The sequence below is a fragment of the Streptomyces sp. NPDC005576 genome (assembly GCF_042871745.1).
Taxonomy (GTDB): Bacteria; Actinomycetota; Actinomycetes; order Streptomycetales; family Streptomycetaceae; genus Streptomyces.
Map to the genome: position 1 here is coordinate 508988 of NZ_JBIAJC010000002.1, position 115343 is coordinate 624330.

Annotated in this window: 89 protein-coding genes, 2 tRNA genes and 2 pseudogenes (2 of these 93 running past the window's edge); 59 read left to right on the plus strand and 34 right to left on the minus strand. The window is 71.4% G+C overall.

Annotated elements, in window-relative coordinates; translation table 11 throughout:
• The 3 genes in view from ACFYPN_RS05650 to ACFYPN_RS05660 are tightly spaced (at most 43 nt apart) and all read right to left on the minus strand, a layout consistent with a single transcriptional unit that may run on beyond the window.
• Positions 1-343: the 5' end (the start) of a hydroxymethylglutaryl-CoA lyase gene (locus tag ACFYPN_RS05650; protein ID WP_358757212.1), read on the minus strand. 686 nt of this gene lie to the left of the window's left edge; the window shows 343 of its 1029 coding nt (coding positions 1-343); it begins with the start codon at positions 341-343; its stop codon lies beyond the left edge, outside the window.
• Positions 340-2304, minus strand: a complete 1965-nt coding sequence (locus ACFYPN_RS05655; RefSeq protein WP_358757210.1) for a biotin carboxylase N-terminal domain-containing protein — start codon at positions 2302-2304, stop codon at positions 340-342. Before ACFYPN_RS05655 ends, ACFYPN_RS05650 begins: the two co-directional genes overlap by 4 nt.
• Before the next feature lie 43 nt (positions 2305-2347).
• Complete coding sequence (locus ACFYPN_RS05660; RefSeq protein WP_358757208.1) at positions 2348-4000, minus strand: carboxyl transferase domain-containing protein; 1653 nt, start codon at positions 3998-4000, stop codon at positions 2348-2350.
• Positions 4001-4122: 122 nt separating this feature from the next.
• Between ACFYPN_RS05660 and ACFYPN_RS05665 the strand changes: the two genes are divergently transcribed.
• Complete coding sequence (locus ACFYPN_RS05665; RefSeq protein ID WP_358757207.1) at positions 4123-4743, plus strand: TetR/AcrR family transcriptional regulator; 621 nt, start codon at positions 4123-4125, stop codon at positions 4741-4743.
• 94 nt (positions 4744-4837) lie between these two features.
• The gene (locus ACFYPN_RS05670; RefSeq protein ID WP_358757206.1) at positions 4838-5617 is read left to right on the plus strand and encodes a phosphatase; all 780 of its coding nucleotides are present in this window, start codon (positions 4838-4840) and stop codon (positions 5615-5617) included.
• Between the two features lie 40 nt (positions 5618-5657).
• On the opposite strand, the gene ACFYPN_RS05675 is transcribed toward ACFYPN_RS05670, so the two are convergent.
• From ACFYPN_RS05675 to ACFYPN_RS05690, 4 genes are all read right to left on the minus strand, one after another.
• Entirely contained in the window at positions 5658-6302 is a 645-nt protein-coding gene (locus ACFYPN_RS05675; protein WP_358757205.1) for a LysE family translocator, read from the minus strand.
• 228 nt (positions 6303-6530) lie between these two features.
• Positions 6531-7547 carry a cation diffusion facilitator family transporter gene (locus ACFYPN_RS05680; RefSeq protein WP_358757203.1) on the minus strand — a complete coding sequence of 339 codons (1017 nt, stop codon included), beginning with the start codon at positions 7545-7547 and terminating at the stop codon, positions 6531-6533.
• An 86-nt stretch (positions 7548-7633) separates the two neighbouring features.
• Positions 7634-8509 (minus strand): acyl-CoA thioesterase II, encoded by an 876-nt coding sequence (locus tag ACFYPN_RS05685; RefSeq protein WP_358757201.1) that lies wholly within the window; start codon positions 8507-8509, stop codon positions 7634-7636.
• A 50-nt stretch (positions 8510-8559) separates the two neighbouring features.
• The gene (locus tag ACFYPN_RS05690; RefSeq protein WP_389296816.1) at positions 8560-9717 is read right to left on the minus strand and encodes an acyl-CoA dehydrogenase family protein; all 1158 of its coding nucleotides are present in this window, start codon (positions 9715-9717) and stop codon (positions 8560-8562) included.
• A 669-nt stretch (positions 9718-10386) separates the two neighbouring features.
• On the opposite strand from ACFYPN_RS05690, the gene ACFYPN_RS05695 reads away from it, so the two are divergent.
• A complete protein-coding gene (locus ACFYPN_RS05695; RefSeq protein WP_389296818.1) occupies positions 10387-13035 on the plus strand; it encodes a peptidoglycan recognition protein in 2649 nt (882 codons plus the stop codon).
• A gap of 217 nt (positions 13036-13252) precedes the next feature.
• On the opposite strand, the gene ACFYPN_RS05700 is transcribed toward ACFYPN_RS05695, so the two are convergent.
• On the minus strand, positions 13253-13987 hold the full coding sequence (locus ACFYPN_RS05700; RefSeq protein WP_389296820.1) for a TetR/AcrR family transcriptional regulator: 735 nt from the start codon (positions 13985-13987) through the stop codon (positions 13253-13255).
• Positions 13988-14697: 710 nt separating this feature from the next.
• Between ACFYPN_RS05700 and ACFYPN_RS05705 the strand changes: the two genes are divergently transcribed.
• Positions 14698-14982 (plus strand): hypothetical protein, encoded by a 285-nt coding sequence (locus ACFYPN_RS05705; RefSeq protein ID WP_389296822.1) that lies wholly within the window; start codon positions 14698-14700, stop codon positions 14980-14982.
• Between the two features lie 141 nt (positions 14983-15123).
• Here ACFYPN_RS05705 and ACFYPN_RS05710 read toward each other — a convergent pair whose 3' ends face one another.
• The gene (locus tag ACFYPN_RS05710) at positions 15124-16602 is read right to left on the minus strand and encodes a PucR family transcriptional regulator ligand-binding domain-containing protein (protein ID WP_389296824.1); all 1479 of its coding nucleotides are present in this window, start codon (positions 16600-16602) and stop codon (positions 15124-15126) included.
• A 378-nt stretch (positions 16603-16980) separates the two neighbouring features.
• Between ACFYPN_RS05710 and ACFYPN_RS05715 the strand changes: the two genes are divergently transcribed.
• From ACFYPN_RS05715 to ACFYPN_RS05725, 3 genes are all read left to right on the plus strand, one after another.
• Positions 16981-18633: a sodium:solute symporter gene (locus ACFYPN_RS05715; RefSeq protein WP_358757191.1), complete on the plus strand. Its 1653-nt coding sequence runs from the start codon at positions 16981-16983 to the stop codon at positions 18631-18633.
• Between the two features lie 241 nt (positions 18634-18874).
• Positions 18875-19843: an agmatinase gene (gene speB / locus ACFYPN_RS05720; protein WP_358757189.1), complete on the plus strand. Its 969-nt coding sequence runs from the start codon at positions 18875-18877 to the stop codon at positions 19841-19843.
• Positions 19840-21522: a thiamine pyrophosphate-binding protein gene (locus ACFYPN_RS05725; RefSeq protein WP_358757187.1), complete on the plus strand. Its 1683-nt coding sequence runs from the start codon at positions 19840-19842 to the stop codon at positions 21520-21522. The genes speB and ACFYPN_RS05725 overlap by 4 nt, the downstream gene beginning before the upstream one ends.
• Before the next feature lie 106 nt (positions 21523-21628).
• On the opposite strand, the gene ACFYPN_RS05730 is transcribed toward ACFYPN_RS05725, so the two are convergent.
• Positions 21629-21994, minus strand: coding sequence for a hypothetical protein (locus tag ACFYPN_RS05730; RefSeq protein WP_358757185.1), 366 nt, complete (start codon positions 21992-21994; stop codon positions 21629-21631).
• 572 nt (positions 21995-22566) lie between these two features.
• Here ACFYPN_RS05730 and ACFYPN_RS05735 point away from each other — a divergent pair.
• Together ACFYPN_RS05735 and ACFYPN_RS05740 are read left to right on the plus strand one after the other, a co-directional pair.
• A complete protein-coding gene (locus tag ACFYPN_RS05735) occupies positions 22567-26331 on the plus strand; it encodes an ABC transporter ATP-binding protein (RefSeq protein ID WP_358757370.1) in 3765 nt (1254 codons plus the stop codon).
• A gap of 456 nt (positions 26332-26787) precedes the next feature.
• Positions 26788-28278, plus strand: coding sequence for a S28 family serine protease (locus ACFYPN_RS05740; protein ID WP_389296826.1), 1491 nt, complete (start codon positions 26788-26790; stop codon positions 28276-28278).
• Between the two features lie 120 nt (positions 28279-28398).
• Here the strand turns inward: ACFYPN_RS05740 and ACFYPN_RS05745 are convergent, their stop codons facing one another.
• Both ACFYPN_RS05745 and ACFYPN_RS05750 read right to left on the minus strand, forming a co-directional pair.
• Positions 28399-30279, minus strand: coding sequence for a glycoside hydrolase family 3 protein (locus ACFYPN_RS05745; RefSeq protein WP_389296828.1), 1881 nt, complete (start codon positions 30277-30279; stop codon positions 28399-28401).
• A gap of 277 nt (positions 30280-30556) precedes the next feature.
• Positions 30557-31465 carry a LysR family transcriptional regulator gene (locus ACFYPN_RS05750; protein ID WP_358757369.1) on the minus strand — a complete coding sequence of 303 codons (909 nt, stop codon included), beginning with the start codon at positions 31463-31465 and terminating at the stop codon, positions 30557-30559.
• Between the two features lie 99 nt (positions 31466-31564).
• Here ACFYPN_RS05750 and ACFYPN_RS05755 point away from each other — a divergent pair, with 99 nt between their 5' ends.
• Positions 31565-32494: an EamA family transporter gene (locus tag ACFYPN_RS05755; protein ID WP_389296830.1), complete on the plus strand. Its 930-nt coding sequence runs from the start codon at positions 31565-31567 to the stop codon at positions 32492-32494.
• A gap of 65 nt (positions 32495-32559) precedes the next feature.
• Here ACFYPN_RS05755 and ACFYPN_RS05760 read toward each other — a convergent pair whose 3' ends face one another.
• Positions 32560-33348, minus strand: a complete 789-nt coding sequence (locus ACFYPN_RS05760; RefSeq protein ID WP_358757177.1) for a sugar phosphate isomerase/epimerase family protein — start codon at positions 33346-33348, stop codon at positions 32560-32562.
• Positions 33349-33607: 259 nt separating this feature from the next.
• Positions 33608-34699, minus strand: a complete 1092-nt coding sequence (locus ACFYPN_RS05765) for a LacI family DNA-binding transcriptional regulator (RefSeq protein WP_389296833.1) — start codon at positions 34697-34699, stop codon at positions 33608-33610.
• A gap of 116 nt (positions 34700-34815) precedes the next feature.
• Between ACFYPN_RS05765 and ACFYPN_RS05770 the strand changes: the two genes are divergently transcribed.
• The 5 genes from ACFYPN_RS05770 (at position 34816) to ACFYPN_RS05790 (ending at position 40701) form a co-directional block, all read left to right on the plus strand.
• On the plus strand, positions 34816-35967 hold the full coding sequence (locus ACFYPN_RS05770; protein WP_389296834.1) for a Gfo/Idh/MocA family protein: 1152 nt from the start codon (positions 34816-34818) through the stop codon (positions 35965-35967).
• Positions 35964-37106, plus strand: a complete 1143-nt coding sequence (locus ACFYPN_RS05775) for a dihydrodipicolinate synthase family protein (RefSeq protein ID WP_389296836.1) — start codon at positions 35964-35966, stop codon at positions 37104-37106. The genes ACFYPN_RS05770 and ACFYPN_RS05775 overlap by 4 nt, the downstream gene beginning before the upstream one ends.
• Positions 37103-37942, plus strand: a complete 840-nt coding sequence (locus tag ACFYPN_RS05780; protein ID WP_389296838.1) for a sugar phosphate isomerase/epimerase family protein — start codon at positions 37103-37105, stop codon at positions 37940-37942. The genes ACFYPN_RS05775 and ACFYPN_RS05780 overlap by 4 nt, the downstream gene beginning before the upstream one ends.
• A gap of 588 nt (positions 37943-38530) precedes the next feature.
• Positions 38531-39946 (plus strand): AAA family ATPase, encoded by a 1416-nt coding sequence (locus tag ACFYPN_RS05785; RefSeq protein WP_358757168.1) that lies wholly within the window; start codon positions 38531-38533, stop codon positions 39944-39946.
• The gene (locus tag ACFYPN_RS05790; RefSeq protein WP_358757166.1) at positions 39943-40701 is read left to right on the plus strand and encodes an HNH endonuclease; all 759 of its coding nucleotides are present in this window, start codon (positions 39943-39945) and stop codon (positions 40699-40701) included. The genes ACFYPN_RS05785 and ACFYPN_RS05790 overlap by 4 nt, the downstream gene beginning before the upstream one ends.
• A gap of 162 nt (positions 40702-40863) precedes the next feature.
• Here ACFYPN_RS05790 and ACFYPN_RS05795 read toward each other — a convergent pair whose 3' ends face one another.
• A complete protein-coding gene (locus ACFYPN_RS05795; RefSeq protein ID WP_389296840.1) occupies positions 40864-41094 on the minus strand; it encodes a DUF397 domain-containing protein in 231 nt (76 codons plus the stop codon).
• On the minus strand, positions 41066-41905 hold the full coding sequence (locus ACFYPN_RS05800) for a Scr1 family TA system antitoxin-like transcriptional regulator (protein ID WP_389296842.1): 840 nt from the start codon (positions 41903-41905) through the stop codon (positions 41066-41068). The genes ACFYPN_RS05795 and ACFYPN_RS05800 overlap by 29 nt, the downstream gene beginning before the upstream one ends.
• Before the next feature lie 147 nt (positions 41906-42052).
• Here ACFYPN_RS05800 and ACFYPN_RS05805 point away from each other — a divergent pair, with 147 nt between their 5' ends.
• Together ACFYPN_RS05805 and ACFYPN_RS05810 are read left to right on the plus strand one after the other, a co-directional pair.
• Positions 42053-42292 carry a hypothetical protein gene (locus ACFYPN_RS05805; RefSeq protein ID WP_358757162.1) on the plus strand — a complete coding sequence of 80 codons (240 nt, stop codon included), beginning with the start codon at positions 42053-42055 and terminating at the stop codon, positions 42290-42292.
• Positions 42289-42711, plus strand: coding sequence for a hypothetical protein (locus ACFYPN_RS05810; protein WP_389296844.1), 423 nt, complete (start codon positions 42289-42291; stop codon positions 42709-42711). The genes ACFYPN_RS05805 and ACFYPN_RS05810 overlap by 4 nt, the downstream gene beginning before the upstream one ends.
• Before the next feature lie 30 nt (positions 42712-42741).
• Here ACFYPN_RS05810 and ACFYPN_RS05815 read toward each other — a convergent pair whose 3' ends face one another.
• The gene (locus ACFYPN_RS05815) at positions 42742-43095 is read right to left on the minus strand and encodes a hypothetical protein (RefSeq protein ID WP_389296846.1); all 354 of its coding nucleotides are present in this window, start codon (positions 43093-43095) and stop codon (positions 42742-42744) included.
• Between the two features lie 945 nt (positions 43096-44040).
• Between ACFYPN_RS05815 and ACFYPN_RS05820 the strand changes: the two genes are divergently transcribed.
• Positions 44041-46296 carry an ATP-dependent RecD-like DNA helicase gene (locus tag ACFYPN_RS05820; protein WP_389296847.1) on the plus strand — a complete coding sequence of 752 codons (2256 nt, stop codon included), beginning with the start codon at positions 44041-44043 and terminating at the stop codon, positions 46294-46296.
• A 216-nt stretch (positions 46297-46512) separates the two neighbouring features.
• Entirely contained in the window at positions 46513-47811 is a 1299-nt protein-coding gene (locus tag ACFYPN_RS05825; RefSeq protein ID WP_358757157.1) for a citrate synthase, read from the plus strand.
• A 640-nt stretch (positions 47812-48451) separates the two neighbouring features.
• Here ACFYPN_RS05825 and ACFYPN_RS05830 read toward each other — a convergent pair.
• The 3 genes and pseudogenes from ACFYPN_RS05830 to ACFYPN_RS05840 form a co-directional block, all read right to left on the minus strand.
• Complete coding sequence (locus tag ACFYPN_RS05830; protein WP_389296849.1) at positions 48452-50755, minus strand: heavy metal translocating P-type ATPase; 2304 nt, start codon at positions 50753-50755, stop codon at positions 48452-48454.
• A 157-nt stretch (positions 50756-50912) separates the two neighbouring features.
• Complete coding sequence (locus ACFYPN_RS05835) at positions 50913-51215, minus strand: heavy-metal-associated domain-containing protein (RefSeq protein ID WP_358757153.1); 303 nt, start codon at positions 51213-51215, stop codon at positions 50913-50915.
• Between the two features lie 665 nt (positions 51216-51880).
• A pseudogene (locus ACFYPN_RS05840) lies at positions 51881-52522 on the minus strand (TetR/AcrR family transcriptional regulator); the annotation flags it as partial.
• Positions 52523-52962: 440 nt separating this feature from the next.
• On the opposite strand from ACFYPN_RS05840, the gene ACFYPN_RS05845 reads away from it, so the two are divergent.
• Entirely contained in the window at positions 52963-55317 is a 2355-nt protein-coding gene (locus ACFYPN_RS05845; protein WP_389296852.1) for an MMPL family transporter, read from the plus strand.
• Between the two features lie 183 nt (positions 55318-55500).
• Entirely contained in the window at positions 55501-56559 is a 1059-nt protein-coding gene (locus ACFYPN_RS05850; protein WP_389296854.1) for a zinc-dependent alcohol dehydrogenase family protein, read from the plus strand.
• A 160-nt stretch (positions 56560-56719) separates the two neighbouring features.
• Here the strand turns inward: ACFYPN_RS05850 and ACFYPN_RS05855 are convergent, their stop codons facing one another.
• The 3 genes from ACFYPN_RS05855 to ACFYPN_RS05865 all read right to left on the minus strand — a co-directional run bounded on the left by ACFYPN_RS05855 (position 56720) and on the right by ACFYPN_RS05865 (position 58872).
• Positions 56720-56929, minus strand: a complete 210-nt coding sequence (locus ACFYPN_RS05855; protein WP_358757146.1) for a MarR family transcriptional regulator — start codon at positions 56927-56929, stop codon at positions 56720-56722.
• Between the two features lie 423 nt (positions 56930-57352).
• Complete coding sequence (locus tag ACFYPN_RS05860) at positions 57353-57601, minus strand: hypothetical protein (RefSeq protein WP_389296855.1); 249 nt, start codon at positions 57599-57601, stop codon at positions 57353-57355.
• Positions 57602-58047: 446 nt separating this feature from the next.
• Positions 58048-58872, minus strand: coding sequence for a TetR/AcrR family transcriptional regulator (locus ACFYPN_RS05865; protein WP_389296857.1), 825 nt, complete (start codon positions 58870-58872; stop codon positions 58048-58050).
• A 337-nt stretch (positions 58873-59209) separates the two neighbouring features.
• Here ACFYPN_RS05865 and ACFYPN_RS05870 point away from each other — a divergent pair, with 337 nt between their 5' ends.
• The gene (locus tag ACFYPN_RS05870) at positions 59210-60220 is read left to right on the plus strand and encodes a hypothetical protein (RefSeq protein WP_389296859.1); all 1011 of its coding nucleotides are present in this window, start codon (positions 59210-59212) and stop codon (positions 60218-60220) included.
• A 59-nt stretch (positions 60221-60279) separates the two neighbouring features.
• On the opposite strand, the gene ACFYPN_RS05875 is transcribed toward ACFYPN_RS05870, so the two are convergent.
• Positions 60280-61206 (minus strand): sugar phosphate isomerase/epimerase, encoded by a 927-nt coding sequence (locus ACFYPN_RS05875; protein WP_358757139.1) that lies wholly within the window; start codon positions 61204-61206, stop codon positions 60280-60282.
• Positions 61207-61465: 259 nt separating this feature from the next.
• On the opposite strand from ACFYPN_RS05875, the gene iolC reads away from it, so the two are divergent.
• Genes iolC through ACFYPN_RS05900 form a run of 5 tightly spaced genes read left to right on the plus strand, consistent with a single transcriptional unit; the run spans position 61466 to position 68026 of the window.
• Complete coding sequence (gene iolC, locus ACFYPN_RS05880; protein ID WP_389296861.1) at positions 61466-62593, plus strand: 5-dehydro-2-deoxygluconokinase; 1128 nt, start codon at positions 61466-61468, stop codon at positions 62591-62593.
• Complete coding sequence (locus ACFYPN_RS05885; RefSeq protein ID WP_389296863.1) at positions 62590-63552, plus strand: deoxyribose-phosphate aldolase; 963 nt, start codon at positions 62590-62592, stop codon at positions 63550-63552. Before iolC ends, ACFYPN_RS05885 begins: the two co-directional genes overlap by 4 nt.
• On the plus strand, positions 63549-64457 hold the full coding sequence (iolB, locus tag ACFYPN_RS05890; RefSeq protein WP_358757134.1) for a 5-deoxy-glucuronate isomerase: 909 nt from the start codon (positions 63549-63551) through the stop codon (positions 64455-64457). The genes ACFYPN_RS05885 and iolB overlap by 4 nt, the downstream gene beginning before the upstream one ends.
• Complete coding sequence (gene iolD, locus ACFYPN_RS05895; RefSeq protein WP_389296864.1) at positions 64454-66496, plus strand: 3D-(3,5/4)-trihydroxycyclohexane-1,2-dione acylhydrolase (decyclizing); 2043 nt, start codon at positions 64454-64456, stop codon at positions 66494-66496. The genes iolB and iolD overlap by 4 nt, the downstream gene beginning before the upstream one ends.
• A gap of 27 nt (positions 66497-66523) precedes the next feature.
• Positions 66524-68026, plus strand: a complete 1503-nt coding sequence (locus ACFYPN_RS05900) for a CoA-acylating methylmalonate-semialdehyde dehydrogenase (protein ID WP_358757130.1) — start codon at positions 66524-66526, stop codon at positions 68024-68026.
• 188 nt (positions 68027-68214) lie between these two features.
• On the opposite strand, the gene ACFYPN_RS05905 is transcribed toward ACFYPN_RS05900, so the two are convergent.
• Positions 68215-68811, minus strand: coding sequence for a lamin tail domain-containing protein (locus ACFYPN_RS05905; protein ID WP_358757128.1), 597 nt, complete (start codon positions 68809-68811; stop codon positions 68215-68217).
• A gap of 493 nt (positions 68812-69304) precedes the next feature.
• On the opposite strand from ACFYPN_RS05905, the gene ACFYPN_RS05910 reads away from it, so the two are divergent.
• Together ACFYPN_RS05910 and ACFYPN_RS05915 are read left to right on the plus strand one after the other, a co-directional pair.
• Entirely contained in the window at positions 69305-69688 is a 384-nt protein-coding gene (locus ACFYPN_RS05910; protein WP_358757126.1) for a hypothetical protein, read from the plus strand.
• 58 nt (positions 69689-69746) lie between these two features.
• Positions 69747-70364, plus strand: a complete 618-nt coding sequence (locus tag ACFYPN_RS05915; protein WP_389296867.1) for a DUF4291 domain-containing protein — start codon at positions 69747-69749, stop codon at positions 70362-70364.
• Positions 70365-70416: 52 nt separating this feature from the next.
• Here the strand turns inward: ACFYPN_RS05915 and ACFYPN_RS05920 are convergent, their stop codons facing one another.
• Entirely contained in the window at positions 70417-72063 is a 1647-nt protein-coding gene (locus ACFYPN_RS05920) for an ATP-binding protein (RefSeq protein ID WP_389296868.1), read from the minus strand.
• 133 nt (positions 72064-72196) lie between these two features.
• On the opposite strand from ACFYPN_RS05920, the gene ACFYPN_RS05925 reads away from it, so the two are divergent.
• The 5 genes from ACFYPN_RS05925 (at position 72197) to ACFYPN_RS05945 (ending at position 79833) form a co-directional block, all read left to right on the plus strand.
• Positions 72197-73030, plus strand: a complete 834-nt coding sequence (locus ACFYPN_RS05925) for a response regulator (RefSeq protein WP_358757120.1) — start codon at positions 72197-72199, stop codon at positions 73028-73030.
• 369 nt (positions 73031-73399) lie between these two features.
• Positions 73400-76048, plus strand: coding sequence for an alpha/beta fold hydrolase (locus ACFYPN_RS05930; protein WP_389296870.1), 2649 nt, complete (start codon positions 73400-73402; stop codon positions 76046-76048).
• Complete coding sequence (locus ACFYPN_RS05935; protein WP_358757117.1) at positions 76045-76980, plus strand: ABC transporter permease; 936 nt, start codon at positions 76045-76047, stop codon at positions 76978-76980. The genes ACFYPN_RS05930 and ACFYPN_RS05935 overlap by 4 nt, the downstream gene beginning before the upstream one ends.
• 143 nt (positions 76981-77123) lie before the next feature.
• Positions 77124-78041 (plus strand): DUF6891 domain-containing protein, encoded by a 918-nt coding sequence (locus ACFYPN_RS05940; RefSeq protein ID WP_389296872.1) that lies wholly within the window; start codon positions 77124-77126, stop codon positions 78039-78041.
• A 157-nt stretch (positions 78042-78198) separates the two neighbouring features.
• Positions 78199-79833, plus strand: a complete 1635-nt coding sequence (locus ACFYPN_RS05945; RefSeq protein WP_389296874.1) for a von Willebrand factor type A domain-containing protein — start codon at positions 78199-78201, stop codon at positions 79831-79833.
• Between the two features lie 137 nt (positions 79834-79970).
• On the opposite strand, the gene ACFYPN_RS05950 is transcribed toward ACFYPN_RS05945, so the two are convergent.
• The 3 genes from ACFYPN_RS05950 to ACFYPN_RS05960 all read right to left on the minus strand — a co-directional run bounded on the left by ACFYPN_RS05950 (position 79971) and on the right by ACFYPN_RS05960 (position 86211).
• The gene (locus ACFYPN_RS05950) at positions 79971-80837 is read right to left on the minus strand and encodes a peptidoglycan-binding protein (protein WP_358757112.1); all 867 of its coding nucleotides are present in this window, start codon (positions 80835-80837) and stop codon (positions 79971-79973) included.
• Between the two features lie 155 nt (positions 80838-80992).
• Positions 80993-83641, minus strand: a complete 2649-nt coding sequence (locus ACFYPN_RS05955) for a glycoside hydrolase family 3 C-terminal domain-containing protein (protein WP_389296876.1) — start codon at positions 83639-83641, stop codon at positions 80993-80995.
• Between the two features lie 224 nt (positions 83642-83865).
• A complete protein-coding gene (locus ACFYPN_RS05960) occupies positions 83866-86211 on the minus strand; it encodes a glycoside hydrolase family 9 protein (protein ID WP_389296878.1) in 2346 nt (781 codons plus the stop codon).
• Positions 86212-87356: 1145 nt separating this feature from the next.
• On the opposite strand from ACFYPN_RS05960, the gene ACFYPN_RS05965 reads away from it, so the two are divergent.
• Positions 87357-89483 (plus strand): cellulose binding domain-containing protein, encoded by a 2127-nt coding sequence (locus ACFYPN_RS05965; protein ID WP_358757107.1) that lies wholly within the window; start codon positions 87357-87359, stop codon positions 89481-89483.
• A 501-nt stretch (positions 89484-89984) separates the two neighbouring features.
• On the opposite strand, the gene ACFYPN_RS05970 is transcribed toward ACFYPN_RS05965, so the two are convergent.
• The 3 genes from ACFYPN_RS05970 to ACFYPN_RS05980 all read right to left on the minus strand — a co-directional run bounded on the left by ACFYPN_RS05970 (position 89985) and on the right by ACFYPN_RS05980 (position 93111).
• Positions 89985-91478 (minus strand): protein kinase, encoded by a 1494-nt coding sequence (locus ACFYPN_RS05970; protein ID WP_389296880.1) that lies wholly within the window; start codon positions 91476-91478, stop codon positions 89985-89987.
• Positions 91479-92176: 698 nt separating this feature from the next.
• Positions 92177-92242, minus strand: a tRNA-Arg gene (locus tag ACFYPN_RS05975).
• A 110-nt stretch (positions 92243-92352) separates the two neighbouring features.
• Positions 92353-93111 (minus strand): GntR family transcriptional regulator, encoded by a 759-nt coding sequence (locus ACFYPN_RS05980; RefSeq protein WP_389296882.1) that lies wholly within the window; start codon positions 93109-93111, stop codon positions 92353-92355.
• 77 nt (positions 93112-93188) lie between these two features.
• Between ACFYPN_RS05980 and ACFYPN_RS05985 the strand changes: the two genes are divergently transcribed.
• The 7 genes from ACFYPN_RS05985 to ACFYPN_RS06015 all read left to right on the plus strand — a co-directional run bounded on the left by ACFYPN_RS05985 (position 93189) and on the right by ACFYPN_RS06015 (position 97387).
• On the plus strand, positions 93189-93467 hold the full coding sequence (locus ACFYPN_RS05985) for a hypothetical protein (protein ID WP_389296884.1): 279 nt from the start codon (positions 93189-93191) through the stop codon (positions 93465-93467).
• 12 nt (positions 93468-93479) lie between these two features.
• Positions 93480-93794, plus strand: a complete 315-nt coding sequence (locus ACFYPN_RS05990) for a hypothetical protein (RefSeq protein WP_389296885.1) — start codon at positions 93480-93482, stop codon at positions 93792-93794.
• 202 nt (positions 93795-93996) lie between these two features.
• Positions 93997-94221: a hypothetical protein gene (locus ACFYPN_RS05995; RefSeq protein WP_389296887.1), complete on the plus strand. Its 225-nt coding sequence runs from the start codon at positions 93997-93999 to the stop codon at positions 94219-94221.
• A 7-nt stretch (positions 94222-94228) separates the two neighbouring features.
• Positions 94229-94960: a GntR family transcriptional regulator gene (locus tag ACFYPN_RS06000; protein ID WP_389296889.1), complete on the plus strand. Its 732-nt coding sequence runs from the start codon at positions 94229-94231 to the stop codon at positions 94958-94960.
• A complete protein-coding gene (locus ACFYPN_RS06005; RefSeq protein WP_389296890.1) occupies positions 94957-95259 on the plus strand; it encodes a hypothetical protein in 303 nt (100 codons plus the stop codon). The genes ACFYPN_RS06000 and ACFYPN_RS06005 overlap by 4 nt, the downstream gene beginning before the upstream one ends.
• Positions 95260-95622: 363 nt before the next feature.
• The gene (locus ACFYPN_RS06010; protein WP_389296892.1) at positions 95623-96684 is read left to right on the plus strand and encodes a DUF262 domain-containing protein; all 1062 of its coding nucleotides are present in this window, start codon (positions 95623-95625) and stop codon (positions 96682-96684) included.
• Positions 96671-97387, plus strand: a complete 717-nt coding sequence (locus ACFYPN_RS06015; protein ID WP_389296893.1) for a HEPN domain-containing protein — start codon at positions 96671-96673, stop codon at positions 97385-97387. The genes ACFYPN_RS06010 and ACFYPN_RS06015 overlap by 14 nt, the downstream gene beginning before the upstream one ends.
• Before the next feature lie 733 nt (positions 97388-98120).
• Here ACFYPN_RS06015 and ACFYPN_RS06020 read toward each other — a convergent pair.
• Positions 98121-98585, minus strand: coding sequence for an NUDIX hydrolase (locus ACFYPN_RS06020; protein WP_389296895.1), 465 nt, complete (start codon positions 98583-98585; stop codon positions 98121-98123).
• Positions 98586-98603: 18 nt separating this feature from the next.
• On the opposite strand from ACFYPN_RS06020, the gene ACFYPN_RS06025 reads away from it, so the two are divergent.
• The 11 genes from ACFYPN_RS06025 (at position 98604) to ACFYPN_RS06075 (ending at position 106027) form a co-directional block, all read left to right on the plus strand.
• On the plus strand, positions 98604-99383 hold the full coding sequence (locus ACFYPN_RS06025) for a GntR family transcriptional regulator (protein ID WP_389296896.1): 780 nt from the start codon (positions 98604-98606) through the stop codon (positions 99381-99383).
• A 139-nt stretch (positions 99384-99522) separates the two neighbouring features.
• Entirely contained in the window at positions 99523-99879 is a 357-nt protein-coding gene (locus ACFYPN_RS06030; protein WP_389296898.1) for a hypothetical protein, read from the plus strand.
• A 2-nt stretch (positions 99880-99881) separates the two neighbouring features.
• Positions 99882-101240: an FtsK/SpoIIIE domain-containing protein gene (locus tag ACFYPN_RS06035; RefSeq protein ID WP_389296899.1), complete on the plus strand. Its 1359-nt coding sequence runs from the start codon at positions 99882-99884 to the stop codon at positions 101238-101240.
• A 106-nt stretch (positions 101241-101346) separates the two neighbouring features.
• Positions 101347-101544, plus strand: a complete 198-nt coding sequence (locus tag ACFYPN_RS06040; protein WP_389296901.1) for a hypothetical protein — start codon at positions 101347-101349, stop codon at positions 101542-101544.
• Positions 101544-102212, plus strand: a complete 669-nt coding sequence (locus ACFYPN_RS06045) for a DUF2637 domain-containing protein (protein WP_389296903.1) — start codon at positions 101544-101546, stop codon at positions 102210-102212. The genes ACFYPN_RS06040 and ACFYPN_RS06045 overlap by 1 nt, the downstream gene beginning before the upstream one ends.
• A 19-nt stretch (positions 102213-102231) precedes the next feature.
• Positions 102232-102423 (plus strand): mobile element transfer protein, encoded by a 192-nt coding sequence (locus ACFYPN_RS06050; RefSeq protein ID WP_389296905.1) that lies wholly within the window; start codon positions 102232-102234, stop codon positions 102421-102423.
• Between the two features lie 12 nt (positions 102424-102435).
• The gene (locus ACFYPN_RS06055) at positions 102436-102591 is read left to right on the plus strand and encodes a hypothetical protein (protein ID WP_266704398.1); all 156 of its coding nucleotides are present in this window, start codon (positions 102436-102438) and stop codon (positions 102589-102591) included.
• Between the two features lie 20 nt (positions 102592-102611).
• Positions 102612-102932 carry a SpdD-like protein gene (locus ACFYPN_RS06060; protein ID WP_389296907.1) on the plus strand — a complete coding sequence of 107 codons (321 nt, stop codon included), beginning with the start codon at positions 102612-102614 and terminating at the stop codon, positions 102930-102932.
• A 112-nt stretch (positions 102933-103044) separates the two neighbouring features.
• Positions 103045-104451 (plus strand): replication initiator protein RepSA, encoded by a 1407-nt coding sequence (gene repSA, locus ACFYPN_RS06065; RefSeq protein WP_389296908.1) that lies wholly within the window; start codon positions 103045-103047, stop codon positions 104449-104451.
• Positions 104448-104648 carry a helix-turn-helix domain-containing protein gene (locus ACFYPN_RS06070; RefSeq protein ID WP_358765289.1) on the plus strand — a complete coding sequence of 67 codons (201 nt, stop codon included), beginning with the start codon at positions 104448-104450 and terminating at the stop codon, positions 104646-104648. Before repSA ends, ACFYPN_RS06070 begins: the two co-directional genes overlap by 4 nt.
• Positions 104648-106027 carry a tyrosine-type recombinase/integrase gene (locus tag ACFYPN_RS06075; RefSeq protein WP_389296910.1) on the plus strand — a complete coding sequence of 460 codons (1380 nt, stop codon included), beginning with the start codon at positions 104648-104650 and terminating at the stop codon, positions 106025-106027. The genes ACFYPN_RS06070 and ACFYPN_RS06075 overlap by 1 nt, the downstream gene beginning before the upstream one ends.
• A gap of 191 nt (positions 106028-106218) precedes the next feature.
• On the opposite strand, the gene ACFYPN_RS06080 is transcribed toward ACFYPN_RS06075, so the two are convergent.
• Positions 106219-106291 (minus strand) — tRNA-Arg (locus ACFYPN_RS06080).
• A 317-nt stretch (positions 106292-106608) separates the two neighbouring features.
• Between ACFYPN_RS06080 and ACFYPN_RS06085 the strand changes: the two genes are divergently transcribed.
• From ACFYPN_RS06085 to ACFYPN_RS06110, 6 genes and pseudogenes are all read left to right on the plus strand, one after another.
• Positions 106609-108273 (plus strand): ATP-binding protein, encoded by a 1665-nt coding sequence (locus tag ACFYPN_RS06085; protein WP_389296980.1) that lies wholly within the window; start codon positions 106609-106611, stop codon positions 108271-108273.
• Positions 108270-110780, plus strand: coding sequence for a GTPase (locus tag ACFYPN_RS06090; protein WP_389296912.1), 2511 nt, complete (start codon positions 108270-108272; stop codon positions 110778-110780). Before ACFYPN_RS06085 ends, ACFYPN_RS06090 begins: the two co-directional genes overlap by 4 nt.
• Before the next feature lie 97 nt (positions 110781-110877).
• Positions 110878-111168 (plus strand): annotated as a pseudogene (locus ACFYPN_RS06095) (single-stranded DNA-binding protein); the annotation flags it as partial.
• A 686-nt stretch (positions 111169-111854) separates the two neighbouring features.
• On the plus strand, positions 111855-113327 hold the full coding sequence (locus tag ACFYPN_RS06100; protein WP_358763382.1) for a Cys-Gln thioester bond-forming surface protein: 1473 nt from the start codon (positions 111855-111857) through the stop codon (positions 113325-113327).
• Between the two features lie 319 nt (positions 113328-113646).
• Positions 113647-115311, plus strand: coding sequence for an energy-dependent translational throttle protein EttA (gene ettA / locus ACFYPN_RS06105; protein ID WP_358763384.1), 1665 nt, complete (start codon positions 113647-113649; stop codon positions 115309-115311).
• A 5-nt stretch (positions 115312-115316) separates the two neighbouring features.
• Positions 115317-115343: the start of a thioesterase family protein gene (locus ACFYPN_RS06110; protein ID WP_358763386.1), read on the plus strand. It continues 396 nt past the right edge of the window; the window shows 27 of its 423 coding nt (coding positions 1-27); the start codon lies at positions 115317-115319; the stop codon falls past the right edge of the window.

Sequence of the window (115343 nt, forward strand, 5' to 3'; positions counted from 1 at the left end):
CTCCGAGCGCCAGCGCCCGCTCCAGCCCGCGTTCGTTGGGTACGAGCACGGGGAGCGCGACCCCGTCCACGCCGCCCGGTCCCGGAAGATCGTCCAACATGGGGAACAGATCTTCCGCGTCCGCGAGTTGGGGAACCCACTTGGGGTGGACGAAGCTCGTCGCCTCGATGGTGGTGAGCCCCGCGGCGGCGAGCCGGTGGATGAACTCGGCCTTCACGGCGGTCGGAAGAGCCGTCTTCTCGTTCTGCAGCCCGTCACGTGCGCCCACTTCGTGGATACGGACCCGGGCGGGCAGGTCCGGCGCGGCGACGGGCATCGGCAGGGCGCCTGCGGGCGTGGTCATGACTGCCTCTCCTCGGGCGCTGGGCCCGTTCCGGGGACCGGGGCGACCACGGCCAGCACCTGGTCCATGGCGACGGTGGCCCCGGCGGACACGTCCAGCTCGGTGACGGTCCCGGCGTGCGGGGCGGAGATGACGTGCTCCATCTTCATCGCCTCGACCACCAGCAGCGCCTGCCCCGCCGTCACCGCGTCCCCGACCGCCACCTTGAGCACGGTGACCGTGCCCGGCATGGGTGCCGCGAGGGTGTCCGCACCCGCACGGGCCGCCCCGCTCAGGGAGGCTTCCACCGGGTCGTGGTCCCGGACCTGCCAGGTGTCGCCGTCGCGGCCGAGCCACTGACCGGCGTGGCGGAAGTGGTGGACCACCCCGTCGAGTTCGACGGTCACCCGGTCCGGCCCGACCACCGCACCCCGGGGAGCCTCGCGCACCACCGGGTCCTCGCCCGCCACCCGCAACGGGAAGGCGAGCGGGGCGGGGGCGCCACCCGTCCGCCAGCCGTTCGGTACGGAGAACGGGTCCGTCCAGCCGCTCGCGTCCGGTACCGGGGCGAGCGCGTCGGCCCGTACGGCCGCCGCCGCCGCGTACACCTCGTCCGGTACGCCGTCCGGGAGCAGGCCCGCCGCCTCGCGCTCCACCAGCCCCGTGTCCAGCTCGCCCGCGACGACCGCCGGATGGGCCAACAGCCGCCTCAGGAAACCCGCGTTGGTCGGTACGCCCAGGATCACCGTGTCCGCGAGGGCCGCCCGCAGCCGGCGCAGCGCCGTCGCCCGGTCGGGGCCGTACGCGATGACCTTCGACAGCATCGGGTCGTACAGCGAACCGACCTCGGTGCCCCCGCTCAGCCCCGAGTCCGTCCGGACCCCGCCGCCCTGCGGTTCGTCCAGTGCGAGCACGGTGCCGCCGGAGGGCAGGAAGCCGCGCGCCGGGTCCTCGGCGCAGACCCGGGCCTCGACGGCGTGCCCGGTGAGAGTGATGTCGGCCTGGGTGTGGGGGAGGTGCTCGCCGGAGGCGACGCGGAGCTGCCACTCCACCAGGTCGAGTCCGGTGATCAGCTCGGTGACGGGGTGCTCGACCTGGAGCCGGGTGTTCATCTCCATGAAGCAGTACGCCGCCGGGTCGCCGCCCGGGACGATGAACTCGACGGTCCCCGCGCCGACATAGCCGCAGGAGCGGGCGGCCCGCACCGCCGCCTCGCCCATCGCGGCCCGGGTCTCCGCGTCGAGCAGGACGGACGGCGCCTCCTCGATGACCTTCTGGTGGCGGCGCTGGAGCGAGCACTCGCGCTCGCCGAGGTGGAGGACGTTGCCGTGGGTGTCCGCGAGCACCTGGATCTCGATGTGCCGGGGGCGCTCGATCCACCGCTCCACCAGAAGCGTGTCGTCGCCGAAGGAGGCCGTCGCCTCGCGGCGGGCGCCCGCGATCTCCTCGGCGAGGCGCGCACCGTCGTGCACCAGCCGCATTCCCTTGCCGCCGCCGCCCGCCGAGGGCTTCAGCAGTACCGGCAGGCCGATCTCCCGTGCGGAGTCGACGAGTTGTGCGTCGGTGAGGCCGCTGCCCGACGAGCCGGGGACCACTGGCACCCCGGCCGCCGCGACCGTCTCCTTGGCCCGGATCTTGTCGCCCATCAGGGCGATCGCGTCCGCGGAGGGCCCGATGAAGACGAGCCCGGCCTCCGTGCAGGCCCGGGCGAAGGCGGCGTTCTCCGCCAGGAAGCCGTACCCCGGGTGTACCGCCTCGGCCCCCGTGCGGCGGGCGGCCTCCAGCAGCGCGGCCACGCTGAGGTAGCTCTGCGCGGCGGGCGCCGGGCCGATCCGTACCGCCGTGTCCGCCTCCCGTACGTGCCGCGCGTCCGCGTCCGCGTCGCTGAAGACGGCGACCGACCGGACACCGAGGGCGCGGAGCGTCCGGATGACCCGGACCGCGATCTCGCCCCGATTGGCGACCAACACCGTGCTGAACATGGACGTCCTCACCTCACTCTCACCGCATGACGCATGCGCTCGCTCACATCCGGAAGATGCCGAAGCCGGGGTCCGCCGGATTCCGTTGCGGCAGCGGGGCGTTGGCGCAGGCGGTCAGGGCCAGGCCGAGGACCTGCCGGGTGTCCGCCGGGTCGATCACCCCGTCGTCCCAGAGCCGGGCCGTCGCGTAGTAGGCGTTGCCCTGCTGCTCGTACTGCTTCCGGACCGGCTCCTTGAACGCCTCCTCGTCCTCCGCGCTCCAGTCGTCACCGAGTTGGTCGCGTTTGACCGTGGCGAGGACGGAGGCGGCCTGTTCGCCGCCCATCACCGAGATCTTGGCGTTCGGCCACATCCACAGGAAGCGGGGGGAGTAGGCCCGGCCGCACATGGAGTAGTTGCCCGCTCCGTACGAACCGCCGACGACGACCGTCAGCTTCGGCACCCGGGTGGTGGCGACGGCGGTGACCATCTTCGCGCCGTGCTTGGCGATGCCCCCGGCCTCGTACGCCTTGCCGACCATGAAGCCGGAGATGTTCTGGAGGAAGACCAGCGGGATGCCGCGCTGGTCGCACAGCTCGATGAAGTGCGCGCCCTTCTGGGCCGATTCGGAGAAGAGGATGCCGTTGTTGGCGACGATTCCCACCGGGTGGCCGTGCACGTGCGCGAAACCGGTGACCAGCGTCTGGCCGTACTCCGCCTTGAACTCCGCGAACCGCGACCCGTCCACCACCCGGGCGATCACCTCGCGCACGTCGTACGGGGTGCGCGAGTCGACCGGCACCGCGCCGTAGAGCCCCGCCGGGTCCACCTTCGGCTCCTCCGCCGGGCGTACGGTCCAGGGCAGCGCCCCGCGCGCCGGGAGCGTCGCCACGATGTTCCGGACGATCCGCAGCGCGTGCGCGTCGTCCTCGGCGAGGTGGTCGGTGACCCCGGACGTACGGGAGTGGACCTCGCCGCCGCCCAGCTCCTCCGCCGTGACGACCTCGCCGGTCGCCGCCTTCACCAAGGGCGGACCGCCGAGGAAGATCGTGCCCTGACCGCGCACGATGACGGCCTCGTCGCTCATCGCGGGGACGTACGCGCCGCCCGCCGTGCAGGACCCCAGCACCGCCGCGATCTGCGGGATGCCGGCCCCCGACATCCGCGCCTGGTTGAAGAAGATCCGGCCGAAGTGGTCCCGGTCCGGGAAGACCTCGTCCTGCATCGGCAGGAAGGCCCCGCCGGAGTCCACGAGGTAGAGGCAGGGGAGACGGTTCTCCAGCGCCACCTCCTGCGCGCGCAGGTGCTTCTTCACGGTCATCGGGTAGTACGTGCCGCCCTTGACGGTCGCGTCATTGGCGACGATCACGCACTCCCGGCCGCTCACCCGCCCGATGCCCGCCACCACCCCCGCAGCCGGCGCGGCACCTCCGTACAGCCCCTCGGCGGCGAGCGGAGCCAGCTCCAGGAACGGCGAGCCGGGGTCGAGCAGTGTGTCCACCCGGTCCCGGGGCAGCAGCTTGCCGCGCGCCACATGGCGGGCGCGGGCCTTCTCGCCCCCGCCGAGCCGGGCCGAGGCGAGCCGCGCGCGCAACTCCTCGGCGAGCGCGCGGTGCGCCGCTTCGTTGGCCCGCCAGGCCTCGGAGGAGGGATCGGCCGCGCCGGCCAGGACAGGTGCCTGAGGTGCCGGTGCGTGGGCCGCCGGTGCCGACTGCATCGTGTCGAGCCTCCATCCCCGTGTCCGGTGGGGCTCGTGACCCCCGCCGTGCGGTTAATGAGCGTTAACGCGAACGGCCTCAGGTTAACGAGCGCTAACGGCCCTGTCTAGAATCAATGTCCATGAGCACCCAAGCCACCGCCCGCGTCGCGGGAGCCACCCGCCGGGAGCAGATCCTCCGGGAAGCCGCGCTCCTCTTCGCCGAACGCGGCTTCCACGGCGTCGGTGTCGACGAGATAGGTGCCGCCGTGGGCATCAGCGGCCCCGGCCTCTACCGCCACTTCCCCGGCAAGGACGCGATGCTCTCCGAACTGCTGGTCGGCATCAGCGAGCGCCTGCTGACCGGCGGCCGGCTGCGGGTCGAGGAGGACGCCGCCGCCCCGGAACCCTCCCCGGACGCCCTGCTGGACGCGCTCATCGAGGGCCACATCGACTTCGCCCTCGACGACCGCCCCCTGATCACCCTGCACGACCGGGAACTGGACCGCCTGCGCGACACCGACCGCAAGCGGGTACGCCGCCTCCAGCGCGAATACGTCGAGATCTGGGTCTCCGTCGCCCGCACCCGCTACCCCGCCCTCACCGAGACCGAGGCCCGCGTCACCGTGCACGCCGTCTTCGGCCTGCTGAACTCCACCCCGCGCCTCACCCGCCCGGAGGCCCTCCCGGACCGCGAGGCGACGGCGAAGCTGCTGCACCGCCTCGCCCGGGGCGCCTTCGCGGCGGCGTCCGACGGGCGCTGAGCGGCCGGGCGCCCCCACGCCCGTACCGGCTCCACCGATCCCGTGGCGCGAGATGCCGGGCGCGGCGCGCACCTCTGACGGCAGAATGGGCGGCATGCCGATACCCAGCCGCGCCGAACTCACCGACCACCTCGTCCGTACGCGCATCGCCGGCGACGTGGCCACGCCCCGGGACAACAACCTCGCGCACTACCGGGCGCTCGCCAACGGAGACCGCCACTACTGGCTCGGGCTGGACCTCGGCGACCGCTGGACCGACGAACAGGACGTCCTCGCCGTCATGGCGGAGCGCTGCGGGGTCATCGACGACCCGGCCCACCGCTTCGGCCAGGACACCATCGACCCCGAACTGACCGTCGACGCGCTCGACCGGATGGCGGAACGGCTGCGCAAAGCCGTGGCGGACACCGAGAGCGTCCTCGTCGCCACCGGCCACCCCGGCGGCCTCCTCGACGTGCACCGCAGGACGGCGGACGCGCTGCGCGCGGCGGGGTGCGAGATCGTGACCGTCCCGGCGGGCCTGCGGGCCGACGAGGGTAACGTCGTCCAGTTCGCCGGGGTCGCGGTGCTGGAACACGGCGCGTCCCTCTGGCACACCCACTCCCCGGCCCCGATGGCCGCCATCCTGGACGGCCTGGAGCGCGAGGGCCGCCCCTGCCCGGACCTGGTCCTCGCCGACCACGGCTGGGCCGGCTGCGCGGGCGGGCGCGGCCTCGACTCCATCGGCTACGCCGACTGCAACGACCCCGCCCTCTTCCTCGGCGAGGCGGAAGGCGCCCTCCTGGTCACGGTCCCGCTGGACGACAACGTGCCCGACCCCCGCCACTACGACCCGATGACGGAGTACCTGCTGGACGCGGCGGGGCTGGGCTGAAGGAGCCCGAGCGGGGGAGCCTGCGCCGGAGGGGCGGGACTCAGGAGGAGACGGGAGTGCGGGAGAGCGCGGTGCGCAGGGCGAAGACGCCGAGCAGACCGCCCGCCGCGAACCGCTGGGTGGTCATGACGCGGGGCCGGGCGGCCAGATAACCGGATATCCGTGCCGCGCCCAGCATGATCAGGGCGTTCACCGTGATCCCCACGACGATCTGCACACCGCCGAGCTGGAGCAGCTGCGCCCACGCAGGACCTGCCCGAGAGTCCAGGAACTGGGGCAGCAGGGCGGCGTACAGCAGCGCGATCTTGGGGTTGAGCAGGTTGGTCAGCAGCCCCGTCGAGAACAGCCGGGCGTCCGAGACCGGAGGCAGGTCCGGGGTCGGGGCGAAGGGCGAACGGCCGCCGGGCTTGAGCATCCCCCACGCCAGGTAGGCCAGGTAGGCGGCCCCGGCGAGCTTGACCACGGTGTACGCCACCGGCACGGCGGTGAAGAGCGCGGAGAGTCCCGCAGCGGCGGCCAGCAGGTAGCAGACGAAGCCCACGGCGGTCCCGCCGAGGCTGACCAGACCCGCCCTGCGGCCCTGGGTGATCGCGCGGGACGCGAGGTGGATCATGTTCGGCCCCGGGGTCAGGGCCATGCCCAGTTCGACCAGAGCCACTCCTCCCACCGCGGACAGCGTGATCACCGGTGAACCTCCTGGTCGTTCGTCGGGTACCCGGCCCCCGGCGGGTGCCTCGCCCACCGCAGAATACGGACGGCCCCGCCGCCCGGTGCGTCCGGCCTCGCCCCGTACCCGAACTGCTCCCGCTTTGCCCCGACCGGAGGAGAAAGGGGCCCGGTTCACCGGTTCGCCGTATGTGATCCACCCGGGGTGACGACGACCTTGAGCCGGCGTCGCCCAGGTCCGCGAGGGTCACCCCGCCGAGGCGCCGCGCTCCTGCTCCTGCCGCTGGGCCGGCCCCGGCGTCGGGTCCAGGTAGACGCGCTTCACGGACGGGAAGCGTTCCCTGAGCTGCCGCTCGGCCCGCTCGCAGGCCCATTCGACGTCGGCGGCGCTCGCCAGGTCGCGGAAGTCGACCTTCGCCGCGATCAGGATCTCGGTCGGCCCCTGGATCAGGGTGGTCAGCTCCAGCACCTCGACGATGTTCGGCACGGTGAGGAGTTCGGCCCGGACTCCGGCCCGCATCGCCTCCGGCAGCGGCCGGCCGATGAGGAGTTGCGCGTTGGACCGGCCGAGCACCCAGGCCACGTACACCAGCAGGACACCGATCAGCACGGACGCGATCCCGTCCCACACCCCGGATCCCGTCAGCTGCCCACCGAGCAGACCGCCCGCCGCGAGGACCAGCCCGACGAGCGCCGCCGAGTCCTCCATGACGACGGCCTTCACCGCCGTGTCCGGGGTGTGGCGCAGGTAGTGCGTGGCGGCGGAGTGCAGTCGCGCGGCCTCGCGGCGCACCTGCTTGACGCCGGTCCGCAGCGAGTAGCCCTCCAGCAGGAAGGCGACGGCGAGCACGATGTACGAGACGAGGGGATCGCCCAGTTCCTCGCCCTGCACGAGGGTGTGCACCCCGTCGTAGACGGAGAACACCGCGCCGCCGACGAAGGTGGCAATGGAGGCGAGCATCGCCCAGATGTAGCGCTCGGGACCGTACCCCAGAGGGTGCTCCTCGTCGGCGGGCTTCTCGCTCCGCTTGAGGGCGGTGAGGAGCATGACCTCGGTGACGGTGTCGGCGACCGAGTGCGCGGCCTCCGAGAGCATCGCGCTCGATCCGCTGATCAGGCCCGCCACCGCCTTCGCCACGGCGATGCCGAGGTTGGCGGCCGCCGCGACGACGACGGTGGCCGTGGACTCGCCGCCGGCTTTCGTCGTGCCGGGCTTCCGCTCACCGGCGGGGTCATCGGGGCTCGTGGTGTGATCGGCGCTCATGGTGGCGAGTATGTCCGCGATGGGCCGGCACACTCCGTACCGGGGTGCGTGCGTTCGCGTGCCCGCGCGTTCCCGCGTGCGAGCGTTCAGCTCCGCGGGGTGCGGATCAGGCCCTCCTGGATCACCGTGATCGCGAGCCGTCCGTCCTGCGTCCAGATCCGCGCCTGGCCGAGCCCGCGGCCGCCGGAGGAGGTCGGGGACTCCTGGTCGTACAGCAGCCACTCGTCCGCCCGGAACGGCCGGTGGAACCACATCGCGTGGTCCAGGCTCGCGCCGACCACGTCGCCGACCGCCCAGCCGCCGCGCCCGTGGGCCAGCAGCACGGAGTCGAGCAGGGTCATGTCGGAGACGTACGTCGCCAGGCAGACGTGCAGCAGGGGATCGTCGGCGAGCTTGCCCCGGGTGCGGAACCACACCTGCGAGCGGGGCTCGCGGGGCAGCCCTGCGGTGGCGAACGGCGGGGCCTCCACGTACCGCAGGTCCACCGCCGCCCGCGCCTCCAGCAGCCGGTCGATCATCCCGGGGTCGGTGAAGCGGCCGGCGTAGCGGGGCATCATCTCCGCCGCCGTCGGCAGTGTCTCCGGGTCCGGTGCGTCCGGCATGGGCGCCTGGTGCTCCAGCCCCTCCTCGTACGTCTGGAAGGACGCGGTGAGGTGGAAGATCGGCTGCCCGTGCTGCACCGCGACGACCCGGCGGGTGGTGAAGGACCGCCCGTCACGGATGCGGTCGACGTTGTAGACGATGGGCGCGCCGGGGTCGCCCATCCGCAGGAAGTACGAGTGGAGGGAGTGCGCCCCGCAGTCGTCGGGCACGGTCCGGCCGGCCGCGACCAGTGCCTGGGCCGCGACCTGGCCGCCGAACACCCGGGGCACCACCGCCGAGCGGCTGGTGCCCCGGAAGATGTCCCGCTCGATCCGCTCCAGGTCGAGCAGATCGAGCAGGGAATCGAGTGCTTCGCTCATGGGAGGAACGTGGCCGTCCTGGATCGTCTCTGACCTGCGTGCCCGGAGCCCTACAGGCCCATGGACTTGGCGATGATGGACTTCATGACCTCGCTGGTACCGCCGTAGATGCGGTTGACGCGGTTGTCCGCGTAGAGGCGCGCGATCGGGTACTCGTTCATGTAGCCGTAACCGCCGTGCAGCTGGAGGCACTTGTCGATCACCCGGTGGGCGGCCTCGGTGCAGAACAGCTTGGCGGAGGCCGCCTCGGCGGCGGTCAGCTCCTTGGCGTCCAGCGCCTCGATCGCCCGGTCGACGACCGCCTCGGCGGCGTCCACCTCGGCCTGGCAGGCGGCGAGTTCGAACTTCGTGTTCTGGAACGCGGCGACCGGCTTGCCGAAGACGGTCCGCTCGGAGACGTATTGCTGGGCGAACCGGACGGCGGCCTTGGCCTGCGAGTACGCGTTGACGGCGATGCCCAGGCGCTCCTGCGGGAGGTTCTGGCCGAGGTAGGAGAAGCCCTTGTTCTCCTCGCCGAGCAGGTCCTCGACCGGGACCTTCACGTCCACGAACGACAGCTCGGCGGTGTCCGAGGTGCGCAGGCCCAGCTTGTCGAGCTTGCGGCCGACCGAGTAGCCCTCGGCCTTGGTGTCGACCACCAGCAGCGAGATGCCGTGACGGCGGTCGTCGGCCTTCGGGGCGTCCGTACGGGCGCAGACGATCACGCGGTCCGCGTGCACGCCGCCGGTGATGAAGGTCTTGGCGCCGTTGAGGACGTAGTGGGTGCCGTCCTCGGAGAGCTTGGCGGTCGTCTTCATCCCGGCCAGGTCGGATCCGGTGCCCGGCTCGGTCATGGCGATGGCGTACATCGTCTTGCCGGTCACGAAGTCCGGGAGCCAGCGCTCCTTCTGCTCCTTCGTGGCGTACGCCTTGAGGTACGGCAGGCAGAGCAGCACGTGTACACCGGAACCGCCGAAGGAGACGGCCGCGCGGGCGGTCTCCTCGGAGATGATCGCCTCGAACTTGAACGACTCGATCCCGGCGCCGCCGTACTCCTCGTCCACCTCGATGCCGAAGATGCCCAGCTCGGCCAGCTTGTAGTAGAAGTCACGCGGCACCAGACCGGACGTGAACCACTCGTCGTAGACGGGGACGACCTCGGCCTCGATGAAAGCGCGGATGGTGTCCCGGAACGCCTCGTGGTCCTCGTTGAATACCGTACGGCGCACGGGGTGCCTCCTTGGTCGGGTGCGTGGCTTCGGCGAGCTGGTCGCCTCAGAGAGCTGAGAGCATGGCTAAGCGCTTGCTCAGCCTTTCTTCGAAGTTACCCGGCGGTCACGGAGCTGTCCAGGGTGATGCCGCGCACTCCGCCGCGCACGCCGCAGGACGATCCTGCCCGCGTGGGCGGCCGGTGGATACCCCTGGTTCTCCGGTCGTGCCGGTGCGGGGAGCGCCGCGCGTTGCCGGGCCCCGGCGGCCTTCGGAACAGGAACCCCTGCGGCCTCGGCGCGGCAGTCGGAATTTTGCCTTTTGTTGGTGGGGCGGCGATATCCGCAGGTCGGACTTTCTGTGCGAGGTGCCGGGACACCGTGAAATGTTCGGTGATTCCGGAAATTGCCGCCGTGTCCGGAAAATGCGGCGGACAGGTGCCCGGCCGCTCGCGTTCCCCTTTCCCGATGGGCCTCGCCGACCGGCCGTTGACCGGCGGTTTGTCCCTTAATCATGGGGTGTGGAGCCCTGTCGTCCCGTCGACATCCCGTCCCCCACAAATGGAACGAATTATTCCGGGTTTGGGACGACATTTCGTTTGCCGTGCTCGTCATTCGCGAGGACGACAGTAGTATTTCGCCGTTCGAAGATGTTCTGTTCGTCCAGGGGGAAAATTGAGAGTGAATCGAGTGAGCGGCGCGGCTGCCGTCGCGCTCGGAGTTCTTGCGGTACTGGGACTCCAGGGCGTTTCGAGTGGCGCTGTCGCCGCAGAAGTACGGACCGCGAACGTCCAGGGCGGCGGTACGGGGGCGTACGGCGCGGGTGCCCGGGCGGACGGTCCGGTCAGGAGCGAGGTGCACAAGCTCGCCCTGAAAACCGACGGTCAGGGAGAGGCCACCCTCTCGCGGCGTACGACCGAGCCGTTCGGGCTGCTGGGCGTGTCCTGGCCCGACGCCGGAGCCACGATCAAGGGCACGATCGAGGCGCGTACCCGGAGTGCGGAGACGGGGGCGTGGTCCGACTGGATCACGCTGGAACCCTATGTGCCCGGCCTCGACGGCGAGCGCCCCGCGGAGCGCGGTTCCACCGAGCCCGTCTGGGTGGGGCGTTCCAACGGAGCCGAGGTGCGGGTGAGTGACGGGGCCGCATCGGGCGTCCTGCCGGCCGGTCTCCGGCTCGACATGGTCGACCCGGACCTCGACGCGGGGACGCCCGCCGCACCGAGCGGAGCCGCGGGCGTGGAGCACGCGTCCGTTTCCGCCACCGGCGCGTCCGCCACCGCCCCGGAGGCCGCCGCGGTCGACCCGGGCCCGCCGTCCACGGTCCCGCAACCGCCGATCGTCTCCCGCGCCGGATGGGGGGCCGACGAGTCGCTGGACGACGAGGGGCCCATCTATCTGGAGAAGGGCGTCATCAAGGCGGTCTTCGTCCACCACACCACCGACGCCGACTACGACTGCGCGGACTCGGCAGCCATCGTGCGGGCCATCCACGTCTACCACGTGAAGACCAATGGCTGGCGCGACCTCGGCTACAACTTCCTGGTCGACAAGTGCGGCACGATCTTCGAGGGCCGTCAGGGCGGCGTGGACCAGCCCGTGATGGGCGCGCACACGTACGGCTTCAACAGCGAGTCGACCAGCGTCGCGATCCTCGGCGACTACACCGGCACCGCCGCTTCGGACGCCGCGCTGGAAGCGACCGCGCGGGTCGCCGCGTACAAGCTCGGCCAGTACGGGGGCGACCCGGCGGGTACCACCACGCTGGTCGCCGGCGCCACCCAGGTGAACTACGCGGGCAAGGAGTTCGTCGCCGGGGAGTCGTACACGTTCAACCAGATCTCCGGCCACCGGGACGGCTTCAACACCGAGTGCCCGGGCGCCATGCTCTACCCGCAGCTCCCGGCCATCCGGACGCTCGCGGCCGGGCCCGTCCAGAACCTCAAGGTTTCCTCGGTCGGCGGCGGCGCCTTCGCCGTGGACGACGGTTACGAGACTCCCGGTCCGGTGTCGGTGAACTGGTCGACCAGCACGCCCACTTCGCTGATCAGCAAGTTCGAGCTGCTGGCCGACGGGAAGCCGGTGGTGACCACCGGGGGCGGCGCGCGCACCGCCTCCACGACGCTCTCCGTGCCGGGCATCCACAAGCTGGCCGTGAAGGCGTACCACCAGTCGGGCGCGACCACCACCACCGCCGCGGTGGACGTGAACGTGCCCGCCCCGAAGACCTTCGTGCCGGTCACCCCGCAGCGGGTGATGGACACACGCTCCGGCTTGGGCGTGCCGAAGGCCAAGGTCGGGGCGAAGGGTGTGGTGACCCTCCAGGTGACCGGTGCCAACGGCGTTCCGGCCGCCGGCGTGGGGGCCGTGGTGCTGAACGTGACGGCGACCGCCCCGACCGCACTGAGCTACGTCTCCGTCTACCCGAACGGGACGACCCGCACCAGCGCGTCGAACCTGAACGTGGTCGAGGGCCTGACGGTCCCGAACCTGGTGATCGTGCCGGTGGTGAACGGCAAGGTGGACTTCTACAACAACGCCGGCAGTGTCGACCTGGTCGCGGACATCACCGGCTACTTCAGCACCGGCGGTGAGGGCTCCACGCACGTCAACCTCGGTCCCGAGCGGGTGATGGACACCCGCTCCGGGTTGGGCGTGCCGAAGGCCAAGGTCGGGGCGAAGGGTGTGGTCACCCTGCAGGTCGCGGGCGTCAACGGCGTCCCGGCGACCGGCGTCACGGCGGCAGTGCTCAATGTGACGGCGACCAACGTGACCGACCTGACCTATGTGTCGGTCTACCCGGACGGGACGACCCGCACGAGCGCGTCGAACCTGAACGTCGTGAAGGGCCAGATCGCGCCGAACCTGGTGATCGTGCCGGTCGTCAACGGCAAGGTGAGCTTCTACAACAACGCAGGCAGCGTCGATCTCGTCGCGGACATCACCGGATACTTCACCTCCGGGGGCGCGGGTTCGTCGCACATCAACCTCGGTCCCCAGCGTGTGATGGACACCCGCACCGGGCTGGGCGTGCCGAAGGCCAAGGTCGGGGCGAAGGGTGTGGTGACCCTCCAGGTCGCGGGCGTCAACGGCGTCCCGGCGACCGGCGTCACGGCCGTGGTGCTCAACGTGACGGCGACCAACGTGACCGACCTGAGCTACGTGTCGGTCTACCCGGACGGGACGACCCGCACGAGCGCGTCGAACCTGAACGTCGTGGAGGGGCAGACCGTGCCGAACCTGGTGATCGTGCCGGTGGTGAACGGCAAGGTGAGCTTCTACAACAACGCGGGCAGCGTCGATCTCGTCGCGGACATCACGGGGTACTTCCGCAAGTGAGGTAGGCGCGGAAGGAACACCACGGGAGGGGCGGGTGCGGCGAGGTTTTCGCCGCACCCGCCCCTCCCGCCGTGCGCAGTGGGTCGTGCGCCGAACCCGTGTCGATGGGCGCGCCGGTGCAGCGGCGGGGGTGGGCCCCCGGTCGGTGGCCCGGGGTGCGAGGGGCCGGGGTGCGGTGGACCGACATGTCACGGACCGGGGTGCGGTGGACCGGGTTCTACGGGCCGGGGTCTGGTCGACCGGTACGTTCGTCGACGAGTACGGCCAGGCCGTCCAGGACGCGTCGCAGGCCGAACTCCCACGCCTGGTCCTGTCCGGCGTCCCGGGCGGCCGAGGCGAGGGCCTCGGCGAGTGCCGGAAACCGTTCACCGTGTACGTGCATCAGATCGCCCAGGAACACCGCCAGTTGGGTCTCGGGAGCGCCTGAGGGGCCTGCGGCGTGCGCCTGGTGGGCGATGCCGCGTACGTGGTTCACCAGCAGGGCTGCCGCGTCCATCCGTTCGGCGCCGCTCAGGCCCGTGCCGTCCAGGGCCGAGACGGCGTACTCCATCCAGGACAGCTCCCCGGGGCCCATGATCCTTGGCCCGACCGCGGCGTCCAGTGCCCAGGGGTGGCGCCGGAACACCTCGAACAGGCGGTGGGCCCACTCCTCCAACCGGTCCCGCCAGCCGCCGGTCCGCCCCTCCGCCTTCGGGTACGGGCCGATCGCGGCATCCACCATCAGGGCGACCAGCTCGGACTTGCCCGGGACGTACCGGTACAACGCCATCTTGGTCACACCCAGTCGGGCGGCGACCCGCTGCATGGAAACCTCCGCCAGGCCCTCCGGATCGGCGATCCCGATCGCGACCCGCACGATGCGGCCCAGATCGAGCTTCGGTCGCGGTCCCCTGGCCGGCTGGGGGTGCGGACCCCACAGCAGCCGTACCAGCTCGGCGTGTTCGTCCTTCATGTCCGCGTCCCCTCGGTTCTGCTCCACCGGACGCCGTGTGTGACGCCGCCCCGGTACGGACCCCTACGTGACCCTGATCGCGGCCCCGACCTTCCCCGACCTTCCCCTGATCCCGACCCTGGCCTCGCCCCGACCCTGCCCCGGTCCGCGCTGTCCGGGCTTGCCGGGCCCGAGTACCTCTTCGGTGACTCGATCACCGGCCTCACCGAGACGGCCTCCGGCGTCCGGGTCGACTTCCGCCACGGAGTCCCGCGCGACTTCGGCCTGGTCATCGGGGCGGACGGACTCCACTCCCACGTCCGCCGACTGGCCTTCGGCCCGGAGGAGACGTACGTGACCCACCTCGGCCACTACGCCGCCACCTGGCAACTGCTAAACGCGTGGGGCCGGGAGGGTGGAACGGTCGGCCACACCGCCCCGGGCGGATTCGCCTCGGTGGGCGTCGACGGACGGGACCCGGGGCTGGCGAGGACCTTCTTCGTGTTCGCTGCCCCCGAGCTGTCGTACGACCGTCACGACCCCGACCAGCAGAAGCGCCTGATCGCCGACGCGTTCTCCGGCCTCGGCTGGGAGGTTCCCCGCCTTCTCGCCTCGCTGCGGCAGGCTCCCGAGCTGTACTTCGACTCGATCAGCCGGGCCGACGTGCCGACCTGGTCCAAGGGGCGGGTCTGCCTGATCGGGACGCGGCCTGCGGAGCCACGATCGGCGGGATGGGTACGGGGACGGCGATGGTCGCGGCCTACGTGCTCGCGGGTGAACTCGCGCGGGCCCGGGGTGACCACCGGGTGGCCTTCGCCCGGTACGAGAGCAGGCTGCGGAAGTACGCCGAGGGCTGCCAGGCGGGCGGCGGCCGGACCGGGAAGTTCTACGCCCCCGCCACCTCCGCAGGCATCCGGTTCCGGGACGCCCTGCTGTCCCGCCCCCTGTTCCTGAACGCGATGCTCAGGATGGGGGAGAGGGTCAGCACCACCGTGGAACTCCCCGTCTACGAGTGATCCGGCACCTGCTCTGCGCCCGGCACCTGGTCTGCGCCCGCCACCGGCCCTGCGCCCGCCACCGGCCCTGCGCCCGGCACCTGGTCTGCCCCGGCACCGGCTCTCACCTCGGCCGCCTGCGCGTTCTTCGGTCGCCGGCTCTCACGTCAGCCGCAGAGCGAACCACAGCTCCGTCCGTACGTCCATGTCGTCCAGGTCCGTGTCCAGCAGCTCCGTGCAGCGGCCGATGCGCTGGCGGACCGTGTTGCGGTGAATCCTGAGGGCCACCGCCGTACGGTCCCAGCTGCCGTGCAGCGACAGCCAGCAGCGCAGGGTCTCCCGGAGGGACTCGGAGAGCGGGGCGAGCAGGGCGCGGGCATGGGCCTCGGCCGCCTCGCCGGTCAGCAGGCCCGCAAGGCCCCGGTCCACGCGGTGCAGCAACAACGGGACACGCGTCGCCTCCGCGCGGGCCAGCGCCCGGGACGCCCGGGTGTCCGCCGCCGCGAGCCCGTCCAGGGGGACGGGATCGGAGGCGCCGAGCACCCAGCCGGGCTGAGCGGTGAGCCGGGAGGTGTCGGTGAGCAGCACTCGCACCGCCTCCTCGGGGCGGCGTCCCGTGTCGACCAGCGCCGAACCGAGCGAGGCTCCGAGGGTGCCCGCGGTGAGCGGGGCAGTACTGCCACCGCTCGTACGGCGTCCGTGCACCACGGTCCACGGACCGTCCGAACCGAGCAGCGCCCCCACCTCCCCGGGAGCTGCGCCCAGCAGCATGCGTACCAGCGCCGCCGAACGGTCCGCGGAACCCGCGCCCTGGTGGGGGGCGGCCAGCAGGGAGAGCAGTACGACGGCCATGCCCGCCACCGTGTGGTCGCCGGGCTCACGGGGGCCGGTGGCGAGGGCGAGCACCAGACCGTGCCCGCCGCCCAGTGCGTACGCCGACAGATGGGTGCCGTCCACCGACTCGGTCGCGGACGCGGGCGCGGGGGCGGCCCGGCGCTCCTGCGGGGCGACCACCCGGGCCAGCCGGGCGAGCGCGGTGCGCACCGCCGGGGCGGTACGGGCGCCCGCCGAGTGGATCTCGCCGCCCTCAGGACTCAGCAGTACCGCGCGCCCGCCCAGCTGGATCGCCAACTGGTGGAGCACTGCGGGCACCGGGTCGGGGCGGGCCGCCGCCGACGCGAGGGCCTGCTGGGCGCGGGCGGTGCGGCGCAGTTCGTGGTGGCGGGCGTCCGCCATCAGCTGCCAGACCGCCCGTGCCACCGAGGTGAACGTGGTCTCCGGCGGCACTTCCAGCAGCGGCAGCCCGTGCCGCTCGCAGGCTTCCACCAGTCCCGGCGGCACCGACTCGTGCACCGGCCGCACCCCGAAGCCCAGCGCCGCCGCCCCCGCCTCCACCACCCGCGAGACGTACCACTCGGGGTCGGTCAGCAGCACGCCCGCGCTGAGCAGCAGCTCGCCGCCGAGGAGGTACGGGTACGGATCGGCCATCTCCGAGGTGTGCACCCAGAGCAGCTCTGCCCGGTCCGGGCCGGCGATCCTCCGCAGCCCCAGCTCCTCGCGGGCCAGCAGCGCGCCCAGGGGGACGGGTGGGGTGGGCGGAAGGGGCGGTCCGGCGGAGATGCCCGTGGGGGAGTCCGGCATGGATGGTTGCTCCATCCTGTACGTCGAGGATGGAGGAAACGTACACTTCAGCGCCGTCCAGGGGCCACCTACCGTCATCAGGGCGCACACGGCGCACACGGCGCACACGGTGCACGCGGCGCACGAGGCGTACGAGGCATACGAGACGCATGAGTCCGTCACCGGCGGACTCCTGCCGTCCCGGACCCCCTGGGGTACGGCAGGTACTTCCCCGGCTGCCGGCTGCCGACTGCCGACAGTGGCCAGAGGCCCGTGAGCCGTGGGCCCCGGGCCCGGGCCCCGGGTCAGGCTTCCGGGCGTCCCGGCCCCCCCGGCCGAGGACGCCTGGCGGGGCGGACGCGGCGTGCGCACCCGACCGACTGAGATGGAGGGACGCCCATGGCTGTCGACTACGCGGTGATCGTGGTCTATCTGGCCGGGATGCTCGCCATGGGCTGGTGGGGCATGCGCCGCGCCAAGTCCAAGAGCGAGTTCCTGGTGGCCGGGCGGAGGCTCGGGCCCTGGATGTACTCCGGCACGATGGCCGCCATCGTCCTCGGTGGCGCCTCCACCATCGGCGGTGTCGGCCTGGGGTACCAGTACGGCCTCTCCGGGGCGTGGATGGTGGTCACCATCGGCCTCGGCCTGCTGGCCCTCTCCGTCTTCTTCTCCGCGCGGATCGCCCGGCTCAAGGTCTATACGGTCTCCGAGATGCTCGACCTCCGCTACGGCGGCCGGGCCGGGATCATCTCCGGCGTGGTCATGTGGGCGTACACCCTCATGCTGGCGGTCACCTCGACCATCGCCTACGCCACGATCTTCGACGTCATCTTCGACCTCGACCGGACCGTCGCCATCATCCTCGGCGGTGCGATCGTCGTCGCGTACTCGACACTCGGCGGCATGTGGTCGATCACGATCACGGACATGGTGCAGTTCGTCGTCAAGACGATCGGGGTACTCCTCCTGCTGCTGCCCATCGCGGTCGTCAAGGCCGGTGGCTTCAGCGAGATGAAGGCCCAACTGCCCACCGAGTACTTCGACCCGCTCGGTATCGGAGGCGAAACGATCTTCACCTACGTGCTGATCTACACCTTCGGCATGCTGATCGGCCAGGACATCTGGCAGCGCGTGTTCACCGCGCGCAGCGACCGCACGGCCCGCTGGGGCGGCACCGTCGCCGGCACCTACTGCCTCGTCTACGCCGTCGCCGGAGCCGTCATCGGCACCGCAGCCAAGGTGATGTACCCGAAGCTGCCGAGCGCCGACGCCGCGTTCGCCACCATCGTCAAGGACGAGCTGCCGGTCGGCGTGCGCGGGCTCGTGCTGGCCGCCGCCCTCGCCGCCGTGATGTCCACCTCCTCCGGCGCACTGATCGCCTGCGCCACCGTCGCCAACAACGACATCTGGTCCCGGCTGCGCGGCGCGGTCGCCCGGGGACCGGGCGCCCCGGCCCGGACGACGGCAGCGGCGGCCGGCGGGGTCGCTGGGGCCGGTGGTGCGAACAGGGCCGGTGGTACGGGCGGGGCCGGCGGGGTCGCTGGGGCCGGTAGTACGGGCGGGGCCGGTGGTACGGACAGGGCCGCTGGTACGGAGGAGGCCGACGGCGGGCACGACGAGGTGCGGGGCAACCGCGTGTTCATCCTCCTCATGGGTGTCGCCGTCATCCTCATCGCCATCGCCCTCAACGACGTCGTCGAAGCTCTCACCGTCGCGTACAACCTCCTCGTCGCCGGTCTGCTCGTGCCGATCCTCGGTGGACTGCTCTGGCGCCGGGGCAACGCGGCCGGCGCGCTGGCCGCGGTCGGCGTCGGCGGGGTCGCGGTCGTCGTCCTGATGGGGGTGTACGGCATCCTTGCCAATGAACCCGTCTACTTCGGACTGATCCTCTCGCTCGCCGTGTACGTCGTCGTCTCGCTGGCCACCGAGCCCACCGACCCCGCCGTGCTCAGCGCCTGGCGGGAACGTCTGGCCGGACGCGGCGGGAGCGACGGAGGCGACGGGGGCGCCCCCGCGGCCGGCGCCTCCCCGCAGGAGCCGGCCACCGTGTAGTCCGCCCGCGCCGGTACACCCCGCCCGTGCCACCGCCGCCGACCGCCACCGGTTCCGGTCCCACCGGCGGCGGCCGAGCCCGACCGTCCCACCGGCGGCGGCCGAGCCCGACCGTCCCACCGCCCCACCGCCCGACCGCCCGACGCAGAGGTTCCGGAGCCTCCGCAGCGCCAGCCTCGCCCCAACCCCCGGCACGTACCCCCACCCGGACCATGCAGAACGACCCGAAGGAAGGCCCTCCATGAGCAGCAGCGAAACGCCTCGCGGCCCCATCGACTCCTCCCGTGTGCCCCGGTACGCCGGTCCCGCGACGTTCGCCCGGCTGCCCCGGCTCGACGAGGTCGGCACCGCCGATGTCGCCGTCGTCGGCGTGCCTTTCGATACCGGCGTCTCCTACCGGCCCGGCGCCCGCTTCGGCGGCAACGCGATCCGTGAGGCCTCGCGCCTCCTGCGCCCCTACAACCCGGCCCAGGACGCCTCCCCGTTCGCGCTCGCCCAGGTCGCCGACGCCGGTGACATCGCAGCCAACCCGTTCAACATCAACGAGGCCGTCGAGACGATCCAGGCCGCGGCCGACGACCTGCTCTCCACCGGCGCCCGTCTGATGACCCTCGGCGGTGACCACACCATCGCCCTGCCGCTGCTGCGTTCCGTCGCCAAGAAGCACGGCCCGGTCGCCCTCCTCCACTTCGACGCCCACCTGGACACCTGGGACACCTACTTCGGCGCCGAGTACACCCACGGCACGCCCTTCCGCCGGGCCGTCGAGGAGGGCCTCCTCGACACCTCCGCCCTCTCCCACGTCGGTACCCGCGGCCCGCTCTACGGCAAGCAGGACCTCACCGACGACGCCAAGCTGGGCTTCGGCATCGTCACCTCCGCCGACGTCATGCGGCGCGGCGTGGACGAGATCGCCGACCAGCTCCGTCAGCGCATCGGCGACCGGCCGCTCTACATCTCCATCGACATCGACGTGCTCGACCCGGCCCACGCACCCGGCACCGGCACCCCCGAGGCCGGCGGTCTCACCTCCCGCGAACTCCTCGAAATCGTCCGGGGCCTCTCCTCCTGCCACCTCGTCTCCGCCGACCTCGTCGAGGTGGCCCCCGCGTACGACCACGCGGAGATCACCGCCGTCGCCGCCTCGCACACCGCCTACGAGCTGACGACGATCATGTCCCGCCAGATCGCCGAGGCGCGCACGAAGTGAGCCACGACCACGACGACCGTCCCCGCCTCACCGAGGCCCAGGCCGAAGCCGCGCTCAACCCGCCGCCCGGCCGCAACGGCGGTGACCTCGTCGTCGAGTCCCTCCAGGGGCTCGGCGCGACCACCGTCTTCGGCCTGCCCGGCCAGCACGCGCTCGGCATGTTCGACGCCCTGCGCCGCTCCTCCCTCTCGTACGTCGGACTCCGCGTCGAGAACAACGCGGGCTTCGCGGCCGACGCCTACGGCCGCATCACCGGAGAGGTCGCCCCGCTGCTCCTCTCCACCGGACCCGGCGCCCTGACCTCGCTCGCCGCCCTCCAGGAGGCGGCCGCCGCCTCCGCTCCGGTGCTTGCCATCTCCAGCCAGATCCCGACCGCCGGCCTCGGCGGCGGCCGGCACGGCCACCTCCACGAACTGCGCGACCAGAAGGCTTCCTTCCGCGACGTCGTGAAATCCGTCCACACCGTGCGGGCCGCCTCACAAATTCCCTCCGCCGTCGCCGCAGCCTGGGAGTCCGCCCTCACCGCCCCGCACGGGCCGGTCTGGATCGAGATCCCGCAGGACGTACTGCTCGCCGAAACCACGCTGCCGCCGGTCTCCGCGATGGACGCCGCCCCGCGCGATCTCTACCCGCGCCCGGAGCTGACCCTCGCCGCCGCCCGGCTGCTCTCCCGCGCCGAGCGTCCCGCGATCATCGCGGGCGGTGGTGTCGTCCGCTCCGACGCGAGCGGCAAGCTGCTCGCCCTCGCCGAAAAGCTGGACGCCCCGGTCGTCACCACATTCGGCGGCAAGGGCGCCTTCCCCTGGGAGCACCCCCTCTCGCTCCAGTCCTGGCTGGAGGACCGGCACACCACCGCCTTCCTGGAGTCCGCCGACGTCCTCCTCGTCATCGGCTCCGGGCTCGGTGAACTCTCCTCGAACTACCACACCTTCAGTCCCCGGGGCCGTGTCATCCAGATCGAGGCCGACGCCGGGAAGCTGGAGTCCAACCACCCCGCCCTCGGCATCCACTCGGACGCCCGCGAGGCACTCGCCGACCTCCTGGAAGCGGTCGGGACCCGCGAGGACCCCACCGCCCCGATGCGCGTCCGGGCCCTGTTGGAGCAGGTCCGGGCCCGCATCGACGCCCAGGACCTCACTCTGGAACAGCGCGTCCTCGCCTCCGTCCGCGAGGCGCTTCCGGACACCGCGCCCAGCTTCTGGGACATGACGATCCTGGCCTACTGGGCCTGGTCCGCCTTCGACGCCCGCCACCCCAACACCATGCACTCCGCCCAGGGCGCCGGCGGTCTCGGTTACGCCTTCCCGGCGGCGCTCGGAGCGGCAGCCGCCGACCCGAGCCGGCCGGTGCTCGCCGTCTCCGGCGACGGCGGCTCGATGTACTCCCTCGCCGAACTCGCCACCGCCCGGCAGTACGACCTCCCGGTCACCTGGCTGATCGTCGACGACGGCGGCTACGGCATCCTGCGCGAGTACATGACCGGCGCCTTCGGCGAGGCCACCGCCACCGAGCTGGCCCGCCCGGACTTCGTCGCCCTCGCCGAGTCCTTCGGCGTCCCGGCCGTCCGCACCTCACCGGACGCCCTCGCCGCCGACCTGGCGAAGGCGCTCGCCGAACCCGGCCCGTCCGTGGTCGTGCTCCCGGCGCTGCTCAGGATGTTCGCCCCGACGCATCTGTAGACGCAGGTCAAGGCGCAGGTCAAGACACACCTACAGACGCGCCTCTGGATGCATCCGTCAGCGGGCGGAAGGGATGCGCCGGAGGAGGGGCCGGTGTGCGCTGGGCTCAGCGCACACCGGCTCTCCTCTCGATGAGAGCTATCTGGTCCTCACGCCCCCGCAGGAACTCCGCCTGTCCCTTCGCGTCGAGACTTCCGGGAAACTCCCTCGCCACCGGCATCGCGTCCGGCAGCAGCGCGAACACCGTGTCGACGGACTCGACCGGATGCTTGCGCCGCGCGTCCATGTAGTACTTTCCGGCGAGGGCCAGCGCCTCCCGGAGATGGCCCAGGGGCTTCTCGGCGGTCCTGGTGCGGTGGCCGTCTTCGCCCAACCGCGCTCCCCCGCCCGGACTCAGCCGCTGGAGCACTTCGAGCACCGCGTACACCCGACCGCTGCGGTACGCGTCCGTCTTCGTCGTGTCGTCGGTCATGGAACATCCCCCGTCCCTCCGGTCGGAGTCCTCGCCTTCGGGAGACCCGAATGACGCCGAAGACTCCGGAATCCCTGACTTCCTGGCCCCGCCCTTCGGGGGAAGCCGTTCGCCGTCTTGGTTACCCACCGTAGTCGGCGTCGAACGTGCGTAGGGGGTTCGGCGGCCGACTTCAGTCGATCGGGTGATGTGCCACGGGACCATTGACTGGCTTTTGTTGCAGCGGGATGAAATCCGCAGCCCAGGGCGTTGGTGCGTTGCGGAAGATCAGAGGGAGTGGCGTCACGCGACAGCACGATCGCGGGCGGCGGCAGGGCGATCGGGAGGCATCGGTGGCGGGCGCGGAACAACGGAGCAACGGCAGACGGCCCTCCGGGAAGCAGGCCACCGGACAACCGGGGGTCACCGGCCGGCAGGGCCCCGACGGCCGATCGGGCCCCACCGGACAGCCGGGCCCCGACGGACAGCCGGGCCCCGACGGACAGCCGGAAGCCACCGCACCCTCCGGGCCCACCGGACAGCGGCAGGCCACCGGACCGGAGGCCACGCACCCCCAGGGCTGGGCCCGTCGGCTGACCGGCTACGCCTGGCGCTACCGCCGTGACGTGATCCTGGCGCTCGGCGCCTCCCTCGTCGGGATGGCGGTGATGGCCCTGGTCCCGCTGATCACCAAGGTGATCATCGACGACGTCGTCACCACCCACACCCGTTCGCTCGCCGTCTGGACCGGGCTGCTGATAGGGGCGGCGGCCGTCATCTACGCCACCGCGTTCGTCCGCCGCTATTACGGTGGACGGCTCGCCCTCGACGTGCAGCACGACCTCCGTACCGAGATGTACGCGACGATCACCAGGCTCGACGGCAGACGCCAGGACGAGCTCTCCACCGGCCAGGTCGTCGGCCGTGCCACCAGCGACCTCCAGCTCATCCAGAGCCTGCTCTTCATGCTCCCGATGACCATCGGGAACATCCTGCTCTTCCTCGTCTCCCTGGTGATCATGGCGTGGCTCTCGCCGCTGCTGACGCTGGTCGCCGTCGCCGTCGCACCGGCGATCTGGTTCATCGCCCGCCGCTCCCGGTCCCGCCTCTTCCCCGCCACCTGGTACGCCCAGAGCCAGGCCGCCGCCGTGGCGGGCGTGGTCGACGGAGCGGTCTCCGGGGTCCGGGTCGTCAAGGGGTTCGGCCAGGAGGAGCAGGAGACCGGGAAGCTCCGCGAGGTCGGCCGCCGGCTGTTCGCCGGCCGGATGCGGACCATCCGGCTGAACGCCCGCTACACCCCCGCCCTCCAGGCGGTGCCCGCGCTCGGACAGGTCGCGATGCTGGCGCTCGGCGGCTATCTGGCGACCCGGGGCGAGATCACCCTCGGCACGTTCGTCGCGTTCTCCTCGTACCTCGCGCAGCTCGTCGGCCCGGTCCGGATGCTCGCCGTGGTCCTCACCGTGGGCCAGCAGGCCCGCGCCGGTGTGGACCGGGTGCTGGAGCTGATCGACACCGAGCCGACATTCGCCGACGGCACCAGGGAACTGCCGGCCGACGCCCCCGCCGGCGTCGAGTTCGACGAGGTGAGCTTCGGCTACGGCACGCCCCCGGGCGCCCCCGCCGCGGACCCCGGGCTCGGCGCGGACACGGCGGGCGAGGAGGGGACCGAGGCCGGCGAGGAGACCCACTACCGCCCGGTCCTCAAGGGCTTCTCCCTCTCCATCGCCCCCGGCGAGACCGTCGCACTGGTCGGCGCGTCCGGCAGCGGCAAGTCCACCGTCTCCATGCTCCTGCCGCGCTTCTACGACGTGACGCACGGCGCCGTCCTCGTCGGCGGCCACGACGTCCGCGAACTGACCCTGAACTCCCTGCGCGCCGCCATCGGCCTCGTCCCCGAGGACAGCTTCCTGTTCTCCGAGAGCGTCGGCGCCAACATCGCCTACGGGCGCCCCGACGCCACCCAGGAGCAGATCGAGGCCGCCGCCCGTGCCGCACAGGCCGACCGGTTCATCGCCGACCTGCCGAAGGGCTATGACACCAAGGTCGGCGAGCACGGCCTGACCCTTTCCGGCGGCCAGCGCCAGCGCGTCGCCCTGGCCCGCGCGATCCTCACCGACCCCCGGCTGCTCGTCCTGGACGACGCCACCTCGGCCGTGGACGCCCGCGTGGAGCACGAGATCCACGAGACCCTGCGGCAGGTGATGGCGGGCCGCACCACCCTGCTCATCGCCCACCGCCGCTCCACCCTCGGCCTCGCGGACCGCATCGCCGTCCTGGACGACGGACGCCTCTCCGACGTCGGCACCCACGAGGAGCTGGTCCAGCGCTCCGCGCTCTACCGCCGGCTGCTCACCGATCCCGACGAGCTCGGCGGCACCTCGCCCGGCCACCGGCCGGCACCGGTGCCGCCGCTGGAGGACGACCTCACGCTCCAGGAGGAGATGGAGGCGGAGTTCGACGCCGAGCGCGGCATCACCCCCGCCCTCTGGATCCGCAAGGACCAGGGGCGGGACCGGGCCACCGCCGGGATGCCTGCCACACCGGAGCTGCTCGCCCAGGTGGAGGCGTTGCCGCCCGCGACGGACGTCCCGGACATCGACGAGGACCGTGCCGTCCGCCCGGAGGGCTCGTACGGCCTGCGCAGGCTGCTGCACGGCTTCGGGCCGGTGCTGCTCGTCAGCCTCGCGCTCGTCGCCGTGGACGCGGGGATGGGCCTGCTGCTGCCCGTACTGATCCGGCACGGCATCGACGAGGGCGTCACGCGGATGTCCACCGGCGCGATCTGGACAGCCTCGCTGCTCGCGCTGGCCGCCGTCCTCGTGCAGTGGGCGGCGCAGATCGGCGAGACCCGCAAGACCGGCCGTACCGGTGAGCGGGTGCTGTACTCGCTGCGGCTCAAAATCTTCTCCCAGCTCCAGCGGCTCGGCCTCGACTACTACGAGCGCGAGCTGACCGGCCGGATCATGACGAGGATGACGACGGACGTGGACGCGCTGTCCTCGTTCCTCCAGACCGGTCTGGTCACCGCGTTCGTCTCCGCCGTCACCTTCTTCGGGATCATGGCGGTGCTGCTCGTCCTGGACGTCCAGCTCGCCCTGGTCGTCTTCGCCACCCTGCCGCCGCTGATCATCGGTACCGTCGTCTTCCGCCGCAAGAGCGTGGCCGCCTACCAGCTCGCCCGCGAGCGCATCGGCGCCGTCAACGCCGACCTCCAGGAGTCCGTCTCCGGGCTGCGGATCGTGCAGGCGTTCAACCGCGAGCGGGACGGCGCGGCGCGGTTCGCGGAGCGCAGCACCCACTACCGGCAGGCGCGGGTACGCGGCCAGTGGCTGATCTCCGTGTACTTCCCGTTCGTCCAGCTGCTCTCCTCGATCGCCTCGGCCGCCGTGCTGATCGTCGGCGCGGGCCGGGTCGACGACGGGACGCTGATGGTCGGAGCGCTCGTCGCCTACCTCCTCTACATCGATCTGTTCTTCGCCCCCGTGCAGCAGCTCTCCCAGGTCTTCGACGGATACCAGCAGGCGACCGTCTCCCTCGGCCGTATCCAGGAGCTGCTGCGGGAGCCCACCTCCACCGCCGATCCCGAAGCTCCGGTGGAGCTGTCCGAGCTGCGCGGCGACATCGCGTTCGAGGACGTGTCCTTCGCGTACGGGGACGAGGAGGAGGCCCTCAGCGGGATCGACCTGCGCATTCCGGCCGGCCAGACCGTGGCGTTCGTCGGCGAGACGGGCGCGGGCAAGTCGACGCTGGTCAAGCTGGTCGCCCGGTTCTACGACCCGACGTCCGGCCGGGTCACCGCGGACGGCACCGATCTGCGCCGGCTCGACATGACGGAGTACCGGCACCACCTCGGGGTCGTGCCGCAGGAGTCGTACCTCTTCCCGGGCACGATCCGCGACGCCATCGCCTACGGGATCCCGGACGCCTCCGACGCGCGGGTGGAGGCGGCGGCCCGGGCGGTCGGCGCGCACGACATGATCGCGACGCTGGACGGCGGCTACCTGCACGAGGTGGCCGAGCGGGGGCGCAACCTCTCCGCCGGGCAGCGGCAGCTCATCGCGCTGGCCCGCGCCGAGCTGGTCGACCCGGACGTGCTGCTGCTGGACGAGGCGACCGCCTCGCTGGACCTGGCCAGCGAGGCGCTGGTCAACCAGGCCACCGACCGGCTCACGGGCCGCCGCACCACGCTGGTCGTCGCGCACCGGCTGACCACGGCGGCGCGCGCGGACCGGGTCGTGGTGATGGAGCACGGCCGGGTGGTGGAGGACGGTACGCACGACGAACTCCTCGCCCTCCAGGGCCGGTACGCCCGGCTGTGGCGCACCTTCATGGGGAAGGACGAGCCCGCGGCGGTCTGAGCCCCACCGCCCCCGGGCGCGGCCCGCGCGCCGCGCCCGGGGTCAGGGCCCGGGGGCAGGGCCTGTATGGGGTTGGCCCGCGGCGTCGCGGGGCTGGGCACGCGCGCTCGCGGCGTTGCCGAAACGCCCTGGTAGCTCCGCTACCAGGGCCCTCCGGCGCCTTGCGATCGCACGCACCCAGCCCCGCTCCTTCTTCCGCGCGACAACCCCATACCGGCCCAGGGCCTGTATGGGGTTGGATCGCGGCGTCGCGGGGCCGGGCACGCGTGCTCGCGGCGTTGCCGAAACGCCCTGGTGGCTCCGCTACCAGGGCCCTCCGGCGCCTTGCGATCGCACGCGCCCGGCCCCGCTCCTTCTTCCGCGCGACAACCCCATACCGGCCCTGACTGGGTCTGGCGTGACGCGTGTTGCTCCCGCTAGGTTCACGGCCAACGTCGTGAACCCAGGGGAGTGTGTATGCGTAAGACGCTCAGAGGTGCTCTGTCGCTCGCGTTGCTGATCGGCACGGTCGGTGCGACAGGCGCCTCGGCCGGTGCGGCCACCGCCGCGCAGCCGGCCACGGAGCAGGCGGTCACGCCGCTCGCCGCGGCCCCCGCCGACAGTGCGGAGAGCGCCGACATCAAGGACCGCATCCTCGCCGTACCGGGCATGAGCCTGATCGAGGAGAAGCCGGTCGCCGGCTACCGCTACTTCGTCCTGAACTACACGCAGCCGATCGACCACCGCCACCCGTCGAAGGGCACGTTCCAGCAGCGGATCACCCTGCTCCACAAGGACACCTCGCGCCCCACGGTCTTCTTCACCAGCGGGTACAACGTCTCCACCAACGCGAGCCGCAGCGAGCCCACCCGGATCGTGGACGGCAACCAGGTCTCCCTGGAGTACCGATTCTTCACGCCCTCGCGCCCGCAGCCCGCCGACTGGTCCAAGCTCGACATCTGGCAGGCGGCCAGTGACCAGCACCGGGTGTACACCGCGCTGAAGAAGATCTACAGCCAGAAGTGGCTGGCCACCGGCGGCTCCAAGGGCGGCATGACCGCGACCTACTTCGAGCGGTACTACCCGAAGGACATGGACGGCGTCGTCGCCTACGTTGCGCCGAACGACGTGGTGAACGACGAGGACTCCGCGTACGACCGCTTCTTCAAGACGGTCGGTACGAAGGAGTGCCGCGACAAGCTGAGCGCCGTCCAGCGCGAGGCCCTGATCCGGCGTGCGCCCCTGGAGGAGAAGTACGCGGCGTACGCGGCGCAGAACGGCTACACCTTCACCACCGTGGGCACCCTCGACAAGGCGTACGAGGCCGTGGTCATGGACTACGTCTGGGCGTTCTGGCAGTACAGCAAGGTCGCCGACTGCGCCGACCTGCCCGCCGACGCGAAGACCGCCACCGACCAGGAGATCTGGGACTCGGTCGACGCCATCTCGGGCTTCTCCGCCTACGCCGACCAGGGCCTCGAAACGTACACGCCGTACTACTACCAGGCCGGTACCCAGCTCGGCTCGCCCGACATCGCACAGCCGTGGCTCGGCGGGCTGAGCCGGTACGGCTACCAGCCGCCGCGCAACTTCGTGCCGCGCTCCATCCCCATGACCTTCCAGCGCGGGGTCATGCGGGACGTGGACTCCTGGGTGACCCACCACGCCACCCGGATGATGTACGTCTACGGGCAGAACGACCCGTGGGGCGCCGAACGGTTCGCCCCCGGCAAGGGCTCCCGCGACAGCTACGTCTACACCCAGCCCGGAGGCAACCACGGCTCCAACGTGGCCGGTCTGGTGGCCGACGAGAGCGCGGCGGCCACCGCGACCATCCTGCGCTGGGCGGGGGTCGCCCCGGCGGCCGTCACCGCCGACCCCGCCAAGGCGGCCCCCCTGGCGAAGTACGACACCAAGCTCGACAAGCAGGACGAGCAGCTGAACCGCCGGCACACCCGGCGCCCCTGACCGCCTCCACGAACAGCGCCCGGCGCGCACCCGCCTTCACGGCGGGCGCGCGCCGGGCGTGTGTCCGGGCGCATGTCCTGGGAGCGCGTCCCGGACTCATGTCCCGGATGAGCCGGCCCCTCAGTACTCCAGGCCGTAGCCCACCGGGTGGAGCACCTGCGACGGGTCGTCGGCGCGCTGCACCGGGACGGGCAGCCGCCCGCCCGGCTTGGCGTGGCCCGCGATCACCCGTGCCGCGGCGCGCAGTTCGACATCGGTCCAGGAGTACGCCGCGAGGCTCGCCGCATACCCCGTACCCGTCAGCTGCGCGATGTCGTACGGGTTGCGGATCGCCAGCGTGACGACCGGGACGCCGGTCGCGGCGAGGGCGCTCACCAGGGTGCGCTGGGAGCTGGTCGCCGTCACGTTGTACGTACCGACCACGACGGCGTCCTTGCCCGCTGCCGCCGCCACCGCCTCGGCGATCTTCGCCGCGGTCGGCGCGGTGCCGGTGGACAGGGCCGTCGCCGTGTGGCCGAGCGCGGTGAACTCCGCGGCCAGCGTGGTGGTCGGCGGACCGGTCGTACCGGACGGGGAGGCCGGGTCCGCGCCCACCACCAGGATGTTCCGGTGGCTGCGCCGGGAGAGCGGCAGCAGACCGGTGGGGTTGGCCAGGAGCGTGGTGGTGTGTTCGGCGATCCGGTCGGCGGCGGCCAGGTGCGCCCGGGTGCCGACGATCCGGTCCACCTGGGAGTCCTTGACGAACGGGTCCTGGAAGAGCCCCAGTTTCGCCTTCAGCCGCAAGATCCGCAGAACCGATTCGTCAATGCGGGCCTCGGTGAGTTCGCCGTTCCGCACGGCGGCCAGCACTGCCTTCCACGCGACGTCCAGGCCGGGTGGGTTGAGCAGCTGGTCCACGCCCGCCTTCAGCGCGAGTACGGGGACGCGCTCGTCGCCGTACTTGGTGCGCACGCCTTCCATGCCGAGGGCGTCCGTCACCACCACGCCGTCGTAGCCGAGTTCCTCGCGCAGGATGCCCGTCAGGATGGGCCGGGACAGGGTCGCCGGGTCCTCGGAGGGGTCGAGCGCGGGGACCACGATGTGTGCGGTCATGATCGAGTCGATGCCGGCCGCCACGGCCGCCCGGAAGGGCGGGGCGTCCAGCTCCGCCCACTGCTCGCGGGTATGGGTGATGACGGGCAGCCCGGTGTGGCTGTCGGTGCTGGTGTCGCCGTGGCCGGGGAAGTGCTTGGCCGTCGAGGCGATTCCGGCGCCCTGGTACCCCTTCACCTGCGCGGCGACCATCCCCGCCACGGAGTCCGGGTCGGAGCCGAAGGAGCGTACGCCGATGACCGGGTTGGCCGGATTGACGTTGACGTCGGCGTCGGGTGCGTAGTTCTGGTTGATGCCGAGGGCGGCCAGTTCGGTGCCCGCGATCTGGGCGGCGCGGCGGGTGTCTGCGCGCGAACCGCCCGCGCCCAGCGCCATCGCCCCCGGCAGCAGGGTGGCCGGTTCGCCGACCCGGCAGACGATGCCGTGCTCCTGGTCGGTGGAGATCAGCAGCGGTACCTTCGACGGCCCGGCGAGCGCGGCCCGCTGGATGCCGTTGGAGAGCGCCGCGATCTGGTGCGGGTCACGGGTGTTGTGCGCCCACGTGAAGTAGATGATCCCGCCCACGTGGTAGGTGGCGATCATCTCGGCGGCCGTACGGACCCCGATCTCGGCGAGGTTGGCGTCGATGTCCGCCTGGTCCGGCTCGGTCGCGGAGTGGCCGTACACCCGCATCACGAAGAGCTGGCCGACCTTCTCCTCGAGGCTCATGCCGGCGATGATCCGCCGGAGCCGTTCCGCGGGGAGGTGGCGGGATCCCGGCGACGCGGAGGTGGGCGCATCCGCTGAGCCCGCTGAGCCCGGCCGGTCCGCCGCGGCGGCTCCCGGAACGGTGACGGCGCCGGTGGCCGCGGCCGCCGCGGTGGCCGCCGCCGCGGCGAGGAGGGTGCGTCTGGAGGTGCGGTGGTGCACGTGAGCCCCTTCCGGTACTGAAAGAAACTTCCAAGAAGGTACGGATATATGGAAAGTAACTTCCGGTCAAGGGTCCTCGCCCGGTCACCCTGCGACCACTCCCGGAGGATTACGGGCAAACCCGCCCAGCGGGCATGCCGGGCGGGGAGCCGGCCCCTCATTCTCCGGCCCCCGGCCCCCGGCCCCCGGGTCCACGGCCCCCGGCCCCCGGCCCCCGGTCCGCCGCCCGGACGTCCGGGCGGCGGGGTGCGCCCGCCAGGGTGGTGAGCCGGGTGGCTCAGGTCAGCCCGATCGCCCGCCCGTGCGCCTGCAACGCCGCCACCGTCGCCGTGATCGACGGACGGCGGGCCGCCCCCGTCCGCCAGAGCGCGTACAGCCTGCGCACCGGTACGGGGTCGAGCCGCACCGCCACCACGCCCTCCGGCAGGGGGCCCCGCCCCAGGCGCGGGATCATCGCGACCCCCAGCCCGGCGGCGACCAGGGCGAGCTGGGTGTGGTTCTCCTCCGCCCGGTGCCGGATATCGGGTTCGTACCCCGCCGTCCGCAGGGTGCGGAGCAGCCAGTCGTGGCAGACCGTGCCGGGCGGCTGGCAGATCCACCGCTCCCGCGCCAGCTCCTCGCGGAGCACCGCGTCCCGTCCCGCCAGCACATGCCCTCGGGGCACCAGCAGATCGCACCGGTCGTCACCGATCACCGCCTGGTCCAGCCCCTCCGGCGCCGGCAGCGGCGCGATGTCCCAGTCGTGGGCGACGGCCAGGTCGATCACGCCCTTGGCCACCAGGTCCACCGACAGATGCGGGTCCACCTCCGTCAGCCGGGCCTCCAGCGCCGGATGCTCCCGGTCCAGGACGGCCAGCACGTGCGGCAGCAGCCCGCGCGCGGCGGAGGCGAAGGCGCCGATCGACAACTGCCCCGTCGGCAGCCCCCGGCGCTCCTCCAGCGTCGTCTGGGTCCGCTCCATGATGACCAGCAACTCCTGTGCTGCCGAAGCGAGATGGAGCGCCTCCTCGGTCAGCGCGATACCGCGCCCGCGCCGCTCCAGCAGGGTCGTGCGGGTCTCCCGCTCCAGCTTGGTGATCTGCTGGGAGATCGCCGACGGGGTGTAGCCGAGCGCCGAGGCGGCGCCCGCGACCGAGCCGTGCACCGAGACGGCATGCAGGGCGCGCAGACGGGCGAGATCGAGCACCGTGACCTCCGGAGGGACGCGAATCATGAGCAACGCTTCATTCCACCATGAAGAAACGCGCGCTGGTGCTTAAGAGTGCGGACGGGCGATGCTCGGTCCATGCGTCCCTCCCACATCGCCCTCGCCGTCCTCGTGACTGCCCTTTGGGGCGTGAACTTCGTCGTCATCGAGCTGGGTCTCGACCACTTCCCGCCCCTCCTCTTCTCCGCGCTGCGCTTCCTGGTCGCCGCGCTGCCCGCCGTCTTCTTCGTAGGCCCCCCGAAGGTCGCCCTGAAGTGGATCGTGGGCGTGGGCCTCGCGCTCGGGGTGGCCAAGTTCGGTCTGCTCTTCGTCGGCATGGACCAGGGAATGGGCGCCGGACTCTCCTCGCTCGTCCTCCAGGTCCAGGCGGTCTTCACCGCGCTCTTCGCCGCGCTCGCCCTCGGGGAGCGTCCGGGCGGGGTCCGCCTGGCCGGGATGGCGGTGGCGCTCGCCGGGATCGCGGTCGCCGCCGTCGACGAGGGGACGAGCGGCCCAGTGCTCGCGTTCGTGCTGGTCTTCGCGGCAGCGGCCTTCTGGGGCGTGTCGAACGTCCTCACCCGCAAGGCCGCTCCGCCGGACTCCCTCAACTTCATGGTGTGGGTCTCGACCGTGCCCGTCCTGCCCCTCCTCGGCCTCTCACTGCTCTTCGAGGGCTGGGACCGGGACGCGGACGCGCTCGCCGCGATGGACTGGACCGGCGCCGGGACCGTCGTGTACGTGGCCTGGATCTCCACCGTCTTCGGCTTCGGCGCCTGGGGGTTCCTGCTCCGCCACCACCCGGCGTCCACGGTCGCGCCGTTCACCCTCCTCGTCCCGGTCTTCGGGATGTCGTCGGCGGCGCTGCTGCTGCACGAGTCGGTGAGCCCCCTGCGGTGGTGCGCCGCGGCGCTGCTGGTCGGCGGGGTGGCCGTGACCTCCCTGGGTGGGCGGTGGCGGAAGCCGGGGGCAGAAGTCGGCTCCGCCCCGGACGCGCAGGGGGCGCAGACGGCGCAGGGAGCGCGGGTCTGAGAACGACCCGCACGGCTCACGCGTGCGGCGCTCGTGAGCCGTGCGGGAAGCGGACGGGACCGCCCCTACTGCTTCGGCGCGCCCACCCGCAGCAGGAACTCCCGCCCGGCGGTGAGCAGCCCGGGCAGTTCCGGGATCTCCGGGTACCAGCGCTTCTCGTACTCCCAGCAGACCCAGGTGTCCGGCGCCAGCGTGTCCAGGCACTCCGTCAGCGGCAGCGCGCCTTCGCCGAGCGCCAGCGGGGTGGTGTCCTCGGCCGAGGCGATGTCCTTGACCTGTACGTATCCGAGGTACGGGGCGAGCACCAGGTGGCTGTCGACGGGGCTCTCGCCCGACAGCCAGGTGTGCATCACGTCCCAGATCACGCCGACCCCGGCGTGCCCGACCGTGCCGGCGACGCGCGCCGCGTCGGCGCCCGCCCGGTGCGAGTCGTGGGTCTCCAGCAGGATGGTCACCCCACGGTCCACGGCGTCCGGGGCGGCTGCCCCGAGCCGGCGGGCGGCCGTCGCGTCGGCGGTCTCCTGGTCCTGGTCGCCGCCGCCGGGGAACACCCGGACGAACGGCGCCCCGAGGTCCTGGGCGAGCGCCACCAGCTCGGCGACCTGCGCCACGACCGCCTCGTCGTCACCCTCGGCCGCGACCCGGACGTACCCGGCCACGGTGAGGATCTCGATGCCGGCCTTCTCGAACTCCGCGACCACCTGCGCACGTTCGAGCGACGACAGCCCCGGGTTCACCGGCTCCTCGGGGTGGGCGCGCAGCTCCACGCCCTGGTAGCCGTGCTCGACGGCCAGCCGGACGACCTCGTCGATGGGCGTCCCCGGTACTCCGAGGGTCGAGAAAGCGAGCTTCACGTGCGTGTTCCTTCCGTCGGTCCGTGCCATCGCGCCTTCGGCTCCGCTGCCGCTCCGGGGTGCGCGGCGGAGACGGGACGGCCGAAAGCCTCCCCTACCCGTACCCGTGCAGGTCACCCGGAATCCGACGCGGTAACCACCGTAACCCCTTGTAGAGAGCGCTTTCTACGAGGTCTACCAAGGGGCTTACCCAAGGGGCTTCTACGGCGCCTTCCACGAGGTCGGGGCCGGGGCCGTGAGGGGGGCCCGCCGCCCGCGTTCAGCCGCGCGGCGGGGCCGTGGACCCCCGCACCATCAGCTCCGTCCCGATCGTCGCGATGCCGCCGGGCGGCGGGGTCTCGGTGCCCATGGCCAGCCGTCCCGCCCGCGCCCCCGCCTCGTACAGCGGCAGCCGGACCGTCGTCAGGGCCGGGACGGCGTCCACCGAGAACGGCAGGTCGTCGAAGCCCGCCACCGAGACGTCCTCGGGGATGCGCAGCCCCTGTTCGCGTACGGCCGCGCTCGCGCCCAGGGCCACCGAGTCGTTGGCACCGATGATGGCGGTCACCCCCGGTTCGCGGCGCAGGAGTTCGAGGGTGGCCTCGTAGCCGGAGCGGCGGTCGTACGGGCCGTGCACGGTGAGCCGGTCCTCGTCGCCGACGCCCTCGGCGGGGCCGTCCGGGCCGATCAGGCCCGCCGCCCGCATCGCCGCCCGGTGGCCCTCCAGGCGGTCGCGGGTGGTGGTGCGTTCCCGGGGGCCCGCGACGTAGCCGATCCGGCGGTGGCCCAGCGAGATCAGGTGCTCGGTCAGGCGCCGGCCGCCGCCCCGGTTGTCGAAGGTGAGGACGGCGGCGACCGCGTCGCTCGCGGGGAGCGGGGGGCGCCCGCAGAACACGATCCGGGTGCCCGCGTCGGCGAGCCGACCCAGCTTGGCGGCCATCGCCGCCTGGTGTCCCGGGTCCTCCAGGGCGCCACCGGTGAGCACGACGGCCGCTGCGCGCTGGCGCTGGAGGAGGGTGAGGTAGGTGAGTTCGCGCTCGGGGGAGCCGCCGGTGTTGCAGACGACCGCGAGCTTCTCGCCGCCCGCCCGGGAGGAGCCGTCGCCCGGGACGCCGATCTCCGACTGCGCGGCGCCCGCCATGATGCCGAAGAACGGGTCCGCGATGTCGTTGACCAGGATGCCGACCAGGTCGGAGGTGGCGGCGGCGAGCGAGCTGGCCGTCCCGTTGAGCACGTAGTCCAGGTCGTCCACGGCACGCAGCACGCGTTCGCGCGTCGTGGCGGCGACCGGGTAATTGCCGTTCAGCACGCGGGAGACGGTGGCCGGGGACACCCGGGCGCGTGCCGCGACGTCCGCCAGGGTGACTGTCATCGTGTCTGTTCTCCTCGGAGGTTGGTCGCGGCGCCCCTCTTGTCCGGGCCGCTGTCGGCAGGCTAGCTTCATACACGATAGAAAGCGCTTGCTACGGCTGTACGGAGGGAACTTTCGTGACACGCAGGACTGTGCGCATCGCCATGAACGGCGTGACGGGTCGTATGGGATACCGGCAGCACCTGGTGCGCTCGATCCTCGCGATCCGCGAGCAGGGCGGCCTCGACCTCGGCAACGGCGACACGCTGTGGCCGGAACCCGTCCTCGTCGGCCGCCGCGCCCACGCGCTGGAAGAGCTGGCCGCCCGGCACGGCCTCACCGAGTGGTCGACCGACCTGGACGCCGTGCTCGCCGACGACACCATCGACATCTACTTCGACGCCCAGGTCACCCAGGCGCGCGTCGAGGCGATCAAGAAGGCCGTCGCCGCCGGTAAGCACATCTACACCGAGAAGCCCACCGCCACCGATGTGGAGGGCGCCCTCGGCCTCGCCCGCCTCGCCCGGGACGCCGGCATCAAGCACGGCGTGGTCCAGGACAAGATCTTCCTGCCGGGCCTGCTCAAGCTGAAGCGCCTGATCGACGGCGGCTTCTTCGGCGAGATCCTCTCCGTGCGCGGCGAGTTCGGCTACTGGGTCTTCGAGGGCGACTGGCAGGAGGCGCAGCGCCCCTCGTGGAACTACCGTTCCGAGGACGGCGGCGGCATCGTCGTGGACATGTTCCCGCACTGGGAGTACGTGCTCCACGAGCTCTTCGGCAAGGTCACCACCGTGCAGGCGCACGTCCAGACGCACATCCCGCAGCGCTGGGACGAGCAGGGCAAGCCCTACGCCGCGACCGCCGACGACGCCGCGTACGGCATCTTCCAGCTGGAGGGCGGGGCCGTCGCCCAGATCAACTCTTCCTGGACCGTGCGCGTCAACCGGGACGAGCTGGTCGAGTTCCAGGTCGACGGCACCCACGGCTCCGCCGTCGCGGGCCTGCGCAACTGCCGCGTCCAGCACCGCTCGGCCACCCCGAAGCCGGTCTGGAACCCGGACCTCCCCGTCACCGAGTCCTTCCGGGACCAGTGGCAGGAGGTTCCCGACAACGACACCTTCGACAACGGCTTCAAGGCCCAGTGGGAGCTGTTCCTGCGCCACGTCGTCCTCGACGAGGCGTACTCCTGGGACCTGATGGCCGGCGCCCGCGGTGTGCAGCTCGCCGAGCTGGGCCTCAAGTCGGCCGCCGAGGGCCGGCGCTTCGACGTACCGGAGCTGACCCTGTGACGATCCACCTCCCGCACGGGGCGTACGAGCCCCGCACCACCCCCCTGGACCTGGCCCCCGGCGGCGCGGCGCTCGCCTCGCGCACCGTCTTCTCCGCGGCCCACGTCGTCGCCGACCCGTACGCCGACGTCAGCCCGGACGGGGCCGCCGCGATCGACTGGGACGCCACCCTCGCCTTCCGCCGCCACCTCTGGTCGCACGGCCTCGGGGTCGCCGAGGCGATGGACACCGCCCAGCGCGGCATGGGCCTGGACTGGGCCGCCGGCGCCGAACTGATCCGCCGCTCCGCCGCCGAGGCGAAGGCCGTCGGCGGCCGGATCGCCTGCGGGGTCGGCACCGACCAGCTCACCGGCCCGGCGACCCTCGCCGAGGTGCGCGCCGCGTACGAGGAGCAACTCGCCCTCGTCGAGGGGAGCGGCGCGCAGGCCATCCTGATGGCCTCCCGCGCGCTCGCCGCCGTGGCCGAGGGGCCCGAGGAGTACGCGGCGACCTACGCCCACCTGCTGCGCCAGGCCACCGAGCCGGTCGTCCTGCACTGGCTGGGCCCGATGTTCGACCCGGCGCTGGAAGGGTATTGGGGCTCGTCCGACCTGGACGCGGCCACCGACACCTTCCTCAAGATCATCGCCGAGCACCCGGACAAGGTCGACGGCATCAAGATCTCGCTGCTCGACGCGGCCCGCGAGATCGACGTGCGCCGCAGGCTGCCCAGCGGCGTCCGCTGCTACACCGGCGACGACTTCAACTACCCCGAGCTGATCGCGGGCGACGAACGCGGCTTCAGCCACGCCCTCCTCGGCATCTTCGACCCGCTCGGCCCGCTCGCCGCGCACGCCGTACGGGTCCTGGACACCGGCGACACCCAGGGGTTCCGGGATCTGCTGGACCCGACGGTCGAGCTCTCCCGCCACCTCTTCCAGGCGCCCACCCGCTTCTACAAGACCGGCGTGGTCTTCCTCGCCTGGCTGGCGGGACACCAGGAGCACTTCACGATGGTCGGCGGCCTCCAGTCGGGCCGCTCGCTGCCGCACCTGGCCAAGGCGTACGAACTCGCCGACCGGCTCGGCCTCTTCCCCGACCCCGAACTGGCGGAGAGCCGGATGCGGGCGCTGCTGACCGTCCAGGGAGGAACCCGATGAGCGACGGGACCGGCGTCAGCCGTCTCTCCATCAACCAGGAGACCATCCGGCAGTGGTCCCTTGAGCAACTCGCCGAGGGCTGCACGAAGGCGGGCATCGGCCAGGTCGGCCTGTGGCGCGAACCCGTGCAGAAGTACGGCGTCGAGCGCGCGGGACGGCTCTTCGCCGACGCGGGCCTCACCGTCACCAGCCTCTGCCGGGGCGGCTTCCTCACCGCGATCGACCCGGAGGCGCGCGCCCGCGCCCTGGACGACAACCGCGCGGCGATCGACGAGGCGGCGGGCGTCTCCACGGACACCCTGGTCCTCGTCTCCGGCGGCCTGCCCGAGGGCAGCAAGGACCTCGCCGGCGCCCGCGAGCGCATCGCCGACGCCCTCGCCGAGCTGGCGCCCTACGCGGCCGAGCGCGATATCCGCCTCGCCATCGAGCCGCTGCACCCGATGTTCGCGTCCGACCGGTGCGTCGTCTCGACCCTCTCCCAGGCGCTCGACCTCGCCGAACGCTTCCCGGCCGAGCAAGTCGGCGTCGTCGTCGACGCGTACCACCTCTGGTGGGACGACCAAGTGCCCGCGCAGATCGCCCGCGCCGGCGCCGGAGGCCGTATCCACTCCTTCCAGCTGGCCGACTGGATCACCCCGCTCCCCGAGGGCGTCCTGCTGGGCCGGGGGCAGCTCGGTGACGGGAGCGTGGACTTCCGCGCCCTGCGCACGCTGGTGGAGGCGACGGGATTCGACGGCCCGATCGAGGTGGAGATCTTCAACGAGGGGCTCTGGGCCCGCGACGGCGGCGAGGTCCTCGCCGAGGTGGCGGCCCGCTTCCTGGAGCACGCCTGCTGATCACCTCTCAGGGCGCGGCCGGGTGTCTCCGGCGTCCCTGGCGTTCCTGGAAGGCGGGAAACCCCTGCTGGGAGCGCTTCCGGCGGCCATGGTAAAGGATTGGTCAAGGCGTACAACCCTTCGCACCCTTGCCCGGTCACATTCTGCGTCGGGGCTTCCGGGGAGGGGTCCGGGGGGAACGGGAAGGCCCGACGGGGGGAAAGCGAGAGGGGTCCGGCCGCGAGGCCGGGCCCGTTTCGCTTTCCCGGGGTCGCCGCCGCCCGGGCTCGCCTTCGCGGTTTCACGACGTTCTGGGCGGGCGACTTTCCGGGTTCGGCTTTTTGGGTCCGGCTTTTTGGGTGCGCCGACGGCTACGCCGCCGCGCCCCGTGCCTCGTAAACTCGGACAACCGCCCACCGCGTCCGTGGGCGGTCCTTCCTCGGTCCGTCCGTACAGCGACCCAACGTCCGTACAGCGCCCCGCGGCGGTGCAGCCCCGGCCCTCTCTTCTCCACTCCACCCGCGCCGGCTCCTCCTGGCCCGACCCGGACTCTCCCGACACGGACTCCCGATACGGACTCTCCCGCCCCGGAAGGAACCGTCAGCAGCCATGTACGTCTCCCGCGTCACCATCGAGAACATCAAGTCGTTCAACGGACCGCGAAAAGTCGACCTGACCCTGACCCGCCCGGACGGCTCGCACGCGGGCTGGACGGTCCTCGCCGGCCGCAACGGTGCCGGGAAGACCACCCTGCTGCGCGCCCTCGCCCTGGCCCTCAGCGGCCCGGTGGCCGCCCGTGGACTGGTCCAGGGCTTCGAGAACTGGGTGACGCGCGGGGCGGAGTCGGGCAGCGCCTCGGCGGAGATCGTCCGGGACAAGGACTTCGACAAGTTCACCGCCTCGGGCCGTACCCAGAACAAGTTCGGTACGGGCCTGCGCTGGACGCCCCCCGGCGAATCGGCGGCCGGTCGCAAGAGCGCGCAACCCGCGCTCGGCGAGATCCGGAGCAACTCCCGTACCCAGAGCGCCAGCGCCGCCCAGCGCGGGCCGTGGGCCGACAACCCGGTGGGCTGGTTCTGCGCCGCGTACGGCCCGTTCCGGCGGATGGCCGGCGGCTCGGGCGACGTACAGCGACTGATGCTCGCCTCGGGACCGGTGGCCCGGCAGGCGAGCCTCTTCCACGAGGACGCCTCACTGGCGGAGGGCGTCGCCTGGCTGATCGAACAACATCTGCGCGCGCTCGAAGGCCGGGAAGGCGCGCTGGCCCTCAAGGAGGCCGCCCTCTCCGTGCTCGGCGACGGGCTCCTCCCGGACGGCTACCGCATCAAAGACGTCGACTCGGAAGGACTCTGGGTCACCCGGGGCGGACACCGCTTCCCGCTGCGGGAGATGAGCGACGGGTTCCGTACCGTCGCCGCCCTCGTCGTCGACCTGCTGAAGCAGATCCACGACACCTTCGGGGACCACGCGCTCGGCGGGGGCGGCGAGGGCCCGAGTCCGCTCCAGGTCCCCGGAGTCGTGATCATCGACGAGATCGACGCCCACCTCCACGTCTCCTGGCAGCGCCGCATCGGCCCCTGGCTGACCACGCACTTCCCCAACATCCAGTTCATCGTCACCACCCACAGCCCCTACATCTGCCAGGCCGCCGACCCCGGCGGCCTGATCCGCCTCCCCGGCGTGGACGAGGGCGCAGCCCCGGAGGTCGTACCGGAGGACCTGTACGAACGCGTCGTCTACGGCAGCGGCGACGACGCGGTGCTCTCCGACCTCTTCGGGCTGGACACCCCCTACTCGGAACGCGCCGAGTACGCGCGCGCCGAGTTCGTGGCGCTCGAATCCAAGGTGTACGAGGGTGACACCTCCCCCGAGACCGTCGCCCGGTACAAGGAGCTGAAGAGCCTCCTGACCAGCTCCCCGACCGCCCGCGCCCACGAGGTCTCCGCCCGGCTGTACCGGATCGCCGACCAAGTCGCCTCCGACGTGTACCCGGACGAGGACGGAGAGGTCGGCGACCCGAAGTGATCCGACTGGCCCGCACCGAACTGCCCCCGGACACACGGGAACACTTAGCGACGTACACCCGGCAGATAGCCGACGCGGCCGACTCCGACCGCAAGGCGACCGCGATCGGCCTCTGGGGCCGCTTCGCCGTCCGCCGCCGGATACGCCCCGGAGTCCTCGCCGCCCTCACCGACATGGCCCCCGGCCACCAGCGCTGCATGTACTGCGGCGACAGCCAGGGCACCGACATCGACCACTTCGAGCCGAAGAGCCAAGCGCCGCTGCGCACCTTCGACTGGACCAACTACCTGCTGGCGTGCTCCTACTGCAACAGCAACCAGAAGCGCGACCTGTTCCCCCGCTCCCCCCGGGACGGCAGCCCGCTCCTCCTCGACCCCACCCTCGACGACCCCCTGCACCACCTGCGGCTGGTGCTGCCGCTCTGTACGTACCGGGGGCTCAGCGCCCAGGGCGACGCCTGCATAGACGTGTTCGGCCTCAACCGGCGCGGAGTCCTCGTCGCCGGGCGCCGAACCGCCTACGCCACGGCCAAGCAGTCCGTCGAACTCTGGCGCATCGCCACCGACCGGGGCCAGCACGCCAAGGCCGACGAGGTCGCCCGCGTCGCCTGGGACCGCCCACTCGCCGACGTACTCGCCGCGATGTTCCACCAGTCCGGCCACCCTGCGGCCGAACTGCTCTTCGACGGCGAGGAGGAGACCTTGGCGCTGCTCCGTGACCCGGGGCTGCGGGCGAGCTTTCTGGCGCGGGCGTGACTGTGCGCACGGGGGAGAGGCCACCGGTGGCCGAGGTCGGAGGAGACCCCCACATGGACCGTGGTGCGTTGGCCGACGACGTCGCTGACCACGAACCTGCGGAGCACCGGCGCTTCGCCTACCCCCTGCTGTGGGCAGACGGCTGTGATGAACAGCGGTCGGTCAGACTCCGACGCCGCCGCTTTTGACGGCGGCGACGAACGAGGACCAGCCGGCGGTGGAGAAGACTAGCGCGGGGCCGTTGGCGACCTTGCTGTCGCGGACGGGGACGGAGGAGTAGCCACTTGCAACTTCGAGGCAGTCGCTTGCACCGCCGCCTCCGCCACTGTAAGTGGACTTGAACCAACCAGTGAGCGCTTGGACGTCAGCCACCTTGACTTGCGTGGTGCGCATGCTCGTACTCCTTTGCGATGCTTCTGACGAGGGCTACTGACTCCTGGCAGGAGGCCGCGTCACTCAAGGCAATCGTGTAGGCCCTCTGGCACGCCTCAACGTCAGCCGGTTGGTCCATCAGATGCCCGGTAAGGATGCCCTCTACGTAGGCGATTGGACTCGCATCTGCGAAATCCAGCAGGTAGAGCATGCTTTCCAGCAAGGCATGGGCACCCGACGCGAAAGTCAGCACGTGCAGACGCAGGCGACCGGCCTCGGCCATGTCCGCCACCTTGTGCAACTGCTCAGCCATAACGCCCGGGCCGCCGGTGGTACGCCGGAGAGCCGCCTCGTCCAGCAGCGTCCAAGCTACCGGGGTCGATGACTTGGTGAGCAACTGACCGCGCTCCATGCGCTTGACGACCCAGTCGTCAAGTGGTTCGGCACTGTAGTTGGTGCGGTAGGCCCGGAACACGGCAAGCGCGTATGCCTCTGTCTGGAGCAGGCCAGGAATGAGAGAGGCGCCGTACTGTCGGATCTCCGTTGCCTCGCGCTCCAGCTCGATCACCGCTTGGAAGTACTGCGCGAATCGGGGGTCAAGATCCTCCAGCCAACGGAAGAAGAAGCCGTCAGTCTGTAATACAAGGTCGATCCGTTGTGCGTCATTCGGGTTCGGTAGCCGTCGCCCCGCCTCCCAATGGCTAACCAGGGTGGGCGAGCAGAGCAGTTGAGCGCCCAATTCCTCCTGTTTCAGGCCGGCAGCCAACCGCCGCAGCCGCAGTTCCGCCCCGTACCTCTCCCTCAAAGTCCGAGGCTTCTGCTCCACAACCATGCGGTACCAACTCCCCTTTTCCTGACAGGCGAGCTGTCAAGCCCGAACCCCTGGCAGCGTAGCCATCCGCGACCTCACTCTGTGATGGATTCACCACGGAACGCACTCGTTCGTGGCTGTCGGTCATCAGAAGGAGAGAACGCAGAGATGAAGGACCTTGTCCGCCGATTCACCGGTTCGCTGAGGCGACTGGTGAGCCCCCTACCGGCCGCCGTTCGGCACCCCCACGCGTGCCCGGCCGGTCCCACCGTTCGCTGTATCGGCGGGCGCCCGCTGCGCGGGGAGGACACCGCACTCGTCCGCCCCTACCTCGTCGCGCACGAGCGGCGTGCCGACCGGATCGCGTTCACCTCCCGCCCCAGCCACGACACCGGAGTAGCCGCGTGAACGGTAGGGACGGCATGGACGGTGCGAACACGCACCGCGCAGGCGGCACGTTCCGGCTGCTGCCGTGGACCGGAGCCGGGGGCAAGCCTGCTTACGTCCTGGGAGAGGGCACCGGTTACGTCTCGCGGCTGGCCGACAACATCGAGAGCGTCCAACTCGGTATGGCGGGTGACCTGCTCGACCACGCCACCGCGCTGCTGGCGGACCAGCGGGTCACGGGGGCGGAGTTCCGCTTCCTCGCCAACCGGCTGAGCGAGTCGCTCCGGGACGTCAAACGCGTCGCGGAGAGCCGGGGCGCGAGGCTGGACGCGAGATGCGTCGGAGACGATGACGACGACAGCGACACCCTGGACGGCGAGGTCATCGAGTCCACCGAAGTGTTCGAAGCCGACGCCGCTGCCGGTGGTGATCCGGTGTAGCTGCGGGCACCCCTGGCGCCCTGCCCCGGGTCACCACTTGTCGCCGACGCGCACCTTGTTCCACTTCTTCTTCGAGATGCACAACTCGTGCGCGTCGTGGTCCAGTTCGACCTGGTAGCACTCGTCCTTGCGGTGCGCGACGCGCTTGGTGGCGCCGGTCTTCACCTGGTGGCAGGACTTCTTGGTCTTGCCGTTCTTCCTGGTCGAGGAGCACTCGCGGCGGGTGACAGGCTCGTTGGTGTACGTGGTGGTGGCCGCCTTGTACTCCTTCTCCGTGATCGTCCCGTGCACCCCGTTCCCACCGCAGGCGGTCAGGAGCAGTACGGCCACGGGTGCGGCGGCCAGGGCGGCGATACGGCGGAGGGGCAGACGGTAACCGGGCATGGGGGTCCTTCGCGGCGAGGAGTGGCGCCGGGCCAAAAAGGGGGTCGGCGACAGCAGAAGTTGGTTCCGCAGCTTAGCGACGCCTTGCACGTACGTTCGGTTCTCGCGCGTATGAAGGGTGGGGGCGGGGCGAGGGCCGACGAGCATGCCGCCGGATGCCGTCCCGTCCCCCCTGTCGGTAGGCGCCTGCCCCCTCGCCCCTGGCCTGGTGCGAGCCGTCCGGAAGCGCCCCGCCGGGGCCCTGCCCCGGCCAGGCTCTCAGCCCGGCTCTCGGATCGGATCAGCGCCGGCTCAGTGCCCGGATCACTCGCACCGCCCGCACAGGTATCCCTGTCGTACGACCGAGGGGGCGTCGGTCACCCCCGGCACGGGCGCCCACCGGCCACGGCGGGCACGGTGTTGCGGCGGGCCGTACGGAGACTGCCAGGCCGGCCGCCCCGTACCGTGCGGGCCTGTGGTGCGGCGGCGTGCGCGACGGCTCCGGAGGAGTTCCGCCGCCCGGCAGAGGCTGGTGTCGAGTATCGGGCTCGGAAGCTCGAAGCGCGGCACCGTCGTCCGCTCCGGGGTAGCGAGTCCGGCGGTGACCGGGAAAACGGTCGGTGAGGTTGTGGTGGAAGGGCGGTTGGTGGGCGCGACGGCTCGGTTCTTGGACATGGAGAAACACCGATTCCAGTGGGAGGACCGCAGCGAGAAGGTGCGCGGCGCACGGCGGCGACGCGCGAGGGTTCAGCGCTCGGGGTGTCTCACTTGGTGTACAACGGCGTGTCCTTGACCGGGTGACCACGGGTGGAGCGGGGCGGGAGCACGGTAACGGCACGCGGGGACGCGGCTCCACCGGTTTTCGGGCGATGGCGGCGGCCCGACCGGGACACCCCGGCCGGGGCGCCGTCCGGCCGTGGCCCACGCGACTCCCCTCCTGTCGGCGCTGCCCGCTACCGTCGATCCATGTCCTCCGCGCCCACTCCGCCCACCTCACCCCACCTGGCCGAGCTCGAAGGGGTCCTGGAGCGGATCACCTACGCCAACGAGGAGAACGGGTACACCGTCGCCCGGGTCGACACCGGACGGGGCGGCGACCTGCTCACCGTGGTGGGCTCGCTGCTCGGCGCGCAGCCGGGGGAGTCGCTGCGGATGGAGGGCCGTTGGGGCTCGCACCCGCAGTACGGCAAGCAGTTCACGGTGGAGAACTACACGACGGTGCTCCCCGCGACCATCCAGGGCATCCGCCGCTACCTCGGCTCCGGGCTGATCAAGGGGATCGGGCCGGTCATGGCCGACCGGATCACCACCCACTTCGGCACCGACACCCTCGACATCATCGAGAACGAACCGAAGCGGCTCGTCGAGGTCCCCGGGCTCGGCCCGAAGCGCACGAAGAAGATCGCCGACGCCTGGGAGGAGCAGAAGGCGATCAAGGAGGTCATGATCTTCCTCCAGTCGGTCGGGGTCTCGACCTCGATCGCGGTGCGGATCTACAAGAAGTACGCGGACGCGTCGATCTCCGTGGTGAAGAACCAGCCCTACCGGCTGGCCGCCGACGTCTGGGGCATCGGCTTCCTGACCGCCGACCGGATCGCGCAGGCGGTCGGCATCCCGCACGACAGCCCGGAGCGGGTGCGCGCCGGACTCCAGTACGCCCTCTCCCAGTCCTCCGACCAGGGCCACTGCTACCTCCCCGAGGAGCGGCTGATCGCGGACGGGGTGAAGCTCCTCCAGGTGGACACCGGGCTGGTCATCGAGTGCCTCGCCGAACTGGCCGCCGATCCGGAGGGCGTCGTACGGGAGAAGGTGCCGTCGCCGGAGGGCGGGGAGCCGGTGACGGCGGTGTACCTCGTACCGTTCCACCGGGCGGAGCTCTCCCTCGCCGGGCAGGTGCGCCGGCTGCTGCGGACCCCGGAGGACCGGATGCCCGCGTTCCAGAACGTGGACTGGGAGAAGGCGCTGGAGTGGCTGGCCCGGCGAACCGGGGCCACGCTCGCGCCCGAGCAGGAGGCGGCGGTACGCCTCGCGTTGAGCCGGAAGGTCGCCGTGCTGACCGGCGGCCCGGGGTGCGGGAAGTCGTTCACCGTACGGTCCGTGGTCGAGCTGGCCCGAGCGAAGAAGGCCAAGGTCGTCCTCGCCGCCCCCACCGGGCGGGCGGCGAAGCGGCTCTCCGAGCTGACCGGCGCCGAGGCGTCCACCGTGCACCGCCTCCTCGAACTGAAGCCGGGCGGGGACGCCGCGTACGACAGGGACCGTCCGCTCGATGCCGATCTGGTGGTCGTGGACGAGGCGTCCATGCTCGATCTGCTGCTCGCCAACAAGCTCGTGAAGGCGGTGGCACCCGGTGCCCACCTCCTCCTCGTCGGCGACGTGGACCAACTCCCCTCGGTCGGCGCGGGCGAGGTGCTGCGGGACATGCTCGCCGAGGGCGGCCCCGTCCCGGCCGTCCGGCTGACTCGGATCTTCCGCCAGGCCCAGCAGTCCGGCGTGGTCACCAACGCCCACCGCATCAACTCCGGGCAGCCACCGCTCACCCAGGGGCTGGACGACTTCTTCCTCTTCGTGGAGGACGAGACGGAGGACGCCGGGGTGCTCGCCGTGGACGTGGCGGCCCGCCGCCTGCCGAAGAAGTTCGGCCTCGACCCGCGCCGCGACATCCAGGTCCTCACCCCGATGCACCGGGGCCCGGCCGGCGCCGGACACCTCAACGGCCTGCTCCAGCAGGTCATCACCCCGGGCCGTCCCGAGCTGCCGGAGAAGCGGTTCGGCGGCCGGGTCTTCCGGGTCGGCGACAAGGTCACGCAGATCCGCAACAACTACGAGAAGGGCGAGAACGGCGTGTTCAACGGCACCGTCGGCGTCGTGACCTCGCTCGACACCGACGAACAGCGGCTGACGGTGCGGACCGACGAGGACGAGGAGATCGGGTACGACTTCGACGAGCTGGACGAGCTCGCCCATGCCTACGCCGTGACGATCCACCGCTCCCAGGGCAGCGAGTACCCCGCCGTCGTCATCCCGGTCACCACCAGCGCCTGGATGATGCTCCAGCGCAACCTCCTCTACACGGCGGTGACCCGGGCGAAGAGGCTCGTCGTCCTGGTCGGCTCCCGCAAGGCGATCGGGCAGGCGGTCCGCACGGTTTCCGCCGGGAGACGCTGTACGGCGCTGGATTTCCGGCTCAGGGGAGGGGCGGAGGAAGACTCACCGAAAAAATGATCGATCAAATCGGTGGGAAACATCACGCAGGGCTTCCGGAACCACGGGGGAGGGGGCAGGATGACTAAGTTGACGGCACTCAGTGCCGCCATTAGGTCCAATGGACGACCCCGAGTGCACTCTCCTGAGCCAAATGGGGGAGGGTGGAGACAGTCAGGGCACCTTGAGACAGTCAGGGCACCTCGAAGAAGAGGCACTACGTCGGTGAGGGATGACGTGAGCGAGCACACCAACAACGCTGTAGTACTGCGGTACGGCGATGACGAGTACACCTACCCGGTGATCGACAGCACCGTCGGCGACAAGGGCTTCGACATCGGGAAGCTGCGGGCCAACACCGGTCTCGTGACGCTGGACAGCGGCTACGGCAACACCGCCGCCTATAAATCCGGTATCACCTACCTCGACGGTGAGCAGGGCATCCTCCGCTACCGCGGGTACCCGATCGAGCAGCTCGCCGAGAGCTCGACCTTCCTTGAGGTCGCGTACACGCTGATCAACGGTGACCTCCCGAAGGTCGACGAGCTGTCGACGTTCAAGAACGAGATCACCCAGCACACCCTGCTCCACGAGGACGTCAAGCGGTTCTTCGACGGCTTCCCGCGCGACGCCCACCCGATGGCCATGCTGTCCTCGGTCGTCAGCGCGCTGTCCACCTTCTACCAGGACAGCCACAACCCGTTCGACGAGGAGCAGCGCCACCTCTCGACGATCCGCCTGCTGGCGAAGCTCCCGACGATCGCCGCGTACGCGTACAAGAAGTCGATCGGTCACCCGTTCGTCTACCCGCGCAACGACCTCGGTTACGTCGAGAACTTCCTGCGCATGACCTTCTCGGTCCCCGCCCAGGAGTACGAGCTGGACCCGGTCGTCGTCTCGGCGCTGGACAAGCTGCTCATCCTCCACGCGGACCACGAGCAGAACTGTTCGACCTCCACCGTGCGTCTGGTCGGCTCCTCGCAGGCGAACATGTTCGCCTCGATCTCCGCCGGCATCTCCGCGCTCTGGGGCCCGCTGCACGGCGGCGCCAACCAGTCCGTGCTGGAGATGCTGGAAGGCATCCAGGCCAACGGCGGCGACGTCGACTCCTTCATCCGCAAGGTGAAGAACAAGGAGGACGGCGTCCGCCTGATGGGCTTCGGCCACCGGGTGTACAAGTCCTTCGACCCGCGCGCCAAGATCATCAAGGCTGCCGCGCACGACGTCCTGTCGGCCCTCGGCAAGTCCGACGAGCTGCTCGACATCGCGCTCAAGCTGGAGGAGCACGCGCTCTCCGACGAGTACTTCGTCTCGCGCAACCTCTACCCCAACGTGGACTTCTACACCGGTCTCATCTACCGGGCCATGGGCTTCCCGACCGAGATGTTCACCGTGCTCTTCGCGCTCGGCCGCCTCCCCGGCTGGATCGCCCAGTGGCACGAGATGATCAAGGAGCCGGGATCGCGCATCGGCCGCCCGCGCCAGATCTACACGGGTGAGGTCCTCCGCGACTTCGTCCCCGTCGAGGGCCGCTGACCCACCCCGGCCGGCCCCGCACAGGGCGCCGGGTGGACCGGTACGGCGCGACGACCGCGTGAGCCGCGTGGCGCCGTACCCGTAGGCCACCCGTCGTCCACGTGGTACCGGAATCGCCCGTAGGACCCGTAGTACTCGCTGTCCCGCAGCGCCGCGTCAAGAGAAGTACCCGCACCGCCCGGCCTCTTTCGGCCGACTGACTTCGCCCCGCGTACCGCGCCCGCACAGGGCGCGGTGTCCGGGGCGATTCGGCGTTGTGGGGCAGAGCCCGGTGGGAGCGGCACCGGTCCGTCGCAGTTGTCACGGCCGTCACAGCAGGAAGCGCCCCGCCGCCGATCCCCCCACGGGTCGACGGACAGGGCGCTTCCCATATCCCGGAGCGGATTCCCCCCACGGGATCCGGCCGGGCGTCTGCAGGGAGTCTGCACTCCCTTGTCCTGCTGCGGTCCGCCGGGGTACGTACGGGAGGGCCGCTCAAAGCTCCCCGGTGCACGTGCCCCGGCCAACGCTTGCCATGAAGCGTCCCCCAAGACACTTCATCGGACGTCCCCCAAGACATCCTTGGCATCGCACTCTACGACTCACGAACCAATGAAATGGTTACCCTCAAATCGATGTGATCTAGATCTCTTTGTGGGAATTACGTGAAGGAGCGCAGGCGCAGGCTGTTCGTCACGACGAACACGGACGAGAACGCCATGGCGGCTCCCGCGATCATCGGGTTGAGCAGGCCGAACGCAGCAAGAGGCAGGGCCGCCACGTTGTACCCGAAGGCCCAGACGAGATTGCCTCTGATGGTGGACAGCGTACGCCGCGAGAGCCGGATCGCGGCCCCCGTCACCTTGAGATCTCCACGAACCAGTGTGAGATCGCTCGCCTCGATGGCCGCATCGGTCCCCGTCCCCATCGCCAGCCCCAGATCCGCGGTGGCGAGAGCGGCCGCGTCATTGACGCCGTCGCCGACCATGGCGACCGACCGGCCCTCCGCCTGAAGGCGCCGGACGACCTCCACCTTCTCGTGCGGCAGCACCTCGGCGTAGACCTCGTCAATGCCGACCGCGCGCGCCACGGACTCGGCCACGGCCCGGTTGTCACCGGTCAGCAGCACCGGGCGCAGGCCCAGTCGCCGCAGCTCGGCGACCGCCTCGGCGCTGCTCTCCTTCACGGTGTCCGCGACCTCCAGGACCGCGCGGGCCTCCCCGTCCCAGCCGACCACCACGGCCGTGCTGCCGGTGGCCCCGGCGAGCGCCGACTCCAGCTCCGGCGGCAGGGTGATACCGGCCTCCGCGAGGAGCGCGGGGCGGCCGACGAGGACCGTGTGTCCGTCCACCGTGCCGCGCACACCGAGCCCGGCCGTGTTGCCGAAGCCGCTCACGGCCGGCAGCGCCCCCAGGCGCGTCGCCGCCGCGGCGGCCACCGCGCGGGCGACCGGGTGCTCCGACGCGTGCTCCAGCGCCCCGGCCAGCCGCAGCGCCTCGTCCTCGTCGGTGCCGGGTGCGGTGTGGACGGCCCGGAGCGCCATCCGGCCGGTGGTGACCGTGCCGGTCTTGTCGAGCACGATCGTGTCGATGCGCCGGGTCGTCTCCAGGACTTCGGGGCCCTTGATGAGGATGCCGAGCTGTGCGCCGCGCCCCGTACCGACCATGAGCGCGGTCGGAGTGGCGAGCCCCAGGGCGCAGGGGCAGGCGATGATCAGCACGGCGACGGCGGCGGTGAACGCGGCCGTCACATCGCTCGTCACCAGCAGCCAGGTCACCAGCGTGGCCACCGCGATCAACAGCACGACCGGTACGAAGACGGCCGACACGCGGTCGGCGAGGCGCTGCACCTCGGCCTTGCCGTTCTGGGCGTCCTCCACGAGCCGGGCCATCCGGGCGAGCTGGGTGTCGGCCCCGACCCGGGTCGCCTCCACCACGAGCCGGCCCGAGACGTTCACGGTGGCTCCGGTGACCGTGGCCCCGGGGCCCACGTCCACCGGCACGGACTCACCCGTGAGCATCGAGGCGTCCACGGCCGACTCGCCCTCGGTGACCGTGCCGTCGGTGGCGATCTTCTCGCCGGGGCGCACCACGAAGCGGTCGCCCACCGCCAGTCGGGCCACCGGGACGCGTACCTCCGTACCGTCGCTCCTGAGGACGGCCACGTCCCGGGCACCCAGGTGCATCAGCGCCCGCAGTGCCGAACCGGCCTTCCGCTTGGACCGGGCCTCCAGATAGCGGCCGAGCAGGATGAAGCTCACCACCCCGGCCGCGACCTCCAGATAGAGGGCGGAGGAGGCGTCGGCGCGGGAGGCCACCAGATCGAACCCGTGCCGCATGCCCGGCATCCCGGCATCGCCGAAGAAGAGCGCCCACAGCGACCAGCCGAAGGCCGCCAGTGTGCCGACCGAGACCAGCGTGTCCATGGTCGCGGCGCCGTGCCGGAGGTTGGTCCAGGCGGCGCGGTGGAACGGCAGGCCGCCCCAGACGACCACCGGAGCGGCGAGGGTCAGCGAGAGCCACTGCCAGTTGTCGAACTGGAGGGCCGGGACCATCGCGAGGAGGATCACCGGCACGGAGAGCAGGACCGAGACGGTCAGACGCTGCCGGAGAGCGGCGAGCGGTCCGTCGTCGCCCTCGGATGCTTCGCCCTCGGACGCTTCGGCCTCCGTCCCGGGCGCCGCGCCGGGTATCGCGACCGGCTCCGGCTCGGGCGGCGGTGGGGGCGGGGTGGCGGTGTAGCCGGTCCGCTCGACGGTGGCGACGAGATCCGCGAGGTCCGTGCCGGGGCCGAAGGCGACATGGGCCTTCTCGGTCGCGTAGTTGACCGAGGCGGTCACGCCGTCCATCCGGTTCAGCTTCTTCTCGACTCGCGCCGCGCACGAGGCGCAGGTCATGCCGCCGATCATCAGCTCGGTCTCGGAGGTCTCCGGGGCCGGGGCCTCGGCTGTGGTGATGTTGGCCATGTCCGAACTCCTGGGAAAAACCGTTCGGGCCGTACCCCACCAGTATCTGCTGGTGGCAGCCGGCCCGAAGGGTGAGAGGTGGGGCGGCCGGACCGGACTGCTGTCAGACCCTGCCTGGGTGGCTGGGGTGTCAGGTCCTGCCGGCGTGGCTGCTGTCTCAGGCCCTGCCGACGTACTCGTAGCCCGCTTCGTCGACGGCGGCGCGCACGGCTTCCTCGGTCAGCGGCGCCCGGGAGGCGACGGTCACCCGGCCGGTGGCGGCGACCGCCTTCACCTCCGTCACCCCGTCGATGGCGGAGAGCTCCTCGGTGACGGCGCCCTCGCAGTGGCCGCAGGTCATGCCCTGCACCTCGTAGACCGCGGTGACCGTGTCGATCCGCACCTCGGCGGGTGCGCCGTGGTCGGCCCCGGACGAGCAGCAGGAGCGGGCGGCCTGAGGGGTCTGGGTCTCGGCGGTCATGGGCGTTCTCCTCTGATCGGATGCCGAAGAGCGGGCGTTGACCTCGACATTCAGCCGGAGTTCAAAGCGCAACAAATCGGCACATTGAGCGTTGTATGAAGGGCCCGGGCCGCCCGGTGTGCGTCCGGACCGGACCGAAGCCTTCTTGTTTCTCTCTCAAGACTATACCCCTAGGGGGTATCAAGGCGAGCGCCTCGCTGCCGTGTCCGGCGTTCCGGCGTTGCCCGCGCAGCCGTCGAACGCGCGGGTTGGAGGGGTGGCGGGGGGTGGGGCGCGCCGGCTCCCGGTGGAGGCTCCCCGCTCACCGGCCGGGCCGTGAAGGCTCCTCGCTCACCGGCCGGAGTCGGGAAAGTGACCCGCCGAAATCGTGTGGAACCCTGGTGGACCATGCGAAACCATCAGGGATCGAGACAAGTCGCGCAAGCCCGCGGTGTGCGCCGCTCGGGCCCGCGGTCTGCGTCGCTCAAGCGCGCGGTCTGCGTCCGGGCCGGGGCGTCACGGGCGTGTCGTGGAGGCGTGACTGTCGTTGGTGGGGCATGTCGTCGCACCGTTTGGGATGTTCCGGGGCATATGCCGTTGAGCGGGGTGCTCGACGCGCCGTGCGCCGGGCCGTGCGCGGGGTCATGGATCGCGCCATGGCTCGTGCCGGGTGGCGCCCTGTGCGGTCAGGCGGAATCCGGGGCCCGGGAGAGCCGGTTCGCCTCGTCGAGCAGGGGATTCAGGTAGCGGAACATCACCGTCTTCAACTCGCGGGCGTACGCCTCCCGCTCCTCGCCCCCGTGCGTCATGATCAAGTCGATCCCGGCCTTGAACAACTGGAAGGCCATGACCCCGACGCGCCGTATCTGGGCGCCGGGAAGCTCCGGCAGGTAACCCGCCAGGAGAACGGTGACGCGGGTGAGCATCGCGTCGTGCACCAGATCGTGCTTCTCGGTGATGCGGCCGGGTACCTCTCCGCCCTGCATGAGGACGCAGAACGCCGGGTTCTCGGTGTTGAAGGCGATCAGCGGATCGAGCACCGTGTCGAGCATGCGGTCCAGCGCGAGTTCGGTGTGGCTCAGCGTGATGGCCTCGCCGTACGTCTCCTGCCAGCGGGCGAGGAGGCGGTCGCCCAGCTCGACGGCGATCGCCTCCTTGTTGGGGAAGAACTGGTAGAGCGTGCCGGGCGAGACGCCGGCCTCGCGGGCGATGGCGTTGGTGCTGGCGGCGGTGTACCCCTGCGTGCGGAACACGTCGGCGGCGGCCGCGAGCAGTTGGGCGATGCGCGCCTCGCCGCGCGCCTGACGGCGGCGAGGAGGCGGGGTGCTCCCGTCCGGGTCCCGGCTCGCGGGAGGGGCCTGGTTCGGGCGGGGGTTCGGCCGGGGGTTCGACCGTGTGGGGGATGTCGATCCCCCGTGCGGGCCCGCCTTCGCGGCGGGTGCCGTACGGCCGGCCGCGCCCCTGCCGCCGCCCGCGCCACCCGTGCCGCCCTGTGCGTCACCCGTGCCGACCCGAGCGCCTGTCGATCCCGCCGATTCTCCCGGCGTCGCGTCGGCGGCCCGCTCGGCTCCGGTCCCAGAGGCTCCGGTCCCAGCTCCGGTCCCAGACATGGCCCATCCCCAGCCCTCAGAAGAGTGATTGACAAACACGAGCGGGTACTCGCATTCTTGAGAAACGCGAGCGAGCACTCGTGTTTGCCAGTCTACGTGGCAATGGCCGGTCCGTGCTGCCCCGCGCAGCCAGGGCCTGGTGGAGGGGACCCCGCATCATGCCTGTAGCCAAGGGCCCGCAGCGGCTCGGTGGCTGGACCCGTCTCGTGACGGCCCGGCCCCGGCTCGCCCTGCTGGCGGCACTCGTGCTCACCGCACTCGCGGTGTTCGCCGGGAGTGGTGTCGGCGACCGGATGGCCAGTGGCGGCTGGGAGGCCCCGGACGCCGAATCGGCCTGGACGACCCGGGCGCTGGAGCGGGAGTTCCCCTCCTCCCAGCCCAACGTCCTGCTGCTGATCGACAGCGGGGCCGCCTCGGTCGACGATCCGGCCGTGGCGGCAGAAGCCTCGCGCCTCACGGACCGCCTCGCCGCGGAGGAAGGGATCACCGGCGTCGGCTCGTACTGGCAGACCCACACCCCCGCCCTGCGGGCCCGGGACGGACACGAAGCGCTGATCGCCGCACACATCACCGGCGAGGAGAAGGACGCCGGAGAGACGCTCGACCGGATCGCCCCCCTCTTCGACGGCGAGCACGGTCCGGTGGAGGTCTCGGTCGGCGGCCCGATCGCCGTGCGCCACGAGATGCAGTCGATCATCCAGGAGGACCTGCTGAGGGCGGAGCTCGTCGCCCTGCCGGTCACCCTCGTCCTGCTGGTGATGGTCTTCGGCAGCGCGGTTGCGGCCCTGCTGCCCCTCGGCGTGGGCATCGTGGCGATCCTGGGGACCAACGCCGTGCTGCGCGGCATCACGGAGCTGACCGACGTCTCCGTCTTTGCCCAGAACCTCACCACCGCCCTGGGCCTCGGACTCGCCGTCGACTACGCCCTCTTCATCGTGCGCCGGTTCCGCGAGGAGATGGCCGCCGGTGCGGACCCGCGCTCCGCGATCGGCACCACACTCCGCACGGCGGGGCGGACCGTGCTCTTCTCCGCGCTCACGGTCGGGGTCTCGCTCTCGGCGATGCTCGTCTTCCCCCAGTACTTCCTGCGCTCCTTCGCCTACGCCGGAATCGCGGTGGTGCTCCTGGCGGCCGGGGCGGCCCTCGTCCTGCTGCCCGCAGCGCTGATGCTGCTCGGTCCCCGGGTCAACGCCTTGGACCTGCGGCACGCGCTGGCCCGCCGGAGAGGCGCCGCGGTGACGGAGAGCGTCACGGCCGGCCGGGGCTGGGCCCGTCTCGCCACCCTGGTGATGCGCCGCGCTCCGGTGTTCGCCATGGCCACCCTGGCCGCGCTCGTCCTGCTGGGACTGCCCTTCCTGGGCGTGAAGTTCGGTACGGCCGACGACCGCCAGCTGCCCGAGAGCTCGGCGTCCCGCGTGGTGCAGGACCACATCCGCGAGGGCTTCCCCGGCTCTCCCGGTGGCGGCCTCACCCTGCTGGCCCGAGGGCACGCCACCCCGGCCCAGTACACCGCACTCCGTGAGCGGATCGCCGGTACCGAAGGCGTGGCGCGGGTGGACGGACCGGTGAGGGCGGCCGACTCGGCCGCCTACAGCGTGGTGCCGGAGGGAGAAGCGGTCGGGCCCGGAGCCCAGCGGCTCGTCCACGATCTCCGCGCGCTCGACGCACCCGTCGAGACCTCGGTGACCGGGACGGCCGCCGTACTCGTCGACTCGAAGAGTGCCATCGCCGACCGGCTCCCCTGGGCCGTCGCCATCATCGTCGTGGTGACCCTGCTCCTGGTCTTCCTGCTCACCGGCAGCATCCTCATCCCCGTACAGGCGGTGGCGCTCAACGCCCTCAGCCTGACGGCGATGTTCGGCGCGGTCGTCTGGGTCTTCCAGGACGGCCACCTGTCCGGCCTGCTCTCCTTCACCAGCACCGGTGACATCGAGACCACCCTGCCCGTGCTGATGTTCTGCGTCGCCTTCGGTCTCTCCATGGACTACGGCGTCTTCCTGCTCTCCCGCATCAAGGAGGAATTCGACCGGACCGGTGACCACGAGGGCTCCATCGCCTTCGGGCTGCGCCACACCGGAGGACTCATCACGGCCGCCGCCGTGATCCTGGCGGTGGTGATGGTCGCCATAGGGGCCTCACGGGTGACCAACACGAAGATGCTCGGACTCGGTATCGCGCTGGCCGTACTGATGGACGCCATGGTGGTGCGCAGCCTCCTGGTGCCCTCGGTCATGAAGGTGATGGGCCGGGCCACCTGGTGGGCCCCCACCCCGCTGCGCGCCTTCCACCGGAGGTTCGGTCTCGGCGAGGCAACCGCCGCCCCCGCCGCCTACGCCCCCGCCGCGTACGCCCTGTCCACACACGCCGCGTTCGACCATGCCGCGGCCCGCTACGCCGCGTCCGCCGGCACCCCCGGGGCCGCCGCGTCCGTACCGGCCCAGGGAGCGGACGGCGGGGTGAAGTCCGCCTCCGACCCGGGCGGCCGGACCACCACGATCCCCGGCGGCAGTTGACGCCGGCGCCCCGGCGCCCGGTCCCGGCAGGAGGACAGGACGGCAGGGCGGCAGGGCGGCAGGGCGGCAGGACAGCAGGGCGGCAGGACGGCAGGGTACGGGCGTCGGGACACGAACGCGCGGCGCACCGTACCGTCCGTACCGTCCCCACGGGACGCGAGACGTGACGGAAGGGGCGGGCCCATGCGGGCAGTGGTGTTCGAGGAGTTCGGGCAAGAGGCGCGGGTGCGCGAGGTACCCGATCCGGTCCCCGCCCCACAGGGTGCGGTGGTCCGGGTCGAGGCGACCGGGCTGTGCCGGAGCGACTGGCACGGCTGGATGGGGCACGACGAGGGCATCACCCTTCCGCACGTGCCGGGCCACGAACTCGCCGGAGTGATCGAGACGGTCGGCGCCGGAGTCACCGGCTGGCGCCCCGGCGACCGGGTCACCGTCCCCTTCGTCTGCGCCTGCGGGCGGTGCGCATCATGTGCCGCGGGAGCGCAGCAGGTGTGCGAGCGGCAGACCCAGCCCGGCTTCACCCACTGGGGCTCGTTCGCCGAGTACGTCGCGCTGGAGAACGCCGACGTCAACCTGGTGGCCGTGCCCGAGGAACTCTCCTTCGCCACCGCCGCAGGGCTGGGGTGTCGCTTCGCCACGGCGTTCCGCGCGGTCGTCGGGCAGGGCCGGGTCGCGCCGGGGGAGTGGGTCGCGGTGCACGGCTGCGGCGGGGTGGGCCTCTCCGCCGTGATGATCGCGGTGGCGGCCGGGGCCCGGGTGGTGGCCGTGGACGTCTCGGCCGCCGCCCTCGGCCTGGCGAAGTCGTTCGGAGCGGCGGCGTGCGTGGACGCGTCGGCCCATCCGGAGGGCGCCGACGCCGCCGTCCGGGAACTCACCGGCGGCGGGGCGCACCTCTCGCTCGACGCCCTCGGGTCGCCGGTCACCTGCGCCGCGTCCGTGCGGAGCCTGCGCAGGCGCGGACGCCATGTGCAGGTCGGGCTCCTGCCCCCGGCGGCCGGGGACCCCGCCATTCCGATGGCACGCGTGATCGCGCTGGAACTGGAGATCGTCGGCAGCCACGGAATGGCGGCCCACGACTACCCGCCGATGATGGACATGGTCCGTGCGGGAAGCCTGCGCCCCGACCTCCTGGTCACCTCCGTCATCGGTCTGGCCGACGCCCCCGCGGCGCTCGCCGCGATGGGCACCGCCCCGGGCGCAGGGGTGACGATCATCGAACCGGGGCACATACGCCACGGATAGCGGCGCACGGTCCTGGGCGCTGCGAGGCGGGGCCCGGACGCCGCGGGCTCTGGATGTGGGGCCCCGGACGTCGGGGCCCTGCCCGAGCGACGGTGGATGCGCTTGCTCCTCCGCTCCTCCGCTCCTCGCTCCTCCGCTCCTCCACTCCTCGCTCGTTCTCTCAGCTCGCGAGCGTGCGGGCGCGGTTGCGGTTGCCGGGTCGGCGGGCGACCCAGAGGCGGACGGTGTCCGCGTACCAGTAGGGCCGGCCGTCCTCCACCTGGTCGGGGTCGGGAAGGAAGCCGTGCTTCCGGTACGAGCGCACGGTGTCCGGCAGGACCCGGATGTGCGCGGCGATGTCCTTGTAGGACCAGAGCGTTCTGTCCGTCATCGAGTGTCGCCTCTCTGCGCGTTGCCGCACCGCGACGGGGTGGGGGACCGGGGGAGCCGCGGTGCGCCGACTGACGATCGGTCAGTGGCGCTCTGTCGAACGACCGGGAACGCCGACTGCCGGGAGTTGTCGCGCAGCTGTGACGGACGTCGTACAGAACCGGTACATGCACGACGAAGGCGGGCAGGTCGTCACCCCTCGGCCACGCGGTGACCGGCCTGTGCGACCACGGGCGGAGCTCCGGCCTCGCGTCTCGCGTCTCGCGCCTCGGGCCGACGCGCGACAAGGCTCGTTGCGCGTCGGCCGCCGGCCTGTCCACCCTTCAGCGGCCACCCGGGAGGCGGAGACATCTTCCCGGCACAGAGACGCCCCGCCCTGGTCGTTCACGTACCCGGGCGGGGCGTCCCGTCTCCTGGGACCGGCTCAGCCGACCGGCAGGCACACGGCGTAGGGAGTGAATGTGTACGTGCCTGGCGTGCCGACCATCAGGATGGACACCGTCCAGGTCTGACCGTCCATGCTGGGGTAGGAACCGGAGACGAGTCCGCCGTTGATCGGTGTCTGCTCAACGCCGCCGCCGGTCAGCGTGGTGCCCGCCGGGCAGGTCGCGGTGAACTCGAACGATGAGTCGGCGTACTCCTTCTCCACCGGGGCGCCCCTGATGATCTGCACCGGCTGGGTAACGCCGGCGGGCCCCTGCGGGCCGGGAGGGCCGGGAGGGCCGGGAGGGCCGGCGGGCCCCTGCGGACCTTCTGGCCCCTGCGGGCCCGGAGCGCCCTGACAGGCGTGAGCGTAGGCGGGCTCTTTGCAGGAGCCGTCGTCTCCCGCCGATGCCCCTTGGGGCGTCACCAGAACCGCCACCGCCGAAGCGGCAGCAACGGCCGCCACGCGCCGGCTGATCCACCTTGTTCCCATCAGACTCTCCCTGGTGTCCCGGAGCACCCCGCCCGGCAGGCGGCTGCGAAATCCCCCGGAGACGTACCCGGACAAACCGACGGAGGTGGCAAACCCGGGTACGAAGCACCTGGACGGCGCAGCCCCGGGTGGCTCTTCGCGACGGGCGGGTTCCTGCTGGACCTGGCGCTGCGGCGACGGGCGGCAAGCGATCGTGCGGCCGGTCAGGAGTCGGAGTCGGGCAGTCCCACGGCGCGGACGAACGCCTCGGCGAAGGCGTCGCACATCTCCTCCACGGAGGGGAGGTCGAGGCCGGGGACGAGTTCCAGGGCCGGCCGGAGCAGGAGGTGCATCAGGAGCGGGTTCGACATCTGGTGGATGAGTGCGATGAGTGGCATGTCGCGGACGCGGCCCGCCGCGACTTCGGAGGCCAGCCACTCGCCGATGCTCGCGTAGAGGCGCGGCACCATGTGGCGCGCGAGGGCCCGCGTCGCGTCGTCCCCCGGGCGGGCCAGCACCTCGGCGAGGATCGCGGGGAGGACCCGGGGTTCGAGCCCGACGACCTCCGCGAGGTGCGCGTAGATACTGCGGACGATGCTCCGCAGGTCCCCGGGGTGGGTGGCCAGGATCGCCTCGATGTTCACGAACGGGCCGTACCGCTCGAAGATGGCCTGCATCATCCCGTCCCGGCCGCCGAACACGGCGTAGAGGCTGTGCACCGAGCACTCCGCCGCTGCGGCGACGCGTTCGAGGGAGAGTGCGCCCAGGCCGTTGTCGCTGATGAGGGCGGCACCCGCTTCGACGGCGCGCTCCCGCACGGGCTTGTGGCCACCGGGGTCGAATCCGGCCGCGCGGACCGCTTCGTCGAGGGCGTGGCGGGCACCTCCGAGGCGGCGCAACAGGGTGCTGCGGGAGATGCCGGCCTCCTGCGCGATGGCCTGCATCGACACGTCGGCGACGGCCGTCCCCCGCTTCTGCGCCGCCCGGAGGGCCGCCTCCACCAGGTCGGAGGGGACTGTGGGCGACGGCTGGGATTCTTCGTTTGACACATGCATCAATATACCTTGTATTCTTGTATCAGAGCCCGGGGTGAGAGCTTGTGCCCCTCACTCTGCCCGCATCCTTCCGCCGAGCCGTGCGCGGAGCGCCACGTCCGGAACTGACGCCGACGGTGACGCGCACGACCCTTCTCCGGCCGCACGGCGCACGGCGCACGGGCGCACGGCGCACGGGCGCACGGCGCACGGCGCACGGCGCACGGCGCACGGCGTGCTGCGCACGGCGCGCGCCGCGTGCAGCACGACGGCCCGCCAGGCATTCACCGACGCAGTCACCGACGCATTCACCGACGCAATCACCGACCGGCCAACCGCAAGGAAATCTGCCATGTCACAGCACATCACCCAGCCGACGCCCGCCGGGCAGGGCCGCAAACTGGCGGCCGTCGTGGTCGGTCTGGCCGCCGTCGTGATCCTCATGCTCTGCGCCTTCGCCCTCCCCTCGGTCCACAGCGGCCCCCATGAATTGCCCGTGGGGGTCACCGGTTCGGCGCAGGCGACCAAGGGGGTCGCCGGGGCCCTCTCGGGCGACGAGTGGGCCGTCACCACCTACGACGACGAGACGGCGCTGAAGGCCGCGATCGAGAACCGGGACGTCATGGGGGGCATGGCGCTGACCCCGGGGCACGTCACCGTCTACACGGCCACCGCCGTCGGGGCACAGCCCACCGCTGCCGTGACCGCGGTGGCCGGGGGACTCGCGGAACAGCAGCAGGCCGAGATCACCGTCACCGACCTCAAGCCGTTCCCGGCCGACGACCCGAAGGGCGCCGGCTTCGCCGCCGCGGCCTTCCCCATGATCTTCGGCGGCATGATTCCCGCCGTGCTCCTCACGCGCCTCTTCCCGGGCCACGCCGGACTCCGCCGCCGCCTGGTCGGAGGTACCGCCTTCGCCCTGCTGGCCGGGTTCGCCGTCACGGCTTGCCTCCAGTTCGTCACTGGCTCCCTCAGCGGCGACTACCTGCTCAGCAGCCTCGGCGTGTCCCTGGGCATGGCGGCCCTGGTGATGACCCTGCTCGGCCTCGAAGCCCTGCTGGGCATGGCCGGCTTCGGCCTCGGCGCCGCCGTCGTGATGCTGCTCGGCAACCCGCTCTCAGGCATCGCGAGCGGAGCCCACTGGCTCCCCGACGGCTGGGCCACGCTCGGACAGCTCCTTCCGCCCGGGGCCTCCGGGAGCCTGCTGCGCGCCAACGCGTTCTTCCACAGCACCGGCGGCGGTGTACCCGTCCTCGTGCTGGCCTGCTGGGCGGTGTTCGGCCTCGCGCTGATGCTGGTCGCGGACCGGCGCGGCCCGAGGGCGACGGCGGCCGTGCCGGAGCAGCAGGCCCAGCTCGTATGACCTGAGCGGTCGGGCGCGTGCGGAGGCGGCGGGGGCCGGACCCGGCAGGTGGGACGGCGTCACGGCGAGGGCGGCGGCGTGCCGCAGGAGCGGAGGTGGGCGCGGGTGCGGCGGGCGATCGGCAGCGGGGTGTCGGGGTCGCAGGGGTACATGTCCTGCTCGACGATCGCGAAGAGGTCGGTACCGAGCGCGCGTGCCGCGTCGAGCACCGGCTCCAGCGCCGGCACGCCGCGCGGCGGTTCGCACATGACACCCCGGGCGACGGCCGGCCCGAAGGGCAGTTCCTCGGCGATCACCTTCGCCAGGACCTCGGGATCCACCTGCTTCAGGTGGAGGTAGCCGATCCGCTCCCCGTAGGTCCGCAGCAGGGTGACGCTGTCGCCGCCGCAGTAGGCGTAGTGCCCGGTGTCCAGGCAGAGGGAGACGAGGGCGGGGTCGGTGGCGTCGAGGAAGCGGTTGACGTTCTCCTCGCTGTCGATGTGGGTGTCGGCGTGCGGGTGGACGACGATCCGCAGGCCGTACCGCTCCCGCACCTCGCGGCCGAGCCGCTCGGTCTGGGTGGTGAGGTCGCGCCACTGCGCGGGGGTGAGCGTGCGCTCCTCCCGTACCTCGCCCGTCTTGTCGTCCCGCCAGAACGACGGGATGACGACCAGGTGTTCCGCGCCCATCGCCCGGGTGAGTTCCGCGATGCCGGAGACGTGCTCCCAGGTCCGTTCCCAGACCTCCGGGCCGTGGTGCAGCCCGGTGAAGACGGTCCCGGCGGAGACCGAGAGTCCCCTGCGGCGGGTCTCGTCGGCGAGCCGGGCGGGATCGGTGGGCAGATAGCCGTACGGGCCCAGCTCGATCCACTCGTATCCCGCCGCCGCGACCTCGTCCAGGAAGCGCTGCCAGGGCACCTGCTGCGGATCGTCCGGGAACCAGACGCCCCAGGAGTCGGGTGCCGAACCGATGCGGATACGCGAGGGGGCAGGTGCGGAACGGGTCATATCGGCCACACTCAGCCCCTGTCCCGGTGGAGTCAAGGGCGCGTCGGCATGTCCGGGGCAAATGTTGACGGGGTTTCGGGGTAGGGCTGTCCCCTGAGCCTGGGGCACACCCCCAGGGCGTGTGCCGGAAGGGGCGCCGTCCGCCCGAAGGGCGGGGCGGCGGAACTTTCGACACACGGCCCAGCCGGCCCGCACCCCGGCCGCATCCGGGCCCGACCGCTCGGCCCCGCGCACCGGCGGGCAGGGAGAAGGGACACGTATGCCTCAGCCGTACGACCTCATCACCATGGGCCGGATCGGGGTGGACATCTACCCGCTGCGGACAGGGGTGCCCCTTGCCCAGGTCGACACCTTCGGCAAGTTCCTCGGGGGGTCGCCCTCCAACGTGGCGGTGGCCGGTGCCCGGCTCGGACTCCGGACCGCCGTCGTCACCCGCACCGGACGGGACCCCTTCGGCGGCTATCTGCGGTCCCAGCTGCGGGAGTTCGGGGTCGACGACCGCTGGGTGGGCGAAGTGGCCGCCTACCCGACACCGGTCACCTTCTGCGAGCTGTACCCGCCCGACCATTTCCCGCTCTACTTCTACCGCCTGCCCAAGGCGCCCGACCTGGAGATCCACCGGGACGAACTCGACCTGGACGCGGTGCGCGCCGCCCGGATCTTCTGGGTCACCGGCACCGGACTGAGCGCCGAACCCAGCCGGACCGCGACCCTCGCCGCCCTGGACGCCCGTACCGGCGGCCCCGGGACGGCCCCGGCCTCCGTGGCGGCGGAGCGACGGCCCACCACCGTGTTCGACCTGGACTGGCGGCCGATGTTCTGGCAGGACGGCGAGGCGAACCCCGACGTCCGCCTCCTCTACCGGGAAGCCCTCGCGCTCGCCACGGTCGCCGTCGGGAACCTGGAGGAGTGCGCCGTGGCCACCGGGGAGCACGAGCCGTACGCCGCAGCCCGCGCCCTCCTCGACGCAGGGGTCGATCTGGCCGTCGTCAAACAGGGCCCCAAGGGGGTCCTCGCCGTCCACCGCGACGGGACGGTCGCCGAGGTGCCGCCGCTCCCCGTACGGGTCGTCAACGGACTCGGCGCGGGCGACGCGTTCGGCGGGGCGCTCTGCCACGGGCTGCTCGCCGGGTGGGAGACCGGACGCGTGATGCGGTACGCCAACGCCGCCGGGGCCATCGTCGCCTCGCGCCTCGCCTGCTCGTCCGCGATGCCCTTCCCGGCCGAGGTGGAACACGCCCTCGCCCGCGGGGAAGTCCCGGCCGCACCGGCCCTCCCTGCCCTCCCGGACGGGCCCGCACCCGATCCGGCGCACGACCCCGCACCGGGGCCCGGACCCGCGCCCGCGCGCGTGCCCGCCGCCGGGGGAAGCGGGGCCGACGCGTGAGCCCCGCCGCCTCCTCCCTCGCCGATCTCGTACGGCTCCGGGCCGAACACCCCGAGGCCATCGAGGAGGCCGCCGCCCGCAGGCACCGCAGGCCCCTCGTACGCCCCGGCGAACAACTGCTCATCATCGCCGCCGACCACCCCGCGCGCGGCGCGCTCGCCGTCGGAGGGCGGGCTCTCGCCATGGCGCACCGCTTCGACCTCCTCGAACGGCTCTGCCTCGCCCTCTCCCGCCCCGGCGTCGACGGAGTGCTCGCCACCGCGGATCTCGTGGACGACCTGCTGCTCCTGGGCGCCCTGGAGGAGAAGGTCGTCATGGGCTCGCTGAACAGAGGCGGCCTGGCGGGCGCCGCCTTCGAGCTGGACGACCGCTTCACCGGCTTCCGCCCCGTCGACCTGGCCAGGCGAGGCTTCGACGCGGGCAAGCTGCTGCTGCGCATCGACCACGAGGACCCGGGGTCCCTCGACACCCTCCACACCGCCGCCCGAGCGATCGACTCGATGGCCGCCCACCGGCTGCCCGTCTTCGTGGAGCCCTTCCTCTGCCACCGGGAGGACGGCCGGCTCCGTACGGACCTCAGCATCCCCGCCGTCACCACGGCCATCGCCGTCGCCTCCGGGCTCGCCGGATCGTCCGCGTACACCTGGCTCAAGGTTCCCGTCACCGAGCGCCCCGGCGACATGGCCCGGGTGATGGAGGCCTCCACCCTGCCCGCCGTACTGCTCGGCGGCGAGGTCGGCGACGACCTGGACGGGGCGTACCAGAGGTGGCGCGGCGCCCTGGGCCTGCCGACCGTGCGCGGGCTGGTGGCCGGGCGGGCGCTGCTCTACCCGCCCGACGGGGACGTCGCGGGGGCCGTCGACACGGCGGCCGGGCTGCTCCAGCAGCGGGCCGCCGGCCCTGACCACTCGCGCCGAACGGCGCCGCGAGGACCCGGCCGGGGTAGGGAGACACCATGACGACGCACGACGAGACCCCGCCCCGGCAAGAGGGCCGGCCCCGCCACCTGCACCTGAGGGGTGGCCCGGAAGACGCCCCGTACGCCCTGGACATCGGACCCGAGCGGGCGGAATGGGAGCGTTCGAGCCTTCGGGTGCTCGACCTGCCGCCGGGTGGAGTTCACACACTCGTCACCGGGGAGAGCGAATGGATCGTCCTGCCGTTGACCGGCGGCTGTACGGTGCGGACGGCAGGTGACATCTTTGAACTCACCGGCCGTGAGAGCGTGTTCAGCGGGGTGGCCGACTTCGCGTACCTACCGCGCGAGGCCACCGCACAGATCTCCTCCGGCGCGGGGGGCCGCTTCGCCCTGGCAGGAGCGAAGTGCGAGCGACAGCTCCCCGCTCGCTACGGTCCCGCGTCGGAGGTACCTGTCGAACTGCGCGGCTCCGGCGTCTGCGCCCGGCAGGTGAACAACTTCGCCGCCGCCGACACCTTCCCCTGCGACCGGCTCATCGCCGTCGAAGTCCTCACCCCGGCGGGCAACTGGTCCTCCTACCCGCCGCACAAGCACGACGAGGCCGAGCCCGGGGTGGAGTCGGTGCTGGAGGAGATCTACTACTTCGAACTGGAGCGGGGCGGCCCCGGTTACCACCGCGTCTCTCCGTCCCGCCCCGGCGGCGCGGACGTGCTCGCCGAGGTGCGCGGCGGTGACGCGGTCCTCGTTCCCGACGGCTGGCACGGCCCCTCCATCGCGCCGCCCGGGGGCGCTCTCTACTACCTCAACGTGATGGCCGGACCGGACGAGGAACGCGCCTGGCTGATCCGCGACCACCCCGACCACGCCTGGATCAGGGACACCTGGGACGCCCACCCGGCCGATCCCCGGCTCCCGCTCCACGCCGCCCCGGAGGACCGCAGGTGACCGTCCGTCTGACCACCGCGCAAGCCCTGATCGCCTTCCTCGCCCGGCAGTACACCGAACGCGACGGACGACGGCAGCGGCTGATCGCCGCCACCTGGGGCATCTTCGGCCACGGCAACCTAGCTGGGGTCGGCCAGGCACTGCTGGAAGCCGGGGCCTCCGGGGCCTCCGGGGCTGCTGGTGCAGCCGGGGCAGCTGGGGCCTCCGGGGCTGCCGGTGCAGCTGGAGCACCCGGGGCGTCCGGGAAGCCTCAAAACTCAGCGGCCCCCGGGAGCCCCGACCCCCGCCCCGGCCCCCGCATGCCCTTCCTCCAGGGCCGCAACGAACAGGCGATGGTGCACGCGGCAGTCGGCTACGCCCGGCAGGCCGGCCGGCTCTCCGCCCACGCCGTCACCACCTCCATCGGCCCCGGCGCCACCAACCTCGTCACCGGCGCCGCCCTCGCCACCGTCAACCACCTGCCGGTACTCCTCCTCCCGGGCGACACCTTCGCGACCCGGCCCGCCGACCCCGTGCTCCAGCAGCTCGAACTCCCGCACGCCGGGGACGTGTCGGTCAACGACTGTCTGCGCCCGGTCTCCCGGTACTTCGACCGGATCACCCGGCCCGAGGCGCTGATCCCGGCCGCCCTCCAGGCCGTACGGACCCTCACCGACCCGGTCTCCACCGGCGCGGTCACCCTCGCGCTGCCGCAGGACGTGCAGGCCGAGGCGTACGACTGGCCCGAGGAGTTCCTCGCCGAGCGGGTCTGGCACGTGCGCCGCCCCGCCCCCGACCCGTACGAACTCGACCAGGCCGTCCGGGCGGTGCGCGGCGCCCGGCGGCCGCTGATCGTCGCGGGCGGCGGGGTGCGGCACAGCGCCGCCGAGGAGGCCCTCGCCGCCTTCGCGGCGGCCACCGGAATCCCCGTCGCCACCACCCAGGCGGGCAAGGGGACCCTGCGCCACGACCATCCGGCGGACGTCGGCGGCATCGGCCACACCGGCACGGCCACCGCCGACGAACTGGCCCGGGAGGCCGACCTGGTGATCGGCGTCGGCACCCGCTGGACCGACTTCAGCACCGCCTCCGCCACGCTCTTCCCCGATCCTGCGACCCGCTTCGTCAACCTCAACATCGCCGGGTTCGACGCCCACAAGCAGGCCGCCTTCCCGCTCGTCGCGGACGCCCGTACCGGCCTGGAAGCGCTCGGCGACGCCCTCCGCTCCGAGCGCCACCGGGTGGAGCCCGGCTACGAGCGCGCCTACACGGCGGCCAAGGCCCGCTGGGAGGAGCGGGTGGACGCCGCCTTCGCCGCCCCCGATCCCGACGCGGCGCCCACCCAGACCCAGGTCCTCGGCCTGCTGGACGCCCTCGTCACCGAGGACGACGTCCTGATCAACGCGGCCGGTTCGCTCCCCGGCGACCTGCACCAGCTGTGGCGGGCCCGCTCCCCGAGGCAGTACCACGTCGAGTACGGCTACTCCTGCATGGGATACGAGATCCCGGCGGCCATCGGCGTCCAACTCGCCGCCCCCGGCCGCCCGGTCTGGGCCCTCGTCGGCGACGGTACGTACCTGATGAACCCGACCGAGATCGTCACCGCCGTCCAGGAACGGCTACCGGTCAAACTCGTGGTGCTCGACAACCACGGGTACGCCTCCATCGGCGGGCTCTCGGCGGCCGTCGGCGGCGAGCGCTTCGGCACCGACTACCGCCACCGGGACGCCGACGGCGCCTACACCGGCGACCCGCTCCCGCTCGATCTCGCCGCCAACGCCGCCTCCCTCGGCATGCGTTCGCTGCGCGCGCACACCGTGGGCGAACTCCGCGCGGCCCTCGCCGAGGCGCGGGCCGCCGACCACCCCGTCTGCGTCCACGTCACGCTCGCCACCCCGTCCGCCGAGGCCGGGAGCCGGACGCCCGACGAAGGGACGGGTCCTCCTCCGGCGCAGGCGTGGTGGGATGTGCCCGTGGCCGAGACGGCCACCCGCCAGGCGGCGGTGGAAGCCCGCGAGGTGTACGACCGCCGGCGGGCGACCCGGCACCGCCGTCTCTGACGTCCGAGCAGTCCGAAGGAGATCGTCATGACCAGGACCGTCCATCACTGGATCGGTGGCAAGGCAGTCGAGGGCACGTCGGGCGAGTTCGGCCCGGTCACCGACCCCGCGACCGGAGCCGTCACCACCCGAGTCGCCCTCGCCTCCGCCGAGGAGGTGGACGCCGCCGTCACCGCGGCCAGGGCCGCCTTCGCGACCTGGGGCCTCTCCTCGCTCTCGGCCCGTACGTCCGTCCTGTTCCGCTACCGCGCACTCCTCGACGCCCACCGCGACGAGATCGCCGCCCTGATCACCGCCGAGCACGGCAAGGTGCACTCCGACGCGCTCGGCGAGGTGGCCCGGGGGCTGGAGATCGTCGAGCTGGCCTGCGGGATCACCACGCAGCTCAAGGGCGAGCTCTCCACCCAGGTGTCCGGCGGCGTGGACGTCTCCTCCATCCGCCAGCCGCTGGGTGTCGTCGCGGGGATCACCCCGTTCAACTTCCCGGCCATGGTGCCGATGTGGATGTTCCCGCTCGCCATCGCCTGCGGCAACACCTTCGTCCTCAAGCCGAGCGAGAAGGACCCCTCAGCCGCGGTGCTGCTGGCCGAACTCGCCGCCGAGGCCGGGCTGCCGGACGGGGTGCTGAACGTCGTGCACGGCGACAAGGTCGCGGTCGACGCGCTGCTCTCCCATCCGGACGTCGCCGCCGTCTCCTTCGTCGGCTCCACCCCGATCGCCCGTTACATCCACGCCACGGCGTCCGCCAACGGCAAGCGCGTCCAGGCGCTCGGCGGCGCGAAGAACCACATGCTGGTACTGCCCGACGCCGACCTGGACGCCGCCGCCGACGCCGCGGTCTCGGCCGCGTACGGCTCCGCCGGCGAGCGCTGCATGGCGATCTCGGCGGTCGTCGCGGTCGGCGCGATCGGGGACGAGCTGGTCGCCCGCATCAAGGACCGCGCGCAGAAGATCAAGATCGGCCCCGGCGCGGACCCCGACTCCGAGATGGGGCCGCTGATCACCGCCGCACACCGCGACAAGGTCGCCTCCTACGTCACCGGCGCGGCCGCGCAGGGCGCCGAGGTCGTCCTCGACGGGACCGGCCACACCGTGGAGGGGTTCGAGGACGGGCACTGGATCGGCATCTCGCTCCTCGACCGCGTCTCCACCGACTCCGACGCCTACCGCGACGAGATCTTCGGACCGGTGCTCTGCGTGCTGCGCGCCGACACGTACGAGGAGGGCGTCGCCCTCATGAACGCCTCCCCGTACGGCAACGGCACCGCGATCTTCACGCGCGACGGCGGCGTAGCCCGCCGCTTCCAGCTGGAGATCCAGGCCGGCATGGTCGGCGTGAACGTGCCGATCCCGGTGCCGGTCGGATACCACTCCTTCGGTGGCTGGAAGGACTCCCTCTTCGGCGACCACCACGTCTACGGCAACGACGGGGTGCACTTCTACACCCGCGGCAAGGTCGTCACCACGCGCTGGCCGGACCCGGCCGACGCCCCGTCCGGCGTCGACCTGGGCTTCCCGCGCAACCACTGACGGGCCCCCGGGACTCGCCCCCGGACGTTCCCCGGAGATCCGCGTCGGTGAACGACGCCGGCGCCCCGCGGCTGGATTGCCGCGGGGCGCCCGATCGTTTCCGCCCAGCCGTGCCCGGTCAGCGCGCGCCTGCCCGAACCGTGCCGTACCACCTCGTCACCCGGTGGGGCCTGGCCCCTCCGGTGCGCTCAGCGGCGGTTGTCGCGGCCGTGGCCGCGGTCGTGCCCGCGGTCGTCGCCCCGGCCGTGCCCACGGTCGTCGCCGCGGCCGTGGTTCCGGTCGTCGCCGCGGTCGTGCCCGCGGTTGTCGTCGCGGCCACCGCGCCGGCCCCACGACTTCGTGTCGACCCTGTTGCCGCGGGCGTCGCGCAGCGTGGCGGTGTCGCTGTTGTCCCAGACGTAGTTGTTGCGGTCCTGGTAGACGTCCGTGCGGTTGTCACGGCCGACACCGGTGTGGACGCGCACCGAGGAGCGGCCCGCGAGGCGCAGGTCGAAGCGGTAGGTGCGGCGGCTCTCGTCGGTGAGCGTCCAGTCGCGCAGGTTCACGGCATGACGGGAGGTGTTGGTGACGGTCACCCACTCGTCGTTCAGCGAACGGTTGGTGCGGGTCTCGCGGCCCGGGCTGTCGTACTGGATCTGGCCCAGGACGACCGAGGAGCGCGGGGCGGGCCTGGTGTGGCCGTGTCCGCGGTCGTGGCCGTCCGCGGAGGCCGGCAGAGCGGCCACCGCCAGCAGGGCGCCGGAGGCGAGGACAGTAGCGGTGATCCGTCGTGCGGTGCGGGACATGGAACCCCTTGGTGCGGGCCCGGACCACGAGGTCCGGGCGGTTCTCGGCCCCGGCGTTCGCTGCCGGGAGCACAGACTCTGTCGGGATTCACCGATGGCCGGAAGTCGCTCCCGAGCGCGGTTACACAGTGCAGACATTTCCGTTATGAACGGATGTAGCTCGCACTCGCCGCAATCGTCAGGACCCTGCCAAATGGTGCGTATGGCATCCACCCTTCTGCTGCAAGGGGAGGGTGGGCGTGTGCGCCGTACACTCCGTGGGGTGACACCTTGTGTGCGCTCTGTGAAGAAGCTGCAGGAACGTAACGGCAGCTTGAGGTCACCATCGAATGGTCGTCCGCCCCTTTCCGGCGAACTCGCTGAATCGTTCGAGGGGGAGGTGGTCCGGTGGTCGGCGGAACATCCGAAACGTGCCGCTCGGCGCGGTAGGGGGCCCTGGCGGGATCCGTCGCACACCCGTCGGGGAGCAGGGGGCAGCCTCTATGCTCGCGGGATGGAGCAGAGGGAAGTCCTGAAGCGAGTCATCGGCATCCTCACCGAGGCCGGCGAGATCCAGCGGCTCCTCGAAGAGGACGTGGAGCGCGACGACGTCGACATGGAGGGCAGTGTCGTCACCGCCCTGCTGAACGAGACGATGCCGCGTATCGCGATCCCCGGGGACGCCACCGTCGAGGAGATGGCCGCCCTGATCGGCCGCGAGGTGGGCGGCGCGGTCGAGCAGTTGGTGGGGGCGTTCACCCTCGCCTACACGATGCTGGCGCGGGTGCACGACTCCGGTCAGACCGACGTCTCCTCCACCGACGTGCTCCGCGACCTGGCGTTGCAGGCCGAGAGCGGCCCCTCGGGCGAGCCGGGGGACGACGCCACCGAGCTGTGAACGGCCGTCGCCGCACCGGTGGAAAACCCGGTGCGGCGGACCGCTGCCGCCGCCCACCATGGTCGCCATGACCGCACCGCAGTACGAGATCCGGGCCCGGTACACCGTCACCACCGTCACCGTCTACCAGGCGTACCGGCCGGAACTCGGCCTCCCCGCCGCCCGCGACGGCCGCTTCCCGCCGGCCTGGAAGCGCGACCGGATGACCTGGATCAAGCCGAGCTTCCTCTGGATGATGTACCGCTGCGGCTGGGCCACCAAGGAGGGCCAGGAGACGGTCCTCGCCGTCGAGATCACCCGCGAGGGCTTCGACTGGGCCCTGGAGCACGCCGAACTCTCCCACTACGTACGCGGTCTCCACCCCGACCGCGCCTCCTGGAGCCGCAGCCTCCGCCGCGCCCCCGCCCGCGTCCAGTGGGACCCCGAGCGTGATCTGCGGCTGAACCCGCTCCCGTACCGCTCGCTCCAACTCGGCCTGACCGGCGAGGCGGCGGCGCGGTACGCGGACGAGTGGACCGTCTCCGTCACCGACGTCACCCCGCTCGCCCGGGAGATCCACCACCTGGTCCGCGCCGGAGACCTCACAGGGGCGAGCGCCCTGCTGCCGGTGGAGACGCCGTACACCGGGCCCACTGAGGACGGCGAAGGCGCACCGCGCCCGCTGCCGGCCCCCTGAACCACCGGGACCGTGGACCTGGGCTCGCCCGAGCCCCGCGCCCGGGCCCCGCCTACTCCTCAGCGGCCCCAGCGGCCTCCTGTTCCTCGGCGACCGCCGTCTCCTCGTCCTCCACCCCCGGCAGGGTGAAGACGAAGCGGGTCCCCGAGGTGTACGTGGTGTCCACGGCGATCGAGCCGCCGTGGTGCTCGACGATCTTCTTGCAGAGCGCCAGGCCGATGCCGTTGCCCTCGTAGCTCTCGCGGGTGTGCAGCCGCTGGAAGATGACGAAGACGCGCTCCGCGTACTCGGGCGCGATACCGATGCCGTTGTCGGCCACCGAGATCTCCCAGAAGGGGCGTCGCGCCTCCTCGCTCCCCTCGCGGCCCGGGTTCGGTACCCGGCGGGCGGCGACATGGATGACGGGGGCGGTGTCGGGCGCGCGGAACTTGATCGCGTTGGAGATGAGGTTCTGCAGCACCAGGCCGAGTTGCGTCGGCTGCCCGTGGACCGTGGGCAGGTCCTCGTACGTGACGGTGGCGCCGGTCTGCTGGACGGCCACGTCCAGATCACCGACCGTCCGCCCCACCAGATCCGTCAGATCGACCTGCTGTTCGTCGGTGTGGAGCCGGCCGACCCGGGAGAAGGTCAGCAGGTCGTTGATGAGGAGCTGCATGCGGTTGGCGCCGTCGACGGCGAAGGAGATGTACTGCTTCGCCCGGTCGTCCAGCTGCTCCGCGTACCGCCGCTCCAGGAGCTGGCAGAAGCTGGCCACCTTGCGCAGGGGTTCCTGGAGGTCGTGCGAGGCGACGTACGCGAACTGCTCCAGCTCCTCGTTGGAGCGGCGCAGTTCGACGGTCTGGGCGTCGAGGACGGCCCGTGCCCTGTCCTTGAGTTCGAGGTCCTCCGCGAGACGGCGCCGCATCGCGTCCACGTCCCCGGCGAGGACCTGGATGTCGGCCGGGCCGGTGGGGGCCAGTGCGTGGGCGTAGTCCCCGGAGGCGACCTTGCGCACGTCGGCCCGCAGCCGGTCCAGCGGCCGCTGCACCCCCAGCCGCAGGCCCGCGAAGGCCAGGGCCATCACCGCCAGCACCACGGCGGCGATGACGGTGAAGACCGTGTTCCGCATCCCGGCCACGGAGGCCAGGTCGGAACGTGCCCGGTCGCGCTCCGAGGAGATGTGCTCCTGCTGCACCCGCAGCGCGGTGCGCAGCGCGTCGAACTGGGCCCGGCCGCTCTCCGCGCGCTCCTGGGCGAGGACGGTGGGGTCCGGGGCCGCGGCGATGGGCCGGGCGACCGACGCGTGCCACTTCTCGGCGAGTGCGTCCACCCGGGCGAGATCGGCCGTGGCCCGGGTGTCCCCGGCCGTGAGCTCCTTCAGCTTCTTCGTCGCGGTCTTCTGCTGGGTCAGACCACTGCGGTAGGGAGAGAGGAACGAAGCGTCGCCGGCCAGGCCGTAACCGCGGATTCCCGTCTCCTGGTTGACGAGCGCCGCCTCCATGCGCACCGAGGAGATGAGCGCGGGGGACCAGCGGTCCGCGAGACGCTGGTTGACCGACGTGGACCGGACCAGGGCCCAGGTGCCGCAGCTGCCGAGCACGAGCAGCACCACCAGGGCCACGGTGGTGCCCGTGCCGAGCCAGCGGCTGGTGCTCCAGCCGGCCCGCTCCCGCGCAGGACGGAAATCGTCCGGCCGTGAACCCTCTTCGGCGCTCTGCACGGTGGTTTGCCTCTCACTCGAACGGGAAACGGTGGGTCGATCACGGACTCCAGTACCCACCGGAGCGCGGGTCACCCTACCTCGCCGACAACGCAGGTTGTCGCGGACCATCCCCTCCGGTTACGGTGCGCCCATGACAGTGGAGACCTCGGCGCGGCCCGGGACCGACGAGCTCGCCGACCGCGCGCGCCGCGCGGTCGCGGACCTGGCCCAGCGCCTGGCGCTGGAGCCGGACGACGTCCCGGTCGGAGAGGACCGGGGCGACGACGTCCCCCCCACGGACGACGGCTGGGCCGACCCTCTGGCCTCGCTGCGCGCCCTGGCCCTCCTCAGCCGTGCCGTGGACGAGTGCGCCGCCGCCGCTGCCCGCGCCGCCGCGCACGGGGGAGCCGGCTACCCGCAGCTGGGCAGCGCCTGGGGCGTCAGCCGGCAGGGCGCCCGCAAACGCTGGCCCGGCCTGGTCTTCACCGCACGCCCCTCCTCCCGCCCCCTGCCCAACGATCACCGGAGCCCCCACATGAACGGCCTTGCACCCCGGCGCACCTACACCGTCCTGCTCGTGGAGGACGACGTGGCCGACGCCATGCTCATCGAGGAGGCCCTGATCGAACGCGGGATGGCGCGGGGCATCAACCGGGTCGACGACGGGGTGTCCGCCCTGGAGTACCTCCGCGACCCCGCGAACGACCGCCCCGACCTGATCGTGCTCGACCTCAACATGCCCCGCATGAACGGCCGTGAGCTGCTCGGGGTGCTCAAGAACGACGAGGTCCTCTCCAGTATCCCGATCGTGGTCCTCACCACCTCGGCCGCGCCCGACGACGTCAAGGACGCCTACACGCAGCACGCCAACGCCTATGTGACCAAGCCGGTCAACCTGGACGACTTCGTGCACACCGTCCAGAGCATCGACAGCTTCTTCCTGGAGACCGCCGTCACACCGAAGCAGCCTCCGCACGGCAGCTGAGGACCGGGCGGGGGCGGCCTCCCACCGGGCGGCCCGTCCGCTCGCAGGACATCCCACAGTGCTCCGGGCACCGCGGGCACCAGGGTGCCCGCGGCTCGTACCGCGTCCGCAGTACGCGCCCCGGGGCCGTACCTCTCAAGAGGAGGCCGGGCGGTTCCGCCCCCGGGCCCGGAGAACGTCCCTCGCGTCCCTCCAGGCCGTGTCCGACCTTGCGCGCCGGATCAGCGGGCGGTGTCCGGCGCGGTGCATCGCAAGGCGGAGGATGGCCCGGGTGCTGGATGTACTCGGGCAATCCGGCAACGCCGCGAGGTGCCGTGCCGGGCGCCACCCGCCCGGCGGGGGTGGTCGGACACGGCCTAGGGTCGTGACATGGAGACCTCTACCGCACGACGGCTCCGATGGCCCCGCGCGCGCGGCCGGTGGGCGGCGGCCGTCGCCGCGCTCGTCGTGCTCGCCGGCGTCGGCACCTGGACCGCCGTGGCCGACGACGGCACACCTGCCGTACACCGACAGGACCGGACGCTCCGTGGCGACAAAGTCGCCCTGGACACCTCGTACTTCACCGCCGACGGCGGCGGGCGGCGCCCCGCCGTGCTCCTCGGCCACGGGTTCGGCGGCAGCAAGGACGACGTGCGCGCCGAGGCCGAGAAGCTCGCTGCGGACGGGTACGCGGTCCTCACCTGGTCCGCGCGCGGATTCGGCCGGTCCGGCGGCGAGATCGGGCTCAACGACCCGGACACCGAGGTCGCGGACGTCTCCCGCCTCATCGACTGGCTCGCCGCCCGTCCCGAGGTCCTGCTCGACGGCAGGGGCGACCCGCGCGTCGGCGTCACCGGGGCGTCCTACGGCGGTGCGGTCTCCCTCCTCGCCGCCGGGTACGACGACCGCGTGGACGCCGTCGCCCCCGTCATCACCTACTGGAACCTCGCGGACGCCCTCTTCCCGGACGGTGTGTTCAAGAAGCTCTGGGCCGGGATGTTCGTGACCAGCGGCGGAGGCTGCGAGAAGTTCGAGAAGCGGGTCTGCGCGATGTACGAACGGGTGGCGGCGAGCGGCGTACCCGACGCCGAGGCACGCGCCCTGCTGACGGAACGCTCCCCCTCCGCCGTCGCCGACCGTATCGACGTACCCGCGCTCATCGTGCAGGGCCAGACCGACTCCCTCTTCCCGCTCGGCCAGGCCGACGCCATGGCGCGGGCCATCGCGGAGAACGGCGCCCCGGTCTCCGTCGACTGGATCGCCGGCGGCCACGACGGCGGCGACACCGAGGACGCCCGCGTCCGGAACCGGATCGGCGCCTGGTTCGACCGCTACCTCAAGGACGACCGGGGCGCCGACACCGGCCCCGCCTTCCGCGTCACCCGCACCGGCGGAGTCGACTCCACCGACGGGGCCGCCCTCACCCGGGGCGCGAGCGCCGAGAGCTACCCCGGACTGCGCGCCGGCACCCAGGAGTTCGCCCTCCGAGGGGGCCCCGCGACCGTCCGCAACCCGGCCGGCGGGAGCCCGCCCGCGATCTCCGCCGTCCCCGGACTCGGCGCCGGACTCTCCCAGCTCTCTTCCCTCGGCGTCGGCCTCTCCCTGGACTTCCCCGGGCAGCACGCCACCTTCGACAGCGCACCCCTGACGTCCTCGGTGCGCGCCACCGGCACCCCCACCGTCAAGGTCACCGTCACGGCCCGCACCGGCGACGCCGTCCTCTTCGGGAAGGTCTACGACGTCTCGCCGGACGGCAAGCGCCAGGAACTGCCCTCGCAGCTCGTCGCCCCCTTCCGGATCACCCCCGACCAGCAGGGCAGGCCCCTCGCACTGACCCTGCCCGCCGTCGACCACGCGTTCGACGCCGGGCACCGGCTCCGCCTGGTCCTCTCCGCGACCGACCTCGGCTACGCGTCCCCGGCCGAGCCGAACACGTACACGGTCTCCGTCGACGGCCCGCTCTCCGTACCCACCGACGCCGGCCTCACCGCCGCGGCCGGCGCACTTCCCGCGTGGACCTGGGGACTTCCGGCCGCCGCCCTCCTGGTGGCCGCCGCCCTGCTGCTCACCGCCCGGCGCCGCTCCACGACCCCCGCCCCGGACCCCGCACTCGAAGGCGTACCGCTGCTGATCACCGGCCTCACCAAGAAGTACGCGGGCGCCCACGACCGTTACGCCGTCAAGGACCTGGGCTTCCGCGTCGAACGCGGGCAAGTGCTCGGACTCCTCGGCCCCAACGGCGCCGGGAAGACCACCACCCTGCGGATGCTGATGGGCCTCATCAGCCCCGACGCGGGCGAGATCCGCGTCTTCGGACAGGCCATCCGGCCCGGCGCCCCGGTGCTCTCCCGGGTCGGCGCGTTCGTCGAAGGCGCCGGCTTCCTGCCGCATCTGACCGGCCGCGCCAACCTGGAGCTGTACTGGCAGGCCACCGGCCGCCCCGCCGCCGACTCCCACCTCGACGAGGCCCTGGAGATCGCCGGCCTCGGCGACGCGCTCGCCCGGGCCGTACGCACCTACTCCCAGGGCATGCGGCAGCGCCTCGCCATCGCCCAGGCCATGCTCGGCATGCCGGACCTGCTCATCCTCGACGAACCGACCAACGGCCTCGACCCGCCCCAGATCCGTGAGATGCGCGAGGTGATGATCCGTTACGCGGCCGGAGGCCGGACCGTCATCGTCTCCAGTCACCTCCTCTCCGAGGTAGAACAGTCCTGCACCCACCTCGTGGTCATGGACCGGGGCCGGCTCGTCCAAGCGGGCCCGGTCGCCGAGATCACCGGCTCCGGGGACATGCTGCTCGTCACCACCGCGGACCGGATCACCGACCCGGTGCTCCGCAAGATCGAGGCCCTCGCAGGCGTCGCCTCGGCCGTCCCCACCGACGGCGGGCGGGGGCTGCTGGTCCGCCTCGACGGAACCACCACCTCCGCGCTGATCACCGAACTCGTCCGGCTCGACGTCCCGCTCACCGGCGTCGGACCGCACCGCCGCCTGGAGGACGCGTTCCTCACCCTGATCTCCGGAGGCTCCGCATGAGTGACATCCTCACCGGCTCCGGGTCCGGGGCTGGTTCCGGCTCGGGCTCCGGTGCCGTTCCCGCCGGCGCTCCGGAGGCTCCCGGTGCGCCCGGGTACCACCCCCGGCGCACCCTCCCGCTCCGCGTCGAGGCGATGCGGCAACTCCGCCGCCGCCGCACCCTGCTGATGGGCGGGGTGCTGGCGGCCCTCCCATTCATCCTGATCATCGCCTTCGCCATCGGCGGCACCCCCGGCTCGGAGGGAGGCACGGCGGGCGACCGGATCAACCTGATGGACACCGCCACCGCCTCGGCGGCCAACTTCGCCGCCGTCAACCTGTTCGTCTCGGCGGGCTTCCTGCTGGTGGTGCCGGTGGCACTCTTCTGCGGGGACACCGTGGCCTCCGAGGCGAGCTGGTCCTCGCTGCGCTACCTCCTCGCCGCGCCCGTACCGCGCGTCCGGCTGCTGTGGAGCAAGCTCGTCGTCGCCCTCGGCTTCAGCCTGGCCGCGATGGTGCTGCTCCCGCTGGTCGCCCTGGTGGCCGGGGCGGCGGCCTACGGCTGGGGACCGCTCCAGCTGCCGACCGGCGGTGAACTCGCCCAGTCCGCAGCCCTGCCCCGGCTCGCGCTGGTCGTCGGCTTCGTCTTCGTCTCCCAACTCGTCACCGCGGGACTCGCCTTCTGGCTCTCGACGAAGACGGACGCACCCCTGGGCGCGGTGGGCGGCGCGGTCGGCCTGACCATCGTCGGCAACGTCCTGGACGCGGTCACCGCGCTCGGCCACTGGCGCGACTTCCTCCCCGCGCACTGGCAGTTCGCCTGGGCGGACGCCCTCCAGCCGCAACTGGAGTGGGGCGGCATGATCAAGGGATCGGCCGTATCGGTGACGTACGCCCTGATCCTCTTCGCCCTGGCCTTCCGGGGGTTCAGCCGGAAAGACATCGTGTCGTAGCGCGAAGGTTGGGTCCGCGGCCGGGCCCTGGGGTTCAGGGAATCGTGCGACCGCCCCTGCGGATCGGGGTAGTGCCGGGCCGTCGCGGTGAGCTGGGCCGGGCCCGGGAGGTCTTCTGGCAGGGGGTATGTCAGAGTCTGCGGATGCTTGCGATCGTGGTGAAGACGGAGAACTCGGAGCGGCACGTTCCTGTGCACGCTGAGGATCTGGCCCGGCTGGTCAGGCGAATCGGCGGTGACGGTGACCGGTTCCTGGTGGTCAGTCGGATACCCGACCTGCCTGACGTCTTCGCCCAGGTCTGGCACGAGGCCGGCGGGGACTACACGCTGGAGTACCGCGACGGTGCCGCCGACCGCCACTTCCAGGTGAGGGTCGACAGTCCTGATGCGGTGATCGCGGCGATGACCGGTTGGGCCTGCCGGGCGGCCGGATGGGACGCTGGCCTGTCCTGGTCGCTGCTGGACATGGGCCCCCTCCGCGAGGTGCCGCCGCTCGACCTGGACGACGGTGAGCGTGAGGAGTTGGAAAGACGTGTTCGCGAGGTGCTGGTCGGCGGCTACACCACCCGGGCCGAGTTGGCGGAGCTCGCCGAGGAGTACCTGGTCACGGCGGACCGCCGACCTGTTTCGCGAGAGCAGGCCGAGGCGCTGGCTGACCGGTTGTGGCTGGAGCGGGTCGCGCAGCAGGCCGACTGGCAGGGCGAGACCGACCCCGAGCGGCTCACCCGCGCCTTCACCGCCTTGAACGAGGCAGGAATCACCGCCCGCGAGAACTTCACCTGCTGCCGCACCTGCGGCCAGTCCGAGATCGCCGGTGCGGGTCGGCCCGACGCCCGTGGCTTCGTCTACTTTCACACGCAGTGCACGGACTCCGCCGCTGCCGGCCACGGACTGATGCTGCTCTTCGGTGGCTTCGACGGCTCGCCCGAGACCACCGGCGCCATCGGCGAGCAGATCGTCACTTCCCTCGAAGCGGTCGGCCTCTCCGTCGAGTGGGACCGCGACCCTGGCCGGGCCATCACCGTTACGCCCCTGGCCTGGCATCGCCGCTTGGTCGGATAGACATCGAGCACACGTGCCCGGAGCCTGTGTTCCGCCGTCCGGCCGCCGGCCGGCTTCTCTCCGTCACCGCATCGAGATTCATCCGCAACCGGTTCGATGGCTCCCGGCGGGCCCCCCGCGCGTCACATTCACAGATGTCGACGACAGGGGGCCAGAGATGAACCACGGCACAGCGGGACACCCGGCAGGCCGGGTGCGGGCGGCCACGGCGTTGGTCGGGCTGCTGGTGAGCGCCGCACTGCTCGCCGGTTGTTCGGGCTCGGGCGGTGAATCGTCCGACGGCACCGCCGCCCACAGGCGCGGCGGCCCCGTTCCCGGAGGCGGCACCGTCCCCGCCCCGGCGGGCACGGACGCGGCGGGCAGCGACACGGAAGGCAGCGACACGGAGGGCAGCGACACGGCGGGCAGGCAGGGGAAGGCCGACCGGGCCGCTCCCGACTACCTGTCCACCTTCGCGCTCGACGTGGACACCGCCAGCTACGGATACGCGCGCCGCGTCCTCGGCGACGGGCGACTCCCGGAGCCCGGGACCGTGCGCCCCGAGGAGTTCGTCAACAGCTTCAAACAGGGGTACGAACGCCCCCGCGGCAACGGCTTCTCCGTCAGCGTCGACGGGGCGCGGGCCGGGGGAGGGGCTGACGGCTGGTCGCTGCTGCGGGTCGGACTGGCCACCAGGGCCGCCGACGACACCGCCCCGAGGCCACCGGCCGCCCTCACCTTCGTCGTCGACATCTCCGGGTCGATGGCCGAGACCGGCCGCCTGGACCTGGTGCGCACCTCGCTCGCGTACCTCACCGAGCAACTGCGCGACGACGACTCGGTGGCTCTGGTCACCTTCAGCGACGAGGCCGAGACCGTGGTGCCGATGACCGCGCTGCGCGGCCACCGCACGAAGATCCGGGAGGCCGTCGAATCGCTGCACACGGAGAGCTCCACCAACGTCGCCGCCGGAGTGGAGCGTGGCTACGACGAGGCCGTCGAGGGCCGCCGCAAGGGCGCCACCAACCGGGTCGTACTGCTCTCCGACGCCCTCGCCAACACCGGGGAGACGGACGCCGACGCGATCCTGGAGCGGATCGACGGCTCACGGCGCGAGTACGGCATCACCCTCTTCGGGGTCGGCGTCGGCAGCGACTACGGTGACGCGCTCATGGAGCGGCTCGCCGACAAGGGCGACGGCGACACCACGTACGTCGCCGACGAGGTCCAGGCCCGCAAGGTCTTCGTCGACCAGCTCCCCGCCCACGTCGAGCTGCGCGCACGCGACGCGAAGGCGCAGGTCGCGTTCGACCGGAAGACGGTCCAGCAGTTCAAGCTCATCGGGTACGAGAACCGGGCCGTCGCCGACGAGGACTTCCGCGACGACAGCGTGGACGGCGGCGAGGTCGGCCCCGGGCACACGGTGACCGCGCTCTACGCCGTCCGCCTGCGCGAGAAGGCATCCGGCCATGTCGCCACCGCCACCGTGCGCTGGCTCGACCCGGTGACCCGCAAGGCGCGGGAGGAGACCGGCTCGGTGGAGACCGACGCCATCGACGGAGGACTCTGGGGTGCTTCCGGCGCTCGCCTCCAAGTGACGGCGGTGGCGGCCTATTTCGCCGACATCCTGCGCGGCGGAACCCTGCCCGGCACCCCGACACTCGGCGAACTCGCCGCCCGGGCACGGAAGCTGGCCGCGGAGACCGAGGACGGTTCGGTGAGCAAGCTGGCCGACGCCATCGGCCGGGCCGCCGAAATCGAGGGCGCGACGGACAGGACCGAAGGCACACCGGTCGAGGGAGAGATGGACTGAGGGACTGAGGGACCGAGGGACCGAGGGACTGAGGGACTGAGGGGCTGAGGGGCTGAGGGGCTGAGGGGCTGAGGGGTGGAGGGCGGCAGGGCAGGGAGGCGGCGGGAGCTCCGTGCGCAGCCCGCCGCCACCCCGCCTCACACGTTCGGGACCTTGAGCTTCACCCAGCTCGACGGCCCCGGGATGCCGTCGGCGGAGCCGCCGGTGTAGCCGAGCTTGCGCTGCCAGGCGGCGTACGAGGCACGATCGGCGGTGGACCAGGAGGGCCCGGGCCCGACCGCGTACAGCCCGCACCCCTCCGCCACGAGCCGCCTGCCCATCGCCGTGATGATCGGGCTCTTGCGCCCGGCCGTGAAGAACGCGGCCCCGGGGAAGGGCTCGTACGGCTCGGGCGCCGGCCCGTCCGGACCCGCGCCGAGCCGGACGGCGATCCGGTCGCGCATCGCGGTCATCGGGAAGCCGCGCGGGTCCACCTTCCCCGGCTGCCACTCCAGGTGCCCGATCACCGAGCGCTCGGACCACTTGTGCGTCCGGCAGATCGCCGCCGACACCCGCTCGATCGCAAGCAGTTGGGCGGCCGGCCAGGGGTCCTTGCCGTCACCGAGGTTGACGCACTCGAAGCCGTAGAAGCGGGCGTTCCCGTCCGTGTTGGCCTCGTTGTCGGCGGGCAGCCTCGCCGACTCGGCGATCACCGCGCGCAGCACGTCGTCGTCGCCGAGACCGGCGTGGTTGGCCCGGCCGTTGCCGACCAGGTGGACCGTGCCCTCCTTGTCGATCACCCCGTGGCAGAGCGGCCCGGGGAGTTCGGAGTGGCCGGAGTAGCAGAGCTCGACGGAATTCGCGGTGCCGGAAGTGACGGTGTGATGGATCATCACCCCATGGACGGGGCCCCAGGGACCCTTGTGATCACGGTTGTTCGTGCGCCAGTTCTTGTACTCCACCACCTTCACCCCCTCGTCGCGGAGGGCTTTCAGCAGGGTGTCGGCGGACAAGGGGGTTGCCATGGTGGTGCTCCCTCGGTGCAGCTTCGTCTGCGCGGTCGTACGAGAACATGGTGCCCCTCCGTAACCGCTTCGGAACCATCGGTCACCGGGTCGAGGGGGCGCGCAGCGTATCGCGGGGCGCGCCGACCCGGTGACCGAAGAGGCCGATCCGCCCCCTACCGGGTGGCGACCCGCACCTGCGTACGCAGGGTCAAGTCGGCGGAGGAGCGCCCCACCGCGAACTCGTACGCCCCCGGCAGCAGGGTCCAGCCGTCCTCCACCGACCGCCACACGGCCAGCGCTTCCCGTGGGACGTCCAGGGCGACGGTGGTGGAGACGCCGGCCTCCAGCGTCACCTTGGCGAACGCCTTGAGCTGGGCCGGAGGTTCGCCCGCCGAGGCCGGGAAGGTGACGTAGAGCTGCACGACCTCGCTGCCCGCGCGGGAACCGGTGTTGCGGACCCGCACGATCGCCCGGTGACCGGAACCGGCGCGCGAGACCCGCAGGCCGGAGAGGGCGAAGGTGGTGTACGACAGGCCGTGGCCGAACGGGAAGAGCGGCTGCTCGCCCGCCGTCGTGTACCAGCGGTACCCGACGGCCAGCCCCTCGTCGTAGTAGACCTGCTTGCCGTCGCCCGGGAACTCCACCGGCCGCTTGGCGGGCCCCTGCGTCTCCGTGGCCGGGAAGGTCTCCGGGAGCCGCCCGCCGGGCTCCGCGTCCCCGAAGAGCATCGCGGCGACCGCGTTGCCCTGCTCCTGGCCCCCGTACCAGTTCGCGATCACCGCCGGGACCTCCGGCAGCCACGGCATCAGTACGGCGCCCGAGGTGTTGAGCACCACGACGGTACGGGGGTTGGCCGCGGCGACCGCGGCGATCAGCTCGTCCTGGTCGGCGGCGAGGGAGAGGGTGGAGCGGTCCATGCTCTCGGCCGTCACGTCCACCACGACGACCACCGCGACCTCGGCCGCCGCCGCCGCCGCGGCGGCCTCGGCGATCAGCCGGTCCTGCCCCGGCTGGTGGCCGACCCGCAGGCTCGCGGTGCCGGTGGTGTGGCGGTAGGTGACCTCGATCGGGTGCGGGCCCTCCGTCAGGGTCACGAAACCGTTCTGGACCACCTCGGCCCCGGTCGCGTACTCCGCCACGACCGTCCCGTCGATCGTGAGGACCACCGCTCCGCCGCCGCTCAGCGAGAACCGGTACCGCCCGGTGACGGACGCCGTGTACGTACCGCTGTACCGCGCCGACCAGGGACCGGTCCTGCCGCTCACCGGGGCCGGGGCGGCCGTCCAGTCGAGGCGGTCGGTGGTCGTGGTGGCGAGGACCGTACCGGTGAGGTCGGCCGAGGCGTAGTAGACCGCCCGCAGCCCCGCGCCGAGCGCGTCGGCGGGTACGGCGGGCAGGGCGCCGACCCCGAGGGTGCCGCGCGCGTACGTCACCGGGATGCCCCCCGGGGCGCTCCCGGCGCGGGCGGTGATCCCGGCGAGCGGGGTCACCACCCCGCCGTACGCGTTCACGCTGCCCGAACCTCCGCCGTGCGACCGGTACCCCGCCGCCGCGGCGTCCCCGATCACCGCCACGGACCGCGGCGCGGCGAACGGCAGCACCCCGTCCGCGTTCTTCAGCAGCACACTGCCCTGGACGCCGATCCGACGGGCCAGCGCACGGTTCTCCTCGGTGGAGACGACCGTGTCCAACTGCGTCAACGGGTCGGCGAGCGGGTGGTCGAACAACCCGACCCGGTACATCGCCGTCAGCACCTGCACGGCCATCCGGTCCAGTGTCTCCCCGGTGACCGCCCCGCGCGCGACCGCCGAGGCGAGAGCCGTACCGAAGTACGTCGAGCCCGGCATCTCGGTGGTGGACCCGGCCTCCGCCGTCCGCACCGTGCTGTGGGTGCCGCCCCAGTCCGACATCACCATCCCGTCGAAGCCCCAGCCGTCCCGCAGCACGTCCTGCACCAGGGTGTGATTCTCGTGCGTCCAGGCGCCGTTGACCTTGTTGTACGCGGTCATCACCGCCCCCACGCCACCCTGCTGGACGGCCGCGCGGAACGCCGGGAAGTAGATCTCGTGCAGGGCGCGCGCCGACACCACGACGTCGATGGAGTGCCGCAGCGTCTCCTGGTTGTTGGCCGCGAAGTGCTTCACCGTCGCGATGACGCGGTGCGACTGGATACCCCGTACGACAGGCGCAGCCAGCGCCGCGTTGAGGTGCGGGTCCTCCGTGAACGTCTCGAAGGACCGGCCCCACCGGGGCGTCCGCAGGATGTTGACGCACGGCCCGAGCGCCACGTTGTGGCCCTTCGCCGCCTGCTCACCGCCGTACGCCCTCCCGTACGTCTCGGCCGCCGCCGGGTCCCAGGTCGCCGCCAGCGCCTTGGAGCAGGGCCACTGGGTCACCCCCGTCGACCCGTTGCCGACCCCGCTCGGCCCGTCCGCCAGGATGGTCGCGGGGATGCCGAGCCGCTCGTTGCCCGGCACCTTGCCGATGTACCCGGGCCGCGCGACCTCCTCCTTGACGTTCACCCCGTGCAGCAGCGCGATCTTCTCGTCCGTCGTCATCCGCGCGACCAACTCGACGGCCCTGGCCCGCGCCTCGGCCGACCCGGCCTGCGTCACGGGGCCGACCGCCACGGGCGCGCCCCCTGCGGGGACCGCCCCTTTGGCGCTCTTCCCTCGGGGAGCCGGGGCGGTGGGGGCCGGGATGGTGGGGGCCGACCCCGTGTCGGTGCCCGAGGCGGCGGCCCCCGGCCCCATGGCTGCGAAGCCGGCGGCGACCGCGCCCGAACTCCCCAGTCTCAGCAGTGAACGACGACTGACCCGCATGGTCTCTCCCGGTGCTCGAATGCCAGGAACCTAACGGGCATTTCGACGCGAGTCCGGGAGGCACCAGCGGCAACGCTGTCTGCGGTACACCGATGCAGCCACGGGGCCCGCCGCCCCCACCTGGCGGCGGGGGCGGCGGGCCCGTGGGGGTGATCCGTCACGTTCACGGTCGCGCCGCCGCCGATGCGGCCGACGCGGCCGACGTCGTGCAACCGGTGACCTTCTCAGGTGCAGGGAACGCCGTTCAGGGCGAAGCCCGTCGGGGCGGCGCCGGGCACGCCGGATCCCTGGAATCCGAAGGACGCCGAACCGCCCGGTGGAATGGCCTTGTTGTGGCCGCCGTCGGTGGCCGTCACGGCCGCGCCGGTCTGGGTGGCGGTCGCGTTCCAGGCGCTGGTGACCCTCTCGTCACCGACGAAACTCCAGGTGAGACGCCAACCGTTCACTGCGGTGGTGCCGGTGTTGCGGATGGTGACGTCGGCGGTGAAGCCGCCGCCCCAGGAGGAGCCGACCTTGTAGACGACGGCGCAGCCGGCGCCCGGCGTGGGGGTCGGGGTCGGGGTCGGAGTAGGGGTCGGGGTGGGTGTGGGTGTCGGGGTGGGGGTGGGTGTGGGTGTGGGAGTGGGGGTGGGTGTCGGGGTGGGTGTGGGAGTCGGTGTGGGCGTCGGACCGGATCCGTCCGGCAGCGCTCCCCACTGACGTACGTCCCCGTCCAGCAGCACCAGATTCGGTGCGTCCACCGGGGTGGCACCCGGTGTGGAGGGCAAGCCCTGGACGGACCAGTCGTTGGACGGGTCCCAGGCGCCCGAGGAGCTGATGCGGAACTGGACCTCCTTGCGGTACGCCGACTGCCCGGCCGGTGCGATCACCGTGTTCGAGCAGTCCACGCTCACGTAGTACACGTCGCCCGCGTACCGCGTGGGGCCGCTCGCAGTACCGCACTGGTTGTAGTTGGTGGTGACCGTGATGCCCGCCGGCGAGACACCCGGTTCCAGCGTGAAGTAGTACCGCAGGGAGGCCTTCGTCAGCGACCGGGCGGGCCAGGCCGACTTGTTCACCAGGTACGCCTTGATCTCGGTGAAGTTGCTCCCGGAGGCGTTCACCGAAGCCTGCGCCAGCACCTGCGGCCCGTCCGGCTGCTCGGTCGGCGGAAAGGCGGCGAGCGGGGCGCCGCCGTACTCGGCGTAGAGGCGGGCGAGGGCGCCGGTGAACGCCGCGTTGTAGTCGGTGGCGACCTCGTTGTTGGTGTAGTTCTGCCGGTCGTCGCTGTAGGCGTCGTCGGGTGCGCTCGGTCCGCCGACGAGGGCACCGTAGAGGGTGTGGCGGCTTTCGGCGGGGCTGGTGATCTGGTCGGTCCACGAGCCGTGCGAGGTGCGGTGGTGCGGTTTGGTGGGAGGTGTGTTGCCGAAGCCGACGACGTAGCTCGCCCTGCGCGGGTTGTCACCGAGCGCGTAGTCGATCTGGCGCACCGCGAAGTCGTGGTAGCGCGCCTTGCGGGTGGCGTCGCCCGTCAGCCAGTCGCTGTAGGAGAGCGCGGCGAACGCGGTGTTGGCCGCGTACCGCAGGGAGCCCCACGAGTCCAGCACGGCCTCGCCGCCGGGGGAGTAGCGGACCTTCGCCCCGCTCACCCCGGACGTCCACCAGTCCAGCCATCGGTTGGCGTCGTCGATGTACTTCTGCTTCCCGGTGAGCTTGGCGAGCAGCACGTAGGAGCCGTAGGAGGTGTCGTCCCAGGAGAGTGTCCACCGGTAGGAGCGGGTGGTGGTCTGCGGCTCGGTGGAGAGGCCGTCGTAGTACTGCTCGGCCTTGGCGAGGTAGGTGGCGTCACCGGTGGCCCGGTAGAGCCAGACGGCACCCCACACCAGCTCGTCCTGGTACCCGCTCCAGGAGTTGTAGTACGACTTCGCGTCGGTGATGCAGTCGCTGTACTTGCCCCGGTAGGTGTCGGCGAACGCGTACAACTGCTTCGCGTGGGTGACCAGCTTCGCCGCGTAGGCCGGGTCGTCGTCGGAGAACAGCATCGAGGAGGAGGCCATCGCGGCGGCCGTCTGCCCGGCGAGGTCCGTACCGGGGCAGGAGGAGTCGATCCGGTAGGACGGCCGGGCCATCGGCATCACCTCGGCCGGACCCCACCACTTGTGGTCGTCGGCGCCGTTGCCCACCTGGCCGTACAGCACGTTCGCAGACGGATGCGCCTTGATGAAGTAGTCGTTGACGAAGCGCAGACTGTCCTTGAGGTACTTCAGCTGCCCCGACGCGGTGTACGCGGCCTTCTGCTCCACGCCGCCCCAGGCCAGGACGGTGGCGCTGTACGCCATGGGCAGACCGAACTTGACGTGGTCGCCGGCGTCGTACCAGCCGCCGGTCAGGTCCAGACCGACGTCCTTGCCGTCGTCCAGACCCGAGTCACCGCGCCAGGAAACCCGGTTGTCGGCGGGCAGATGGCCGGAACGCTGGGCCTCGTAGAAGAAGAGCGACTTCTGCAGCGCCTCGCCGTAGGCGAACGCGGGGGCCGCCTCGGCCGGGGTCGCGGTGAGCGGTGTGAGGGCGGCGGCGAGCAAGGCGGTCACCCCGGCGAGGGCGACGCCCCAGCGGGAACGACGGGCGTGGGGGACACGGCGGGGGGTTGAGGGCGGGAGAGGTCTACGGGCCGGGTGCGAGAAGGCTGGCAGGCGCAACGGATCGTCTTTCCGTGGGTGGGCGGCGGGCGGCGGGGTTTGCGGGCGGCGCGGATTGCGGGCGGCGGGGTTCGGAGTGTCGGAGCGGGGTGCCGGGCGGGGTGCCGGGCGGGGTCAGCCGAAGTCACGTCGTCGCCGCTCAGGAAGTGCGTCCGGTCCACGGGCGAGCCCTGTCACCGCAGCGGTACCGCTCGAGGAGACCGGGCTGAGCAGGACGGCGAGGACAGCGCTCCGGGCGAGCGATCCGCCGATCTGCCCGCATCGACATGCACCTGACAAGCCATGATGTCTTCTTCCCTGGGGGAGCGTCGGCCATGAGCGGCGGTGCGAGACGTGATGGGAGCGCTCCCGCGCTTCAGATTGCCGCGCTGTGAAACGAAGCGGCAATGTGCGAACGCGCCACTTCTGCGCCGTGTGGCTGAAACTATGCGCTCGCCGGGTGGGCTCTCCGCCCCGGGCGCGCCGCGCGGTCGGGCCATCGGTGGGCGGGGTCGATGCCGACCACCTGCGCCGTTCTCCTCCCCGGCGACCGGCGGGGGAGCGGCGACCGGCGGCGGGCGGCGGGCGACCGGGCGGCGGGCGATCGGCGGCGACCGGCGGGCGGCGACCGCGAGCGGTGCCGTGCCCGGCGGGCGTCCCGGGGTGGTCGGGCCCGACCGTCCGAATCTCCCCGGTCTCCGATGGGCGGGCGATGGCGACCGGGTGGGCGCTGACCGGAGCTCGTGAGCACCGGGCCGGGTCGTCGGAGGGCGTCCGAAATCCCTTTGGTGCACGGGCGTTGACAGGACGTCACACCGCTCTCACTATGGGAGCGCTCCCATAGGCGGGTTCCGGCCGCCGACCCGCCTGTGCCTCGCCCGCAACGCGCTCATGTTTCGCCCTCCGCGCCGCCCCGCGCGGAACGTTCCGCTGCCCGGTCGGTGCTTCGCCCGCCATGCCGGTCGTTCGCCCGCCATGCCGGTCGTCCGCCCGCTCAGTGGCACGGCCCGACACCGCCCGACCCGCTCGTGACGACGGACCATCCAGTGAGGACTCCCATGCCAGCACCGCACGGACCCGGCCGCCCGGCCACCACCGGCTTACGCCCCCTCGCGCGCGGCACGGCCGTTCTGGCCGTGGCCTCAGCCCTGCTGATGTCGTTGGTCGGCGTGGCGCCCGCCGCGTCACCGACGACAGACGTCGCGGACGTGGCTGTCCAGGTCAACGCCCAGGCGTCGCTGGGCCGGCTGTCCGACACCGCCCGCGGCGTCAACACCGCCGTGTGGGACTCGCACATGAACGATCCCGAGGTGGCCGACCTGATGAAGGCGGCCGACGTGGGCGCGATGCGCTACCCCGGTGGGTCGTACGCGGACATCTATCACTGGGAGACGCACACGGCGCCCGGGGGTTATGTCGCCCCCGGCACCGGTTTCGACTCCTTCATGGGTACCGTCGCCGCCACCGGTGCGCAGCCCATCCTGATCGCCAACTACGGTTCGGGCACGCCCGAGGAGGCGGCCGGCTGGGTCAGGTATGCGAACGTCACGAAGAAGTACGGCGCGAAGTACTGGGAGATCGGCAACGAGATCTACGGCAACGGTCATTACGGCAGCGGCTGGGAGCACGACGACCACCAGGACAAGAGCCCCGGGGAGTACGCCCGTGAGGTGCGCGCCTACGCCGCGGCCATGAAGGCCGTCGATCCGACCGTCAAGATCGGCGCAGTCCTCACCAGTCCCGGTGAATGGCCGGACGGCGTGGCCGGCGACGGGGATCCCGGTGACTGGAACAACACCGTGCTGCCCGAAGTGGCCGACGTCGTCGACTTTGTGAGCGTCCACTGGTACGCGGGCGGATCCGACACCACCGCCGCGGACGCCTCGGCCAGACTGGCCAGGCTGCCCGGTGAACTGCGGGAGGTGCGCAGCCAGCTCGACCGGTACGCAGGCGCCGACTCGTCGCGCATCGGCATCGCCCTCACCGAGATCAACACCAACACGGGTGGCGCCCGGCTCACCGCCCGTCCCAACGGACTCTTCGCTGCCGACGCGTTCATGACGGCTCTGGAGAACGGCGTGTTCAACGTCGACTGGTGGAACACCCACAACGGCATCGACAAGATCACGACCGTCGACGGCGAGACGGACTACGGCGACATGGGGATGCTCTCCAGCGGCGCTTGCACCGGTGACGTGTGCGAGCCGGCGCCGAACACGCCGTTCCACCCCTACTACGGCATGAAAATGACCAGCGAACTGGGCACCGAGGGTGACACCATGGTCGCCGCAGCGTCCTCCGCGCAGGACGTCTCGGCACACGCGGTTCTCCGTCGCGACGGGCGACTGAGCGTCATGCTCGTCAACAAGAGCCCGGACGCCGCCCGGACCGTGGACCTCCAGTACGCGGGCTTCGCTCCGGCCGCCACCACGCCCCGGGCCAGCCGCTACGCACCGGGTGACAGCGACATCACCGCGCTCCCCGCCGGGGAGGCGTCCGCTTCCCGGGTCACCGTGCCGGCGTACGGACTGCTCACCCTCACCCTCGAACCGCGGGCCGGCACCGGTCCGGGGTCCTCGGCCGCCGGAACCCCGGGCACCCCGAAGCTGGACGGGGTGACCGACACCACCGCGCGCCTGTCCTGGGCGAGCTCGCCGGGCGCCGCCCGCTACCTGGTCCAGGAGCGCGACGGCGCGCACACCCGCCTGATCGGTGAGGCCACCGGGACGTCCGTGACCCTGCGGAACCTGCCCCCGGGCGGCACTCACACGGTCAACGTGCTGGCGGCCGACGCCTCGGGACGACTCTCCGCCCCGTCCTCCCCGCTGACCTTCACCACCGCCGTCCCCTCGAATGCGGCCTGCGCGGTGACTTACCACCGTGACACGAGCTGGGGCAACGGCTTCGTGTCCACGGTCACGGTCCGCAACCTTTCCGACGCGCCGATCACCGGCTGGACCGTCGACTGGGACTGGCCGACCGGCACCCAGACGGTGTCCTCCGGCTGGAACGCCACGTTCCACCAGACCGGCTCGCACGTGCGGGTGACCGCACCCGACGGCGCGGGGCCGCTGGCTCCGGGCGGCGGCTCGACAGCCTCCTTCGGATTCGTCGGCGCCAACGACGGACCCAACCCGGACCCGACCGCCTTCCGCCTCAACGGCACAGTCTGCTCCGCCGGCTGACGCCCGGTCCACCCGAGTCCAGGTCCCACAGGCCCACCCTCCGCGCGGGATGTCGACGCGGCAGGGTGGGCCGAGCGGCAGTCAACCTCGGTTCACCTTGGCTCCGGCGAGGGACCGCCCGCGAGGGCCGTTCCGTCGGGCCGCCTACCGGGCGTCCTGCCGGGCTGTTCCGCCGGGCCGCCTACCCGGCGTCCTGCCGGGCCGTTCCGCTGGGCCGTCCTGGCAGGGCCGTACTGCACAGTGCCGGTGACTCGTCAGCGCCCACCGCACCGGCACGTGCGCCCCTTGGACGAGAGCGCTGCGGTGTGGCGGGCTCCCTCGCCAACCGCGAGGACCTGCCGGTGAAGGACCCGGGACGCCTCGTCGCAGCGGGAGCCCATGGAGTGACCGCCCGGCAGGTCGGTCAAGCGGGGGAGCGTGACGACACGCTGTGCCCCGGCTGAACTCCCACCACTCCCGCTCCCGCCCGGCAGGGAAGAGGGAAGTTCCGGCGAGGCAGCCTCAGAGCGCCGGCTGGGTGGCCCCTTCCTGCTGAGCCTTCTTCCCGGCTCCTCGTGTCTTCGTCGGGTGCTTGGGCGACGAGCGGGGGGTGCTGGTCGCGGGGGCGTCCGGTGTCGGTGCTGCCGATGTGCCCCCGCTGCTCGGTGTGGTCGGTGCCTCGGGTGTCGGGGATCCCGTAGGCGCCGTGCTGGTGGAAGGCCCCCCAGTGGGTGTGGAACTCTGCACACCCGGGCGGTCGGCAGGTTCGCCGACCGGGCGGGGAGATGCGGAAAGGATGCTGGCCCCGGGGGTGTCCTCGGGACGTGTGCCCACAGCGGCCTTCTGGTCTGAGGACCGCGCTCCCGGAGACGGCATGACTGCCTTTCGCTGCCCTGCGGTGCCAGAAGCGTCCGGTGCTCCCGTGGGGGCGCCGGAAGTCCCGGTCGTGCTCGGGCCGGTGTGCTGTGAGGCGGAGATGCCGGTGACGGCAAGCGCGGTTGCCGCGACAGCGGCGAGTGCGACAGTCGTGCCGGCCATGAGTGTTCGCCCACGCGCGGGCGCGGTGCGAGCGGTGTCCTGACTCCCGCCGGGCGCCGGATTGACGTGCGTGTGATCTGTCGCCGTCGGTGGCTGCCGGCCGACGACGAGGCGCGTGACGGGCGCTGACGGGCCGGCCTCCGCGCGGCCCGTGTCGACCGACGCCGTGAGAGTGCGGGCGCAGTCGCGGGCGGTGGGGCGGTTCTGCTCGTCCAGGTCCGTCATCTCCCGAAGCAGACGGCTCAGTTGTTCGGGCAGTCCGTGAGGAAGGACGGGGGGACGGTGCAGTCGTGCGATGGCGGCCTCAAGGGGGCCGCCATCGTACTCGAGCCTGCCCGTGAGGCATTCGAGCAGTACCAGGCCGAGGGCGTAGACATCGGCGGGCCGGCCGGCGGGCCGACCGAGAACCTGCTCGGGGGAGAGGTAGGCGGCGGTGCCGATGAGGGCGCCGGTGGCAGTGCGGGCGGTGGTGTCCAACAGCCGGGAGATGCCGAAGTCGGCCAGATAGGGCCGCCCGGCGGTGTCCAGCAGGATGTTGGACGGTTTGACGTCCCGGTGGACGATCCCCGCCTCGTGTGCGTGAGCCAGCGCGTGGGCGAGTTCGCCCCCGATGGCGGCGGTCGCACCGGGGGACAACGGACCCTCGGAGATGCGGTCCTTGAGCGTTGATCCTTCCACCAGTTGCATGACCAGGAAGTCGCGTCCGTCGTGCTTTCCGGCGTCGAAGGCGGTGACCAGTCCGGGGTGGTGCAGCCGAGCCAGAATCACTGCCTCGTCGTGCCAGCTCTCCTCGTTGGTGGTGGAGGCATCGGACCGGAAGACCTTGACCGCGACCGGTCGTCTCAACCGCAGGTCGAAACCCCGGTGGACATCCGCGGCACCACCGGAGCCGAGAGGCCCGTCAAGACGGTACCGGCCACTCAGCACCTCGGTGGAGCACCGGGAAGCTGTGGCTTGAGCAAAGTCACGAAGCCGCATTTCCTCTCCCACTGCATCGGAAGGCTCGTACTCTTCGGCGAGCCGGGCCCGACGTGCCTCCGCACGCGAGTACCCCAGAAGAGTCGGAGTAGCCCCGCCGGGCTCCCCCGGGCGCTCGCTCGCCGCATTCCTGCTCGCCTTGTGCCCTTCCGTGCTGGTTGGGCGGCGCCTCGCGACGGTGCCGTTGCTCTGGCTGAGCCGACAGGCAGGTTCGGCTTTGAAGCGGCAACCCTCGTCCTGGACAGGGGCGGCGATGGCGTCGAAGTCGGCTCGTATCCGTCCCTCGGCCAGAGGTGGCGGCGACGCGGCTGCGGTCCTGTGCCTGCGGGATGTCCGCCCTGCCCAGCGGCATCCCGCCTCCTGTTCCGGGCCGTCGATGCCACCCGGTGGCCGGTTCTGCACGTGTCGGGCCATCGTGGTCGACGGTGCGGGAGCGCCCCACGAGGGGCGTGAGGCCCGGCGCCGGGCCAAGCTCCGCCACCTGGTGCTGGACGACCTCGGCGCGAGGGCCGGCTTGACCGGTGCGCAACCAGCTCGATGATGACCGGTCCCTCTCTGCACCGTTGCCGGACTCCTCCGGGACCTCCGAAGCGGCTGGCCGGCAGGCTGGCGCGCGACGGGTGCGGGCACATATCCCGGCAAAAGGCACCCTGACCCCCAAGAAAAGCCCTCCCGGCGGGGAGGGCTCTCGGCGGTGCCCCCGGCAGGACTCGAACCTGCGGCCAAGCGCTTAGAAGGCGCCTGGCGTGTCGCCGACCGCACCCTGTCTGAACTGCGGCTCCGCGCGACTGTGTCGCCCTGACGACCGGCCTTCGGCACGCATTCGACTGGCGCCAACGGCCCCGTTCCTCCGGCGCTTCACTCCCGCCGGGGTCTACTGACGATTGATCGGAATCTCGTAAACGATCTCGCAGTGCGCGACCGGCACCACGATGTCCGCCGTCTCGACGGGCCGACCCTCGTCGCTGTAGTACGTCCGCCGGATGTGCGTGACGTACGCGCCGTTCTGGATTCCGAGGAGTGACGCCTCCTCCGCGGTCGCCCCTCGTGGCTCCGGCTGCTCGACCGCATGCCCGACGGTGATGCCGATGACGGCCATCCGGTTCACCACCCCGGCCCCGGCGTGCGGCCCTCCCTCGGGGAGGACAACCAGCGTGCCGACCGTGAGTTCGTACGGCTCCCAGCTCGTGGAGATCTGTACCGGCCGGCCGTTGGCCAAGAACTCGTACACCGTCCGGACGCAGAGATCACCTTCGGCGATTCCGAGACGCGCCGCGATGTCCACCGGCGCGGGGACCTTCACGTCGGACCGGCTCTCCCAGTCGCCCTGCCTGCCCACGGCCTTCATGTCGGCCCGGAACGGTGAGCTGCTGGGCTGCTCCCGCGCCGAGGAGCGAACCATCCGCACGCGTTCCCGGGGCTCGGCCACGTAGGTGCCCGATCCCGCGCGGCCCTCCAGCAGGCCCTGGGCGATCAGCAGTTCCTGTGCCCGGCGAACCACGTTCTCGCCCACGCCGAACTCCTGACCGATCTGGGCGCGGGACGGCAGGCGGTCTCCGGGCTCCCAGACGTGCTCGGCGATCCGCTGCCGAAGCTCGTCGGCGATGCGGAGGTAAGGCGCTTGCTCAGGCATATAGAAAATCTAGTCCACTAGCCCTAATCTAGTTAACTAGCTTCACTCAAAGTGATCGCTGTTAACGGAGGCTGCCTGTGCCCAGCTCGGGAGTAAGTGCGGCGTCCATCGCTGCTCGGCTGTCCGCCCTCGGGCTGCGCCCACGCATCAAGGAGCACGCCCGGTACACGGCGGTCGAAGCGACGGTCCCGGAATCCCTGCCGGCCGAGTCCTGGGGCGAGGTCCTGGCAGCGGTGGCAGAGGCGGACCGATTCGGTCTCCTCGCCACCAGTTCGAACGACCGCACCCTCTGGGCGGTCGTACGCAAAGCGGTCCCCACGACGGGCTATGTCGGGGGACCGGGCTATCAGCGATAGGAGCTGAACAGCATGTTCAACCGTATCCGCCGCGCCCTCTCGATCGCCAGAGGCGGGCACGCGTTCAAGGGTCGGCATCGTCGGCCGGAAGCACCTACCCGGCTGACGGGCGGAACCAGCATGGCGACACCCGCCCACGCGCCGAGGGCCAACCAGGACTCGAACGAGGACAGTGGGCGCCATCGCTACGTGCTCGCGGGGGAGGACTCCGCGCTCGTCCGCCCGTACGTCCTGGCGGCCTGGGAGAAGCGCACGCAGCCTCGTTCGCTGTTCGTGGCTCCCCACCTGTCCGCCGCGGCCTGGTCGTCACTCACGGGGGCGTCCTGATGGCTCCTCACCGTCTGAGGGGTGTTCGCGCGCCGATCGAGGCCACTCCCTACCGATCGGCCACCTGCCGGATCGGGACCCACGACGCCTGTACGGAGTCTCCGGCGCTGCTCGTACCCATCCCCCTCCCCTTGGTCTACGAGGTGTGCGCTTGCCCCTGCCACGCGTCGTCCGGCCGCCCCGCACGGGCGGAGTCCCGGCGGTGAGGGGACACGGAGCCGGGCGCCTCCTGGTGTCGCACGTGGACATCACCTCGACCACCGTCCTGTGCGGCGACATCATCCAAGTCGGCGGCCGGGCCTGCCGGGTGACCAACCTCCTCCAGTTGCCTCACGGAGCCAAGCAACTCCTTCTCGACTCCGGCGAACTCCTGACGATGCACCCGCGGACCCGCTTCGTCGCCGTGCGCATGATGAGAAGGCGGTGACCCGACGGTGCCCTTCCGTCATCGCGAAATCGCCGACGATCTACGGCAACAGATCACGACCGGTCGTCTCGGCCCGGGCAAGCGCCTCTCGTCCGAGCCGGCGTTGGCCGCGCACTACGCGGTGAGCACGGGAACTCTGCGGCGTGCTCTCTCCGTGCTCCAAGGGGAAGGACTCATCGAGAAGTTCCACGGCAGAGGCAACTATGTTCGCCGTCCTCTGCGCAGATTCATGTACGTCGGAGGGTGGGGGACGTTCGACCCGTGGACCGCTGCGGACGCCTCGCTTCGAGTCACCGTTCGCACGGCCATGGTCCCAGCGCAGGGGCTTCTGGCTGACTTGCTCGACGTGCCCACGGGTAGCCCTCTCGCGGAGTTCGTCTGCGTCAGCCACGAAGGGGCGTCGCCGCTCGGCCTGGCCCGGATCTACCTCCCGCACGACCTGGCCCCCGCCGGCCCTCTGGGCGAGGAGCCCTTGTACGAGCAGACGGCCAAGAGGTTCGCCGTTCTGAGTTCGTCGCCGGCCGAGGTCCGCGAGACGGTCTGTGCCCGCCCTCCGACCCCGGACGAAGTCTCGGCCCTTCGGATCAGTCCCACCGCGACAGTCCTCGGTATCACGCGCACCGCCACCGACGCCGTCGGCCGCGTCGTAGAGGCCGCACTTCTGGTCTTCCCGGGAGACCGCACCGACGCAGTCTTCATCACCCACCACACAGCCGCTGAGAGGCAGTCGCATCCATGATGGAACAGAACGAACTACGCCTTCTCCCTTGGTCGGGCCCGGAAGGCAAGCCCTGCTACCTCAGCACCGACGACAGCGACAGTTACATGTCCCGCTTGGCAGACGAGATCGAAGCGGACCAACTTTTCATGGCTGCCGATCTGTTGAAGCGAGCTGTCCGAGATCTGGTCGACGATCGCGCCTCTACAGAAGACGTGCGGCAACTGGCGAAGGAACTGACCGGAGCGCTACGAGACGCGCTTCGTGTGGCGGTCAGCCGAGGCTTCCCCTCCGTAGATCTTGAGCGAGTCCTGGTCTGATCCGTGCCCGTCCCCACGAACGCATGATCCCCAACCGATCACGCTGAGGATCGTGCGTTCGTGGGTCCCGTTACAGTATTGGGCCCTGTGGTACTTGATTTTGTAAGTCCGGCCGGAGCCGGCCGGGCCCCAAGGCAGGCCCTGCCACGGCCGCCTGCCAGGTTCTCCAGGACTGCCGTTGTCTGCTGCCATTGATGTCAGCAGTGGACGTCACCTCCTGGGTTCGGCTTCCAGGGGCCCGTATGCGCCTCGGCCGACGACAGTTGCTGGACTGTCGGCGCCCCAGCGCTGCCGTCTGGCTACGCATCAGTGGAGCGCTCGCTGCCCTTCGCCGCCCGTACCACCTGACACTAGACTGCACGCATGCCTGAATCCCAGTCCCTCGAAAGCCTTGAAGAGCAGTTGCGTGGAGAGCGTGGCAGAGTTGACGTAGCGGTTCATAACTTTTCTGTCCGCGAATTGGTGCGCATGATTGCAGATGAGGAGCTGAACGCCTCCCCTAGTTATCAGAGAAAATTTCGCTGGACGGAGAGCGACGAATCTCTCTTCATTGAGTCCATCTTCCTCGGTCTCCCCGTTCCGCCGATCTTCGTCGCCACCAACGTCGGATTTCAATGGGAAGTGGTAGACGGACTGCAGAGACTCTCGACGCTTGCCCATTTTTTGGCACGTGACGCGACGGAAGCCCGCATTTTTCAGCGGCACAGCCCACTAAAGCTCGAAAAGCTCGAAAAGCTGACCGAGCTGAATGGATGCACGTTCTCGGATCTCCCGCGAAACCTGCAAGTGTACTTTGGCAGGCAACCGTTGCAGGTTATCTCTCTCACCGACAAGAGCGACCTTCAGGTGCGCTTCGACGTATTCGAGAGACTTAACCGTGGAGGAATTCAACTGACAGCCCAAGAGGTACGGGCGAGCGTCTACAGAGGGCGTTTCTATGATTTTATTGAAAAGCTCTCCACGGATACAAGATTTGACGACATCCTCAAGCTGCAGCGCGCGCGGCAGGATGACGGAACGAGGGCCGAACAGGTTCTCAAATTTTTTGCCTACAAGAACTATAAGGACCATTTTGATGGCAAGGTAGAAACTTTCCTGAATAACTACATGCAGGAAGCTAATAGCGACTTCAAATATGCCACAGAAGGTGAAATTTTCGATAAGGCACTAGGGGCGCTGCATGTGGCATGCAGCGGCCAGCCATTCCTCCGTAGGCAGACCCCGGTCACGCCCCTCGTGCAATTCGAAGCGTGCTTGGTTGCGGCTGGAGAGTTGATCCAAGAAGGCACGCCGATCGTACAGGTCGCGCCAGATTGGCTAGAAGACGCGGAGCTGAGAGCTTCCACCGGCGCTGGCACCAATACTCGCTCCATGTTGCACAGGCGCGTTAAGCGGGCAAAGGAACTGCTCAGTGGCACCGCATGACGGCCTGGTTATCGACATTCACCTTCGAGCAGATAAATTCCTTCGTCGAGTGGATGACCTTAAGAAGTTCCTGGCGCTGGTCACAGGGAATTCGCAGACCTCAGGCAATCCGCGATGGGCTAGTGAAAGCCGTGATGCGCGAGCTCTTGCTATCGTTTGCGTCATGGCGGAGCTGGAGTCTTTCACTAAATATCTAATCCAAGAGACGCACATGGCCATCAACTCGTCCGCTGCCACGGTAGGCGATCTGCGATCGAGTCTTCGCCAACTCGCCGCACACACGACGTTTGAGAGCCTTCGCGAACTCAATGATCACAACAAACTGTGGGAACGGCGAAAATACGCAACGACATTGGATGTTTGCACGGAACCGGTAGACCTCCCCATCAACCGAAGACAAGCGCAGCCCCCTCTCGATGGAAGAACGCTTAAGCCGGAACACTTCAATCGACTTTGGGAGATATATGGCTTGCCTGGCATTTCCTTCCCATCGGCTGCCTGGGGTGCTTCCCTCCAGAAGACGGCAATGCTGCGAAACGACGTCGCCCATGGAAATATTTCGTATGTCGAGATCTTCCAACAAGCAGGCGTTTCACTGTCCGACATCGAAAGATATGTCGACGACATTGTTGAATTCTTGATTCACCTAGTTGACTCTTGGTGTCAGTACCTTTCGACGGCTGGGTACTTGAAGAGCCACTAAAATGTAAGCCAGCAAGTCTCAGAGCCTCCAGAATGCTGAGGAGTCATCGATCGAACCTCCTCTGGCCCTGGCTCCACTACCGTTGAGGTTCGGCGTTGATCCGAGTCATTCACGCACGCACCAGTTGATGTCAGTGGCCGGGGACCCACTTGACAGATCTGGCTCGGAAGGGAGTGGGTGATCAAATAGTGATGGAAAGGCTCCGTTTGGTCATGCGTCGTCTAGTGGCCAAAGACACTTCACTCTGGTTCACCCCGATGCGGCAATCGCGGATCAAATCCGGGAAAGATGACTACCTCACCTCGACCCACCACTCACCCCGGCTCCCATCCCGTCCGCCTTCGACCCACACACCGTGGAGCGGTCGTGGTTCAGGGCGTCAAGGTGGAGCGCGCCACTGTACGAACGACCTTGACGCCCTGGGCCGCGACCGCTCGGCTCTGCCTGGGTCGGAGGTGGTCGGGATGGGAGCCACCACGGCGCTCACCACGCTCCGGCCCGCACCCGCGAACGGCGCCCCTCCCATCCCGGAGTCTGAGCGCCCCCGCCGGAGGCATGTCTTGAAGCCGCGGGCTCTGGTCTCGGCTCATCCCTCCCGGCCTATCCACTGTGGGCGCGCGTCGGCGGCGGCGCGCCGAGCGGGCCGGAGGCAGGAGCGCGGGCGCGGCCAGAGCCGGGAGCGCGCCCGGCGGAGCGGAGCGCAGCCGGGAGCCTTGATGAAGTAGAGAAAGTCTTATCCCGCTGGGATGAGGTTCTTCCCGTCGTGGCTCCGGACGTGGGGCCCGTTCCCGTCCAACGCGTCCAGCAGCCGGACCGCGTACGCCTCGCTCATGCGGTCGGTGACCTCGTCGGGGGTGAGCCAGGAGACGGCCGTGGTCTCGCTGGAGGTGCGCTCGGTGCCGCCGGACGGCTTGCAGCGGAAGACCAGGGCGACGATGCCGCGGGTCATGTTCTTGTAGACGCCGGTGAGTTCGTCGATCTCGACGTGGATGCCGGTCTCCTCCAAGACCTCGCGGGCGACGCCGGCCTCGGGGGTCTCGTTGAGTTCGAGGATGCCGCCGGGGAGTTCCCAGGTGCCGTTGTCGGCTCTGCGGATCGCCAGGAGTCGCCCGTCCTCACGCACCACTACTCCGGCAACGGACACGGAGTGCAGGGGAGGGGGGGGCGCTTCCTGTGGTTGACTCATGTAGAGGAGCATAGGAGGCAGAGAAGGACTATGGGAACTGCGGCGGGAGGGGTCGGTTCCGGCCCCCGGTACGTGCAGATCGCGGATGAGATCGTGCAGCAGATCCGGGCGGGTGTCCTCAAGGCCGGAGACATGGTGCCGAGCGAATCCGAGCTGGTCGACCGCTACGGCGTGTCCGGCGGAACGATCCGCAAGGCCATGGTCGAAGTGCGGGCGAGCGGCCTGGTCGAGACCCGGCACGGCAAGGGCTCGATCGTGAAGAACCGGCCACCTGTGCGGCACCGTTCGTCCGACCGTTTCCGGCGCTCGCTCCGGCAGGGTGGCAAGGCCGCCTACCTCGCGGAGTCTGCTCAGTCCGGCGCCACCGCCAAGGTGAGCGTGCTCTACATCGGGCCCATGGAAGCACCCGAGGATGCCGCCGCGCGGCTGGGCGTCCCCGCCGGCGAACAGGTGCTGGCCCGTCGCCGCCTCTACTTCCGGGACGGCACTCCGGTCGAGACCGCAACGTCGTACCTCCCCTGGGGTGTCGTGAAGGACATCCCGGAGCTGTTCGCGGAGAACCCGGGCGGCGGTGGCATCTACGCCCGACTCGAAGACCACGGGCATGAGTTCGCGGAGTTCGTCGAGACGTTGCAAGCGCGTCCGGCCTCGAAGGCGGAGGCGGTGGAGCTCGCTCTCAGCCCGGGTACGCCGGTGGTCCACCTGATCCGGGAGGCTCGTACCGCCGCAGGGCTCGTGGTGGAGGTGTGCGACACCCTCATGGCCGCTGACCAGTTCGTTTTCGAGTACCGCATCCCCGCTGACAGCTGACGCGCGCTCAACTCCTCGCAGCCCGTCGTGAGTTCCTGCTCGCGACGGGTTGACTCATGTATAGGAGTGATGCACTCTTCTTCATGTCACTCATGTACATGAGTGGCGGAGCTCAGCACATATAGAGGAGTGACCTGCTGTGCGTCAGATTCCTGTCGACACCTCCAGCGCGGTCGTGATGGTCGCCAAGTCCCCGCAGGTGAAGCTGCGGGACCGCCGTACCGGCGAGATCGCCACCGACACCGAGACCGGAGCGAAGCTCATGACGGTCGACGTCATGTTCGCGGCCAACGACGAAGTGGAGATCCTTTCCGTCACCGTCCCGGAGACCGGGATCAGCGGTGAGCTGGTGATGGGCTCGCCGGTCGCGCTCACGGGGCTCATCGCCCGGCCCTGGGAGAACGACTTCAACGGCCAGAAGCGGCACGGCATCGCGTTCCGCGCCGTCGCGGTCACCTCGCTCGCCGCCGCCTCCGCAGGGTCCAAGGCGGTTTGACCATGACCACCTTCATGGTCGCCTTGGCGCTCGTCGTCGCCGTCGCGGGCCTCCTGCGGTGGCGGCGCCCCGCCTGGTACTGGCTGGTGTTCGGGGCCACCCTGGCCGCCCTGCGGGTCCTGGTCCGGTACGGCTCGGTCATGGACGCGTGCGGGCTCACCGTTCCGCCCGCACGGTGGCGGCTCGCCCTGGCGCGGGTCACCAACCGGGAGATGCCGGAGCCGCGTCCACCGCGCATCCTCTGGCTGCGGCCGACCCGTACCGGCCTGGTCCTGGGACTCAAGCTCCGCCCCGGACAGGACGCCTTCGACGTCTCCGCCGCCTCGGACCGGCTCCGCCACTCGTTCTCGATGTACGGCGTGACCTCGCGCGAACTGCGGTCCGGCGTCGTCGAAGTGCGGATGACCGGCTACGACGTGCTGAAGCGGGTGCAGATGCCGACCAAGGTCGAGACCCGGCCGATGCGGGTGCCGGTCGCCCTGCGGGAGGACGGAGCGGTGCACTACCGCGACTATCGGGCGATACCCCACGCCCTCACGCTCGGGGCCACGGAGTCCGGGAAGTCCGTCTACCAGCGCAACCTGGTCGCCGGCCTCGCCCCGATGGACGTCGCCCTCGTCGGGATCGACTGCAAGCGCGGAGTCGAACTGTTCCCGCTGGCCCGCCGGTTCTCCGCGCTGGCCGACAACCCGGATGCCGCCGCCGAACTCCTCGACGCCCTCGTCGAACGGATGGCGGACGTCTACCGACTCATCCGCGTCCAGCAGCGGATCACCGCCGACTTACCGGACGCGGAGATAGCCGCTGACATCTGGGACCTGCCCGACGACCTGCGCCCCACCCCCGTCGTGGTCCTGGTCGATGAAGTCGCCGAACTCGCCCTGTACGCGAGCAAGGAAGAAGAGAAGCGCCGGGACCGCATCATCACCGCCCTCGTCCGCCTCGCCCAGCTCGGCAGGGCCGCGGGCATCTACCTCGAAATCTGCGGGCAGAGGTTCGGCTCCGAACTCGGCAAGGGCATCACCATGCTCCGCGCCCAGCTCACCGGCCGCACCGCCCACCGCGTCAACGACGAGACCTCCGCCAACATGGCCTTCGGCGACATCTCCCCGGACGCGGTCCTCGCCGCCATCCAGATACCGGCCGACAAGCAGGGCGTCGCCATAGCGGGCGACTCGTCCGGCGGGTGGCATCGCATCCGCGCCCCGCACACCTCGCTGCGCCAAGCCGTGAACATCTGCAACCGGTACGCCGACCGGACGCCGGACCTGCCCGAACTGGCACTCTTCCGGCCCGTTCTCGCCGTCCCGGCCTCGGCTCCCGTGTCGTCGGCCGTCGCTTCGCCGACCGCCACCACCTGAGCCTTCGCCCCTCACCGCCTGAGCCTTCCTCCGCCCTTCCCGGTCGGCGCGACCGCCTTCGCGCCAGGTCCCTACCCCCGCCATGCCCCAGAGAGGGAGATCCACCATGTGCCCGGACTGCGAGGACTTCGTCCGCACCGTGCGCCTGCTCGGTCAAGCCGCCCTGTACGCCGAGACCCCCGGCGCCGACCTCGACTTCGCGGAGACCGTCAGCCAGTCCCTCGCCGCGTCGCTGCTCGTCGCGCCGATCGACTGGCTCCCGGAGGGCTACGACCCCAACAGCGGCCCGTGTGAGGGCTTCTGATGGGCGCCCGGCCCCGTCTCCGGATCGACGCGGTGTTCATCCAAGCCGTGATCGCAGGGGCCCTGTCCTTCGCCCACCTGCACGACCTGGCCGCCGCTGCCGGGCAGGACGGCTGGAAGGCGTGGGCCTACCCGGTCAGCGTCGACCTCCTCCTTGTCGCGGCCTGGCGGCGGCTCCGGGTCGAGGGGCCGTCCCGACTGGCCTGGTGCTGGTTCCTGGTGGCCCTGGTCGCCTCGCTCGGCGCCAACATCGCCACCGCCGGGTTCCTCGACCTGGCCGACCCGCCCGCACCGCTCCGCCTCGGCATCGCCGGATGGCCCGCGCTGGCCTTCCTCGGCGGCACACTCCTGGCCCACTCGGCTACGGACCGGGCGCCGGTGGTGCCGGCCGCCGCCACCGACGCGGTGACCGTCGAAACCACGGTCGACACCGACCCCGTACCCCCGGCTGACGCCGCCCCGCCGCCCGTACCGGACGACGAAGGGTCCGCCCCTCCCGTCCAGCCCTCCCCGGTCCCGCCCGTCCCCGCCGCACTGGTCGATCACGCCCGCAAAGTCGCCGACGAGCACCGCGACCGCACCGGCTCTCCGATCGACACCGACACCCTGCGCTCCCGCCTCGGCGTCCCGCCGCACCTCGCCGCAGCCATCGCCGCCCACCTCGCCTGACCAGCAAGGAGAGACCGCCATGCCCGCACGCGACAACTTCCACTCCCTGATGCGGATCGGCCCCGTGCAGATCGGCACCCACCCCGACCGCAACGGCCGGACCGTGCACGCCGCCGTCTGCACCGCCGACCGCTGCGGCTGGTCCGCCGACTACTCCAGCCGGACCGCCGCCCAGCTCGCCGCCCGCTCCCACCGCTGCACCGTCCGCTAGGAGGCACCACCCATGGACGTCCCCCTCTGGTTCGCGCTCGTGGTCGTCGGCTACCTCGGCGTGAAGCTCGTCCGCCCGCCCTGGTGGCTGGTCTGCGTGTTCCTCCTCGGCGGCTACCTCCTCGCCGACAGCCTCTTCGCCTCCGTCATCGACCCCGCCGTCAAGTAACCCGCGAAAGGAGACCGCTCATGTTCCAGCCCAAGGTTCCGACCATGCCGCAGCCCACCGGGTTGATCACGCCGCCCGCCGTCATCCAGCCGACCACCGTCACTCCGAGCGCCCCGGCCCTGCCCACGGTGCCCACCGTCGTCCCGCAGCCGGCCCGCCCGGTCGTTCAGATCACCCCGGGCGGCGTGCTCGCCCTCGTCGGCGCCGGTACGGCCGTGGTCCTGGTCCTCGGGGCCGTACTCGTTTCTCTGCTGCTCGCGGTCGCCATCACCGGCGCTTCGGTCGCGGTCTGCGCCGTCGTGCTGCGCTCCCTGCTCGCCTCCGACACCAAGCGGCGCTGACCAGCGCGCTTCCCACCACGTCTGACCGGCCCCGGGCGGCTCTGATACCGCCAAGCATCCGCCGCCCGGGAGCCGTACCCGTCCGATCTCGCAACCGGAAGGAACCTTCAGCATGCCCCACCGGGCCCCATTCACGGCGAAGAATGCGCACGCACCTGTCCGACCGCTCGACCCGATCGTCCTCGGTGACGTGCTCCGGGTCGCCTCGGACCCCGGCTACAACCGCTGGGAGGAACAGATCCGCCGCACCGGCGGCTGCGCCGACCCGATCCACCTGAGCGGCTGGGTCCTCCACAAGGACAAGACCACCGGCGAGAGCCTGCACCACTACTCCACGGCGGGCGAACCGGGCGGACGCCTCCGCATCGCCTGCGGAAACCGCCGCGCGTCCCGCTGCCCCTCCTGCGCGTGGACCTACGCGGGCGACACCTACCACCTGATCCGCGCCGGACTGGCCGGGGACGACCGCCGAGACATCCCGGCGAGCGTCCGCGACCACCCGCGCGTCTTCGCCACCCTCACGGCTCCCTCGTTCGGCCCGGTCCACAACCGGCCCGATCACGGCGCCTGCCGCTGCGGCACCTCCCACAACGTCAACTCGACGGAGTTGGGAGCCGCCCTCGACCCCGCCACCTACGACTACGCGGGCGCCGTGCTCTTCAACAACCTCGCCGGACAGCTCTGGCAGCGCTTCACCACCCGGCTCCGCCGCGAACTCGCCGCCCGCGCCGGCCTGCCGCGAAGTGAACTCGCGGCCCATGTCCGCCTCTCGTACGGCAAGGTCGCCGAGTTCCAGAAGCGCGGCGCTCTGCACTTCCACGCGGTCGTACGCCTCGACGGTCCGGCCGGTCCGGGGACGCCTCCGCCCGCGTGGGCCACGGTCGCGCTCCTGACCGACGCGATACGTGCCGCAGCCGCGCACACGTACACCTCGGTCTCGATCCCCGCTTCCGGCGACCAGCCTGCCCGTACCTTCCGATGGGGCCGACAGCTCGACGTGCGTCCGGTGAAAGCCTTCGACGGCGGCTCCGACCTCAGCGAACAGGCCGTCGCCTCCTACGTGGCGAAGTACGCCACCAAGGCCGCCGAGAACACCGGCACTCTGGACCGCCGCATCGGCGAACTCTCCGAACTGGACCGCTACGGAGTCCCCGACCACACCCGGCGCCTCATCACCGCCTGCCGCGACCTGGACCCGCTCTACCCGGACCGGCGCATCTGGGCGTGGGCGCACATGCTCGGCTTCCGCGGGCACTTCTCGTCCAAGTCGCGCACGTACTCGACCACCCTCGGCGCCCTCCGCCAAGCTCGCGCCGACTACCGCGCCGCTCAGGAAGCACCCGTCCTCGACCTCGACGATCGGGAGCCGGACACCGTCCTCGTCCTGACCGACTGGCAGTACGCCGGCCATGGCCACACCCCGGGCGAAACCGCCCTCGCCGCCACCATCGCCCGGGACCTCCAGCTCAACCGGGAGACCGCCCGTGACGCCCTCCGGAGCGAAGGGAGTCGGTCATGACCACCGCCGTTCGCTCCCGCACTGCGCTGCTCACCCTGGCCGAGGTCTGTGACGAACTGGCCGTTTCGCGCTCGACCTTCTACGACTGGCGGGCCAAGCGCCGGGCGCCCCGCTGCATCAAGCTGCCGAACGGCGACCTGAGGATTCGACGGCTCGACCTCGACCACTGGCTTGACGACCGTGAGGACGCCGCCTGATGGAGACGACGTACGACGTCAAGGTCATCAAGATCATTTCCTATAAGGGTGCCCGGAAGACCACCTACACCGTGCGCTGGGAGGTGGCAGGGAAGCGCTGGCGCGAGACGTTCGACACCGTCGCCCTGGCCGAGGGCTTCCGCTCCGGACTCATCACGGCGACGGGCAAGGGCGAGGCGTTCGTCATCGCGACCGGCCTGCCCGTCTCGCACCGTTCGAAGTCCGCCGCCGTGAGCTGGTACGCCTTCGCCACCGAGTACGTGGACGCGCGGTGGTCCCAACTCGGTGGCAACAGCCGGAAGAACCTCGCGAAGACGCTGACCGCGACCACCATCGCGCTTCTGCGCACCCGCCCTGCCCAGTTCGAGCCGGTGGCGGTGCGTACCGCGCTGCGTGAGTGGGCGTTCAACACGAACCGGCGGGACACGGCCCCTGACGACGTGGCCACCATCCTTCGTTGGGTGGAGCGGAACTCGCTGCCCGTCTCGACCTGGGAAGACCCTGGCAAGGTGGATGAGGTTCTACGAGCCGTCGACACGCGCCTTGACGGCAAGCAGGCTGCCGCGTGGTCCCGCAAGCGGCACCGTCGCATCCTCAACGTGGTCATGAAGTACGCGATTCGGAAGCGTGTTCTTCGGGACAATCCGCTCCCCAAGGGGAAGGACGCGACGGTTGTCGCCAAGACCACGAACGCCGTCGACAAACGGTCCCTGATGAACTCGGATCAGGCGGGCGCTCTGCTCGACTGGATACGGCGGCGGCCTCGCGGTGGCAAGCGGCTGCACGCCTTCTTCGCGACCTTGTACTACTGCGGTCTGCGACCTGAGGAAGCCGTGGCCATGCGGGCCAAGGATGTGTCGCTGCCCGCGCTCGGTGCCGCGGACCAGTGGTGTGAGCTGCTGATCCACACGGCGACCCCGGAGGTGGGCAAGCAGTGGACCGACACCGGGAAGATCCACGAAGAGCGCGACCTCAAGGGCCGTGCCGAGGGGGAGACGCGCACGGTACCGGGACACCCCGCCCTGACGCGGGTTCTGCGGCAACACATCGAGGACGAAAAGCTACAGCCGAGTGATCTGCTCTTCCAGGGAGAAACAGGGGGCGTCCTCGCGGGCTCCGTGATCCGGCGGGCCTGGCGCACTGCGCGCGAGGCGGTGTTGCCCCCTCATGTCATCGAGTCGCCTACCGGCAGGCGCGTGTACGACAACCGCCACACGCGTCTGACGAAGTGGCTGAATGACGGGGTTCCGCCGGCCCAGGTCGCCGACTGGGCGGGCAACAGTGTTCCGGTGCTCCTGGCCACTTATGCGCGGTGCGTCGAAGGACAGCTACCGGATCTCAAGAAGCGCCTCGAAGCGGCGGGGGACCTTCCGGAGTGACCGTCTGCCGGTTGATTGTCCGCTGAGAACTTCGACTCGTATTCGACTCGGGCACCCGCAAAAACCCGGTGACAGCCGTACGGCCCCGGACTTTCCCTTGATCATCGGGGGAGTGTCCGGGGCCTCGCCGTAACCAGCAAAAGGTACCCTGACCTGCGAAAAGCCCTCCCGCTGGGGAGGGCTCTAGGCGGTGCCCCCGGCAGGACTCGAACCTGCGGCCAAGCGCTTAGAAGGCGCCTGCTCTATCCACTGAGCTACGGGGGCCGGGTGTGGGTGGTGGCGGACGGGGCTCCGTTGTGGGGGAGTCCCTGGCCGTGCCGGGACAAGGATAGGGCTCTTGGCGCGGTGTCCCGGTTGCTTCGCCTGCGTGGCACCTTGTGGAGGTTCGGTGAAGCGAACCGATAATCGCAGCTGGGTGCGGATCGCGCACCGGTTTTCGGGCCGGAACAGGCGGGTGTTGTGCACTCGTTATGCCCGCGCTGTGCAGGTCCCCCCTGCCTCTCGGGGTGGAACCGCCGCGCACGGGTAGCCATACGCTTCAAAAAGGCGCCAAAAGCGGGCATTCTTCGCATGTGGTGACCTTGGATGTACGGCCTCAGCTCATCGACGCACTCTCCGCCCTGCGCGACCGTGTCGCTGCCGTGCGTCTCCCACTACCGCTCCCGGGGACGGAACGGGCCCGGCAGACCAGGGCCGAACTCCTCGCGCAGCTCGACGACTACCTGCTGCCCCGGCTCAGAGCCCCCGAGGCGCCCCTGCTCGCGGTGATCGGCGGGTCCACCGGGGCGGGGAAGTCCACGTTGGTCAACTCGCTCGTCGGGTGCCGGGTCAGCGAGGCCGGGGTGCTGCGGCCGACGACCCGGACGCCGGTGCTGGTCTGCCACCCGGACGACCACCACTGGTTCGCGGACGTACGGGTGCTGCCCGAGCTGATCCGGGTCTGGCTGCCGCCGGGGCGGGGGGCCGAGGCGGACGGGATCGACGAGGTGGGTGTCGGGCGGACCCGCGGGGCCGCCCAGGAGCTGCGGATCGAGACGGTGCTGAGCCTGCCGCGCGGGCTCGCACTGCTCGACGCCCCCGACATCGACTCGCTCGTCGAACGCAACCGGGTCCTCGCCGCCGAACTCATCTGCGCGGCCGACGTCTGGGTGATGGTGACCACGGCGTCCCGGTACGCCGACGCGGTGCCCTGGCACATCCTGCGTACGGCGAAGGAGTACGACGCTTCACTGGTCAGCGTGCTCGACCGGGTGCCGCACCAGGTGGTGGGGGAGGTCTCCCGCCAGTACGCGGCGCTGATGACCCGGGCAGGGCTCGGGGACGTACCGCGCTTCACCATCCCCGAGCTGCCCGAGTCGGCGGGCGGCGCCAGTGGGCTGCTCCCCACCACGGCTGTCGCCCCGTTGCGCGCCTGGCTCACCCACCGGGTCCAGGACCCTGCTGCCCGCCAGCAGGCCGTGGGGCGTACGGCGTCCGGGGTCGTCGATTCGCTGAACGTACGGATTCCCGCGCTGGCCGGGGCCGTCGCCCAGCAGTACGCGGCGGCCGTCCGGCTCACCGGCGCGGTCGAGGACGCGTACGAGAGGGAGGCTGAGCGGATTCGCCGCCGGCTCGGGAACGGGGCTGTACTGGCGGGTGACGCCCGGACGCGGTGGCGCGGGTACCCGCTCGACAGTTCGGCCTGCGAGGTGCTGGAAGCGCTGGTGGAGAGCCTGGTCGCGCTCATCCAGTGCGCCGTCGCCGCCGCCGACGAAAAGATCCGTACGGCCTGGCGGCGTGATCCGGCCGCTGCGGCCTTCCGCTTCGAGAGCACCGGCAGCACCGGCAGCACCAACAGGGAGGGCGTCGGCTGGGGTCCGGCGGCTGACGTCGAGGGCCGCATCGCGGTGGCGGTACGCCGGTGGCGTCGGGTCGTCGAAGAGCTGGCCGAGGAGGAGGTGGGCCGGCTCGACCGCAGCGTCGCGCCGGACCCGGAGACCGTCGCCGCGCTGCTCGCCGCGGCTCTGCTCGGCGGGCGCCGCGCCCGCAGCGCCGGGGAGCAGCTCGCCGAACGCATCGGCGCCCAGGGAGCCCTGCGGTTGCGGGACAAGGGCGGCGCTCTCCTCACCAGCTATCTGGAACAGGTGCTGCGGGTCGAGCGGGAACGGCGGCTCGCCCCGCTCGACGCGCTCGACATCGCGCCCGAACCGCAAGCAGAGCTGATCGCCGCACTGTCCGTGTTGCAGAAGGAGAGGAGGCAGCGATGACTGCCGTCGTGGATCAGGGCCGGGGACAGGACGATCGGGGCTGGGAACAGGACGGTCGGTGCCGGGATCGGGACGATCGGGTCCGGGAGCACGGTGATCGAGGCCGGGAGCAGGGTGACCCGGGTCGCCCGCAGGACGATCCGGAGCAGGAGCGGCAGGGCGACCGGGAGCGGGTCGGGGAGGACACGAGCGGCGGGAGGACCGACGTGAGGGCACCGGAGGAGTCCGGCGACGGCCCGGGGGGTCATGCCGCCCGGGGCTGGCCCCGTGCCACGGTCGGCGGCGCCCAGAAGGGCCCGGGGGCGGTGCGTACGGCCCGGAACGCGGGCGCTCCCGGGCCGGCGACGGCGGTGGGCGCGGACGCCCCCAGGGTGGTGGGCGCGGAGGCCCCCAGGGAGGTGGACCGGGACGTGCCCGGGGCGGTGGACGCGCCCGGAGAGCGAGGGGGCGTACCCGGAGCTGCCGGTGAGCTGGACCCGCGGGTCACCGCCGTCACCCCGGCGGGCGTGCCCTCGCACTGGGACGACGGGCTGATCGCCCGCAAGGCCGCGGCCTTCCGGGCCAAGGATTTCCGGGCCAAGGGGTATGTGCGAGAACGGGCGGTGGCGAAGGACGAACCGGGGCCCGAGGTGGAGGCGTACGTACCGTCCGGCGGCGCCCTCAAGCCGCGGCTCGAGGCGCTGCGCGAGCTGGTCGGGCTCTCCCGCGCGCGGCTCGACCAGGGGACGCTCGCCGAGGCGGGCCGGGTACTCGAAGAGGCCGCCGCCCGGCAGCGGCTCTCGGCCCGGCACACCGTGGTCGCCCTCGCCGGAGCGACGGGCAGCGGGAAGTCCTCCCTGTTCAACGCCCTCGCGGGAAGCCAGATCTCCGACACCGGGGTACGACGGCCGACCACCTCCTCCCCGATCGCGTGCAGCTGGACGGACGGGGCGGCCGGCCTCCTCGACCGGCTGGCGATCCCGGGCCGGCTCCGCCGCAGGCCGCAGCCGGGGACGGCGGCGGCCGACGCGGCGCTCCAGGGCCTCGTTCTGGTGGACCTCCCCGACCACGACTCGGCGGCCCCCGGACACAGGGAGCAGGTGGACCGGGTCCTCGCACTCGTGGACGCGGTGGTCTGGGTCGTGGACCCGGAGAAGTACGGCGACGCGGCCCTGCACGAGCGCTATCTGCGCCCCCTCGCGGGACACGCGGAAGTCAGCTTCGTCGTGCTCAACCAGATCGACCGGCTCCCCGGCGAGGCCGCCGACCTGGTCCTCGACGACCTGCGCCGACTGCTCGACGAGGACGGCATGGCGGTGGGCGAGCACGGTGACCCCGGCGCCACCGTGCTCGCCCTCTCCGCCCTCACCGGGGAAGGAGTGGGCGAACTGCGCGAGATGTTGGGGAAGTTCGTTCAGGCGCGTACGGCCGCCCAGCGAAGGCTCTCCGCCGACGTGGACGCCGCCGCCGCGCGGCTGCGCCCGGTGTACGTCGCGGAGGGACGGCCCGGTCTGGGCGAGGGGGCGCGGGAGGAGTTCACCGACCGGCTCGCCGACGCGGTCGGTGCCTCGGCGGCCGGACAGGCGGCCGAGCGGGAGTGGCGCCGGAACGCGGGCCGGGCCTGCGGTACCCCGTGGCTGCGGCTCTGGCGCTGGTACGAGTCCACGCGCAGGCTCGGCGGCCTGGAACGGATGGGCCAGGTCCTGACCCCGCCGCGCGAGGAGGAGCAGGCGACCGCGCGGCAACGGGTCGAGCAGGCGGTACGGATCGTGGCGGACGATGCCGCCGCAGGGCTCCCGGACCCGTGGGCCCAGGCCGTGCGCGAGGCCGCGTACAACGGGGCGAAGGGACTGTCCGAGGCCCTGGACGGACTGGCGGAGATGAACGGTTCGGCCGCACCCGCCCGGGGTCGGCGGGCCGGCGGCGGTACGGGGAGCGGTACGGGAAGCGAGGCAGCAGCCTCCGGAGCCGACGAGGTGTGGGCCGACGCGCGCGGGGCCGGTGCTGCGGACGAGGCGGTGGGCCCGGCGGCGCCTGCGCGCGGGGCCGGGCGCAGGCGCCCGCCGGGCCGGTTCGGGCGGAGGCGGCCCCGAGGGGCGCGTACGGAGTCCGGCGTCGGCAGCGTCGGAGGCTCGCCGCTGCCCCTCGCCCGACCTGCCAAGCCGGCGCGCCCCAGGTGGTGGCCGGCGGCGGTGGTGGTCCAGGCGTCCATGACGTTGCTGCAGATCTTCGGCGGGCTGTGGCTGGTCGGCCAGATCGCCGGAGTGCTGGCACCGGGACTGATCGTCCCCGCTCTCGTGATGCTCGCCGGAGTCCTCGGGGGCCCGCTCGTGGAGTGGGCGTGCGCCGCGGCCGCGCGGGGGCCGGCGCGGCGGTACGGGCAGGAGGTCGAGCGGCGACTGCGGGACGCGGCGGCCGGATGCGGTCGTGCGAGGGTGCTCGATCCGGTGGCGGCCGAGCTCGCCCGCTACCGCGAAGTGCGTGAGCGGTACGGGGCGGTGACGGAGTTGTCCACAACCGGCCGGTAATCCACAGGCCCCGACAGGATCGCCGCGCCTCGTCCAGCATGGAGTCCTCGCTCCGGCCCGTACCCGGGACCGGCGGCGGGAGACGGCCTCGGGCGGGATGGCCCGGTTCCGCCTCGCCGTCACGCCGCGCCGCTGGGACCGGGAGAAACAGCTCTGGGCCGACGGGCGGACGAGCTTCTACACCGTGTGGGCGTGGCGGAGCCTCGCGTCGAACGTGGCGGCCTCGGTCTCCGTGGGCGAACCCCTGCTGGTGCACGGTCGGCTGAAGGTCCGGGAGGAGGAACGCGAAGGTGCGCGAAAGACGTTCGTGGATGTCGAGGCGGTAGCGGTGGGGCACGACCTGAGCCGGGGGACCGCAGCCTTCCGGCGCGCGGTCCGACGCGAGCCGCCGTACGGCGCCGAGGCAGGTACGGGGCCCGCAGGGCCGGGTACGGGGCCCGCGGGGCCGGGCACGGGAGTGGGCCCAGCACTGTTTGTGGGCAACGGTGTTGGCCCCGCCCCCGGCCGCGGAGGCCCCGGAGGCCCCGGAGGCCCAGGAGGAGGGCCGGGGGCCGGGGCAGGGGCGGGGCCGGGGGCGGGGCTCGGGATGGTGCCGGGAGGAGGGGACGCGGGCGGTCCGGTTTTCGCGAGCGAATCCGCCGGTGACGGCCCGTCCTGGGAGAGGGACCCCGAGGAGGAGGCGGCTGCCGGCCCGAGGGCGACCGGACCGCCGCGGGCGGCCGAAGGGCAGCAGCCTCCGATGACCGGTCAGAAGAGCGCGGCAGGGCTCGTGTCGACTTCTCGATGAAACCGAAACGCTTTGGGTGAACGCGTGGTGACGGGGTGCTGATGGTTTCCCTCGCGCCCCATGGGGCAGGAGAGGAAGTCATAACGATTGCGATTCGGAATGCTTGTACGACAGTAAGACGGGGGAGCAGTTCCGGCCTCCGTCCATAGGATTCCCCCCGTACTCATGGGCACTTGAGTCTGTCGGCGGGGCACTCCCCACACGCGCACCGAGCGCGAGGGCCCCGCCCGGAGGGGAATTCTGTGACTTCTGCGTTTTCTGAAATTTCAGCGCTTCAAGACTCCGGCATGGCGACCGGTCCGGCCCTCCGTGCCGGTTCGGGCGTGCGTCGGCCGCTGTGGGGACGGGGCAACGGGCTCGTCCGTCTCGCCTCCACCGCGCTGGTCACCGGTCTCGTCGCGGCGGGTGCACTCGCCGGCGCGGGCACGGCGGCAGCCGACGACGCGGCACCTCAGCAGCCGGGCGGCGCGCTCGCCGTCCTGGACGGGCTGAAGACGTACGACGGCGCCAAGATCAAGACGGACAAGGGGGTCAAGTCGGTGTCCGCCGGTCTCTTCGAGATGACCGTCGACGGTGGCGGCACGCTCAAGACGTACTGCATCGACATCCACAACCCCACCCAGGGGAACGCGGAGTACAAGGAGACCCCCTGGGCGCAGTCCTCGCTCGGTAAGAACGCGAACGCCGGCCGCATCCGCTGGATCCTCGAGCACTCCTACCCGCAGGTCGACGACCTCGCCTCGCTCGCCAAGGCGGCCAAGACCGGCCCGCTCACCGAGGGCACCGCTGCCGCCGGCACCCAGGTCGCCATCTGGCGCTTCTCGGACAACGCCGACGTCACCGCGGTGAACGACGACGCCGAGAAGCTCGCCGACTACCTCCAGGGCGCGGCCCAGGACTCGACCGAGCCCCAGGCGTCGCTCACCCTGAGCCCCGCCGCGGTCTCCGGCCAGGCCGGCGGCCTGCTCGGCCCGGTCACCGTCCACACCGACGCGGCCGAGGCCACGGTGGCCCCGCCCGCCGACGCCGTAGCCAGCGGCGTCAAGATCACCGACAAGGACGGCAACCCCGTCTCGACGGCGACCGACGGCACCGAGCTCTACTTCGACGTGCCGAAGGGCGCTGCGGACGGTTCCACCTCGCTCACCGTCCAGGCCACCACCTCGGTGCCGGTCGGCCGTGTCTTCACCGGCGTGACGACCACGAGCCAGACGCAGATCCTGGCCGGTTCCAGTGAGTCCGTCGTCTCCGCGCAGGCCGCCGCCACCTGGGCCGCCAAGGGTCCGGTCCCCGCCGTGACCGCGCAGAAGAACTGCGCCAAGGGCGGAGTGGACGTCACCGCGAGCAACAACGGTGACCAGCCGTTCACCTTCACCATCTCCGGCACCGAGTACACCGTCGAGGCCGGCGGCACGAAGACCGTGACGGTCCCCGTCGCCGAGGACGCGGCGTACGACTTCACCGTCACCGGTGCGGGCGGCTTCGAGCAGAACTTCAAGGGCGTCCTCGACTGCGTCACCGCGGCCACCCCGGCCCCGGGCGGCAACGAGGGCACCGACACCCAGACCGGCGCCTCGCCGAGCCCGGCCGCGACCGTCGCCGCCGGCGACGTGACCGGCGGTGGTGAGGGCGACCTCGCCGCCACCGGTGGCTCCAGCGCGACCCCGATCATCGCGGGTGTCGCCGTGGCGCTCGTCGTGCTCGGTGGCGGAGCGGTGTTCTTCCTCCGCCGCAAGAAGTCGGCCGCCGCAGCCCAGTAGTGGCCGCCGGGTGCGCGCGGTGACCGTGCGCACCACCCGGTAGCCGTACCGCTGCGACAGCCGTACAGCAGCAGCACCCCGTACGACCGAAGGCCCCGCACACCCGGATTCACGGGAGTGCGGGGCCTTCGCGGATGCCGGGGTCCGCCGCGTACCCCGCGTACTTTCTCGCCGTGCGCCCGCCCCACCCGCCGTCCCGCCCGCCCTCGCGACCTCGCAGGTCAACGTCCCCGGGCGGGACGGGTTTCCCCCGCAGGGTGGACGTCAGGCAAGATGGGGTGTATCTGCCCACACCTCTATTGCTGCCGGACGGTTTCTCTTGGCTGAGTTCATCTACACCATGCGCAAGACGCGCAAGGCGCACGGCGACAAGGTGATTCTGGATGACGTCACCCTGAACTTCCTGCCCGGCGCGAAGATCGGCGTCGTCGGCCCCAACGGTGCCGGTAAGTCCACGGTGCTCAAGATCATGGCCGGCCTGGAACAGCCGTCCAACGGTGAGGCGTACCTCTCGCCCGGCTTCAGCGTCGGCATCCTCATGCAGGAGCCGAAGCTCGACGAGGAGAAGACCGTCCTGCAGAACGTGCAGGACGGCGCCGCCGAGATCATGGGCAAGCTCACGCGCTTCAACGAGGTCGCCGAGCTCATGGCGACCGACTACTCCGACGCGCTGCTGGACGAGATGGGCAAGCTCCAGGAGGACCTGGACCACGCAAACGCGTGGGACCTGGACGCCCAGCTGGAACAGGCCATGGACGCCCTGGGCTGCCCGCCCGGCGACTGGCCCGTGACCAACCTCTCCGGTGGCGAGAAGCGCCGCGTGGCGCTCTGCAAGCTCCTCATCGAGGCGCCCGACCTCCTCCTGCTCGACGAGCCCACCAACCACCTCGACGCCGAGTCGGTGAACTGGCTGGAGCAGCACCTCTCGAAGTACGCGGGCTGCGTCATCGCCGTGACCCACGACCGGTACTTCCTCAACAACGTCGCCGAGTGGATCCTCGAGCTGGACCGCGGCCGCGCCATCGCCTACGAGGGCAACTACTCCACGTACCTCGAGAAGAAGGCCACCCGCCTCAAGGTCGAGGGCCGCAAGGACGAGAAGCGCCAGAAGCGCCTCAAGGAAGAGCTGGAGTGGGTCCGGTCCAACGCCAAGGGCCGCCAGACCAAGTCCAAGGCCCGCCTCGCGCGTTACGAGGAGATGGCTGCCGAGGCCGACAAGATGCGGAAGCTGGACTTCGAGGAGATCCAGATCCCGCCGGGCCCGCGCCTCGGTTCCATCGTGGTCGAGGTCGAGCACCTCTCGAAGGCCTTCGGCGACAAGGTCCTGATCGACGACCTGTCGTTCACGCTGCCGCGCAACGGCATCGTCGGCATCATCGGCCCGAACGGCGCGGGCAAGACCACGCTCTTCAAGATGATCCAGGGCCTGGAGACGCCGGACTCCGGTTCGGTCAAGGTCGGCGAGACGGTCAAGATCTCGTACGTCGACCAGTCCCGCGCCAACATCGACCCGAAGAAGACCCTCTGGGCCGTCGTCTCGGACGAGCTGGACTACATCAACGTGGGCCAGGTCGAGATGCCTTCGCGGGCGTACGTCTCCGCGTTCGGCTTCAAGGGCCCGGACCAGCAGAAGCCGGCCGGTGTCCTCTCCGGTGGTGAGCGCAACCGCCTGAACCTCGCGCTGACGCTCAAGGAGGGCGGCAACCTGCTGCTCCTCGACGAGCCCACCAACGACCTGGACGTCGAGACCCTCTCCTCGCTGGAGAACGCGCTGCTGGAGTTCCCCGGCGCCGCGGTGGTCATCTCCCACGACCGCTGGTTCCTGGACCGCGTCGCCACGCACATCCTGGCGTACGAGGGTGACTCCAAGTGGTACTGGTTCGAGGGCAACTTCGAGTCGTACGAGAAGAACAAGGTCGAGCGCCTCGGTGCGGACGCGGCCCGCCCGCACCGCGCCACGTACAAGAAGCTCACCCGGGGCTGATCACCGTGGCCCGTCACCTCTACCCCTGCCCG

Coding starts and splice junctions, on each gene's coding strand:
- ACFYPN_RS05655 (WP_358757210.1), bottom strand. CDS start 2,304: ATGTTCAGCACGGTGTTGGTCGCCAATCGGGGCGAGATCGCGGTCCGG.
- ACFYPN_RS05660 (WP_358757208.1), bottom strand. CDS start 4,000: ATGCAGTCGGCACCGGCGGCCCACGCACCGGCACCTCAGGCACCTGTC.
- ACFYPN_RS05665 (WP_358757207.1), top strand. CDS start 4,123: ATGAGCACCCAAGCCACCGCCCGCGTCGCGGGAGCCACCCGCCGGGAG.
- ACFYPN_RS05670 (WP_358757206.1), top strand. CDS start 4,838: ATGCCGATACCCAGCCGCGCCGAACTCACCGACCACCTCGTCCGTACG.
- ACFYPN_RS05680 (WP_358757203.1), bottom strand. CDS start 7,547: ATGAGCGCCGATCACACCACGAGCCCCGATGACCCCGCCGGTGAGCGG.
- ACFYPN_RS05685 (WP_358757201.1), bottom strand. CDS start 8,509: ATGAGCGAAGCACTCGATTCCCTGCTCGATCTGCTCGACCTGGAGCGG.
- ACFYPN_RS05700 (WP_389296820.1), bottom strand. CDS start 13,987: ATGAAGGACGAACACGCCGAGCTGGTACGGCTGCTGTGGGGTCCGCAC.
- ACFYPN_RS05705 (WP_389296822.1), top strand. CDS start 14,698: ATGGGTACGGGGACGGCGATGGTCGCGGCCTACGTGCTCGCGGGTGAA.
- ACFYPN_RS05710 (WP_389296824.1), bottom strand. CDS start 16,602: ATGCCGGACTCCCCCACGGGCATCTCCGCCGGACCGCCCCTTCCGCCC.
- ACFYPN_RS05715 (WP_358757191.1), top strand. CDS start 16,981: ATGGCTGTCGACTACGCGGTGATCGTGGTCTATCTGGCCGGGATGCTC.
- speB (WP_358757189.1), top strand. CDS start 18,875: ATGAGCAGCAGCGAAACGCCTCGCGGCCCCATCGACTCCTCCCGTGTG.
- ACFYPN_RS05730 (WP_358757185.1), bottom strand. CDS start 21,994: ATGACCGACGACACGACGAAGACGGACGCGTACCGCAGCGGTCGGGTG.
- ACFYPN_RS05740 (WP_389296826.1), top strand. CDS start 26,788: ATGCGTAAGACGCTCAGAGGTGCTCTGTCGCTCGCGTTGCTGATCGGC.
- ACFYPN_RS05755 (WP_389296830.1), top strand. CDS start 31,565: ATGCGTCCCTCCCACATCGCCCTCGCCGTCCTCGTGACTGCCCTTTGG.
- ACFYPN_RS05765 (WP_389296833.1), bottom strand. CDS start 34,699: ATGACAGTCACCCTGGCGGACGTCGCGGCACGCGCCCGGGTGTCCCCG.
- ACFYPN_RS05780 (WP_389296838.1), top strand. CDS start 37,103: ATGAGCGACGGGACCGGCGTCAGCCGTCTCTCCATCAACCAGGAGACC.
- ACFYPN_RS05785 (WP_358757168.1), top strand. CDS start 38,531: ATGTACGTCTCCCGCGTCACCATCGAGAACATCAAGTCGTTCAACGGA.
- ACFYPN_RS05795 (WP_389296840.1), bottom strand. CDS start 41,094: ATGCGCACCACGCAAGTCAAGGTGGCTGACGTCCAAGCGCTCACTGGT.
- ACFYPN_RS05800 (WP_389296842.1), bottom strand. CDS start 41,905: ATGGTTGTGGAGCAGAAGCCTCGGACTTTGAGGGAGAGGTACGGGGCG.
- ACFYPN_RS05805 (WP_358757162.1), top strand. CDS start 42,053: ATGAAGGACCTTGTCCGCCGATTCACCGGTTCGCTGAGGCGACTGGTG.
- ACFYPN_RS05815 (WP_389296846.1), bottom strand. CDS start 43,095: ATGCCCGGTTACCGTCTGCCCCTCCGCCGTATCGCCGCCCTGGCCGCC.
- ACFYPN_RS05820 (WP_389296847.1), top strand. CDS start 44,041: ATGTCCTCCGCGCCCACTCCGCCCACCTCACCCCACCTGGCCGAGCTC.
- ACFYPN_RS05830 (WP_389296849.1), bottom strand. CDS start 50,755: ATGGCCAACATCACCACAGCCGAGGCCCCGGCCCCGGAGACCTCCGAG.
- ACFYPN_RS05835 (WP_358757153.1), bottom strand. CDS start 51,215: ATGACCGCCGAGACCCAGACCCCTCAGGCCGCCCGCTCCTGCTGCTCG.
- ACFYPN_RS05845 (WP_389296852.1), top strand. CDS start 52,963: ATGCCTGTAGCCAAGGGCCCGCAGCGGCTCGGTGGCTGGACCCGTCTC.
- ACFYPN_RS05850 (WP_389296854.1), top strand. CDS start 55,501: ATGCGGGCAGTGGTGTTCGAGGAGTTCGGGCAAGAGGCGCGGGTGCGC.
- ACFYPN_RS05855 (WP_358757146.1), bottom strand. CDS start 56,929: ATGACGGACAGAACGCTCTGGTCCTACAAGGACATCGCCGCGCACATC.
- ACFYPN_RS05870 (WP_389296859.1), top strand. CDS start 59,210: ATGTCACAGCACATCACCCAGCCGACGCCCGCCGGGCAGGGCCGCAAA.
- ACFYPN_RS05875 (WP_358757139.1), bottom strand. CDS start 61,206: ATGACCCGTTCCGCACCTGCCCCCTCGCGTATCCGCATCGGTTCGGCA.
- iolC (WP_389296861.1), top strand. CDS start 61,466: ATGCCTCAGCCGTACGACCTCATCACCATGGGCCGGATCGGGGTGGAC.
- iolB (WP_358757134.1), top strand. CDS start 63,549: ATGACGACGCACGACGAGACCCCGCCCCGGCAAGAGGGCCGGCCCCGC.
- ACFYPN_RS05900 (WP_358757130.1), top strand. CDS start 66,524: ATGACCAGGACCGTCCATCACTGGATCGGTGGCAAGGCAGTCGAGGGC.
- ACFYPN_RS05905 (WP_358757128.1), bottom strand. CDS start 68,811: ATGTCCCGCACCGCACGACGGATCACCGCTACTGTCCTCGCCTCCGGC.
- ACFYPN_RS05910 (WP_358757126.1), top strand. CDS start 69,305: ATGGAGCAGAGGGAAGTCCTGAAGCGAGTCATCGGCATCCTCACCGAG.
- ACFYPN_RS05915 (WP_389296867.1), top strand. CDS start 69,747: ATGGTCGCCATGACCGCACCGCAGTACGAGATCCGGGCCCGGTACACC.
- ACFYPN_RS05925 (WP_358757120.1), top strand. CDS start 72,197: ATGACAGTGGAGACCTCGGCGCGGCCCGGGACCGACGAGCTCGCCGAC.
- ACFYPN_RS05930 (WP_389296870.1), top strand. CDS start 73,400: ATGGAGACCTCTACCGCACGACGGCTCCGATGGCCCCGCGCGCGCGGC.
- ACFYPN_RS05935 (WP_358757117.1), top strand. CDS start 76,045: ATGAGTGACATCCTCACCGGCTCCGGGTCCGGGGCTGGTTCCGGCTCG.
- ACFYPN_RS05940 (WP_389296872.1), top strand. CDS start 77,124: ATGCTTGCGATCGTGGTGAAGACGGAGAACTCGGAGCGGCACGTTCCT.
- ACFYPN_RS05945 (WP_389296874.1), top strand. CDS start 78,199: ATGAACCACGGCACAGCGGGACACCCGGCAGGCCGGGTGCGGGCGGCC.
- ACFYPN_RS05950 (WP_358757112.1), bottom strand. CDS start 80,837: ATGGCAACCCCCTTGTCCGCCGACACCCTGCTGAAAGCCCTCCGCGAC.
- ACFYPN_RS05955 (WP_389296876.1), bottom strand. CDS start 83,641: ATGCGGGTCAGTCGTCGTTCACTGCTGAGACTGGGGAGTTCGGGCGCG.
- ACFYPN_RS05965 (WP_358757107.1), top strand. CDS start 87,357: ATGCCAGCACCGCACGGACCCGGCCGCCCGGCCACCACCGGCTTACGC.
- ACFYPN_RS05970 (WP_389296880.1), bottom strand. CDS start 91,478: ATGCGGCTTCGTGACTTTGCTCAAGCCACAGCTTCCCGGTGCTCCACC.
- ACFYPN_RS05980 (WP_389296882.1), bottom strand. CDS start 93,111: ATGCCTGAGCAAGCGCCTTACCTCCGCATCGCCGACGAGCTTCGGCAG.
- ACFYPN_RS05990 (WP_389296885.1), top strand. CDS start 93,480: ATGTTCAACCGTATCCGCCGCGCCCTCTCGATCGCCAGAGGCGGGCAC.
- ACFYPN_RS06005 (WP_389296890.1), top strand. CDS start 94,957: ATGATGGAACAGAACGAACTACGCCTTCTCCCTTGGTCGGGCCCGGAA.
- ACFYPN_RS06010 (WP_389296892.1), top strand. CDS start 95,623: ATGCCTGAATCCCAGTCCCTCGAAAGCCTTGAAGAGCAGTTGCGTGGA.
- ACFYPN_RS06020 (WP_389296895.1), bottom strand. CDS start 98,585: ATGCTCCTCTACATGAGTCAACCACAGGAAGCGCCCCCCCCTCCCCTG.
- ACFYPN_RS06025 (WP_389296896.1), top strand. CDS start 98,604: ATGGGAACTGCGGCGGGAGGGGTCGGTTCCGGCCCCCGGTACGTGCAG.
- ACFYPN_RS06035 (WP_389296899.1), top strand. CDS start 99,882: ATGACCACCTTCATGGTCGCCTTGGCGCTCGTCGTCGCCGTCGCGGGC.
- ACFYPN_RS06040 (WP_389296901.1), top strand. CDS start 101,347: ATGTGCCCGGACTGCGAGGACTTCGTCCGCACCGTGCGCCTGCTCGGT.
- ACFYPN_RS06045 (WP_389296903.1), top strand. CDS start 101,544: ATGGGCGCCCGGCCCCGTCTCCGGATCGACGCGGTGTTCATCCAAGCC.
- ACFYPN_RS06050 (WP_389296905.1), top strand. CDS start 102,232: ATGCCCGCACGCGACAACTTCCACTCCCTGATGCGGATCGGCCCCGTG.
- ACFYPN_RS06055 (WP_266704398.1), top strand. CDS start 102,436: ATGGACGTCCCCCTCTGGTTCGCGCTCGTGGTCGTCGGCTACCTCGGC.
- ACFYPN_RS06060 (WP_389296907.1), top strand. CDS start 102,612: ATGTTCCAGCCCAAGGTTCCGACCATGCCGCAGCCCACCGGGTTGATC.
- repSA (WP_389296908.1), top strand. CDS start 103,045: ATGCCCCACCGGGCCCCATTCACGGCGAAGAATGCGCACGCACCTGTC.
- ACFYPN_RS06070 (WP_358765289.1), top strand. CDS start 104,448: ATGACCACCGCCGTTCGCTCCCGCACTGCGCTGCTCACCCTGGCCGAG.
- ACFYPN_RS06075 (WP_389296910.1), top strand. CDS start 104,648: ATGGAGACGACGTACGACGTCAAGGTCATCAAGATCATTTCCTATAAG.
- ACFYPN_RS06090 (WP_389296912.1), top strand. CDS start 108,270: ATGACTGCCGTCGTGGATCAGGGCCGGGGACAGGACGATCGGGGCTGG.
- ACFYPN_RS06100 (WP_358763382.1), top strand. CDS start 111,855: ATGGCGACCGGTCCGGCCCTCCGTGCCGGTTCGGGCGTGCGTCGGCCG.